Below are 112,413 nucleotides of genomic sequence, written 5' to 3'. Positions count from 1 at the left end.
CTGCACGACCTGTACGGCGCCGAGTTCGAGAAGGCCTACGTCGCCTACGAAGAGAAGGCCCGCCGCGGCGAGATCAAGCCGAGCAAGACCGTCCAGGCCGCCGACCTGTGGCGCAAGATGCTCACCATGCTGTTCGAGACCGGCCACCCCTGGATCACGTTCAAGGACGCCTGCAACGTGCGCTCGCCGCAGCAGCACGTGGGCGTGGTGCACTCGTCCAACCTGTGCACCGAGATCACCCTGAACACCAGCGACACCGAGACCGCCGTCTGCAACCTGGGCTCGATCAACCTGCGCCAGCACCTCAAGGACGGCGCCATCGACCACGACAAGCTCAAGCGCACGGTCTCCGTGGCCATGCGCATGCTCGATAACGTGATCGACATCAACTACTACGCCGTCAAGAAGGCGCGTGACTCCAACCTGCGCCACCGCCCGGTGGGCATGGGCATCATGGCCTTCCAGGACGCGCTGTACGAGCTGCGTATCCCCTACGCCTCGCAGGAGGCGGTGGACTTCGCCGACAAGTCGATGGAAGCCGTCTGCTACTACGCCTACTGGGCCTCCACCGAGCTGGCCAAGGAGCGTGGCCGCTACTCCAGCTACCGCGGCTCGCTGTGGGACAAGGGCATCCTGCCGCCCGACACCGTCGACCTGCTGGCGCAGGCCCGCGGCGGCTACGTGGAAGTGGACCGCTCCAGCACCCTGGACTGGGACGCGCTGCGCAAGAAGATCGCGGCCGACGGCATGCGCAACTCCAACTGCGTGGCCATCGCGCCGACGGCGACCATCTCCAACATCATCGGCGTCGACGCCTCGATCGAGCCGTGCTTCGGCAACCTGTCGGTCAAGTCCAACCTGTCCGGCGAGTTCACCGTCATCAACCACTACCTGGTGCGTGACCTCAAGCGCCTGGGCCTGTGGGACGACGTGATGGTCATGGACCTGAAGCACTTCGACGGCTCGCTGCGCCCGATCGACCGCGTGCCGCAGGAGATCAAGGCCCTGTATGCCACCGCCTTCGAGGTGGAGCCGCAGTGGCTGGTGGAAGCCGCCGCCCGCCGCCAGAAGTGGATCGACCAGGCCCAATCCCTGAACATCTACATGGCCGGCGTCTCGGGCAAGAAGCTCGACGACACCTACAAGCTGGCATGGACCCGCGGCCTGAAGACCACCTACTACCTGCGCACCATCAGCGCCACGCACACCGAGAAGTCCACCGTGACCTCGGGCCGCCTGAACGCCGTGTCCTCGGGCGCGCCGTCGCAGGGCCAGGGCATGAGCGCCCTCGAGGCCGCCGCCGCCGCGGCCCGCGCGCAGATGGATGCCGTCCCCGCCACCGACGTGAAGTTCTGTGGCGTCGACGATCCCACGTGCGAAGCCTGCCAGTGACGCAGTGATGGAACGCGAAGGCGCGCTGTCGGTCTTCTCCGACAGTGCGTCGACGCAAACGAGCAACAGAATCGGGCAGTGATGTGAATGAACACTTTGCATTCCACATCGCTGCTCTCATAATGAGAGCATTGGAAAATCTATGTTGACCTGGGACGAAGACGTCAAGCCCGCATCGCAGGCTCCCCAAGGCACCGGCTTCACCGGCAGCCAGGGTCCCGCTTCCTTCGGTGAAGCCCAGTTGTCCCCCGTGGCGGCCACCGTCACCGCCGCCTCCGCACCCCTCGCCGCGTCGTCCGCGCAAGCCGCCAGCACGCGCCGCGTCGTCGCCGCCGACAAGCGAATCATCAACGGCCAGACCGACGTCAACCAGCTGGTGCCGTTCAAGTACAAGTGGGCCTGGGAGAAGTACCTGGCCACCTGCGCCAACCACTGGATGCCGCAAGAGGTCAACATGACCCGCGACATCGCCACGTGGAAGGACCCGAACGGCCTGACCGAGGACGAGCGCCGCATCATCAAGCGCAACCTCGGCTTCTTCGTCACCGCCGACTCGCTGGCCGCCAACAACATCGTGCTGGGCACCTACCGCCACATCACGGCGCCCGAGTGCCGCCAGTTCCTGCTGCGCCAGGCCTTCGAGGAAGCGATCCACACCCACGCCTACCAGTACATCGTGGAGTCGCTGGGCCTGGACGAGTCCGAGATCTTCAACGCCTACCACGAGGTCCAGTCCATCCGCGACAAGGACCAGTTCCTGATCCCGTTCATCGACGCGATCATGGACCCCGACTTCCGCACCGGCACCCCCGAGGCCGACCAGACCCTCCTCAAGAGCCTGATCGTCTTCGCCTGCCTGATGGAGGGCCTGTTCTTCTACGTCGGCTTCACCCAGATCCTGGCGCTGGGCCGCCAGAACAAGATGACGGGCGCCGCCGAGCAGTACCAGTACATCCTGCGCGACGAGTCGATGCACTGCAACTTCGGCATCGACCTGATCAACCAGCTGAAGCTCGAGAACCCCCACCTGTGGACCGCCGAGTTCAAGGCCGAGATCAAGGCCCTGTTCCTCAAGGCCGTGGAACTCGAGTACCGCTATGCCGAGGACACCATGCCGCGTGGCGTGCTGGGCCTCAATGCCTCCATGTTCAAGGGCTACCTGCGCTACATCGCGAACCGCCGCGCCACGCAGATCGGCCTGGAAGCGCTTTTCCCCAACGAGGAAAACCCCTTCCCCTGGATGAGCGAAATGATTGACCTGAAGAAAGAGCGCAATTTCTTCGAAACCCGCGTGATCGAGTACCAGTCGGGTGGCGCGCTTTCCTGGGATTGACGACGGCAACTGCGGGAGTTGGATAGCGACCACAGCCGTGCTTTGAGACGAGATTCGCCCGCGGGCGCCGACCTGGCCGGAGAGCCGGGCGGCACGCGGGCTACGGTGTTCATGCAGTTGGGCCCGGGCCCAGCCGCATGAATCGCTCCCGGCGCCATCGGGCGATGTGGAGTGCTTCTTTCGTTGATGTTGATCAACTTGAACAGGAGATAGTGATGGCAACTGCTAAGAAACCGGCCGCCAAGAAGGCCGTTGCGAAGAAGGCTCCGGCCGCCAAGAAGGTCGCCGCCGCCAAGAAGCCGGCCGCGAAGAAGGTCGCTGCGGCCAAGAAGCCCGCCGCGAAGAAGGTCGCCGCCAAGAAGCCGGTGGCCGCCAAGAAGGTTGCAGCCAAGAAGGCCGCTCCGGCCAAGAAGGTCGCCGCCGCCAAGAAGCCCGCCGCCAAAAAGGCTGCCGCTCCGGCGAAGAAGGCCGCTGCCGCCAAGAAGCCCGCTGCCAAGAAGGCCGCCGCTCCGGCGAAGAAGGCCGCTGCCGCCAAGAAGCCCGCTGCCAAGAAGGCCGCACCGGCGAAGAAGGCTGCTGCGAAGAAGGCTGTCGCCAAGAAGCCCGCCGCGAAGAAGCCCGCTGCCAAGAAGGCTGCGAAGAAGCCCGCTGCGAAAAAGGCCAAGCCTGCCGCCGCCGCCGCTGCTGCTGCCGCTGCGCCCGCTGCCCAGACCACGCTGAACCCGCAGGCCGCCTGGCCTTTCCCGACGGCCAGCAAGCCCTGAGCAGCCCTCGGCTGACCCGAAACCCGGCATCGAAAGATGCCGGGTTTTTTTATGGCGCGCCGGCGGCCAGGGCGATGCGCCGGCGCAGCCGCTGCGCGGCGTCCAGGTCCCCCGCCGCCTCGGCGCGGCGCGCCTGCACCCCCAGCCACGCGAGCAGCGGCCGGCGCCAGCCCTGGCGCGAGGCGGTGGCCTCGGCCGCGGCGATCATCCCCGGCGTGGCGCGGCCTGCGCGCAGCGCCACGCCCGCGGCCACCAGCCGCGACAGCGGGTCCTCGATGCGGGCGATGCTGTCGGCATCGGCGGCCTGCGTCGCCAGCGCCCGGTGGGCTGGCGGCAGCAAGGCCGCGCGCGCGGCGGGCAAGGGCTGGCCCGCCAGGTAATCGGCATAGGCCGCCTCGGGCGCCGCCGCGTCCGCGCGCAGCGCCTCGAAGCCCGGGCACGGCGCCGGTCCCAGGCTCGCGGCCTCCAGCGCGCAGCGCACCAGCTCGGCGCGCGCCACCTGCGTGGCATCCCCCGTGGCCGACAGGGCCGCGCGGGCTCGCGCGAACTCCGCCTCCGCAGCGCGCGAGGCGCCGGTGAGGAAGGCCTGCTGGTAACGCTCGATCGCGCCGTGGGCCTCGACCTGCCAGTCCGGCGCACGCGGCCCGCCGGCGCAGCCGGCCAGCACGGCACACAGGGTCGCGGCGGCCCGGTTGGCGGCGCGCCTCATGGCAGCTTCACCTCCGTCTCCCGCGCGAACGGCCAACGGCGCTGGATGTCGTTCAACAGCCCTTCGATCTTGCGCAGGTTCGCCTCGACCTCCCCGCGCAGCGCGCCCAGGTCGGTGGTGGCGCCGCGCAGGTTGGCGCCCACCGCCTGCGCCTCGGCCAGCACCGCGTCCACCCGGCGCAGGCTCGCCCGGGTGTCGGCGAGCAGTCCATTGAGCTGGACGATGGCGGCGCGCGCCTCCGGCACCGCGCCTTCGGGGCCGAAGACCTGGGTGTCGGCGCGGGCCGCCATCTGGTCGACCTTCGCGAGCAGGGCGTTGGCCCGCTGCAGCGCCTCGGAGAGCGCACGCGCATCCTTCTCGTTGCCCAGGAGCGCGCCCACCGCGCCCTGCGGCCCGCGGGCACGCTCGCTCACCGCCTGCAGGTTGGCCAGCGTCTGGCGCAGCGCGCCTTCCTGCGCGGTGAGGGCGACCACGTTCTCCAGCGCCTCGCGGGCGCTGGCGATCACGCGCGGGATCTCCGCAGTGGCGTCGCCGCGCAGCACGGGCCGCTCGGCGCCGTCGGGCAGCGGCGGGTCGGTGAGCACGCCGCTGAAGGCGCGGATCGCGGTGCCGCCCACGACCCCGCGCACCAGGGTGAAGACGCTGCTGGTGCGCAGCCAGTGCGCGTCCTTGCGCGCGACGTCGATCGTGATGCGGACATGGCCCTGCGCGCCCAGCTCCACCCGCCGCACGCGGCCGATCGGAAAGCCGGAGAAGGTCATGTCCATGCCCACCGCCACGCCCTCGGAGTCGTCGGTCACCAGCACCAGGGTCTGCGTGGGCTCGAACCAGCCGCGCGCATACAGCAGGTACAGCGTCGAGGCCACCACCAGCAGCGCCGCCAGCGCCAGCAGCCAGCGCGCCTTGCGCTCGACGTTCGCCACCGGCACCCCGTGCTCGGGCTCGGAGGCCAGGAGGGAGGATTCGTCCGGGTCCGCCATGGGCCGCCTCAGTAGTAGTTGCCCACCAGGGACAGGGCCTCGAGCAGCAGCAGCACGGCGAACAGGCGCACCAGCCCCTGGAGGGCCGCGCTCTCGCGCGAGCCGCGCGCCGGCGCCTCCTGCAGCGCGGTCGCCATCGGGATCACCGAGACCGCGAGCGCGAACAGCGCGGTCTTGAGCGCGAAGATCAGCGAGACCGGCCCGTCGAAGACATGGCCGAACACGCGGGTGTAGCCCGCGAAGCCGGCAGCGGTGAAGCCGTAGACCGCGAAGTAGGCGAGCACGGTGGCCACCGCGCAGCTCAGGGCCGCGAGGGTGATGGTCGAGAACATGCCCGCCAGCATGCGGGGCACGGCCTCCAGGGCCAGCGGGTCCAGCGCATTGGCGCGCCCGGCGCCGCTGGGGCGAGCCCGCCGCAGCGCCGCCAGCGCCGCGCCGTTGGGGATGGTGCAGCGCAGGGCCACGAACAGCGCCGCGACCAGGGGGATCAGTTCCAGCACCAGCACGCGGATCACCATCTCCAGCGCGTACCGCGACAGGCCATAGCTCTGTGCGGTGACGACGACGATGCGGGTGATGACCAGCGTGAGCAGCGCGCACAGCGCCGTGAAGCCGGCCAGGATGGGGGCGGTGTCCAGCACCAGGTGGCGGGCCAGCGCATGCCGCACGGCGGGGCGCCAGGTGCCGGGCGAGAGGGCCAGGGCGCAGAGCAGCGCGCCGGACCAGCCGATGCGCCCCCAGCCCGCAAGCCAGCGCAAAGGCACGCGCACGGCGCGCCGCAGGTCACGAACCCCCGCAGTGTTCGTCATGCGGTCGATGATAACGACCGCATGCCTCGCCGTGCAGGCCCGGCGCTCAGTTCATCGCACGCGCCCAGGAGCGCGACATCCCCGAGGGCTTGTCCTCCTCCGGGGGCAGGTAGATGGTGGTGCGGTCGATCTTGGCATCGAAGGCAGCGATTTCGGCGCTGGCGCTGCGGATCACGGCCCGGTCCAGCGGGTGGCATTGGCGCTGGCTCAGTCGGCTCAGTTGCTCGGACTGCCTCACCACCTGGCGCACGGCCTCGGGGTCGGTCATCAGGGCAAAGGGGTTGTTGGCCGTGGCATCAGTTCTCACGCGAAAGCTCCTTGGTCGAATCGTCCCGCCGGGTGGGATGCGGCCACTGTGGCAGATGGGGCGCGCGCCGCAGCGTCAGGGAGCGTCGTGACGAGATGTAGGAATCACGCTCTGCAGGCCGACACCGGGCTGTCGCGGCACCGTTGCACAATGGGGCCATGCCCTTCATGCCCGCCTTCATCGCTCCCATCCGCTACGAAGACCCCGACGAGGCGCTGCAGCAGGTGCGCCGCATCTACCAGCAGCAGGTGGACCACCTGCGCGACGCGGTGCAGCGGTTCACGGCGGGCGAGGCGCTGCCCGGGCGGGTGCGGGGCTGCTACCCCTACGTGCGCATCCACGTCGATTCCACCGTGCGGCCCCAGGCCACCGAGGCGCTCGAGAACCTGGGCCTGTCGTATGGCTTCGTCGCCGGCACCGGCCGCTTCGAGACCACGCTCACGCGGCCCGACCTGTTTTCCAGCTACTACCTCGAGCAGTTCCGCCTGCTGCGCCGCAACCACGGCGTGGAGCTGGAGATCGGCACCAGCACGCAGCCGATCCCGGTGCATTTCTCGTTCGCGGAGAACGACCACATCGAGGGCACGATGCCGCCCGAGCGCCGCGCGCTGATGCGGGACCTGTTCGACCTGCCCGACCTCGGCGCCATGGACGACGGCATCGCCAACGGCACCTGGGAGCCGGGGCCGGGCGAGCCGCAGCCGCTGTCGCTGTTCCCCGCGCCGCGGGTGGACTACTCGCTGCAGCGCCTGCGCCATTACACCGGCACCGCGCCCGAGTGGGTGCAGAACTTCGTGCTGTTCACGAACTACCAGTTCTACATCGACGAGTTCGTGCGCCTGGGCCACGAGGCCATGGCCGACCCGGGCAGCGAATACACCGCCTTCGTGGAGCCGGGCAACGTGGTCACGCGCCGCGCGGGCCTGGCCACGCCGGTGGACGGTCCCACCACCCCCGGCGTGGCACCGCCGCGCCTGCCGCAGATGCCGGCCTACCACCTCATTCGCCCGGGCCATGCCGGCATCACCATGGTGAACATCGGCGTGGGCCCGGCCAACGCCAAGACCATCACCGACCACATCGCGGTGCTGCGCCCGCACGCCTGGCTGATGCTGGGGCACTGCGCCGGCCTGCGGAACAGCCAGCAGCTCGGCGACTACGTGCTGGCCCACGCCTACGTGCGCGAGGACCACGTGCTCGACGAGGACCTGCCGCTGTGGGTGCCGATCCCCGCGCTGGCCGACATCCAGCTGGCGCTGGAGCAGGCGGTGGCCGACGTCACCCGCTGCCAGGGCGCGGACCTCAAGCGCATCATGCGCACCGGCACCGTGGCCAGCACCGACAACCGCAACTGGGAGCTGCTTCCCGGCAACCAGGCGCAGCGCCGCTTCAGCCAGAGCCGCGCGGTGGCCCTGGACATGGAGAGCGCCACCATCTCGGCCAATGGATTCCGCTTCCGCGTCCCCTACGGCACGCTGCTGTGCGTGAGCGACAAGCCGCTGCACGGCGAGATCAAGCTGCCCGGCATGGCCAACCGCTTCTACCGCGAGCGGGTCGACCAGCACCTGCGCATCGGCATGCGGGCCATCGAGATCCTGCGCGAGGGCGGCAGCGCGCGGCTGCATAGCCGCAAGCTGCGAAGCTTCAACGAGGTCGCCTTCCAATAACCCCCCGTCCGATCTGGGGGAGGGGGCCGGGGCAGGGGCCCCGCGCGACGGCCTCAGACCGGCGGGATCGCCCCCGCCAGCGTGGCCATCGCCTCGCCCAGTCGCACCGGCCGGGCCGGCGCCCAGTCGGCGTTGAAGGTGACCACGTTCTTCGGGAACAGCATCACCACGGTGGACCCGAGCAGGAAGCGGCCCATTTCCTGGCCCTGGCGCAGCACGATCTTCTGGTCGTCGTAGCGCCACTGGCGAACGTGGCCGGTGCGCGGCGGGTTCACCACGCCATGCCAGGCGGTGGCCATGCTGCCCACGATGGTCGCGCCGACCAGCACGTTCACGAAAGGGCCGTAGGGCGTGTCGAACACGCACACCACCCGCTCGTTGCGCGCGAACAGGCCGGGCACGTGCTGCGCGGTCAGCGGGTTCACCGAGTACAGGTCGCCCGGCACGTAGACCATGCGGCTCAGGCGGCCCTCGCAGGGCATGTGGATGCGGTGGTAATCCTTGGGCGACAGGTACAGCGTGGCGAAGTGGCCGTGGTCGAACTGGCGCGCCAGCGCCGCGTCCCCGCCCACCAGGGCGGTCGTGGAATAGCTGTGGCCCTTGGCCTGGAAGATCTGGTCGTGCTCGATCGGGCCGAACTGGCTGATCGCCGCGTCCACCGGGCACACGAAGGGCGCGTCGGCGATGGGCCGCACGCCGGGGCGCAGGGCGCGGGTGAAGAACTCGTTGAAGGTCGGGTAGGCGGCCGGGTCCGGGTTGGCGGCCTCCGACATGTCAACGCCGTAGCGTCGGATGAAGTTGCGGATGATGGCCTGGGTGACGGCGCCACCGCGCATCTCGGCGACGCGGCCGGCGAAGCGGGTCAGCAGCTGCTGGGGCAGCAGGTGCTGCATCTGGATGGAGAAGGGCAAGGACACGCGGGGCCTGGTCGGAGTGATCCCAAAATTCTACGGGCGCGCGGGGGTGCTCCCGGGCTGGGCCACAATGGTCGCCGATGCAGCCCGAGAACCTGTTCGAAGCCCGCCACCTGACCAAGCGCTATGGCAGCGAGACGGTGGTCGACGACCTGTCCTTCCACATCGCGCCGGGCGAGTGCCTGGGCGTGATCGGCCCCAACGGCGCCGGCAAGACCACCACCATCCGCATGTGCCTGGGCCTGACGGCGCCCGACGGCGGCGAGATCGAGGCCATGGGCCTGTCCATGCCGCGCGACGCGATGGCGATCAAGTCGCAGCTGGGCGTGGTCTCCCAGTTCGACACCCTGGACCCGGACTTCAGCTGCGCCGAGAACCTGCTGGTCTTCGGCCGCTACTTCGGCCTGCGCAAGTCGCAGATCCTCGAGCGCATCCCCCGGCTGCTGGAGTTCGCCGCGCTTTCGCACAAGGCCGACGCCCGCCCGGGCGAGCTGTCCGGCGGCATGCGCCGGCGCCTGAGCCTGGCCCGCGCCCTGGTCAACGACCCGCGCCTGCTGATGCTCGACGAGCCCACCACCGGCCTCGATCCGCAAGCCCGCCACCTGATGTGGGAGCGACTGCAGCTGCTGCTGCAACAGGGCAAGTCCATCCTCCTGACCACCCACTTCATGGACGAGGCCGAGCGCCTGTGCAGCCGCCTGCTGGTGATCGACCATGGCCACAAGATCGCCGAGGGCCGGCCCCGCGACCTGATCGCCCAGCACCTGGAACCCGACGTCGTCGAGGCCTACGGCAACGGCGCGCTGGGCCTGGCGGAATCGCCGGTGCGCGCGCTCGCCAGCCGCGTCGAGGTCAGCGGCGAGACCGTCTTCTTCTACACCCAGGACGCGCGCGCCCTGCTGGAGGCGCTGTCGGCGCACCACGGCCTGCGCACCCTGCACCGCCCGGCCAACCTGGAGGACCTGTTCCTCAAGCTCACCGGCCGGCAGATCCGCGAGGAGGGCTGACGATGCAGATGAACCCGTGGCGCGCGCCCGACCTCTCCCTGCGCTGGTGGCCCGTCTTCCTGCGCAACCTGCTGGTGTGGCGCAAGCTCGCCATTCCGAGCCTGGTGGGCAACATCGCCGAGCCCCTGATGTGGCTGGTGGCCTTCGGCTACGGCATGGGCGCGCTGGTGGGGCAGGTCGAACTGGGCGGCGCGCAGGTGCCCTACATCCTGTTCCTGGCCAGCGGCTCGATCTGCATGAGCGCGATGAACGCCGCCTCCTTCGAGGCGCTGTACTCCGCGTTCTCGCGCATGCACGTGCAAAAGACCTGGGACGGCATCATGAACGCCCCGGTCAGCCTGGACAGCGTGGTCCTCGCCGAGATGCTGTGGGCCGCCTACAAGGCCCTGTTCACCAGCACCGCCATCCTGGGCGTGATGCTGGCCCTGGGCATCAGCGCCAGCCCCAAGCTGGCGGTGGCCTGGGTGGTGCTGGGGCTGGTGGGCATCACCTTCTCCTGCATCGCGCTGATCTTCAACGCCTTGGCCAAGGGTTACGACTTCTTCACCTACTACTTCACCCTGTTCCTCACGCCCATGATGTTCCTCTCGGGCGTTTTCTTCCCGCGCGAGCAGCTGCCCGAGCTGGTGCGCCTGGCCTCCGACTGGCTGCCCCTGACCAACGCCGTCGAGATGGTGCGCCCCATGTTCATGGACCGCTGGCCCGAGCACCCGGTGCGCCACCTGCTGGTGCTGGCGGCCTATACCGCAGGCGCCTTCTGGCTCGCCCTGGGCCTGACCCGCAAGCGCTTCCGCGCCTGAACCCCGTCCACGCCATCACCCCGCGTGATACGGGTCTTTTCAATTGCGCACAATTTAATTTGGCAAAATTAGACTCATGCGACGCGAAGACCTCCCCACGGCCGACCAGGCGCTGCTGCTGGACAACCAGCTGTGCTTCGCCCTGTACTCGGCATCGCTGGCCATGACCAAGGTGTACAAGCCCCTGCTCGCCGAGCTGGGCCTCACCTACCCGCAGTACCTGGTGATGCTGGTGCTGTGGGAGCAGGACGGTGCCTCGGTCTCGGCCATCGGCGAGCGCCTGGCCCTGGACTCGGGCACGCTCACGCCCCTGCTCAAACGCCTGGAGGCCGCCGGCCTCGTGGCGCGCGTGCGCAGCGTCGAGGACGAGCGCCGCGTGGAGGTCGTGCTGACACAGGCCGGCCGCAAGCTCAAGGCGCGCGCCCGCCCCATCCCGGGCTGCATCGTCGATGCCAGCCAGTGCAGCCTGTCCGAACTCGCCGCGCTCGCGCGGCAGCTGAAGACCCTCCGCGGCCGCCTGGCCGCCTGACCTCCTGAAAGGAAGCCCCATGACCCAGCTCGAAAAAGTCGTCTACACCGCCAAGGCCCGTTCCACCGGCGGCCGCGACGGCGTTTCCCGCAGCGATGACGGCCGCCTCGACGTGCGCCTCTCGCCCCCCGGCCCCAACGGCGCCGGCACCAACCCCGAGCAGCTGTTCGCCGCCGGCTACTCCGCCTGCTTCATCGGCGCCCTCAAGCACGTGGCTCCCGGCATCGCCGGCGCGCCCCTGCCCGCCGACGTGGCGGTGGACGCCGAGGTGGACCTGGGCACCATCCCGGAGGCCTTCGGCATCGCCGTGCGAATGACCGTTCACCTGCCCTCGCTGGACCGCGCCGTCGCCCAGAAGGTGGTGGACGCCGCCCACAAGGTCTGCCCCTACTCCAACGCCACCCGCGGCAACGTCGACGTGCAGATCACCCTGGCTTGATCCGGCGCAAGCCCCGCATCAGGTTGGGGCGGGATGATGGTCATGGAGACAATCATGATCCTGGCCCTGCTGTCGGACATCCACGCCAACCTGCGCGCCTTCCGGGCGTGCCTCGAGCACGCCCGCGCCCACGGCGCGACCCGCTTCGCGCTGCTGGGTGACCTGGTCGGCTACGGCGCCGAGCCGGCCGAGGTCGTCGACATGGCCATGGCGCTGGCCGCGACCGGCGCCATCGTCATCCAGGGCAACCACGACAGCCTGGCCGTCCGCGGCGGCACCGGGCCCACCATCGCCGAGGTCGGCGCCGGCTGGACCCACGACCAGCTCTCAGACACCCAGCGCGCCTTCCTGGACGGCCTGCCGCTGCAGGCGGACTGCGCCGGCGCCCTGCTGGTGCACGCCAGCGCCGACGATCCCGCGGCCTGGCATTACGTCACCCACCCCACCCGCGCGCAGCGCAGCCTCGACGCCGCCCGCACCGTGCCCGGCGTGCATGTGGTCTTCGGCGGCCATGTGCACGCGCAGTGCCTGTGGTATGCCGGGCGCAGCGGCAGCCTGATGCCCTTCAAGCCGACGCCGGGCGCACCGATCCCGCTGCCGCGGCACCGGCGCTGGGTGGCCACCATCGGCTCGGTCGGCCAGCCGCGCGACGGCGACCAGCGCGCCGGCTACGCCCTGTGGGACGCCACCGGCACGACACCGCGCGTGGTCTTCCACCGGGTGCCCTACGACCACCTCGCGGCCGCAGAGGCCGTGGCCCGCACCGGCCTGCCCGCGAACTTTTCCGAGCGACTGAAGGAGGGACGATGAAGCTGCTGGCGCCCGGCACCGAGATCGACGGCTTCGTGGTGCAGGAGCTCGTGCATGCCGGCGGCATGGCGCACCTGTACCACGTGAAGTACGCCAGCGGCCGGCCCGACCCGGGCTTCCCGATGGTGATGAAGGTCCCGCGCATGGCGGGCGGCGACGGCGCCGAGAACATCGTGAGCTTCGAGGTGGAGCAGCAGATGATGCAGCGCGTGGCCGGCCCGCACGTGCCGCGCTTCGTCGCCGCCGGCGACCTCGCCCGCCTGCCGCACCTGGTGATGGAGTACATCCCCGGCCGCACGCTGCAGCAGCGGATGGACGAGGCCCTCGAGAAGCGCGAGCCGGTACCGGTGGACGAGATCGCGCGCCTGGGCGGCGCCATCGCCACCGCCTGCCACGCCCTGCACCAGCAGCACGCGGTGCACCTGGACCTCAAGCCGGCCAACGTGCTGCTGCGCCCCGACGGCGGCGCCGTGCTCCTGGACTTCGGCCTGAGCTGGCACGCCCATGTGCCGGACCTGCTGGCCGAGGAACTGCGTCTCGCGGTGGGCTCGCCCGCCTGGATCGCGCCCGAGCAGGTGGTGGGCGTGCGCGGCGACCTGCGCAGCGACATCTTCGCCATCGGCGTGATGCTGTACGAGCTGGCCACCGGCGAGCTGCCCTTCGGCGCGCCGGCCACCCCGGGCGGCCTGCGCCAGCGCCTGTGGATGGACCCGGTGCCGCCGCGCGCGCGCCGCGCCGACCTGCCGCCCTGGCTGCAGGAAGTGATCCTCAAGTGCCTGGCGCCCGAGGCGGCGCAGCGCTACCCCTCGGCGGCGCTCCTGGCCTTCGACCTCGCGCACCCCGAGCAGGTCCAGGTGACCGAGCGCGGGCAGGCCACGAAGGGCACCTCCTGGCGCACCCACCTCAGGCGCTGGTTCCGGGCCGCGGGCATGCACTACCAGCCCAGCCCGCTGCCCGCCGAGCAACTCGACCAGGTGCCGATCGTGATGGTGGCCGTGCCGCACCGCGACGTGAGCGACAGCACCCTGTACTCGCTGCGGGCCGCCACCTCGCGCTCGCTGGGCATCCGCCCTGGCGCGCGCCTGGCCTGCGTGACGGTGATCGCGCCCGACGACGACGAGACCCTGCACCAGCGCGAGCACCTCGAGCGCCTGCGCCGGTGGTCGGAGGGCGTGAAGCTGGAGGGCCACCAGGTTTCATACCACGTGCTCGAGGCCTCCGACGTGGCGCAGGCGCTGATCGCCTACGCCGAGGGCAACCACGTGAGCCTGCTGGTGATCGGCGCGGCCACCCACGGCCTGTCGCTGCAGCGCCTGGTCGCCACCGTGCCCACGCGGGTGGCGATGGCGGCGCCGTGCAGCGTGCTGCTGGTCAAGCAGGACGCGCCCTTCGCGCGGCTCGGCGCGCAGGCCCCGGAGCCGGTCGGCGCCGCAGACGCCTGACAATCGGGGGGATGGCCTCCCACCCCTACGAAACCCTCACCCCCGACGTCGTGCTCGACGCGCTGGCCAGCGTCGGCCTGTACGGCGACGGCCGCCTGCTGGCCCTGAGTTCCTACGAGAACCGCGTCTACCAGGTCCACCTGGAGGACGCCGTGGAGGGCCACGCCCAGGTCGTCGCCAAGTTCTACCGGCCGGGGCGCTGGAGCGAGGCCGCCATCCTCGAGGAGCATGCCTTCGCCGCGGAACTCGCGGCGGCCGAGGTCCCTGCGGTCCCGCCCCTGGTGCTGGAGGGCCGCACCCTGCACCAGCACGCAGGCTTCGCCTTCAGCGTCAGCCCGCGCCGCGGCGGCCGCGCCCCCGAGCTGGACGACCCCGAGGTGCTCGAGTGGATCGGCCGCTTCCTCGCCCGCATCCACGCTGTCGGCGCGCGCCGGCCCTTCGCCGAGCGGCCGACGCTGGACGTGCAGTCCTTCGCCCGCGAGCCGCGCGAGTGGCTGCTGGCGCACCAGGCGATTCCACTCGATGTCGAGTCGGCCTGGGTCCGCCAGTGCGACCTCGCCATCACCGCCATCGAGGAGGCGTTCGCCGCCTGCCCGGTGCCCGCGCTGCGCCTGCATGGCGACTGCCACCCCGGCAACATCCTGTGGACGCCGGACCAGGGCCCGCACTTCGTCGACCTCGATGACGCCCGCATGGGCCCCGCGGTGCAGGACCTGTGGATGCTGCTGTCCGGCGAACGCCACCAGCGCCAGCGCCAACTCGGGGCGCTGCTCGATGGCTACGACGAGATGCGCGAGTTCAACCGGCGCGAACTTGCACTCATCGAGCCCCTGCGCACGCTGCGCCTGATCCACTACAGCGCCTGGCTCGCGCGGCGCTGGGACGACCCGGCCTTTCCCCACGCTTTCCCGTGGTTCGGCAGCAGCGACTACTGGCGCGGCCAGGTGCAGATGCTCGAGGAGCAGCTCGAGGCGATGGCCGAGCCGCCGCTGGTGGCCTGAGGCGCGGGACCGGGCGGGCTGTCACCTGGGCGGCGGCCTGCGGGAAACCCCTGTCCTGCGGCGGGCCGTCCGCTTCCTAGCATGGCCGCACGGCACGCCAGATGCCGGCCATTCCAGGAGACAAGACCATGCAACGCCGACACCTCGTCGCCGCCGCGGCGCTGGCCGCCCTGTGCGGCGGCGCCGCCGCCCAGGCGCCGTTCCCCAGCAAGCCCCTGACCATGATCGTGCCCTTCCCGCCCGGCGGGCTGGCGGACATCGTCGCCCGCCCCGTCGCCGAGGCCATGGCCCGCGAACTCGGGCAGCCGGTGGTCATCGAGAACCGGGGCGGCGCCGGCGGCGGCATCGGCATGGGCCTGGCCGCCAAGGCGCCGGCCGACGGCCACACCCTGCTGATGGCGCTGTCCTCGTACAGCGTCCTGCCCGAGGCCGACGCGCTCACCGGCAAGGCGCCCCTCTACACCCACGCCGCGCTGCGCCCCATCGCTCGCTTCACCGCCGATCCCACGGTGCTGGCGGTGCGCGCCGAGTCGCCGTGGAAGACGGTGCAGGAGTTCGTCGACGAGGCCAAGCGCCGGCCCGGCGCCCTCAACTACGGCTCCTCGGGCAACTACGGCACCATGCACGTGCCCATGGAGATCCTGGCGCAGACCGCCGGCATCCGCATGACGCACGTGCCCTTCACCGGCGCGGGCCCCGCGGTGGTGGCCCTGCTGGGCGGGCAGATCGACGCGGTCTCCTCCGGCCCGGCCACGGTGCTGCAGCATGTGAAGGCGGGCAAGCTGCGCGTGCTGGCCCACTGGGGCAACGGCCGGCTGGAGGCGCTGCCCGAGGTGCCGGCCCTCAAGGACGCCGGCTACAACGCCGAGTACGCGCAGTGGTCCGGCCTGTTCATCCCCGCCGGCGTGCCCGAGCCGGTGGCCCAGCGCCTGCGCGCCGCGGCCCGCGCGGCGGCCCAGGACGCCCGGGTGCGCGAGGTGATCGGCAACGCCGGCAGTCCCATCCTGTACCAGGACACGCCGGACTTCGAGCGCTATGTCCAGGCCGACGTGCGCCGCATGGCGGAGGTCGTGCGCAAGATGGGCAAGGTCGACTGACCTCGCCCCGGGCGGGCGCTCAGCCCGCCAGCAGCGCGTTCACGCGCTTCACGTAGGCTGCCGGGTCCTCCGGCAGGCCGCCCTCGGCCAGCAGGGCCTGGTCGAACAGGATCTGCGCGAGGTCGTGGAAATGCACCGAACCCTCCAGCTTCTTCACCAGCGGGTGGCCGGGGTTCACCTCGAGCACCGGCTTGGCATCGGGCACCGGCTGGCCGGCCTGTTTCAGCATGCGCGCGAGCTGCATGCTCATGCCGCCGTCGCTGGCCACCAGGCAGGCCGGTGAGTCGACCAGGCGGCTGGTGGCGCGCACGTCCTCGGCGCGGTCCTTGAGCGCCTCCTTGAGCTGCGCGAGCAGGGGCTTGAACGCCTCGGCGGCTTCCTCGGCGGCCTTCTTCTCGGCCTCGTCCTGCAGCTTGCCCAGGTCGAACGCGCCCTTGGCCACGGACTGCATCGGCGTGCCGTCGAACTCGGTCAGGAAGTTCAGCGCCCACTCGTCGACCCGGTCGGTCATGAGCAGCACCTCGATACCCTTCTTGCGGAACACCTCCAGCTGCGGGCTGTTCTTCGCCGCGGCCAGGGTGTCGGCGGTGATGTAGTAGATCGCCTCCTGGCCTTCCTTCATGCGGGCCTTGTAGTCGGCCAGCGAGACGCCCACCGTGTCGCTGGTGGTGGAGGCGAACCGCAGCAGCCTGGCCAGGCGGTCGCGGTTGGCGGCGTCCTCTCCCAGGCCCTCCTTGAGGACCGCGCCGAACTCGGCGTAGAACTTGCCGTACTTGGCCTTGTCCTCGGCGGAAGCGGACTCGTCCTTCTCGTGCTTCGCCAGTTCCTCCAGCATGGACAGCACGCGCTTGGTGGAGCCTTCGCGGATCGCGCGCACGTCGCGGCTTTCCTGCAGCAGCTCGCGCGAGACGTTGAGCGGCAGGTCCGAGGAATCAACCACGCCCTTGACGAAGCGCAGGTACACCGGCATCAGCGCCTCGGCCTCGTCCATGATGAAGACGCGCTTGACGTACAGCTTCACGCCCGCCTTCTTGTCGCGGTTCCACAGGTCGTAGGGGGCATGCGCCGGGATGAACAGCAGCTGCGTGTACTCGGTGTTGCCCTCGACTCGGTTGTGGGCCCAGGCCAGCGGCGCCTCGTAGTCGTGGCTGATCGCCTTGTAGAACTCGGCGTACTGCTCGGGCGTGATGTCCTTCTTCGGTCGGGTCCACAGGGCGCTGGCCTGGTTCACCGTCTCCCACTCGTCCGTGAGGACCATGCCGCCCGGCTGGCCGTTCTCGCCCTCCTTCCACTCCTCCTTGCGCATGCGAATGGGCAGCGCGATGTGGTCGGAGTACTTGGCGATGATGGACTTGAGCTTCCAGGTGGCGAGGTAGTCGCCGGCGTCCTCGCGCAGGTGCAGGATGACGCTGGTGCCGCGCTCGGCGCGGGTCATCGCCTCGACCTCGAACTCGCCGGTGCCGCCGCTGCTCCAGCGCACGCCCTCCTCGGGCTTGAGGCCGGCGCGGCGCGACTCCACCGTGATGCGGTCCGCGACGATGAAGCCGGAGTAGAAGCCCACGCCGAACTGGCCGATCAACTGGCCCTGCTCGGTGGCCGAGGCCTTGTGCTCGGCAGACAGGCGGCCGAGGAAGTCGCGCGTGCCGCTCTTGGCGATGGTGCCGAGGTTGTCGATCGCCTCCTGCTGCGACAGGCCGATGCCGGTGTCGGTGATGGTCAGCGTGCGAGCCGCGGTGTCGAAGTGCACGCGCACCTCGAGTTCGGGCTGGTCCTCGTACAGGGCGTTGTCGGCCAGGGCCTCGAAGCGCAGCTTGTCGCAGGCATCGGAGGCATTGGAGACGAGCTCGCGCAGGAAGATTTCCTTGTTGGAGTACAGGGAGTGGGTGACGAGGTGCAGCAACTGCGCCACCTCGGCCTGGAAGGACAGGGTCTGTTTCTGGGTCATCGTCGTTCTGGGTTCGTGTGACAGGCCGCCCGGGAAGGCCGGCCGCGTGCGGCAGGTGGGGGCGCGCCGCCGGGTTTCAAGCCACCCCCGCTCCAGCTGGACAGTCAGGAATTCAACATAAAGTATTCATTACATTGGCCAGCTTTCGCCCGCCGGCACCCCCGCCGGCATCCACCACCCCCACCGAGGATCCCCATGAAGAACCGCCTCCTGCTGGCATTCCTGACCCTGGCCGCCGCCGCCGCGCACGCCGACTCCCGTGACCTCACCGTCAAGGCCGAAGTCGAGGCCCGCTGCAAGTTCACGTCCGGCACCCTCAGCATCGACCTCGGCAAGCTCGACCCCTCCGCGGGCGGCGAAAAGACCGCCGGCGCCGTCCTGACCTATGAATGCACCTACGGCGTGAAGCCCTCCGCCATCCAGGTCGGCACGCAGGCCGCCGGCAGCTACAGCGGCAAGATGAAGCTCAAGGACTCCGCCGGCGGCGCCAACCAGGAGTTCGCCTACCGCCTGAGCTGGCCCACGGACTACGCCGCCGGCATGGGCTTCACGCCCGGCGCCGGCCCGTCGCCGACCCGCGTGGGCATCGACATCAATGCCACCGTCGCCGAAGGCGCGTACTCGCTGACCAAGGCGGGCGCCTACGAAGACACGGTGTCCTTCACCATCACGCCCTGAGCCCCTGGCGTATGCCTGCCCCGGCCACGCACAGGCGCCGGGCCGCCCGCCGGGCGGCCGCCGCCGGACTGCTCGCCCTGCTGGCCGCCGCGCCGGCCTGGGCCTGCCGGTTCACGGCGGGCGGGCAGGCGCTGAACCTGGGCACGCTGCGGCCCTCGGAGGGAAGCGAGGTCCGCGCCAGCGTGCACTTCACCGCCAGCGACTGCAGCGACCGCGAGCTCGCCCAGCTCCACGTCGCGGCGGACAACCAGGTCCTGGGCAACGGCGCCGTGACGCGCCACCTGAAGCAGCCCGATGGCCCCTCGATCGCCTACACCCTCTCGCGCAGCCTCGGCCCGGTCGTGAACCGTACCCGCACCCTGTCCCTCCACGCGGTCCTGCCGGCGGGCAGCTACAGCCGTGCCCGCGCCGGCCGCTACGAGGACAGCCTCGTCGTCTGCCTGACGCCCTGAGCGTCGCCACTGCGGCCGGCCCGACCCGGCCTTCCTGCCATGCCGATCCTCTCGCTGCCGCCCGCGGTCGCCCGCCGGCTCCTGTCCCTGGGCCTCGCCATCCTGGGCCACCTGCCCGCCGGCGCCCATGCCGGCGCCTTCTCCGTCTCCCCCATGCGCCTGGAACTCGGCGGCGCCGTGCGCAGCGCCGCCCTGACGGTGCGCAACGAGGACACCGCACCCATGGCGTTCCAGGTGCGCGCCATGGCCTGGTCCCAGGACGATGCCGGGCAGGACACCTACGAGGAGTCGCCTGAACTCGTGCACTTCCCGCGGATGCTGCTGCTGTCCCCGGGCCAGGAGGGCGTGGTGCGCATCGGCCTGCGCCAGCCGCTGACGCAGGTCGAGAAGGCCTTCCGCCTCTTCGTCGAGGAGCTGCCGCCGCCGGCCCGGGCGCCCGCCGGCGAGCCGTCGCAGGCCCCGACCCAGGTACGCATGCTCGTGCGCTTTGGCGCGCCGGTGTTCGTGCGGCCGCTGCAGCCGGTCGCCCGCCTCGAGGCGGAGGGGCTCGCGGTCACCGCCGGCGAGGTGCGCTGGCGCCTGCGCAACGACGGCAACCGCCACGAGCGCCTCGAGGCGGTGCGCGTGCGCGGCTTCGACGCACGCGATGCCGAAGTGTTCGATGGCCAGGCCGGCCCCGGCTACCTGCTGGCCGGACGCTCGCGCGCCTTCGCGCTGGCCATGCCGCCCGAGGCCTGCCGCCGCATCGTCCGCCTCTCGCTGGAGGTGCGCACCCACGCCGTCGACCTGCGCCGCGCCCTGCCGGCGGACGCAGCCGCATGCCCGTGACCGCCCGCGCAGGCGCGCTGCTGCTGGCGTTGGCCGCGTCGCTCGCGGCGATGCCGGCCCGCGCGCAACCCGAACCGATGGTGCTCGCGGTCACCGTCAACAGCGAGCGGCGCGGTGACCTGTTCGTGCTGCGCGAGCCCGACGGCCGCCTGCTGCTGCGGCAGGACGACCTGCCGGCCCTGGGCCTGCAACCGCCGCCGGAGGCGGCGCGCGTCCAGGTCGACGGGGAGGCGCACCTGCACCTGGACCGGCTCGCCGGGCTGTCATGGACGCTCGACGAGCGCGCGCTGCGCCTGGACCTCCTGGCCGAACCCCGCCTGCTGGCGCGCACGGCGGTCGATGCCGCGAACCGCGCGCCGCGGCTCGAGCAGGTCGGCCAGGCCAGCGGCTTCCTGAACTGGGCGATCCAGCACACGCGGGGCGACGTCGCGCGTGCCGGGCCCACCTATTCCCTCGAGGGCGGTGCGCGCCTCGGGCCGGTGCTGCTGCAGGCCACGGGGCATACCGCCACCGTCGGCAGCCGCCGCTTCATCCGCCACGCCACCAGCCTCACCGTCGACCGTCCACAGGACCTGCAGCGGTGGACGGCGGGCGACCTGTTCACGACGCCCGCCGAACTGGGTGGCGGGGTCGCGCTGGGCGGGCTGTCGGTCTCGCGCCATGCCGGGCTGGACCCGTACCGCCGCCATCACCCGCTGGGCGTGGTGCAGGGGCAGGCCAGCCTGCCCAGCGAGGTGGAGGTCTACGTGGACGGCCAGCGGGTGCGCAGCGAAAGGGTGCGGCCCGGCGAATTCGAGATCCGCGACCTCGACCTGCGCCCCGGCGCGCGTGACGTTCAGGTCCTGGTGCGTGACCCCTTCGGCCGCACCACCACGACACCCTACGCGTTCTACGCGAGCCCCGAGCTGCTGCGCCCCGGCCTGCACGACTACCAGTACGCCATCGGCGCGCTGCGCCGCCGCCTCGGCGAGGCCGGCAGCGACTACGGCGCGCCGGCGTTCTCGGCCTGGCACCGCCGGGGCCTGTCCGACGCGCTGACCCTGGGCGCCCATGCCCAGGGCCGCGGCGGCCTGCTGCATGCGGGCCCGATGGCCACCGCGCGGCTTGGCGCGGCCGGCGTGCTGTCCGCGACGGCGGCCTGGAGCCGGTGGGCCGGCCGGCCCGGGCGGGCCCTGTCGCTGCGGTACCAGTACGAGGCCGAGGCCTGGGCGGCCGGCGCGGCGTGGCGGCACGAATCCGCCGGCTACGCGGTCCTGGCCGAGCCGGTCGCCCCCAGCCACCGCAGGAACGCCATCGCCCTGCACGCGAGCCGCTCCTGGCCGCAGGCCGGCACGCTGTCGATCAGCCGCACGCGCCAGACGGTGCACGAGGCGCCGGCGGGCGACACCGCGCCATGGCGGTCGCCGCGCGATGCGACCGCGCTCGGCTACAGCGTCTTCCTGCCGCAGTGGCGGGCCGGGCTGCGCGCCGGCATCGCCCGCGTGCGGGACGACCGCGGCCCGCACCTCGAGGTGCGCCTGGGCCTGACGCTGCTGCTCGACGACCGCCGCACCGCCACGCTCGAGACGCGGCAGGCCGGCGGCGAGTCGCACGATGCGTTGCAGCTGCGCCGCCACCTGCCCGCCGGGCCGGGCTGGGGCTACGACCTTGCCGCCGAACGCCTGCGGCCGGCCGGTGGCGTGGACGCCGACGAGGCCTGGCGCGCCGAGGCGCAGTACCAGGGCAGCCAGGCGCTGCTGCGCGGCGGCTGGCAGCGCGCCGGCGCGCAGGACGAGCTGCGCTTGTCGGCCAGCGGCGGCATCGCCTGGGTGGACGGCCGCGCCTACCTGGCCCGGCCGATCCGGGACGGCTTCATCGTGGCGCGCGTGGGCCAGGCGCTGGCCCAGGTCCCGGTGACCCTGGGCGGCGAGGTGGTGGGCACGAGCGACGGACGCGGCGAGGTCCTACTGCCCGAGGTTGCGGCCTTCCGCGAGGCCGAGGTCGGCATCGACCCGCAGGGCCTGCCGATCGACCACACGGTGCCACGGCTGCAGCGGCGCGTGGTGCTGCCGGCGCGCACCGGCGCGGTGGTGGATTTCGGCGCGATCCGGGTGCGTGCCGTGTCCACCCGGCTGCGCGACTCCCGGGGCCCCGTGGCGGTCCTGCCGGTGCGGATCGACGCGGCGGGCCTGGTGATCGAGACGCTGACCGGCAGCGACGGCACCCTCTACCTGGAGAACCTGCCCCCGGGCCGCCATGCCGGCGTGGCCGGCGTGGCGCCGGCCGCCTGCGCCTTCACGCTCGACGTGCCGGCAGGCGACGAGCTCCTGGCCGACCTCGGCGAGTTGCGCTGCGCGCCCTGAGCCGCGCGCTCAGAACCGCTCACCCGGGCCCAGGTAGCGCCACTGCCCCTGCGGCAGCTGGCCCAGCATCACCCGGCCGATGCGCACCCGCTTGAGGCCCACCACCTTCAGGCCCACCAGCTCGCACATGCGGCGGATCTGGCGCTTGCGGCCCTCCTTCAGAACGAAGCGCAGCTGCTCGGGGTTCTGCCAGTCCACCCGGGCCGGCTTGAGCGCCTGCCCGTCCAGGCTCAGGCCGTGGCGCAGCAGCGCCAGCTTGGCGGCGGGGAAGGCCTTTTGCACGTCCGCCGTGATGTCGCCGAAGCTCACCCGCACCAGGTACTCCTTCTCGACGTCGGAATCCTCGCCGATCAGCTGGCGGGCGACGCGGCCGTCCTGCGTGAGCACGAGCAAGCCGGTGGAGTCGATGTCGAGCCGGCCGGCCGGCGCCAGGCCGCGCAGCTGCGCGGGCGCGAAACGCGTCTTCGACGGGTCGCCTCGCCAGTGGGTGCGCCCCTGCACCAGGGTCACCGCGGGTTCATGGCCGTCCTCGGCCTGGCCGCTGACGTAGCCCACCGGCTTGTGGAGGATCACCGTGACACGCTGCGCCTGCTGGCCTCGCGCCGCCGGGTCGACCTCGATGCGCGCCCGCGGCCCGACCTGCAGGCCCATGGTCGCGACCTGGCCGTCGACCCGCACCCAGCCGCGGGCGATCCAGTCGTCGGCCTCGCGGCGGGAGCACAGGCCAAGGTCGGCCATGCGCTTGTTGAGGCGGGTGGTGGGGGCGGCAGAGTCGGTCATGGGAGAGCGCGATTATCGGTTTGTGTGCATTGCTTCCGTTTCCCGGGCGTGGCCGTGGGTCCCCGGGAGGGACTTGCTCCTATGATCGCGCCCCCGGCCCCGCCCAAGGAGCGCGCATGGACAGGATCTGGCTTCGCCACATGTACTTCCCGCCGCCCCCTGCGCCCCCGCAGCCCCCGGCAGGCCCCGTTGACACCGGCAGCGCGGACCTGCGTTGCCCGCAGCCCCAGGCGGTGCAGGCACGCCTGCTGCCCCATTCGCAGGAAGGGCCCCCGCCGCGGAAGGACCCGCAGGCCCTCGCCAAGGCCGCCGTCGCCACGGCCATCGGCCAGGGCTCCTGCTTCGGCCTGGCGTTCGCCCTGAGCAACCACCTGCGGCTGCGCGGCAACCCGGCGGTGGCGGGCGTCGCGGGCTTCGTCCTCCCCAGCCTGGCCGGCTACCTCACCGCGCCGGCCCAGCGCGCCCTGTTCGAGGCCCTGGACTTCCAGTCCACGCAGCCACCCCGACGCGCCCGCTGGCACGAGTTCATTCCATCGGTGTGCATCTACACGGTCAACATGCTCTATGCGAACGCCCGCTTCCTGCCGCGCCCGGTGCCGGGGACGCCGGGCGCGGCCCTCACGACGCTGGCCCTGTCCATGGCCGGCACCGCCGCTGCCGGCGTGGCCTGCGAAGCCTCGGCGCAGTGGGCCGGCGGCCGACCTGCCCCGATGCCCGATGACGACGAGATCCGGCGCACCGCCGTCGGCCGCGCCCTGAGCCTGGTGCCCATGGGGCTGGCGAACCTGCGCCTGGTCGCGCACGTCACCCACCTGGGCCGTGTGCCGGAGGCCCTGCGCATGCAGCCGCTGCAGATCGGCCTGTTCACCTGGGGCGCGCTGCGCAAGGACCTCATGCCCCCCGGCCCCGATGGAGACCTTCCCCATGGCGCACACCCGGCCCGACCCGCAGGCACCTGACCCGGGCGCCTCCCCGGCCGCCCCCGGGGCGCTGCCGGGGATCGAGGAGATCCTCGTCCGCCTGTGCGCCCGCCTGGGCGTCGGCGACGCGCAGGCCGCGGACATCGTCGCCTCGGGCTGCCTGAACATCGAGGGCGTCGACTTCGCCCTGCGCGTGAACGAGGCCAACCAGCACCTGGAGTTCTTCGGAGACTGCGGCACCCCGGTGCCCGGCGAGCAGGCCGACGTGTTCTGCCACCTCCTGGAGGAGGCGCTGTCCAACGACCTGCCGGCGCTGTGCTTCGCCCGCCACCCGGGCTCCGGCCACCTGGTCGCCAAGGGCAGCCTCGCGCTGGCCGGCCTCGACCCCGACGGCTGGCTGCTGACGGCCTTACTTGTCAGTTGCCTGACAAAGATCAAGGCACTCCAGGGAAGGTTCGCACTTCTGCCTTAAGGGATTCGGCAAATTACCGAGGCCTCATCCGGCGGAATGGACTAGCATCTTTGGGTCATATATCCCCCGGAGTTTCCCAGATGAAGTCATTCATGAAGATCGTCCCCCTGGCGGTGCTGGCCCTGGCCGGCGTCGGCAGCCAGGCTGCCGACTTCCCCGCGAAGGACAAGCCCATCACGATCATCGTCCCGTTCACCGCCGGCGGCCCGACCGACCGGGTGGCACGTGACCTCGCCGAAGCCATGCGCAAGCCGCTGGGTGGCGTGACCATCGTCATCGACAATTCCGCCGGCGCCGGCGGCTCGATCGGCGCCAACAAGGTCGCCAAGGCCCAGCCCGATGGCCACACCCTGCTGCTGCACCACATCGGCATGGCCACCATGCCCACCCTGGTGCGCAACATTCCCTTCAAGGTCGAAAGCGACTTCGAGTACCTGGGCATGATCAACGACGTGCCCATGACCTTCGTCGCCCGCCCGACCCTGCCTGCCAACAACTTCAAGGAAGTGGTGGCCTGGATCAACCAGAACAAGGGCAAGGTCAACCTGGGCAACGCCGGCGTGGGCTCGGCCTCGCACCTGTGCGGCCTGCTGCTGCAGAACGCCCTGCAGATCGACATGACGACCGTGCCGTACAAGGGCGCCGCCCCGGCCATGACCGACCTCATCGGCGGCCAGATCGACCTGATGTGCGACCAGACGACCAACACCACCTCGCAGATCGAGGGCAAGAAGGTCAAGGCTTACGCCGTCAGCACGCCCAAGCGCATCAACACCCCGGCGCTCAAGGACCTGCCCACCCTGGACGAGTCTGGCCTGAAGGGCTTCTCCGTGTCGGTCTTCCACGGCCTGTACGCCCCCAAGGGCACGCCCGCCGACGTGCAGAAGAAGCTGAACGACGCGCTCAAGGTCGCCCTGAAGGACCCCGAGTTCATCAAGAAGCAGGAAGGCCTGGGTGCCGTGGTGGTGTCCGACCGCCGCAGCGACCCGGCCGAGCACAAGAAGTTCGTCGCCGCCGAGATCGCCAAGTGGAGCCCGATCATCAAGGCCGCCGGCGTCTACGCCGACTGAGCCTGGCGCGCCGCGCCTGTGCGCGCGTGACCTCGAGGCCGCCTCCGGGCGGCCTTTTTCATGGCCGTGCCGGATTGCCGTTTACACGGATGCGCGGAGCGGGCCGCCCGGTGCAGGATGCTCCCGACAAGAGCAACACCCCAAGGAGAAACGCGTGACCGCCGAATACCTGCCGCGCCGCCGGCTCGCCCTCGCATCGCTCGCTGCCGCCGCGTTCGCGCCGGGTGCGTGGGCCCAGGCTGCCGCCTGGCCAACCAAACCCGTACGCATCCTCGTGCCGTTCGCCCCGGGCGGCACCACCGACATCCTGGCGCGCGCGCTCGCCCCGGAGCTGAGCAAGGCCTTCGGCCAATCCTTCGTGGTGGAGAACCGTGGCGGCGCGGGCGGCAACATCGGCGCCGAGCAGGTGGCCAAGTCGCCGGCCGACGGCTACACCCTCCTCATGGGTACCGTGGGCACCCACGGCATCAACCGGGCGCTCTACGACAAGCTGCCCTACGACCCGTTCAAGGACTTCGCGCCGATCACCCTGGTGGCCGGCGTGCCCAACGTCATGGTCATGGGCACCGACAAGGCCAAGGCGCTGGGCGTCAACAGCGTGCAGGACTTCATCCGCGTGGCCAAGTCCCGCCCCGGCAAGCTGAACATGGCCTCCAGCGGCAACGGCACCTCGATCCACCTGGCCGGCGAGTTGTTCAAGAGCATGACCGGCACCTACATGGTCCACTTCCCGTACCGCGGCTCGGGCCCGGCGCTGCTGGACATGATCGCGGGCAACATGGACGTGATGTTCGACAACCTGCCCTCGTCGATGGCGCAGATCAGGGCGGGCAAGCTCAAGGCGCTGGCCGTCACCAGCCTGGAGCGCTCCGCGGCCCTGCCCGATGTGCCGACGATCGAGGAGGCCGCCGGCCTCAAGGGCTTCGAGGCCACCTCCTGGTTCGGCCTGCTGGCGCCGGCAGGCACGCCGGCGGACATCATCCAGCGGGTCCAGCAGGAAACGGCCAAGGCGCTGGCCACGCCGGCGATGAAGGAGCGGCTCCTGGCTCAGGGCGCCATCCCCAGCGGCAACACCCCCGCGGAGTTCGCGAAGCTGATCGAGTCCGAGCACCGCAAGTGGGCCCAGGTGGTCAAGGTGTCGGGCGCGAAGGTCGACTGATCGCGCCGCCGGCGGGCCAGGCGCGCCTCGGGCAACGGGGCACCCCAGGCGTTACGGGCGCCTCGGCCGTGCGCCTCAGACGCCCCAGACGATCTCCCGGTCCGCCTTCTCGCAGCGGCGCAGCATCTCGATGAAGGGATGCGCGCGCTGGCGCAGGCTGATGGCCTCGAAGCGCGGCGGCGGCTCGCCCTTGGCGCGGGCTTCCTCGATCGCGGCTTTCTGCTGCGCCTCCTCCTCGGCGACGGCGCGTTCGAGCGCCGTGGCGGCGGCTGCCATCTCGGGCGGCTGGATGATGCCCGTGGGCGACGGGTCCTTGCCGATGATCTTCAGGATGCGGCGGCCGGTAGGCTCGAGCATCACCAGGTCGCCGGCGGCCTTGGACTTGAACTTGAACAGCATGACGGGCTAGGGGTACATGTACCCCCGGGTGAACGGATAACCCGATTGTGCGCCGCGCAGCGTGCCGCCCGGCACTTCGCCATCCGGCCGCGCCGCCAGCATCTGGTGCAGCGACAGCCAGCCCCGCTCGAAGCACATGGCGCTGCCCGCCAGGTACAGCCGGTAGGCCCGCACGGTGCGCTCGCCGCGCCCGGCATCGCCCTGCGCCGCGAGCACCCGGCGCGCCTCGTCGAGCCGCGCCTCGAGCCCGTCCGACCAGGCCCACAGCGTGCGCGCGTAGTGCGGCCGCAGGTTCTCGGTGTCGAGCATTTCCAGCCCTGCGTCCGCCATCTCGCGCAGCACATGGCTCACGTGCAGCAGTTCGCCGCCGGGGAAGATGTATTTCTCGATGAAGTCGCCCATGCCCGCGCCGAGCTGTCCGGGCGTGGTGCCCCCGGCGGTGATGCCGTGGTTCATCACCAGCCCGCCGGGTCGCAGCAGGCGCTCGATCTTGCCGAAGTAGCGGGCCATGTTGGCCTGGCCCACGTGCTCGAACATGCCTACCGAGGCGATCTTGTCGTAGCCCCCGTCCTCGCCCTCGGTGAGGTCGCGGTAATCGAGCAGGTCGACCCGCACCCGGCCCCGCAGGCCCCGCTCCTCGATCAGCCGGCTCACATGGGCATGCTGGTTGCGCGAGAGGGTGATGCCCTGCGCGCGCACGCCGTAATGCTCCGCTGCCCACAGCAGCAGCCCGCCCCAGCCGGCGCCGATGTCCAGGAAACGCTCACCCGGGCGAAGCATCAGCTTGCGGCAGATGTGGTCCAGCTTGGACTCCTGGGCCTGGGCCAGCGGCATGTCGGCGCTGCGGTAGTAGGCGCAGGAGTAGACCCGGCGCGGGTCCAGCCACAGTGCGTAGAAATCGTCGGAAACGTCGTAGTGGAACTGGATTTGCTGCGCGTCGCGCTGGCGGGTGTGCAGCGCGATCGACCGCAGGCGCTGCCACTGGCCCGCCCAGCGGTCCGAGCGGCGGCTCACCGGGCTGTCCGGCAACAGGTAGGCCGCGACCTCCATCACGTCACGCATGCGCCCGTCGATGTCCACCCGGCCCTCGACCACCGCCTCGGCCAGCGCGCCGATGCGGCCGGTGGCCAGGTGGGCGAGCGCCCCCCAGTCGTGGAACCGCAGGACGACCTCGGCCGAGCCATCCCCGATCCGCTGCCCGCCGGGCAGCACCACCGAGACGCGGACCGGCGCGCCGGCGAGCTGCGGGGCGATGCGACGCACAAGAGCTTCCATTCAAAATTCTTGCGTCGGCCCGAAAACACCGTCAATCGGCCCAGCTGTAGGACAAGGACCCGACTTGCGCCTGCGTGGTGTCAGGGCCGCGTGGCCATAATCGCCGCATGCCCGCGTATTCCTTCGAGGCCCTGGACGAACAGGGCGCCACCCGCAAGGGGGTGATGGAAGCCGACACCGCCAAGGCGGTGCGCGGCCTGCTGCGGGCGCAATCGCTGGTGCCGCTGCAGGTGCAGCCGGTGGCCACCGGCCAGGTCGCGGCCGCGGCGGGCAGCCTGGCGCGCTGGACCACGCGGCCCGTCTTCAACGCCACCCAGCTGGCCGTCTGGACCCGCCAGCTCGCCGGCCTGGTCACCTCGGGCCTGCCGCTGGAGCGGGCCCTCACCGCCCTGTCCGAGGAAGCCGCGAACGAGCGCGAGCGCGCCCTGGTCGCGGCGCTGCGCGCCGAGGTGAATGCCGGCTCGGCGTTCGCCAAGGCGCTCTCGCAATTCCCGCGCGAGTTCGGCGACATCTACGTCGCCGTCGTCGGCGCGGGCGAGCACAGCGGCCAGCTCGGCACCGTGCTCGAGCGCCTGGCCGACGACCTCGAGGAGCGTCAGGCCCTGCAGGCCAAGCTGGTCGGCGCAGCGCTGTATCCGGCCATCGTCACCCTCGTGGCCATCGTCATCGTGCTGTTCCTCGTGACCTACGTGGTGCCGCAGGTGGCCAACGTCTTCGCCGGCACCAAGCGCGCGCTGCCCTTCCTGACCAGCGCCATGCTCGCCATCAGCGCCGCCGTGCGCGACTGGGGCTGGCTGGCCGCGGGGTTGCTGGCGGCGGGCGCCGTGGCCTTGCGCCTGGCCCTGCGCAACCCGGCGCTGCGCGAGCGCTATGACGCCGCCTGGCTGCAGCTTCCCCTGGTCGGCCGGCTCGCCCGGGGCTACAACGCGGCGCGCTTCGCCAGCACCCTGGCCATGCTCGCGGCCGGGGGCGTCCCGATCCTGAAGGCCCTGCAGGCGGCCGGCGAGACCCTGAGCAACCGGGCCATGCGCGCCGACGCGATGGACGCCCTGGTGATGGTGCGCGAAGGCGCGCCGCTGGCCTCGGCGCTGGCACAGAAGAAGCGCTTCCCGGGGCTGCTGTCGATGTTCGCCCGGCTGGGGGAGCAGACCGGCCAGTTGCCGGTGATGCTGCAGCGCGCCGCCAACCAGCTTTCGGCCGAGGTGCAGCGCCGGGCGATGCAGCTGGCCACGCTGCTGGAGCCGCTGCTGATCGTGGCCATGGGCCTCGTGGTGATGCTGATCGTGCTGGCCGTGCTGCTGCCGATCATCCAACTCAATCAGTGGGTGCGTTGAATGGCGGTGACGCTGCAGGACAAGCTGGTGGTCGCGATCTCCTCGCGGGCGCTGTTCGATTTCGAGGAGGAGAACCGGCTGTTCGAGGACGGCGACCCGGGCGCCTACATGGCGCTGCAGCTCGACCGCCTGGAGCTGCCGGCCCGGCCCGGCATCGCCTTCTCCCTGATCAAGAAGCTGATGGCCTTCAACGAACCGGGGCAGCAGCGGGTGGAAGTGGTGATCCTCTCGCGCAATGACCCGGTCTCGGGCATGCGCATCTTCCGCTCCGGCCTGGCCAACGAGATCAAGCTGGAGCGTGGCGTCTTCACCCAGGGCCGGCCGCCTTTCCGTTACCTGCGCCCGCTCGGGGCGCACCTGTTCCTCTCGGCCAACGCCGAGGACGTGCGCGAGGCGCTCAACGCCGGCTTCCCCGCGGCGCGGGTGCTGACCGAGTCCATGCCGGCAGGCGATGCCTACCCCGACGAGGTGCGCATCGCCTTCGACGGCGACGCCGTGCTGTTCTCCGACGAGGCCGAGCGCGTCTACCAGGCCCAGGGCCTGGACGCCTTCGTCCAGCACGAGACCAGCAAGATCGCCCAGCCCCTGCCCGAAGGCCCCTTCAAGCCGCTGCTGGCCGCGCTGCATCGGCTGCAGCAGGCCGGCACGCCGCGCATGAAGATCCGCACCGCGCTGGTGACGGCGCGCAGCGCGCCCGCGCACGAGCGGGCCATCCGTACGCTGATGGACTGGAACATCCAGGTCGACGAGGCCATGTTCCTCGGCGGCCTGCCCAAGGGCGAGTTCCTGCGCGAGTTCGAGCCCGACTTCTTCTTCGACGACCAGACCGGTCACGTCAACCACGCCGCCCGGCATGTGCCGGCCGGGCATGTGGCCGGCGGCATCGCCAACGCCTGAGCGCGGGCCGGCTTCTCGCGTCAGCCCACGCTGGGGACGGCCGGCACCGACCGGGCGGCCTCGGTCACCGCCAGCGTGGCCTGCAGCGTCCGCGGCCCGTCGAGCGCGCTGCACAGGGGCGCCTCCCGGCCGGCGACCAGCGCGGCGAAGTGCAGCTGCGGCCGGATGTACGGGTCGGCCTGGCGCACGCCGGTCTGCTCCCGCGTGAGCTCGGCGTGCCAGCTGCGGTCGCCCTGGTCGTGCCACAGCGACAGGTCCGGCAGCGACAGCGAGCCATGGGTGCCGTTGATGAAGTGGGACTGCACCGGCGGGTGCGGGCAAGGGTCCTGCTCGCCGGCGCAGAAGTCCCAGCACCAGGGGAGGCCGCCGTATCCGAGAGCCCCCCGTGCCCAGCGCGCCGTTGGCGAAGCGCAGTACGGCCGCGGCGGGCCGACAGCGCACGGCCGGCCTCGGCGGGATCGGCGATGGCGGCCAGCTGGAGGTCTTCCGTCCGCAGGAGGCGGTCAATGTGGGTTTTCCCGATGGCTCCAGCATCGAAAAGTGCGATCCGGGTAGTAGTCATCGTTCAGCTGAGCCGGTACGATTCCGCCAGTGCAGCGACGATCGGAACGACATTCAATTTCAGAACACCATTCCACTTTAATCCGACCGGAGACAACCGTGAACAAGCGCAACCTGCTCAAGCTCGTCCCTGCCTGCGTGGCCCTGGCGCTGTCCGCAGCCAGCCACGCGCAGGAGCCCATCAAGATCTTCAACATCGTGGAACTGTCGGGGGGCGGCACGACCCCGGGCACCTATTTCCGCGACGGGGTGCGTCTGGCCATCAACGAGATCAATGCCTCGGGCGGCATCCTGGGCCGCAAGCTGCAGGTCACCGACATGGACACGCAGACCAACCCGGGCGTGGCCAAGGGCCTGACGCAGAAGGCGATCGACGAGGGCGCGTTCGCGATCTTCGGCCCGGTGTATTCGGGCTCGATCATGGTGTCGATGGCCGAGAGCCGCAAAGCCGAGGTGCCCAACTGGACCGGTGGCGAAGCCTCCGCCATCACCCAGCAGGGCAACCCGTACGTGTTCCGCACCAGCTTCGGCCAGTCCACCAGCTTCCCGAAGATGGCCAAGTGGATCACCACCAAGGCCAAGACCCTGGCCGTGATCTACCAGAACAATGACTTCGGCAAGGGCGGCCGCGACGCGATCATCAAGAACCTGGAAGGGTCGGCCACGAAGATCGTCGCCGACATCTCCACCGAACCGATGCAGGTGGACTTCTCGGCCGCGGTGATCCGCGCCCGGCAGAGCGGCGCCGACGCGGTGTTCGTCTACGTCACCGAGGAAGAGTCCGCCCGCATCCTGCGCGAGTTCCGCAAGCAGGGCTGGAACAAGCCCATCCTGGGTGAGACCACGCTGACCGGCCAGCGGGTGATCGAACTGGCCGGCGACGCCGCCAACGGCGCCATGGCCCACGTGGGCCTGACCGTGGACGCGCCCATTCCCGAGATGCTGGCCTTCAAGGGCAAGTTCTACCAGGCGTACAAGTACATCCCGGACCACAACGGCATCAAGGGCTACATGGGCGTGTACACGCTGAAGGCCGCCATCGAGAAAGCCGGCAAGGTGGACCGCAAGGCGACTGCGCAGGCCATGAAGGGTTTGGTCATCAGCGCGAAGAAGTACCCCGGGGTCATCATGGACGTCCGCTTCGACGACAAGGGCGACCTGGACCGCGACAGCTTCCTGGTGGAGGTGAAGAACGGCCGCCAGGTCGTGATCGAAAACCTGCCGCCCCTCAACGGCCCGATCGACACCGGCAGCCGGCCGGCTGCCGCAGCCCCCGCCGCGGCCAGGAAGTAAGCAGGCGCCACGCGCGCACGGGCCGGCAGCACCGGCCCGTTCAGGGTCATCCCGGGGACGGCTTGAAACCGTCCCGAAAGGCCCTATCATTAGCACTCGCTGGGGCTGAGTGCTAACAACGCCCCAGGGTAATTCCAAAGCGCTAACTCGGTCGCACGACCGGTTGGCGCTTTCTGATGTCACTTCAATAGCCCAGAAGTCAAGGAGATCCCATGAAACTTCGTCCCCTGCACGATCGCGTGATCGTCAAGCGCCTGGAAAACGAGACCAAGACCGCCTCCGGCATCGTCATCCCCGACAACGCCGCCGAGAAGCCCGACCAGGGTGAGGTGCTGGCAGTCGGTCCCGGCCGCAAGAACGACAAGGGCGAGCTGATCGCCCTGAACGTGAAGGTCGGCGACCGCGTGCTGTTCGGCAAGTACAGCGGCCAGACCGTCAAGGTCGACGGCGACGAACTGCTGGTCATGAAGGAAGACGACCTGTTCGCGGTCGTCGAGAAGTAATCCCGGGTCACCCCCACTGAATCGAATTCGGAGTTAGACAAATGGCAGCTAAAGACGTTGTTTTCGGCGGCGAAGCACGCGCCCGCATGGTCGAAGGCGTGAACATCCTGGCCAACGCGGTCAAGGTCACCCTGGGCCCCAAGGGCCGTAACGTGGTGCTCGAGCGCTCCTTCGGCGCCCCCACCGTGACCAAGGACGGCGTGTCCGTGGCCAAGGAAATCGAGCTGAAGGACAAGCTCCAGAACATGGGCGCCCAGATGGTCAAGGAAGTCGCTTCCAAGACCTCCGACAACGCTGGCGACGGCACCACCACCGCCACCGTGCTGGCCCAGGCCATCGTGCGCGAAGGCATGAAGTACGTGGCCGCGGGCATGAACCCGATGGACCTCAAGCGCGGTATCGACAAGGCTGTGGAAGCCCTGATCGCCCAGCTGAAGCAGGCCTCCAAGCCCACCACCACCTCCAAGGAAATCGCCCAGGTCGGCTCGATCTCCGCCAACAGCGACACCTCCATCGGCGAGATCATCGCCAACGCGATGGACAAGGTCGGCAAGGAAGGCGTGATCACCGTCGAAGACGGCAAGTCCCTGCAGAACGAACTCGACGTCGTCGAGGGCATGCAGTTCGACCGCGGCTACCTGTCGCCCTACTTCATCAACAACCCCGAGAAGCAGGCTGCCCTCCTGGACAACCCCTTCGTGCTGCTGTTCGACAAGAAGATCAGCAACATCCGTGACCTGCTGCCCACCCTGGAGCAAGTCGCCAAGGCCGGCCGTCCGCTGCTGATCATCGCCGAGGACGTCGAGGGCGAAGCCCTGGCCACCCTGGTGGTGAACACCATCCGCGGCATCCTGAAGGTCGTGGCCGTCAAGGCCCCGGGCTTCGGCGACCGTCGCAAGGCCATGCTGGAAGACATCGCCATCCTGACCGGTGGCAAGGTCATCGCCGAAGAAGTGGGCCTGACCCTCGAGAAGGTGACCCTGGCCGACCTGGGCCAGGCCAAGCGCATCGAAGTGGGCAAGGAAAACACCACCATCATCGACGGCGCCGGCGCTGCCGCTGACATCGAGGCGCGCGTCAAGCAGATCCGCGTCCAGATCGAGGAAGCCACCTCCGACTACGACCGCGAGAAGCTGCAAGAGCGCGTGGCCAAGCTGGCCGGCGGCGTCGCCGTCATCAAGGTCGGTGCCGCCACCGAAGTCGAGATGAAGGAAAAGAAGGCCCGCGTCGAAGACGCCCTGCACGCCACCCGCGCTGCGGTGGAAGAAGGCATCGTCGCCGGTGGTGGCGTCGCCCTGCTGCGCGCCAAGCAAGCCGCTGGCGAGATCAAGGGTGACAACGCCGACCAGGACGCCGGCATCAAGCTGGTCCTGAAGGCCATCGAAGCCCCCCTGCGCGAGATCGTGGGCAACGCCGGTGGCGAGCCCTCCGTGGTCGTCAACGCCGTCCTGAACGGCAAGGGCAACTACGGCTTCAACGCCGCCAACGACACCTACGGCGACATGATCGAGATGGGCATCCTGGATCCCACCAAGGTCACCCGCACCGCGCTGCAGAACGCCGCTTCCGTGGCGTCCCTGATGCTGACCACCGAGTGCATGGTCTCCGAGGCCCCGAAGGACGACGCTCCGGCGGCCGGCGGCATGCCCGGCGGCATGGGCGACATGGGCGGCATGGGCATGTAATGCCCGCACGGCGGGAGGCGCTCAGGCGCTTGCCGCCGCGCCCTGTCCCACCAGGACAGCCAAAGAACAAAGGCCGGGGAGACCCGGCCTTTGTTCTTTGGGGGATTCGACGGGCGGCCTCAGACGGGGCCGAACTTGTTCTCGTAGGCGTCGCTGGGCTGCACGTACCAGTACAGGACCACCAGCACGCCCACCAGGGGCACCAGGCTCACCAGCTGCCACCAGCCGCTGCGGCCGATGTCATGCAGGCGGCGGGCCGACACCGCGAAGGTGGGCAGCAGCAGCGCCAGCGTCACCAGGCCGCTGAAGCCCTCGCCGACCAGGCCCTCGGCCAGGCCGATGGCCAGCACGCAAAACAACATGAACCACCAGAACTCGGGACGGCGCGCACGGCCGCGGAAGGTGGCGTAATGGGACAGGCAGTGCTTGACGCTCTGGACGATGCTCATGTGACAGATTGTCGCGTCAATCGACGCAGCAACCCGGCCGTGGAGGCGTCCAGCCCCTCCACATCCCCCGAGGCCAGCCGCGGGGTGATGTCTTTCGCCAACACCTTGCCCAGCTCCACCCCCCACTGATCGAAGCTGTTGATGCCCCACAGCGCGCCGCTGCAGAACACGCGGTGCTCCTGCAGCGCGATCAGCGCGCCCAGGCTGGCCGGGTCGAGGCGCTCGAGCAGCAGCAGGGTGCTGGGCCGGTTGCCGGTGAAGTGGCGGTGCCCGCCGGCATCGGCCTTGCCCTGCATCAGCGCCTGGCCCTGGGCCAGGACGTTGGCCAGCACCAGCTCCTGGTGCCCCGGCAGCGAATGGGCCGCCTCGCGCACAGCCACGAATTCCACCGGGACCACGTCGGTGCCCTGGTGCAGCATCTGGAAGTAGGCATGCTGGCCGTTGGTGCCGACCTCGCCCCACAGGACCGGAGAGGTGCCATAGGGCACGACCTCGCCACGGCGATCGACCCGTTTGCCGTTGCTCTCCATTTCGAGCTGCTGCAGATAGGCCGGCAGGCGGCGCAGGCTGCTGTGGTAAGCGGCCAGGCTGCGGCTGGTGAAGCCGTGGAAGTCGCGGTACCAGAGATCGAGCAAGGCCAGGCGGGCCGGCAGGTTGCGCTCCAGCGGCGCGGTGGCGAAGTGCGCATCCATCGCATGCGCGCCAGCGAGCAAGGCGCAGAAGTTGCGCGCCCCGATCGCAATGGCGATCGGCAGGCCGATGGCCGACCACATCGAGTAGCGCCCCCCCACCCAGTCCCAGAAGCCGAAGGTGGTGGTGATGCCGAAGTCCGCGGCCGCGGCCACGTTGGTGGTCAGGGCGGCGAAGTGGCGGGCGACGTCGGTGCCGCCTTGGGCGGCGAACCAGGCGCGCGCCGAGCGCGCGTTGACCAGGGTCTCCAGCGTGGTGAAAGTCTTGGAAGCGACCAGGAACAGCGTGTTCTCGGGCTTCAGGCGCGCCAGCACGCCGTCGAGCTCGTGGCCGTCGACGTTGGACACGAAGTGCATGCGGCGGCCCGGCGAGGCGTAGCGCTCCAGCGCCACGACGGCCATCTGAGGCCCGAGATCGGAGCCGCCGATGCCGATGTTCACCACGTCGGTGATGGCGTCGTCGGCGCGCACGCGTTCGGCGTAGGCCAGCATCGCCTCCAGCGTCGCGTCGACCTCGGCCCGCGGCCCGGACAATCCGGCCAGGCCCTGCGGCTTCCACTGCGCGCCGCTGCCGGGGTACCGAAGCAGCCAGTGCATGACCGCGCGCTGCTCGGTCACATTGACCGTGGCGCCCTCGAACATGGCGTCGCGCTGCGCCTCCAGGCCGCATTCGCGCGCCAGCTGCAGCAGCAGCGCCTCGGTGCCGCGGTCGATCAGGTTCTTGGACAGGTCGGCGAAGACATGAGGCGCTTCCTGGCTGAAGGCCTCGAAGCGGGACGCATCCTCGCTGAAGGCCTGGCGCATGTCGAAACTGCGGCCCGAGGCCGCGTGGCGTTCGGCCAGGGCCGACCACGCGGGCGTGCGGTCACAGCGCGCGAAGGTGCTCAGGTCCACGCCGCCCATGTCACACCGCTTTCATCAGCTGCTCGAGCTTCACCGCGTCAGCGGCGAACGCCCGGATGCCCTCGGCCAGCTTCTCGGTGGCCATGGCGTCGTCGTTGAGGGCGTAGCGGAAGGCGGCTTCGTCGTAGGTGACCTCGGCCAGGTCCATCGCCTGCGCCTGCTCCGGGTCCAGGGCGCGCACGACCGGCGACTCGGAGGCGGCCAGCTGGGCCAGCAGGTCGGGACTGATCGTGAGCAGGTCGCAGCCGGCCAGGGCCACGATCTGGCCCGTGTTGCGGAAGCTGGCCCCCATCACCTCGGTGTCGATGCCAAAGCGCTTGTAGTACTGCCAGATCTGGCGCACCGACTTCACCCCGGGGTCGTTGGCGCCGGCGTTCGCCGCCTCGTCCCAGGCCGGGCCGGCGGCCTTCTTGTACCAGTCGTAGATGCGCCCCACGAAGGGGGAAATCAGCTGCACCTGGGCCTGGCCGCAGGCCACCGCCTGGCAGAACGAGAACAGCAGCGTGAGGTTGGTGCGAATACCGCTCTGCTCGAGGCGCGCGGCGGCCTGGATACCCTCCCAGGTCGAGGCGATCTTGATCAGGACGCGCTCGGGCTTCACGCCCTCGGCCTGGTACAGGCCCATGATGCGCTCGGCGCGCGCGATGGTGGCCTCGGTGTCGAAACTCAGGCGCGCATCGACCTCGGTCGAGACGCGGCCCGGCACGTGGCGCAGGATCTCGCAGCCGAAGCGCACCAGCAGGCGGTCCATCACTTCATCCAGCGGCTGGCCGCGGAAGCGGCCCACGACCTCCTGCATCAGCGGCGCGTACTCGGGCTTCTGGACCGCCTTCAGGATCAGGGAGGGGTTCGTCGTGGCGTCCTGAGGGTGGAACTGGGCGAGCTGGTGGAAGTCGCCGGTATCGGCGACCACGGTGGTGTGCTGCTTGAGCGCTTCGAGTTGATTCATGGACTGGATTATCCGGGCGAAACGGGAGTAATTCGGTTACCTTCAGGCCCCATTCTCCTCTGACGATGAGTCAGGGATGTGGCCGAACATCTGAAATCAAGTTACATTCTCGCCTGATTTCCCCACTCCGCGCAACCTCCATGAGCTTTGACCTCGTCCTGTTCGGCGGCACTGGCGACCTCGCCTGGCGCAAGCTGATGCCAGCCCTGTTCCAGGCCTTCCGCCATGGCACCCTGCCCCTGGGCGGACGCATCGTCGGCGTGGCCCGCGACGACCTCGACGACGACGGTTACCGCGCCTTCATCCGCGCCCGCTTCGACGATGTCGAACTGTCCAAGCGCCCCAGCGCCGAGGAGTTCGACCGCTTCGCCGCCCTGCTGGCCTTCGTGCGGATGGACCTGTCCAACCCGGCGGACTACGCCCGCCTGGGGACCCGCCTGGCCGAGCGCAATGCACGCACCGTCGTGATGTACCTGGCGACCGCGCCGGCGCTGTTCACCACCATCTGCGAGCAGATCGGAGCCGCCGGCCTGAACACGCCGCACACCCGCGTGGTGCTCGAGAAGCCCCTGGGCCACGACCTCGCCTCCAACCGCGCCATCAACGAGGCGGTGCGCACGGTGCTGTCCGAAAGGCAGGTGTTCCGCATCGACCACTACCTCGGCAAGCCCTCGGTGCAGAACCTGTTCGCGCTGCGATTCGGCAACGCCCTGTTCGAGCCGCTGTGGCGCCGCGAACACATAGACCACATCCAGATCACCATCGCCGAGGACCTCGGCGTGGAAAAGCGCGGCGCCTTCTACGACAGCACCGGCGCGCTGCGCGACATGGTCCAGAACCACGCGCTGCAGATGCTCTGCGCCCTGGCGATGGAGCCCCCGATCAATGCCCACGCCGACGCGATCCGTGACGAGAAACTCAAGGTCCTGCGCTCGCTCAAGCCCTGGACCCCGGTGACGCTGGACCAGCACGCGATCCGTGGCCAGTACGTGGCCGGACGGGTCGGCGGCGAGGCCGTGCCGGGCTACCTCGACGAGGCGGGCGTCGGCCGCGACAGTGCGACGGAGAGCTTCGTCGCCTTGCGCGCCGAGATCGCCAACTGGCGCTGGGCGGGCGTGCCGTTCTACATCCGCACCGGCAAGCGCCTGGCGGCGCGCGACGCGCACATCGTCGTCAACTTTCGCCCCGCGCCGCACGCCATCTTCGGCGGGCCGGCCGGTGCGGCCAACCGCCTCGTGATCAACCTGCAGCCGCGTGACGGGCTCGAGCTGCACCTGATGGCGCAGGGGCAGGACAACCGCCACGCGGCCCGGTCCGCCGCGCAGCACCTCGCGCCCGTGCAGCTGGACCTGGATTTCGACAAGCGCTTCGGCGCCGAGCGCGTGGGCGCCTACGAGCGGCTGCTGCTGGATGTCATCGACGGCCGCCTGAACCTGTTCGTGCGAAGCGACGAACAGGAGGAGGCCTGGCGCTGGGTCGAGCCGCTGCTCGATCACTGGCGCGGCCACCGCGACGGCCTGCGTCCCTATGCTGCCGGGTCCTGGGGTCCGAGCGCCTCGAGTGCGATGATTGCGCGTGACGGCCACTGCTGGTCGGAAGAACGCTGAGGCACATCACCGCATGCTCGATCGCATCAAGGCATCCCTGCCCTCCCTCGCCCCCGCCGAACAACGCGTCGGCCGCCTGGTCCTCGCCGACCCGCGCGCCTTCGCCTCCCTGCCAGTGAGCGAACTCGCCGACCGGGCGCATGTGAGCAAACCCACCGTGGTCCGGTTCTGCCGCAGCATGGGCTATGACGGCCTCTCGGACTTCAAGCTGAAGCTCGCCGGCAGCGTGAATGAGGGCGTGCCCTTCATCCACCGCAGCGTCGACGCGGACGACAAGCCGGCCGACGTGATGGTCAAGGTGATCGACAACACCGTCGCTGCGTTCCTCAAGTACCGCAACGATGCCTCGGCCCATGCGATCGAGCGCGCGGTCGACGCGCTCGCCTCGACCTCGCGCACGAGCCGGCGCATCGAGTTCTATGGCGTAGGCAACTCGGGCATCGTGGCGCTGGACGCCCAGCACAAGTTCTTCCGTTTGGGCCTGCACACGGCGGCCTGCAGCGACGGCCACCTGCAGGTCATGAGCGCCTCGCTGCTCGGGCCGGGCGACTGCGTGGTGGTGATCTCCAACTCCGGCCGCACCCGGGACCTGATGGACGCCTGCGACATCGCCAAGCGCCGGGGCGCCACCACCATCGTCATCACGGCCACCGGCTCGCCCCTGGCCACTGCTGGCCACATCCACCTGGCGGCGGACCACCCGGAAGGCTATGACCGCTACAGCCCCATGGTGTCGCGCCTGCTGCACCTGCTGATCATCGACGTACTGGCGACCTGCGTGGCGCTGCGAATCGGCGGTGACAAGTTGCAGCCGATGCTCAAGGAAATGAAGAACAACCTGCGGAACAAGCGTTACGCGTGATCCGCGCCGGTCCCCCCGGCCGACCAGGCTCGGCAACGCGGCGTCCGGGCGCTCAGCGCGCGGCCAGGCGGGCGGTCGGCGTGAACCTCAGCGGCCCGTACCAGGCGCGGGCGACGGAGCCGGTGTTGTCGGTGTCGGTCATGATGCCCACGCCCACCAGCGCGCCGGGCGCCTCGCCGAACACGCGCTCGTAGTCGGCACGGATGTCGCGCTCGTAGTCCAGCCAGTGACCGAGGTTGCCCGAGCCGGACTCGACGACCAGCTTGCGGATGCGGCTGGTACGCGGGTTCTCGATCACGGTACCGGCCGGGCGCTGGTTGCACCAGACGTACATGAGGGTCGCGTACGGCATCTCCTCGCCGGTCAAGGCGCGCGCCAGTTCGGAGAGCATGGCGTCACGCGGCGAGAAGCGGGAACGGTCACCCTCGAACACCAGCACGATACGCACCGGGGAGTCTTCCGCGTCCCGGCGCGCCATGTCGGCGCCGGGGATGAGGGCAGGGACATTCCAGGAGAATCGGACAGAGCCCAGATCTTCGGGCGCCACGCGCACGCGCTGTCGCTTCATGCTGGCGGACGACTGCGCGAGCACTGAGAGCGCGTCGCGTCCGTCCTTGCGCTCATAGGCGAAGCGAGTGGGCGTCTTGCCTGGGAAGCGGTAGTCTTCCCAAGCCGCCTCGCCCCGCGGGTCGGTGGTGTCGTGGCTGGCCCAGGGCGATGAGCCCACGGAAACGGCCGGCGGCGCAGACGCGCAGCCGGCCAAGACGGCCACCAGGAGCGCAGCAGCCCCTGTCTTCAACGACATCCCCATGAGTCCCATGGGGTGATTGTCTCACCCCTGGGCATGGGCTTACACCCTGAAGGGCTAGGTCAGAAGTTGTGGCGGATGCCGATGTCGAAGCCAGTCTTCGGGCTCGCGGACAGACCGGTGGAGGCGCTCACGCCGTTGTCCCGGGCCCAAGACGTGTAGATAAGTGTGCGCTTGCTCATGCTGTAGTCAACGCCCAGGCCGATCTTGCGGACGGTGGAAGGTCCGTCCTTGAGCTTGCTGCGGCCGACGCCGGCCTTCAGCGTGAAGGCGCCCATGGGGGCGACGGCGCTCACGTTGAAGCTGCGGCGGTCTGCTGCGCCCGCGGCGTCGTAATCGGTCTGCGCGTAAGTGCCGCCCAGGGTGGCGAAGCCGAAGTTGTAGGAGCCCTGGACAGCTGCGATGCGATCCCCGATGCGATTGCGTTCAGCGCCGATGGCCAGCGACATGGGCCCTGCGCCGTAGGACAGCCACCCGCTCAGGAGGGCCTTGTCGCCGGTGGTGACCAGGCCGGTGACCTGGGTGCTCTTGGGGCCGTAGGTCAGTGCGCCGCCGAAGCCATTCCAGTTGGGCGCTGTGTAGAAGATGCCGTCGGATCGGCCGAGGTTGCCCCCGGTTCCCGTGAGGGTGGCGACGCCGCCGGCGCCGGGGGTGAAGGCGTAGTTGTCGGGCGCGCTGGCGTAAGCCGTGGTCAGGACGGCGAGGGAGGCCTGCTGGAGGGTTCCCCAGGGGTCGGTATTGTTGATGGGCCCCTGGAACGCGGTGAGCGCACGTCCGATCCGCAGGGCGCCGAAGGTGCCGGCGATCCCGACGGTGGACTCCCCCTGGAACAGGGGCCGGTTGGCATTGCTGCCGTCGTTGAGGCCGGATTCGGGGCTGAAGCGCTCAGCAAGCCGGAACGTGGCCCTGAGCCCACCGCCCAGGTCTTCGGAACCGCTGAAGACGATCTGGTTGGCGCCGTTGGCGGACTGGTCGATGCGGGTTCGGTCGGCACCGATCGGGTTGCTCAAGCCGACATCGATCTGGCCGGAAAGGGTGACGGAGGACTGGGCAAAAACCGAGGTTGCCGTTAGGGCGGCCAAAGCAGCTAGGCTTTTTAAGGTTGAGCAGCCTGCGCCCGGCGGGCTGTTTCCCTCGAAAAGAGGCCCCGACCACCGGATGGGCTGGGGGGCTTTCAGTTCGACAGTGCTGAGTGAACGACTGCCGTAATTCAACTGTCGAGCAAGGATAGCTTATGAATCAAGCACTTGCAGGTCTCGTCCGCCATGACTTGGAACCGGTGCAGTGTGAAACTGCTACCGGATCAGGCAGAAAAAAGCCCCCGGGCCTTGCGATCCGGGGGCTAAATCCACCAAAGGAGAGGTGGAGGAGACAATCAGTGCCTGAATCAGCATCACTAATTCAAGCGTGGCCACAGTATAGCCCGGTACGTGCTGCGTTGCAGCACAGCAAGTGCAAAATCCCGGCTATCAGCCGCTGAATTGATTTAGCTCAACCGAAATGATCCCAAGGAGGTCGGAATGGAATGCACGGTAAGTTGGACGGGGACCACGGGCGCGCGCTCGGGCATGGGTTTCCTGGCGGAAACGGGAAGCGGGCACGTCCTCATGATGGACGGAGCACCTGACGCGGCCAAACCGGAAAACGGCGGCCTGAACCTGGCGCCGCGCCCCATGGAGACCGTTCTGGCGGGCACGGGCGGATGTTCTGCCTACGACGTGGTCCTGATCCTCAAGCGCGGACGCCACGATGTGCGTGGCTGCTCGGTCAAGCTCAGCGCCGAACGCGCAGACAGTGATCCCAAAGTCTTCACGAAACTGCACATGCAGTTCACGGTCACTGGCAAGGGCATCCCCGCCGCCGCAGTCGAGCGGGCCATTGCCATGAGCCATGACAAGTATTGCTCGGCCAGCATCATGATTGGCAAGACAGCAGAGATCACGACTGGCTTCGACCTTGTCGAAGTAGCCTGACGGACCGAGCTAAAGAACTACATCGTCAGACGTAATGGGCCGTGGTCGTCATGACCTTGGCGGCGGCCCGCATCATTCCGCGGACAGGCGCGGGCAACGCCACCGCCCCGGCGGCGAGTGCCTGGTCCGCGTGTTCGCGCTCATCGAGCTTCATCTGCGACACGATCGCTCGCGAGAGTGCGTCGCTCTCGGGAAGGCGCTCCAGATGGGAATCCAGGTGCGCCTCGACCTGGCGCTCCGTCTCGACGACGAACCCCAGGCTCACCCGGTCCCCGAATCGCCCCGCCAGCAAGCCCAGCCCGAATGCGCCCGCGTACCACAGCGGATTGAGAAGGGACGGCCGATCGCCCATGGCTTCGATGCGCTCCAAGGTCCAGGCGAGGTGGTCCGTTTCCTCGCGCGCAGCCTGCTCCAGATGGCGGCGCAAGGCCGGGTCACGCGTCGCCAGGGCCTGGGCGGTGTACAGGGCCTGCGCGCAGATCTCTCCTACATGATTGACCCGCATCAGTGCCGCGGCCTCGCGCTTTTGAGCCGGTGAGAGATCGGGGGGGGGGACCCCCGCACCCGGGCTGGGGCGCTGGGAACGGGGGCGGGCGAACAGCGTGCGCAAGGCGCTGTCGAGTGCGCTGATGGCGGCATCCATGCAGGCGAGTTTACGCCGGCCGCCGATGCCTGATCGAAGCCTGACCATAAACAGAAAGTTGCAATTTCTCCTGAAAAATCAAGGGTTTACCCGTGGCGCACACGAGCCCAGAAAGGGGGTCTGTTGTCCGCCTGCAACGATGAAACCCTGCCGAGCGCAAATTCTTTGCGCCTTACCGAGGCCCTCTGATTGAATAGCGTCAACTTCCGTGAAGGAGGTTGGCCCGGGGCGCGAAAGAGGTCGTTCACAGCACCTCCAGCGCCGGCGCCTCATGTTTAACCTTGGAGAAACTTGCATGAAAAAATCTCTAGTTGCTTTGGCTGCCCTTGCAGCCACCGGCGCGTTTGCCCAATCCTCCGTCACCCTGTATGGCGTGATGGACATCGGCTACAAGGCCCAGACCTACAAGGACGCTGGCGTGACCACCGTCAAGGCCAACGGCGTTGCTGACGGCGCCGTCGCCGGCCCCCGTTTCGGCTTCCGTGGCACGGAAGACCTGGGTGGCGGCCTGAAGGCCAACTTCGTGATCGAGCAAGGTATCTCCCCGACCAGCTCGCAGCTGACCAACTATCGCACCGCCACCTCGGCCCCCCAGATCGACACGACTGCCGCTGGCGCCACCACCGGCCGTTCCGCCACCAGCCTGAACCGTCAGAGCTGGGTCGGTCTGTCTGGCAAGTTCGGTGAAGTCCGTGCCGGCTACCAGTACACCAACCTGTACGAGCTGTCGACCCTGTCTGGCTTCAACGCCGGCTCCGAGGGCACCAACGGCGCCGACTCCGCCCACACCTACGGCAACGCTGCCGTCGGCGGCACCCGTGCCAACGGCCTGACCTACATCACCCCGGCTTTCGGCGGCTTCTCCGCCCAGCTGCAGTACGGCGCTGCCACCAGCCTCGACACCTTCGAGAGCAAGAACGCCGCCGACACCCAAGTGCACGCCAAGCGCACCGGTATCCTGGCCAACTACAACGCCGGCGCCCTGTCGGTCAAGGTTGCCTACACCGAGTACAAGAACGGCACCGCTGCTGGCAACACCGCCATCGTCGACAAGACCGGCAAGCTGACCCAAGTGGGCGCTCGCTATGACTTCGGCATGTTGGCCCTGACCGGTACCTACAACGACGGCAAGAACGGCGACGCCGGTGCTGCCGCCCGTGAGTACCAGGCCTACCAGCTGGGCGTGACCGTGCCCGTCGGCGCTTTCAAGCTGATCGCCACCACCGGCAAGGCTGAGACCACCAACTCCGTCGGCGCCAAGACCGAAGACCTGAAGCAGGCCCAGTTCGCTGTTCAGTACGCCCTGAGCAAGCGCACCACCGCCTACTTCTACTCCGGCCAGACCAAGGACGCCGCCACCGGTGGCGTGGACAAGAAGTCGTCCAACATCCTGGGCGTGATCCACACGTTCTAATCGCCTGACCGACTCCGTCGGTTAGACACATAGAACAAAACCCCGCCGTGGCGACACGGCGGGGTTTTTCTTTGGGCCCGCGAAGCAGGGCGCTTCAGCCCTGCCCGGCCTGGCGACGGCTGTGCAGCAGGCCGACGTTCATCTCGCCGCTCAGCGAAGAGGCATAGAACCGCTCGATCATGTTCACGCTGGTACGGGCATTGCGCGCCAGGGTCAGCATGTCGATGCCCTGTCCGTACAGCAGTCGGAAGGTGATGGCCGTGTGGCGCAGGCTGTAGAGCGTGCGCGTCTGGCCCTGCGGCCCCTTGGTCATGCCGCACTCGGCCATGACCCACTGGAAGAGCTGGTTCATCACGGCCAGCGCGTGCTCACGGTTCGACAACTGCGGCAGGAAAAGGAAATCGTCCGGGCCGCCGTAGCCGTTGGCCGCGTTGCGGGCCTGGATCTGCCGGAAGATGCGGACCGCCGCGCGCATGCTCACGACCGGCTTGTCGTGCCGCTTGGTCTCGGGCAGGTTCATTCGCAGGTACATGTGGCGCCCGCGGATCTCCTCGATGTGGCGGTGCCGCATGAGCTTGATGTCGCCTGGCCGCACGAAGGTATTGACCATGAAGCCGATGACCCACGGAATGTCCTGCGGCATCAGCAGCAGCTCGCGGGCGATCCAGAAGCGCTCGTTCGGGCCCAGGCGGGCCAGCACGGGGTGCGGCTGGCCGACCAGCGCCCGCGACTTGCGCAGGAGCTGGCGGTACTCGGCAATGCTGAAGCCGCCGCGCGGCGTGGCCGTGACTCGGATGCGTGGAAACTCCGGCAGTTCGCCCAGGTGCCCCAGGTGGCGCGCCAGCTTCAGGATCTTGCGCACGATGACCAGGTACTGCGAGATCGTGGTGGTGGTGAAGCCCTGCTGGCCCAGGCGGTCGGCAAAGTGCTGCAGGGCCACGTAGCCCAGCCCCTTCACCGGCGCACTGCCCAGCTCGGGGAGGATGTGCGCGTCGAGCCGGTTGCGCATCACCATCAGCGAGCCGCGGCTGAACTCGCCACGCTGCTGGCGCGCGGCTTCCTGGTTGAAGAGCTTTTCCGCGACCTGGGCGAAGTTCACCGCGCCGGCCTCCTGGCCGGTGTCCCGCAGCATGTGGATCTGCGCCGAGGTCACATCGAAGAATCGCTTCGCCAGCACCAGCGCATTCTTCTTGGAGGTGGTGCGCAGGCTCTTGCTGTAGGTCTTGCCGCTGAACCAGCAGCGTACCTGCCAGAAACGGCTGGCTTCAATCCTGTAGATTCGGAGCTTCTCCGGGTAACCGGGGACGGAGGTCAGGCTCTCCGGGATGGGCACCGTCCGTCCCCGCGAGGCGCGGAACACCTCGTCGTTGGACGGGGTGGCGAACGCCCCGATGACCCTGCTGACTCCCTGAGACACGTCTTAATTCCCTGTTCAAGCTTTTCTGGCGAGCACTCATTCATTTTTGTCATGACAATTGGACGGAAGAGCTGGTCCGCCCAACTGTTACAAGTTGCTCAACCCGTGACCATGACATTTCGCCCAGGCGTGTTGGTGTAATTAGGTAAAACGTATTGTCTTCTTGTAACAACATGACGAGCGCCGAACACTCTGCCTTGACCCCTGATGACTACCTCCGCCGTGTCCTGACGGCCCGGGTCTACGACGTTGCGGTCGAGTCGGCGCTGGAGCCGGCGCGCAACCTCAGCCGTCGCCTGCACAACAAGATCCTGCTCAAGCGCGAGGACCAGCAGCCGGTGTTCAGCTTCAAGCTGCGCGGCGCCTACAACAAGATGGCCAAGCTCACGCCCGGGCAGCTCGAGCGCGGCGTGATCTGCGCCTCGGCCGGCAACCACGCCCAGGGGGTGGCGCTGTCGGCGCACCGCCTGGGTTCGCGTGCGGTGATCGTGATGCCGGTAACGACGCCCGGCGTGAAGGTGGAGGCGGTCAAGGCCCTGGGCGGCGAGGTGGTGCTGCACGGCGACAGCTACTCCGACGCCTACCAGCATGCGCTGACGCTGGAGAAGGAGCAGGGCCTGACCTTCGTGCACCCGTTCGATGACCCGGACGTGATCGCCGGCCAAGGCACGATCGCGATGGAAATCCTGCGCCAGCACCAGGGCCCGCTCGATGCGGTGTTCGTCGCCATCGGCGGCGGCGGGCTGATCTCGGGCGTGGCCAGCTACATCAAGGCGGTGCGGCCCGAGGTCAAGGTGATCGGGGTGCAGATGAACGATTCCGACGCCATGCTGCAGTCCGTCGAGGCCGGCGAGCGCGTCACTCTGTCCGACGTGGGCCTGTTCTCCGACGGCACCGCGGTGAAGCTGGTGGGGGAGGAAACCTTCCGCATCGCCAGCGACCTGGTGGACGACTACGTCACCGTCGACACCGACGCGGTGTGCGCCGCGATCAAGGACGTGTTCGTCGACACCCGCAGCATCGTCGAGCCTGCCGGGGCGCTGGCCGTGGCCGCGATCAAGCAGTACGTGACCGATCGCAAGACCCGCGGTGAAACGTACGCCGCCATCCTGTGCGGCGCGAACATGAACTTCGACCGCCTGCGCTTCGTCGCCGAGCGGGCCGAGGTGGGCGAGGAGCGCGAGGCGCTGCTCGCGGTGACCATCCCCGAGGAGCGGGGCAGCTTCCGCCGCTTCTGCGCCCTGATCGGCGAGCTGCCCGGCGGGCCGCGCAACGTGACCGAGTTCAACTACCGCATCAGCGACGCGGCCCAGGCCCATGTGTTCGTGGGCCTGACCACGCACGGGCGCGGCGAGTCGGCCCGCATCGCGGCCAGTTTCAGCAAGCACGGCTTCGAGGCGCTGGACCTCACGCACGACGACCTGGCCAAGGAACATATCCGCCACATGGTCGGCGGCCACTCGGCCCTGGCGCAGGACGAGCGCCTGCTGCGGTTCGTGTTCCCCGAGCGGCCCGGCGCGCTGATGAAGTTCCTCTCGCACATGCAGCCGAACTGGAACATCAGCCTGTTCCATTACCGCAACCAGGGCGCGGACTATGGCCGCATCCTGGTCGGCCTGCAGGTGCCGCCGTCGGAGGAGGCGCAGTTCCAGGCCTTCCTCGACACGCTCGGCTACCCGTTCGTGGACGAGACGCAGAACCCGGTGTACCGGCTGTTCCTGCGCGCCTGAGCGCGGCCGGCCTACTGCGGCAGCGGCGGCAACTCGAGGGTGAGCGCCGCCGGGGCGCCCGGGGCCGGGCCCAGGCGGGCGCGGCGGCCTTCCACCGACTGCAGCACCAGACCGGCCTCGACCGCACTGCCCACGGCGAAGGGCTTGGGCGGGCGGCCATCCACCGCGATCAGCGCCGCGCCGGCGCCGGTTGCGCCGGCGACCACCCCCGTCAGGACGAAGCGGCTGGCCAGGGCTGGCGCCGCGGCCGGCTCGCCCGGCGTGCCGACCGCGCCGAGCAGGCGCGCAATGGCCGCCGGGTCGGGCGCCTCGGGCTGGCGCACCACCGCGGGCGCCGCCGAAGCCCGAGCACCAGTGCCGGCGATGCGCAGGCCCCAGTACGCCGCCCCCAGCACCGCCAGCGCCCACACCACGAAGGTGGCGGCGCCCACCAGCCAGCGCTGGGCGCGTGCGGAGCGGGTCGCGTGCAACATGCGTCGATTATCATGGCCCACACCCCCTTCGAGATGTCGAGATGATGAAGAGAACCGGCTTCCTGTTGCGCCGCCTTGCCGGCTTCACCCTGATCGAGCTGATGGTCGTGCTGGTGATCATCGGCGTGCTGGCCGCCCTCATCGTGCCCAACGTCCTCGACCGCGCCGATGACGCCCGCGTCACCGCCGCACGCACCGACGTCAACAACCTCATGCAGGCCCTCAAGCTGTACCGCCTGGACAACCAGCGCTACCCGAGCGGCGAGCAGGGCCTGCAGGCACTGGTCACGCGCCCCACCGCGCAGCCCGTGCCCCCCAACTGGAAGCCCTACCTCGAGAAGCTGCCGGCCGACCCCTGGGGCCGGCCCTACCAGTTCCTCAACCCCGGCGTGAAGGGCGAGATCGACGTGCTGTCGCTGGGCGCCGACGGCCAGCCCGGCGGCGAAGGCAAGAATGCCGACATCGGCAGCTGGCAGTAAGCAGGCCGGCTTCACCCTGATCGAATTGCTGGTCGTGGTGGCGATCATCGCCATTGCGACCGCCGGCGTGGCCTTCGCCATCCGGGACAGCGCGGGCAACCAGCTCGAACGCGAGGCGCTGCGCCTGGCCGCCCTGCTGGACGCGGGCCGCGCCCAATCGCGCAGCACCGGCCAGCCGATACGCTGGGTCCCCACCGAGAACGGCTTCCGCTTCGAGGGCGCCGCCGCCGGAAGCCTGCCTGCGCAGTGGCAGTCCGGCGACGTGAGGGTGCAGGGCACCACCGCGCTGCTCCTCGGCCCCGAGCCCCTGATCGGCGCGCAGGCCGTGGTGCTCGAGTCCGCCAGCCTGCCGGGGCGCCGGCTGCGCGTGGCCACCGACGGCCTGCGCCCCTTCCGCGTGGAAGGCGCGAACCCATGAGAGCCCCCCAGCGCGGATTCACGCTGGTGGAGGTGCTGGTGGCGCTGGGCATCGTGGCCATCGCCCTGGCCGCCGGCCTGAAGGCGACCGCGGCCCTCACCGACAACGCCCGGCGCCAGTCCGACGTGCTCCTGGCCCGCCTGTGCGCGGAGAACGCGCTGGTGGGCGTGCGGCTGTCGCAGCAGATGCCCGGCATCGGCGAGACGGTAGCGAGCTGCGAACAGGGCGGCGAGACCTTCGAGGTGGCGCTGGCCGTGGCGGCCACGCCCAACCCGAACTTCCGCCGCGTCGACGCCAACGTGCGGCGCGGCGCCGAGCCGGTGCTGCGGGTGTCGACCATCGTGGGGCGCTTCTGAGATGGCCGGCCGCCACGCCCTGCGCGGGTTCACGCTGGTCGAACTGCTGGTGGCGCTGTTCGTCATGTCCCTGGTCGCCGTGCTCGCCTGGCGCGGCCTGGACGGCATGACGCGCGCCCAGGCCGCCACGCAGGAGCGCGCCGACCACGTGCTGGCGCTGCAGGTCGGCCTTGCGCAATGGAACACCGACCTCGACGCGATCGCCCAGGTCCCAGACCGCTCCGCCCTCGACTGGAACGGGCGCGTGCTGCGCCTGACGCGGCGCGCCCCGCCCGGCATGCCCGAGGGCCTGGTGGTGGCCGCCTGGACTCGGCGCGTGGTCGAGGGCCGCACCACCTGGCTGCGGTGGCAGTCGCCCGTCCTGGCCACGCGCAGCGAGCTTGAGCAGGCCTGGCTGCGCGCCGACACCTGGTCGCAGAACCCGGGCGATGCCGAGCGCGCGGCCGAAGTCGCGGTGGTGCCGCTGGCCCAGTGGCAGGTGTTCTTCTTCCGCGGCGGCGCATGGACCAACCCGCTGTCCAGCGACGAGCCGGCCGCCGGCAGCGAGGCGCCCCCGCGCGGTACCGGCAGCGGCACCGGCCAGCAGGCCCGCGCCGACGGCTCGAACGTGCTGCCCGACGGGGTGCGCGCCATCCTCACGCTGCCGCCGGACCACCCCCTGGGCGGCACCCTCACGCTGGACTGGGCCAGCCCGCGCGTGGCGGGAGGCCGTTCGTGAGCGCGCGCCGTCCGAGCCCCGCCCAGCGCGGCGCCGCCCTGCTCTCGGCGATGCTCACCGTGGCCCTGGTGGCCACGCTCGCAGCCGCCGGCCTGTGGCAGCAGTGGCGCGCCGTCGAGGTCGAGGGCGCCGAGCGCACGCGCATGCAGGCCAGCTGGATCCTCACCGGCGCGCTGGACTGGGGCCGCCTGATCCTGATCGAGGACGCCAAGTCCGGCGGCGTGGACCACCTCGGCGAGCCCTGGGCCCTGCCGCTGCAGGAGGCGCGGCTGTCGTCCTTCCTCGCGGCCGACCGGCAGGCCGCCCCCGAGGGCTCGGTGGTCGACGAGGCCTTCCTCTCGGGCAGCATCACCGACCTGCAGTCGCGGCTGAACGTGAACGACCTCGTCGAGGACGGCAAGCCGTCCGAGGCGGGGCTGCGCGCCTTCCAGCGCCTGTTCGACGTGCTCGGGCTGCCGCCCACCGAGCTCGAGGCGCTGCAGTCCAACCTGCTGCGGTCCCGCGCCGCCGGCGCCCGGGACCCGCTGGCGCCCCTGCCGGCGCTGCGCATGGCCGACCTGGAGCGGCTCGGCCTGTCGCCGCGCACCCTGCAGGCGCTGGCCCCACATGCCACGCTGCTGCCCGCGAAGACCACGGTCAACCTGAACACCGCCAGCGCGCAGGCGATCTTCGCGGTGATCCCCGGCATCGGCCTGGCCGACGCGCAGCGCATGGTGACGGCCCGGCAGTCCGCGCACTTCCGCAACCTGTCCGACGCCCTGAAACTGCTCGACGAGGGCCAGGGCGCCGTCGAGACGCCCCTGGCCGCCACGGCCAGCCAGTTCTTCGAGATCCGCGGCCGGGTGCGGCTGGACCGGGCCATCGTCGAGGAGCGCAGCGTGGTCCAGCGACAGAACACCAGCGTGCGCACGCTCTGGCGCGAAGCCAGCGCCTCGACCGCGCCGCCTCGCTGAGGCAGGCCCCGCACGGGCCAGCGGATCCGTGCAGAGTCTTACTCGGGTTCCAGCTGTCACGAACCCGTCCCTACAATGGCCGCAGTCCATGAGTTCGCTCTACCTCCTGCTGCCGACCGCCCCCGTGACGGGCTCCACCGAATTCGCCTACGTGCTGTCGGCCGACGGCCGCACGCCCGGCGCCTCGGGCCGCGCGGCGGCGAACCTGCTGCCCCAGGCCACAGGCCCCGGCGCGCAGGTGGTGGCCGTGGTCCCGGCGCAGGCCCTGTCCTGGCACCGCATCGACTGGCCCCGCGGCCTGTCCGCCAGCTCGCCGCGCCTGCGCGCCGCGCTCGAGGGCCTGCTCGAAGACCGCCTGCTGGACGACCCCGAATCCCTGCACTTCGCACTGGAGCCCGGCGCCGCCCCCGGCGGCCCGGCCTGGGTGGCGGCCTGCGACCGGGCCTGGCTGCGCGGGGCGCTGCAGGCGCTGGAAGCCGCCGGCCGGCCGGCGATGCGCGTGGTGCCCGAGCTGTCCCCCGGCACGCCCACGGCCCTCCACGCGCGCGGCGAGCCCGAGTCGGCCCAGTGGCTGGTGCGCCATGCCGAGGGTGTGACCGTGCTGCCGCTGTCGTCGGCCGGCCTGCCCCTGCTGCCGCCGCTGCCCGAGGACGCGCCCTGTTTCGCCGAGCCCGCGCTCGCCGCCCACGCCGAGCAGCTACTACAGCGCCCGATGGTGCTGCAGGCCCCCGCGCAGCGCTGGCTCGAGGCGGCGCAGGGCGACTGGGACCTGGCCCAGTTCGAGTTCGCCAGCTCCGGGCGCGCGCGCACCGTCAAGCGCCTCACCACCGGCCTCGCCGGCCTGCTGCACGCGCCGCAGTGGCGGCCGCTGCGGTGGGGCCTCGTCGCGCTGGTGGCCGCCCACCTCGTCGGCCTGAATGCCTGGGCCTGGCGCGAGCGCGCCTCGCTGGCCGCCAAGCAGCAGGCCGCGCGCGCCGTGCTCACGCAGACCTTTCCGCACGTGAAGCTGGTGGTCGACGCCCCGCTGCAGATGGAGCGCGAGGTCAACGCCCTGCGCCAGGCCACCGGCACCGCCGGCTCGCGCGACCTCGAGACCCTGCTCGGCGCGCTGGCCGCCGTGGCACCGCAGCGCGGCATCACCGCCCTGGAGTACGTCGCCGGCGAGTTGCGCGTGCGCGGCCTGGGCTGGACCGAGACCGACCTGCGCGCCGCCGAGCCCCGCCTGCGAAGCCAGGGTCTCGCCGCCCGCCTGGAGGGCGAGCTGCTGGTGCTGCGCACGGAGTCCGGCACATGAAGGACATGAAGGCACTCGCACGACACCCCCGCCTCGCGCAGGCCCGCCAGCTGTGGCAGGCCCAGCCCGCACGCCAGCGCGCGCTGCTGGTCCTGGCGGCCCTCGTCGTCGGCGTGGCGCTGGTATGGGGCGTGGCGCTGGCCCCGGCCCTGGCCACGCTGCGCACCGCGCCCGCGCAGCAGGCCGCGGCCGACGCGCTGCTGCAGCGGATGCAGGCACTGCAGGCCCAGGCGAGCGCCATGCAGTCGCAGCCGCGCATGAACCACGACGACGCGATGCGCGCCCTCGAGGCCGCGACACGCCCGCTCGGCGAGGCCGCGCAACTCGTGCCCGCCGGGGACAGCGCGACGCTGGCCGTCAACGGCATCCCCGGCGACGCGCTGGCGCGCTGGCTCGCGAAGGCGCGGGTCGATGCGCGCGCGCAGGCCGGCGAGGCCCGGCTGACCCGCAACCCCCAGGGCACCTGGGACGGCACCGTGGTGCTGGCCCTGCCCCCCCGCTGAGGCCCCCGCGCCCGATGGCCCGCGCCCTGCCCCTGCTGCCCGCGCCGCGCCGCGCGCCCTGGGGCTGGGCCGTCTCGGGCGCGCTGGCCGGGCTCGCCGCCGCCCTCGTCCTGTTCGCGCCGGCGCGCTGGCTGGCGCAGGCCGTGGCCGGCGCCAGCGATGGCCGCGTGGTGCTGGAGGACGCGCGCGGCACGCTCTGGGACGGCTCGGCCCGCCTGGTGCTCACCGGCGGCCCCGGCAGCCGCGACGCCGCGGCCCTGCCGTCCCGCCTGGCCTGGCGCATGCGACCGGCGCTCACCGGCCTGGGGCTGGCGCTGTCGGCCGACTGCTGCACGCCGCAGCCGCTGCAGGTGCGCCTGCAGGCCCGCGGGGACGGCGCGCAGCTCACCGTGCTGGATGCCGCGCCCACCCAATGGCCGGCGGCCCTGCTCGCCGGCCTGGGCACGCCCTGGAACACCCTGCAGCTCGAAGGCGACCTGCAGCTCGCCACGCGCGGGCTGGCCCTGCGCTGGACACGCCGGGGCCTCGAGGTCTCGGGCGGCGCCGAAGTCTCGGCCTTGCGGATCGCCTCGCGCCTGTCGACACTGCGGCCCATGGGCAGCTACCGCCTGAGCCTGGCCGGCGGCGACACGCCGGCCCTGCGCCTGGACACGCTCGAGGGCAGCCTCCTGCTGTCCGGTCAGGGCCACTGGGCCGGCGCCCGCCTGCGCTTTTCCGGCGAGGCCGCGGCCGCGCCCGAACGCGAGGCGGCCCTGTCCAACCTCCTGAACATCATCGGGCAGCGCCAGGGGGCGCGCTCCCTCATCACCATAGGGTGACGACCATGTCCGCACACAAGCCCTCCTCTCCTGCCGCCGTGATCGCCGCCGTGCTGGCCCTGCTCGCCGCGGACCCGGCCCTCGCCCAGGCGCCGGCTTCCGCGCCCGCACAGGCCGCGGCCCCGGCCCCGGCAGCCGCCGCGACACCCGCACCGGCAGCCCCCGCGCGCGCGCCGGCGGCCCGCCCCGCCGCGGGCGAGCCGGTCACGCTGAACTTCACCAACGCCGAGATCGAGGCCGTGGCCCGCACCATGGCCAGCATCACCGGCCGCAACATCGTGGTGGACCCGCGGGTCAAGGGCACGATGAGCCTCACCACCGAGAGGCCCGTCCCGCCGCAGGCCGCGTACAACACCTTCCTGGCCACGCTGCGCCTGTCGGGGTTCACCGTGGTCGACGCGGCCGGCATCCTCAAGGTGGTGCCCGAGGCCGACGCCAAGCTCCAGGGCGGGCCGGTGTCGGTGGGCAGTGCGCCCGCCGGCAGCCAGATGGTCACGCAGATCTTCCGCCTGAACCACGAGTCGGCGAACAACCTGGTGCCGATCCTGCGGCCCCTGATCAGCCCGAACAACACCATCAACGTGAACCCCGGCAACAACTCGCTGGTGATCACGGACTACGCGGACAACCTGCAGCGCATCGCGCGCATCGTCGCCGCGCTCGACATCTCCAACGCCACCGACGTCGAGGTGATCCCGCTGCGCCACGCGCTGGCGCCGGACCTCGCGCCGCTGGTGCAGCGGCTGGTCGAGGGCGGAGGCGCCGCGGCCGGGGGCGCGCCCGCGGCCGCCGGCATCGACGCCGCGCTGCGCACCACCGTGATCGCCGAGCCGCGCAGCAACGCGCTGATCGTGCGCGCGCCCAACGCCGCCCGCATGAACCTGGTTCGCTCCATCACCGAGCGCCTGGACCAGCCCTCGACGCAGAACGCGATGGGCAACATCCACGTGGTCTACCTGAGGAACGCCGAGGCCACGCGCCTGGCCACCACGCTGCGCGCCGCCATGGCGGGCATGCCCGCGGCCGCCGCCACGGGCGCCACCGCCACCCCCGTGGCCGCAGCGGCGCCGGTGGCCACCGCGGTGCAGGCCGGCGTCGCCGCGGGCGCCAGCCCCGCGACCGCCGCGATCCAGCCCACCGCCCAGGTGCAGACCGGCGGCCAGATCCAGGCCGACCCGGCCACCAACTCGCTGATCATCACCGCGGCCGAGCCCCAGTACCGCCAGCTGCGCGCGGTGATCGACCGGCTCGACTCGCGCCGCGCCCAGGTCTACGTGGAGAGCCTGATCGCCGAGGTCAACGCCGACAAGGCCGCCGAGTTCGGCTTCCAGTGGCAGAACATCCTGGGCAACAGCAACAGCAGCGTGTTCGGCGTGGCCGGCACCAACTTCAGCATCGGCGGGCAGAACATCATCTCGCTGGCCACGGGCGGCGGCGCCGCGCTGCCCGCCACCGGCGCCAACATCGGCATCGTGCGCAACGTCAACGGCACCTACCTGCTGGCGGCGCTCGCCCGCTTCATCGAGTCGCAGGCCGACGGCAACGTGCTGTCCACGCCCAACCTGCTGACGCTGGACAACGAGGAAGCCAAGATCGTCATCGGCCAGAACGTGCCCTTCGTGACCGGCCAGTACACCAACGCCAACGTCGGCAGCGGCACCGGCAGCGTGAACCCCTTCCAGACCATCGAGCGCAAGGACGTCGGCCTGACCCTGCGCGTGCGCCCCCAGATCAGCGAGAACGGCACGGTGAAGATGCAGATCTTCCAGGAGGTCTCCAGCGTCCAGGCCGGCACGGACAAGGCGCCCAACGGCCCCACCACCAACAAGCGCTCGATCGAGTCCAACGTGGTGGTGGACGACGGCGGCGTCATCGTCCTGGGCGGCCTGCTGCAGGACGAGTACGCCGGCACCGAGCAGAAGCTGCCCGGCGTGGGCGACGTCCCCTTCCTCGGCCGCCTGTTCAAGAGTGAGACCCGCAGCCGCAAGAAGACCAACCTGATGGTGTTCCTGCGTCCCGTGGTGCTGCGCGATGGCGCGCAGGGCGACGCGCTGACCCTGGACCGCTATGACCTGATGCGCACGCGCCAGCTGGCGGCGCAGCCGGTGCCAAGCGCGGTGCTGCCGGTGGACGGCACGCTGGTCATGCCGCCGCTGCCCGCGCGCCCGCCCCAGGCCACCCCGCCCGCCGCCGCCCCGGCGCCGGTGCCCGCACCGGCCCTGCCGGTCCCGGCGCCCCTGCCGCCCGCGACCGATCGCCAGTAAGCCCAGGCGCCTGCCATGCCCCGCTACCCATTGCCCTATGCCTTCGCCCGCGGCAACCAGCTGCTGCTGGAGGAGGACGCCGGCGAGCTGACCCTGTGGCATGCCGGCCAGCCCCCCGGCAGCGCCTGGAGCGAGGTGGTACGCCGCCACGGCCTGCCGCAGCTGCAGCAGCTCGACGCCGGCGCGCTGGCCCAGCGCATCACCGCGGCCTATGCCCAGGGCGAGTCGAGCGCCGCCAGCGTGGTCAGCGAGGTGCAGGCCGACGCCGACCTCTCGCGCATCATGCAGGAGCTCCCCGCGGTGGAGGACCTGCTGGAGACCGCCGACGACGCGCCCATCATCCGCATGCTCAACGCGCTGCTCACGCAGGCCGCGCGCGACGGCGCCAGCGACATCCACATCGAGCCCTACGAGCGCCACTCCTCGGTGCGCTTCCGGGTCGACGGCACGCTGCGCGAGGTGGTGCAGCCGCACCGCGCGCTGCACGCGGCGCTGATCTCGCGCCTGAAGATCATGGCCGAACTGGACATCGCCGAGAAACGGCTGCCGCAGGACGGGCGCATCAGCCTTCGCATCGGCACCCGCGCGGTGGACGTGCGCGTCTCCACCCTGCCCAGCGCCCATGGCGAGCGCGCCGTGCTGCGCCTCCTGGACAAGAGCGAGAGCAAGCTCAGTCTCGAGTCGGTGGGCATGGCCGGCGAGACGCTGCAGCGGTTCGAGCAGCTGATCGCGCAGCCCCACGGCATCATCCTGGTGACCGGCCCCACCGGCTCAGGCAAGACCACCACGCTCTACGCCGCGCTCTCGCGGCTGGACGCCCACACCACCAACATCATGACGGTGGAGGACCCGATCGAGTACGAGCTGCCCGGCATCGGCCAGACGCAGGTCAACGCCAGGATCGACCTCGACTTCGCCAAGGCCCTGCGCGCCATCCTGCGCCAGGACCCCGACGTCATCATGATCGGCGAGATCCGCGACTACGAGACCGCGCAGATCGCCATCCAGGCCTCGCTCACCGGCCACCTGGTGCTGGCCACGCTGCACACCAACGACGCCTCCAGCGCCGTCACCCGCCTGACCGACATGGGCGTGGAGCCCTTCCTCCTGAGTTCTTCCCTGCTCGGCGTGCTGGCGCAGCGGCTGGTGCGCAAGCGCTGCCCCGCCTGCGCCGGCGCGGGCTGCGGCGAGTGCGGGCAGACCGGCTACCAGGGCCGCACCGGCATCTTCGAGCTGATGGCGGCGGACGACGCGATCCGCGCGCTGGTCCACAACCGCGCCAGCGAAGCGCAGATCCGCGAGGCCGCCCTCGCCGGCGGCATGACCCTGATGCGCGACGACGGCGAACGCCTGGTGCGCGAGGGCGTCACCTCGCGCGAGGAGCTGGTGCGCGTCACGCGCGACTGAGCCGCACCTCGCGCGCCGCGCGCCGCACGCGCTCGGGCACGCCGCCGCGCCCGGGCAGCTCGATCGGCGGCGGCGTGCTGCCGTCCTCCTCGTCGGGGGGTACCGAGGGCGGCTTCGGCGGCGCGGGCGCGCGAGGGTCGTTTACCGGGGGCACGGGTTCGGGCACGGGGACATCGTCATCGGGGCACATGGCTTGGGCTCCAGGAGCGGGAACAGGCAAGGTCTGGCCGCTGGCTGCGAGGCGCCTCACGCGGGCTGCAGATGCGAGCGCAGGATGGCGGCGAGCCGGTCCGGGTCGGCCGGCTTGGTGAGGTGGTGGTCGAAGCCGGCCTCGGCGGCGCGCGCGCGGTCGGCTGCCTGGCCCCAGCCGGTCAGCGCGATCAGCACCGGCCGCTCGCCCTCGCCGGCCTCGGCGCGCAGGCGCCGCGCCACCTCGTAGCCGGTCATGTCCGGCAGGCCGATGTCCAGCACGACCACGCCCGGGTGGTGGCGGCGCGCCTGCGCCAGCGCGCCCGCGCCGTCGCCGGCGGTGACCACCGTCAGGCCCTGCATCTCCAGCAGCAGTTGCAGGGTGTCGGCGGCGTCGGTGTTGTCGTCGACCACGAGGACGGTGGAGGCCTCCGGCGCCCGCGCCGGGGCCGGGGCCGGGGCCGGGTCCGGGGGCGCCTGGGGCGCGGCGGCAGCAGCAGCGGCATCAGAAGCGGCCAGGGCCAGGGCCGGGGCCGCGGGGGGTGGCGGTGGCGCAGCCGGCGCCCGCATCGGCAGCGTGATCTCGAACTCGGCGCCGCGGCCCGGCCCCGCGCTGCGCGCGTCGACGCGGCCGCCATGGAGCTCGACGAGCCGCCGCGTCAGCGCCAGCCCGATGCCGAGCCCGGCGTTGCCCGAGTGGCCGCTGCGGTGCTCCTGCGCGAACAGCTCGAACACCCGGGGCAGCATGTCCGGCGCGATGCCCTGGCCGGTGTCGCGCACGCGGATCACCGCCTCGGGGCCCTGGTCCGACCCGCGCGTCGCCAGGGTCACGTCGACGCGTCCCGGCGGGGGCATGAACTTGCAGGCGTTGTTCACGAGGTTGGACACGCACTGCGCCAGCCGCGCCGCATCCACCTCGGCCTCCACGGGCGCCTCGGGCAGGTCCACCTGCAGGGCGTGGCCGCTGGCCTCGAGGCAGGCGCCACCCACCTCGAGCGCGCTGCGGACCACCTCGCGCAGGTCGGCCGGCTCGCGCCGCAGCCTCAGGTTGCCGAAGTTCAGGCGCGAGATGTCCAGCAGGTCGTCGACCAGCCGCGTGAGCTGGGTGCCCTGGCGCTCGATCACCGCCACCGCGTTGCGCGCGCGCTCGCCGGGCAGGGCGGACAGCCGCAGCACGTGCGCCGCGGCGCGGATCGGGGCCAGCGGGTTGCGCAGCTCGTGCGAGAGCGTGGCCAGGAAGGTGTCCTTCTGCCGGTCGGTCTCGCGCAGCGCGCGCTCGGCCTCGATGCGCTCGGTGATGTCCACCTGCACCACCACCCCGCCGACGATGTGTCCCGCCGGGTCGAGCACCGGCGCGGACGCCAGCATCGTCACCCGCCGCTGGCCGGGCCGGTCGAACGGCTCGACCTCGACGATGTCGTGGCACTCCTCGCCATGCAGCACCGAGCGCGCCAGGCCCCACTCGTGCGCCTGGATCCGCTGGCCGGCGCGCGGCGAGTCGCCGGCCCACCAGCCTTTCCACTCGCCGTAGCCGTCGATGGTGTCCGAGTACGGCGCGATGCCCCAGATGCGGCGGTTGGCCCGGTTCATCCTCAGCAGGCGGCCCTGGGCGTCGGCCACGATGATCCCGGCGGGCACGGTGTTGAAGGTGGCGTCGAGCAGGCGGCGCTCGCGTTCGGCCGCCGCGGCGGCGGACAGCGCCTCGGCGCGACTGTGCTCGAGGTCGACCAGCGCCTGCACGCGCGCGGTGACGTCGACCACGCAGGCCACGAGGCTGCGGGGCGGGCCCTCGCCATCCTCCAGCGGGGCGAGCTGGAAATCCGCCGTCATGGCGGCGCCGTCGCGGCGCCGGACCTCGATGTCGCGCCGCACCACCTCCCCGCGCGCCGCGCGCCCGACGGCCTCACGCACGGCGTCGCCCCCCTGCGGCCCGGCCGTCCACCACGGCAGGTCCCACAGCCGGCGGCCGACCAGGTCCTCGCGGCGCAGGCCGTAGGCTGCCAGGGGCGCCTCGTTGACCTCGCGCAGCGTGCCGTCGGCGTCGAGCAGCGCCACATGGGCGGACAGCTTGTCCAGCACCAGCCGCACGCGGTCGCCGGTGTCGCGCACCTGGCGCTCGGCGCGGTGCGCGCGCCGCAGGGCGGTGTTCATCACCTGGATCACCACGCAGTCGACCAGCAGCACGCCCGAGAAGAAGGCCAGGGCCACGAGGTCCGCATGGCCCATGGCGCCGAACCCGGCGGGGTCGCCCATGAACCAGTACCAGGCGGCGAGGATGCTCAGGCCCGACGCCAGCAGCCCGGGGCCGATCCCGGCCACGAAGGTGGTGATCAGGACGGCGGGGAAGAACGAGAGGAAGGGAAAGCCCGCCTGCGGCAGGAGGCCGACCATCGCGAAGCGTGCGGCCAGTGCCAGGCCGGTCAGTGCCAGGGCGAGGGCGTAGCGGGCCACCCCGCGCCACAGCGTCATGGCGCGGCTCCACCCGCCACGGCGCGCCCCCGGCAGGGCGTGGGCGGGTTCGCGGGGTGCAGGCTGGGCATGGCAAGGCGTGCCGTGGACCGCCCACGATAGGCCCGCCGGCGCCGGCGCCGCGCGAAACCGGGACGCCGGCGCGTCAGGCGCCGCCCGGGTGCGAAATTTTCCTCAGGGATGCCAGGTCGACACGACCCGGGGCGTCTCCTCGGAGCGCGCGCCTGCCAGCGCATACGAGAGGCGGTTGGCGGCGTCGATCACCGTGCGGGCGTGGGCCTCCAGCCGGGACTTGGTCAGGCGCGACGTCGGCCCCGAGATGCACATGGACCCCAGCAGGTGCCAGTTCAGGCCGAAGACCGGCGCGGCCACGCTGGACACCTGGGCGTCGCGCTCGCCCATCGAGAGGTGGTAGCCGCAGCGGCGGATCGACTCGTACACCTCGCCCTGCTCGCCCGAGAACGCCAGGATCACCCGGCCCGGCGCGCCCAGGTCCAGCGGCAGGCGCATGCCGATGCGCACGTGGTGGCGCACCGACTGCGGCCCCTCGACCCGCGAGATGCAGGCGCGCTCGTTGCCCTCGCGCACATAGAACGAGGCGCTCTCCTGCGTGACCTGGGACAGCGAGCGCAGGGTCGGCTCCACCACGTTGTTGATGTCGAAGCCCGCCTGGTAGCGCGCGCCCAGCCAGCCGGCGGCAGGGCCCAGGCGCCACTGGCCGTCCTCGTTCTGCACCATGAAGCCGGACAGGGCCAGGGTGCGGGCCAGGCGCAGCACCGTGGTGTTGTGCAGGCCGGTGCGGCGGCTCAACTCGGCCAGCGACAGCTGGCGCTCGCCGATGCGGAAGGCTTCCATCACCTGCAGGGCGCGGGTGACGGCGATGACGCCGCCGTCGGCGGATTTACCGGGGCCGGCAGGGGCGGCGGGGGTGGGCGCGGGGGCGTTTCGCGGCATGAAGCTCCTTTCACTGTACGCAGCTGCATTGTACGCAGTGGAGTACCTACCTAGAGTCCGCCCCGGCAGGAGACCTGCTTTCCCAAACCAAAGGACTTAACTTGAAGAAGATCACCCTCCCCCTGGCGCTGTGCGCCATCGCCTCGGCAGCGGCCGCCCAGACCACGGTGCAGCCCACCGCGCAGACCAGCCTGACGATCTACGGCGTCGCCGATGCGGCCTACACCCACGGCTCCGGCAGCGTGGCCAGCAAGTCCGCCCTGAACTCCGGCGGCAACCAGACCTCGCGCCTGGGCTTCAAGGGCGAGCGCAAGCTCAAGGACGGCCTGTCCGCCAACTTCGTCTACGAGGCGCAGGTCTCGACCGACTCCGGCGAAGGCCAGGCCACCAACACCAACAACCAGGCTTCGGGCACCAGCACCGCCACCGCCGGCACGCAGGGCCTGACCTTCGCCCGCCGTTCCACGGTGAGCCTGGTGGGCTCCGCAGGCGAGGTGCGCCTGGGCCGCGACTTCACCGCCCACTACCGCAACCGCGTCGAAGTGGACCCGTTCTCCAACGTCGGCGTCGGCACCCTGCTGCCGCACCAGGCCACGCAGGGCGGCCCGACCAGCACGCGCGCTTCCAACATCATTGCGTACTTCCTGCCCGCCAACCGCTACGGCATCTACGGCCAGGTGCAGCACTACTTCGGCGAGAACGCCAGCAACTCCACCGAGCCGGACAGCGGCAGCGGCGACAGCGTGCGCCTGGGCTACGCCGTGGGCAAGCTGAACGTGTCGGTCGCCACCGGCCGCACCAAGTACCTGACCACCGCGACGACCGGCAGCATCACCTCCAGCAACATCGGCGTGCAGTACGACTTCGGCAAGTTCAAGGCGATGACGGGCTACTTCCGCGACAGCGTGAGCCGCACCGTGCCGCTGGAGGCCACCGGCTGGTCGGTGGGCGGCATCGCCCCCGTCGCCACCGGCGAGGTCAAGGTCGCCATCTCCCGCTACGGCACGAACGCGGCCGGCCAGCCCGAGTCCCGGAAGTACGCCGTCGGCTACGTCCACAACCTGCTGCCCGACACCGTGGCCTATGCCACCGTCGCCCGCGTGACGAACTCCGGCGGCGCCAGCGTCGCCCTGGGCGGCGCCACCACCGGCGCCAACAAGTCGTCCACCGGCTACGACGTGGGCCTGCGCTACACCTTCTGAGGCGCAGCGCGCATCACCCAGGGCACGGCGCCGTGACGGCGCCGTGCCGGCCCCCCGGCACAGGCCCGGGGGCTTCCTTCCCCAGCACAAATCTTTCACACCGCGAAACACGCTGCACTTGATGCAGTTCATTTGCGATCAGTGAAACACCCTTCTACAGTTCGCCCAGGGCGGGCCAGGCACCTGCCCATGACCGGAGACATGCCAGTGAATCCCTCTTTCTCGCGCCGCCAGGCAGCGGCCCTCGCCGCCCTCATCGCCCTGGCCCCCTTTGCCAGCCACGCTGATACCTGGCCCGCCAAGCCGATCCGCGTGATCGTGCCGTTCCCTGCGGGCGGCGGCACCGACACGGTGACCCGTGACGTCACGCACAAGCTGCAGGCCACGACGAAGTGGAACTTCGTCATCGAGAACAAGCCCGGCTCGGGCGGCAACCTGGGCATCGATGCCGCCGCCAAGGCGCCGGCCGACGGCTACACCCTGGTGGTCGGCCAGACCAGCAACCTGGCGATCAACCCCACGCTGTACACCCGCCTGCCCTACGACCCGGTCAACGACCTCACGCCGATCGGCCTGATCGGCAGCGCGCCGCTGGCGCTGGTGGTGGCGGCCAACTCGCCCTACCGCACCCTGGCCGACGTCATCGCCGCGGCGCGGGCCAAGCCGGGCGTCCTGAACTACGCCACCTCCGGCAATGGCACCGTGGCCCACCTGGCGACCGAGCTGCTCCAGCGCGAGGCCGGCGTCAAGCTGACCCATGTGCCCTACAAGGGCGCGGCCCAGGGCATGACGGACGTGATCAGCGGCCAGGTGCACCTGTACACGTCCTCGGTGCCGACGCTCCTCGGCCAGATCAAGAACGGCAAGCTGCGCGCCCTCGCGGTCACCTCGAGCAAGCGCACCGACGACCTGCCCCAGGTGCCCACCGTCGCCGAGTCCGGCTTCAAGGGCTTCGAGGCGGTGACCTGGTTCGGCCTGCTCGGCCCCGCGCGCCTGCCCGCCGGCGTGGCCGCCACGATGGGTGCGGAACTGGGCAAGGCCCTGGCCTCGCCCGACCTGCGCAAGAAGCTCGAGGACCAGGGCCTGGACGTCACGCCCGCCACGGCCGACGCGTTCGGCCAGTTGATCCGGTCCGACATCGCGAAGTGGGGCCGCGTCGTCAAGGAATCGGGCGCCAAGGCCGACTGATCACGACCGAGCACGACCGAGCCTGCAGCAGGTGCACACGTGAGCCAGGGCCGCTACCCCTTCTCCGCCGGCGAGGCCGTGGCCGCCACGCCGCTGCCTGCCGGCGCGTGCGACTGCCACCTCCACGTGTATGACGCCCGCGTGCCGGCCACGCCCGGCGCGACCCTGTTCCCGCCCGACGCCACGGTCGACGACTACCTGCAGGTGCAGGCGCGCATGGGGACCGCGCGCGCGGTGCTGGTCACGCCCTCCACCTACGGCGCCGACAACACGCTCCTGCTCGCCGGACTCGCGCAGCTGGCGCAGCGCGGCGTCGAGGCCCGCGGCGTGGCCGTCCTCACCGGCGAGGAGGACGAGGCCAGCCTGCGCGGCCTGCATGCGCAGGGCGTGCGCGGCGTACGCATCAACCTCTCGCTGGGCGCGACGAACGACGCCGGCTCCATCCCCCGCATCGCCCGGCGCATCGCGCCCCTGGGCTGGCACCTGCAGCTGCTGATGCCGGCGGCGCAACTGACCGCGCTCGCCCCGGTGCTGCGCGGGTTGCCGGTGGACCTGGTGTTCGACCACTTCGGCCGCATCCCGCCCGGCGGCCAGGGCCGCGAGCCGGCGCATGCGCTCCTGCTCGAGCTCCTGGGCGCGGGCCGCGCCTGGGTCAAGGTCTCCGGCGGCTACCTCGTCAGCCCGCAGGGCAGCGTCGAGGACCCCGGCCTCGACGACCTGGCCCGCAGCTTCATCGACGCCGCGCCGGGCCGCGTGGTCTGGGGCAGCGACTGGCCCCATGCCACCGCCTCCGCCGGGCGCCAGCCCATGCCCGACGACGCCCGCCAGGTCGATCGCCTGGCGCAGTGGGCGGGCGATGCGCGGCGCCTGCACCAGATCCTCGTCGCCAACCCCGAACGCCTCTACGGCTTCGCCCCCCACCCCTTCACGGACTGACGCCATGAACCCCTCGAACCTGCCTTCCCGCCGCCGCCTGCTCGGCGCCTTCACCGCGCTGGCCGCGGCCACGCTCGCCCCGGCGGCCCTGGCCCAGGGCGACTGGCCCGCCGGTCGCCCGGTCACCTGGGTCGTGCCCTATCCGGCCGCCGGCAGCACCGACGTGATGGGCCGCGCGATCGCGCAGCGCCTCGCGGCCTCGCTGGGTGCGACGGTCGTCGTCGACAACAAGCCCGGCGCCACCGGCACCATCGGCGGCGCCTTCGTGGCCAAGGCCAACCCCGACGGCCTCACCGTGCTGCACACCACCATCGGCGCCCAGGCCATCGCCCCGCACCTCATGGGCAAGCTGCCCTACGAGCCGCTGCGTGACCTGGAGCCGGTGGCCCTGGTCGGCACCATCCCCCACCTGCTGGTGGTGGCGCCGGCGCAGCCGTTCAAGTCGGTCGCCGACCTGCTCGCCGCCGGCAAGGCGAAGCCGGGCGAGATCGCCTTCGCCTCCGGCGGCAACGGCACCATCCTGCAGATGCAGGCCGAGCTGCTGGCGCAGCGCACCGGCGTGAAGTTCATCCACGTCCCCTACAAGGGCGACACCCCGGCGCTGCAGGACACCCTGGGCGGCCAGGTGCAGTTCATGTTCGCGCCGGTGGCCGCGGCCCTGCCGCACGTGAAGGCCGGCAAGCTGCGCGCCCTGGCGGTCACGTCCGCCGCGCGCCTCAAGCAGCTGCCCGAGGTGCCGACCATGGCCGAGGCCGGCCAGAAGGACTTCGTGGTCGAACAGTGGCAGGCGGTGTACCTGCCCGCGCGCACGCCGGCCCCGGTGGTGCAGCGCCTCAACGCCGAGATCAACAAGGCCCTGCGCGAGCCCGCCATCACCGAGCTGGCCGACAAGCTGGGCGTCACCCTGGTCGGCGGCGCCCCCAAGGCGCTGGCCGACACCCAGGCCGCCGACTCCGCCACCTGGGCCCGCGTGATCCGCACCGGAAACATCAAGGCCGATTGAGCCCTCTCGATCGCGCCGCCCTCAACTTCAACATCAACTCCAACGAGGACCCAGACATGACCCAGGACATCATCCGCGACTTCGAGCGCGTCTCCCCCGAACTCGTGGCCCAGGCCGCCGGCTTCCAGGCCGCCATCCTGGCCGACGTCGCCGGCCGCCGCGGCGCCATGCATGGCCGCATCAAGGCCCTGCGCCCGAACATGCAGGTGGCGGGCCCGGCCTTCACCGTGGAAGTGCGCCCCGGCGACAACCTCATGATCCATGCCGCCATCGCCCTGGCCAAGCCGGGCGACGTGCTGGTCATCGACGGCAAGGGCGACCAGACCTCGGCCCTCATGGGCACCATCATGATGACGGCCTGCCGCCAGCTGGGCATCGCCGGCGTGATCATGGACGGCGCCGTGCGTGACAGCCTGGAGATCGAGGAGATGGACTTCCCCGTCTTCTCCGTCGGCACCAACCCCAACGGCCCGACCAAGAACGTCGCCGGCCGCATCGGCCACCCCATCAGCTGCGGCGGCGTCACCGTCAACCCCGGTGACTTCATCCAGGCCGATGCCGACGGCGTCGTGGTCGTCGAGCGCGCCAAGCTGGCTGCCATGATCCCGGCCTGCCACAAGAAGGTCGAGGACGAGGCCAAGCGCATCGCCCAGATCAAGGAAGGCAACACCGCCGCCTCCTGGCTGCAGTCCGCCCTGCGCGCCGCCGGCGCGCTGAAGGAAGGAGAGACCCTGTGAGCGCCCGCAGCATCCTCATCACCGCCGCGGACCTCGCGCCCCAGGCCCTGGCCCTGCTGGAAGGCTTCAACATCGTCTACGCCGGCAAGACGCCGAGCAAGGACGACATCGTCGCCCTGTGCAAGCAGCATGACCCGGTCGCCATCATCGTGCGCTACGGCGGCGTGGGCCCCGAGGCCATGGACGCCGCGCCCTCGCTGCGCGTGATCTCCAAGCATGGCAGCGGCACCGACACCATCGACAAGGCCGCCGCCCAGGCCCGCGGCATCGCGGTGCGCGCCGCCGTCGGCGCCAACGCCGCCGCCGTGGCCGAACAGGCCCTGGCCGGCCTGCTGGCCTGCGCCAAGTCGGTCGTCAAGCTCAATGAGCGCATGCACGCCGGCCACTGGGACAAGGCCACGCACAAGAGCGTGGAGCTGCATGGCCGCACCATCGGCCTCATCGGCCTGGGCGCCATCGGCCAGCGCTTCGCCCGCATGTGCGACGCCCTGGGCATGAAGGTCATCGGCTTCGACCCCTTCGCCAAGAACCTGCCCGAGTACATCCGCGTGGTGGACCTGGAGACCATCTGGCGCGAGGCCGACGCCATCTCGCTGCACTGCCCGCTGACCGACGACAACCGCGGCCTGCTCAATGCCACCACCCTGGCTGCGTGCAAGAAGGGCGTGATCGTGGTCAACACCGCCCGCGGCGGCCTGATCAACGAGGCCGACCTGCTGGCCGCGGTGAACAGCGGCCAGGTGTCCATGGCCGCCCTGGACAGCTTCGCCGTCGAGCCCATGACCGTGCCGCACCCGTTCCACGGCGTGGCCAACATCCTGCTGAGCCCGCACATCGGCGGCGTCACCTCGGATGCCTACGTGAACATGGGCCTGGGCGCGGCCCGCAACGTGCTCGACGTGCTGGCCCAGCCCGTGGCCGCCTGACCCGAGGGAGCCCCCGCCATGCCGCAACGCTGGAAGCACGCGCCCGAGGGCAGCCACTGGGGCGAGTTCGGCCCCGACGACCGCCTGGGCCGCATGAACCTGGTGACCCCGGCCAAGGTGCGCCAGGGCGTGCAGGAGGTGCGCGAAGGCCTGTCCTTCTGCCTCTCGCTGCCGCTGGACGTGCCGGGCGGGCGCTCCCTCAACGCGCGGCGCCTGCCGCCGCGCCTGTACGGCACCCTGCGTGACGGCGCCAGCGCCGGCGTGCAGGGCTTCTGCTGGTCCTACGCCTCGGAAGACCCGAACCTCACCGACGTCGTCTGCGACGAGGTGATGCTGATGAACACCCAGTACTCCACGCAGTGGGACAGCCTGGCGCACATCGGCAGCCGCTTCGACGCCGACGGCGACGGCGTGGCCGAGGCGGTGTTCTACAACGGCTTCCGCGCCGGCGAGCACCTGCATGCCGGCGCCACCGACCCCCAGGCCACCGAGGACTGGGCCCGCTACCCCGACCCCGACGCCGGCCCGCTGGGCGTGGCCAACCTCGCCGCCCACGGCGCGCAGGGCCGCGGCGTGATGATCGACCTCGAGCACCATGTGGGCCGCAAGCGCGAGGCCGTGGGCTACGACCGCCTGATGCGCATCCTCGAGGCCGACCGTGTCGAGGTGGAGGCCGGCGACATGGTGTGCGTGCACACCGGCTTCGCCGACACCCTGCTGGCCATGCAGCGCCAGCCCGACGTCAAGCACCTGCACGAGACCGGCAGCGGCCTCGACGGCGGCGACGCGAAGCTCCTGAACTGGATCACCGACACCCGCCTGGCCTGCCTGGTGGCCGACAATCCCGCGGTCGAACTCGTGTCGCCGCCCGCCCTGGGCGCCGGCACGCCGCTGCGCCGCCCGCGCCTGCCGCTGCACGAGCACTGCCTGTTCAAGAACGGCATCCACCTGGGCGAGCTGTGGTGGCTCACGCCGCTGGCCGCCTGGCTGCGCGGCGCCGGCCGCAGCCGCTTCCTGCTCACGGCCCCGCCGCTGCGCCTGCCGGGCGCGGCGGGCTCGCCGGTCACCCCCATCGCCACTGTTTGAGTTCGAGGACGACATGAACCAAGGAATCTCCCGCCGCCAGCTGCTGTCTGGCCTGTGCTCGGTGGCCGCGATCCCCGCGGCCTTCCCGAGCTTTGCGGCCGACAACGACGCCTGGCCCGCGCGCCCGGTACGCCTGGTCGTGCCCTATGCCGCCGGCGGCAATGCCGACGCCACCGCCCGCGCCTTCGCCACCCAGCTGTCCGAGCGCCTGGGCCAGCAGGTGATCGTCGACAACCGCCCCGGCGGCGGCGGCACCATCGGCGCCACCGCCGTGGCCAAGGCGCCCGCCGACGGCTACACCCTGCTGCTCGACGCCACCGCCTTCGCGGTCAACCCGCTGCTGGTGCCCAAGCTGCCCTATGGCGGCCCGTCGGACTTCGCGCCGATCTCGCTGCTCACGCGCGCGCCGCTGCTGCTGGTGGTGCCCGCCAACTCGCCGTTCCAGAGCGTGGCCGACCTGGTCCGCTTCGCCCGCACCAAGCCGGGCAAGCTGTCGTATGCCTCCGCCGGCAACGGCGGCGCGCAGCACCTCGCGGGCGAGCTGTTCAAGCAGTCGGCCAAGGTCTCCATCACCCACATCCCGTACCGGGGCGGCGCGCCCGCGCTCACCGACCTGATCGCGGGCCAGGTGGACCTGATGTTCAGCGCCACTTCCGCCAGCGGCCCCTTCGTGCGCGCCGGCAAGCTGCGCGCCCTGGGCGTCACCGCCGCGCGCCGGGCCGAGGCCTTCCCGCAGGTGCCCACGCTCGCGGAGCAGGGCTTCGCCGAAGTCGATGTGGCGGAGTGGAACGGCCTGTTCGCCCCGGCCGGCACGCCGCCCGCGGTGCTGGCCCGGCTGGAGTCCGAGGCACGCGCCCTGGTGCCTGCGCCCGCCCTGTCGCGGCGCTGGGCCGAGATGGGCGTGCAGGGCGCCGGCAGCACCGCCGCCGAATTCACCCGCTTCCTCGATGGCGAGGGCAAGCGCTGGAGCCGCGTCATCAAGACCGCCGGTATCCAGCTGGATTGATCCCGGACCGGAGACCCCGATGAACACCCAGGTAATGAACGCCGCCCGCCTCCTGCTCGCCGCCGCCGCCGCGGCCGCCACCGGCGCCGCCAGCGCCCAGGCCAGCGCCCCGGCCTGGCCGTCCAAGCCGATCCGCCTCGTTGTCGGCTTCTCCGCCGGCGGCCCCACCGACGTGGTGGCCCGCGCCTTCGCCGAGCATGCGGCCAAGGCACTGGGCCAGCCCTTCGTGGTGGAGAACAAGCCCGGCGCCAACACCATCCTGGCGGCCGAATCGGTGGCTTCCGCGCCCGCCGACGGCTACACCCTGCTGGTGGCGGCGACCAACCACACCATGATCCCCGCCCTGTACAGCGCGCGGGTGAAGTTCGATGCGGTGCGCTCGTTCGCGCCGGTGTGCACGCTGGCGGTGAGCCCCACGGTGCTGGTGACCGGCCCCTCGATGCCGGCCAAGAACCTCGCGGGCTTCATGCAGCTGGTGAAGGAGCAGCCGGGCAAGCGCACCTACGGCACGCCCGGCACCGGCAGCTCGGGCCACTTCGCCAGCGAGCAGTTCCTGCGCATGGTGGGGCTGTCGATGAACCACATCCCCTACAAGGGCGCGGCCCAGGTGGTGACCGATGTCATGGGCGGCCAGTTGGACAGCTCCTTCGCCACCCTGGGCTCGGTGCTGCCGCAGGTGCAGGGCGGCAAGCTCACCGCGCTGGCCGTGGCCGCGCCGCGCCGCTCGCCCCTGCTGCCGAACGTGCCCACCTTCGCCGAGGCCGGCGTCAAGGGCTATTCGGCCGACGCCTGGTACGGCCTGCTGGCCCCCGCCAACACGCCGGCGCCGGTGCTGCAGGCGCTGGAGAAGGTGGCGACCGAATTCGCGCAGCTGCCCGCCACCGCCGCCAAGTTCAACAGCCTGGGCCTGGAGCCGCAGAACGCCTGCGGCGCCCCCTTCGGCGCGCAGCTGGCGCGCGACGCCAAGGGCTACACCCAGCTTGCCAACGACCTGAACCTCAAGGCTGAATAAGCCGCATTTCCTGGAGACACCATGAACGCACGATTCCTGACCCGCCGCCACGGCCTCGCCGTCCTCGCCGCCGCCTGCCTGGGCGCGCTGGCCCCCGCCGCCTTCGCCGACACCTGGCCGTCCAAGCCGGTGAAGATCGTCGTGCCCTACGCCCCCGGCGGCGCGGTGGACGTGGTCACCCGCAAGATGGCCCAGAAGCTCACCGAGCAGACCGGCCAGAGCTTCTTCGTCGAGAACCGCGCCGGCGCCACCGGCACCATCGGCGCGCTGCAGGTCGCCAAGTCCGAGGCCGACGGCTACACGCTGATGGCGAACGACACCACCTTCTCGCTGCTGCCGCACATCTTCAAGAAGCTGCCCTTCGATCACGCCACCGACCTGGTGCCGGTGAGCGCCTATGCCTTCACCCCGATGGCCCTGGCCGTCAACGCGAACTCGCGCTTCAAGACCCTGCGCGAGCTGGTGGCCGAGGCCAAGTCGCAGCCGAACAAGGTCACCTACGGCTCCGGCGGCGCGGGCACCACGCCGCACTTCGCCAGCGAAGCCCTGGGCATCGCCGCCGGCGCCAACCTGATGCACGTGCCGTTCAAGGGCGCGGCCGAGGCCACGCAGGCGGTGCTGGCCAACACCATCGACATGCAGATCGCCTCCACCACCGGCGTGATGTCCAACGTCAAGGGCGGCAAGATGCGCCTGCTGGCCGTGAGCGGCGACAAGCGCGTGGCCTCGCTGCCCGACGTGCCCACCTTCGCCGAGGCCGGCGTGGCCTGGCCCGGCGTGGTGAACTGGACCGGCCTGTGGGCGCCCAAGGGCACGCCGGCCCCGGTGCTGGCCCGCCTGCAGAAGGAGATCGCCACCGCCATGGCCACGCCCGACATGAAGGCCTTCGCCGAGGGCATGGGCGCGGACCCGCGCCAGGTCGGCGGCGAGGCCTTCAGCCGCCTGCTGAAGGACAGCACCGACACCTGGGGCAAGGTCGCCGCGAACACCGCCTTCGAACGCCAGTAATCGCCGCGATGTTCCTCCTCAAGCAGCCCGTGGTCCGACCGCTGGAGGTGTTCACCTCCATGCCGGCCCACTACCGCCGCACCGGTGTCCGCAGCCTCTGGGCCGACGTGAACCAGGGCGGCCGACTCGCCGACTCCTTCCTCGAGGGCCCGGTATTCGACGACGCGGGCAACCTCTACGTCACCGACATCCCCTTCGGCCGCGTGTTCCGCATCGACCCCAAGGGCGAGTGGGACCTGGTGGCCCAGTGGGACGGCGAGCCCAACGGCCTGAAGGTCCTCAGCGCGGGCGAACTGCTGGTCACCGACTACAAGAACGGCCTGGTCGCCCTGGACATCGCCAGCGGCCAGGTGCGGCCCTACCTGGAGCGGCGCAACAGCGAGCGCTTCAAGGGCGTCAACGACCTGGTGTTCGACTCGCGCGGCAACCTGTACTTCACCGACCAGGGCCAGACCGGCCTGCACGACCCCACCGGGCGCGTCTACCGCCTCGGGCGGGATGGCCGGCTGGACCTGCTGCTGTCGAATGTGCCCAGCCCGAACGGCATCGTGCTGTCGAATGACGAGCGCTTCCTGTTCGTCGCGGCCACGCGGGGCAACTGCGTGTGGCGCATGCCGCTGCTGGCCGACGGCAGCGTCTCGAAGGCGGGGCAGTTCTTCACCTCGTACGGCCCCAGCGGGCCGGACGGCCTGGCGATGGACGAAGGCGGCCGCCTGCTGGTGGCCAACCCGGGCCTGGCCTATGTGTGGGTGCTGGGGCACCGGGCCGAGCCCGAGGAGGTCCTCACCGGCACGCCCGGCACCTCGGTGACCAACCTCGCCTTCGGCGGCGAGGGCCGGCGCACCCTGTACTGCACCGACTCCACCCACGGCACTATCCTGCGTGCCGAGATGCCGGTGGCGGGCACCCGGCTGCACACCGGGGCCGCAGGGGCCTGAGGCCCTGGCCCGCGGGCTCTCCCGGCCCATCGCGGGCCGGGGCGCTCGTCACAGGTCCTTCAGGGCCGCCTGCACCTGCGCGTCGAACCGCGCGGCGTCGGCCAGGGCGTTGGCGTTCAGGAGGGCCAGCTTGACGAGGAACAGCTCCGATTTCTCGGGGCCGGCCTGGTCGATGGCGGCGGCCAGGCGGTCGTAGACCTGTTCCAGGCCGGCGATGGGCAATGCGCGGTCGTTCATTCGGAGGGCTCCTCTCACTGGGGCAGCGCCGTGTCCAGCGCGGCGCGCAGGCGGGTGGCGTCGAGGGTGATCCAGCGCGCGCACACATGCTGGTCGGGTCGCAGCAGGTAGGCCGCGCCGGCGGCCTCCATGCCGTAGCGGCGGCGCAGGCGGCCGTCGGCATCGGGCAGCGCCAGGTCGGCGCCTTCCACCGGGCCGGCAGCGCCGACCGCGATGAGCTTCAGCGGCACCCCGCGGGCGCGCACGGTGTCGGCCACGTCGCGCAGCGGCGCGGGGATGCCGCCCGCGCCGGCCACGTACAGCAGGGTGAAGCCGCCGCCGGACACATGATCGAGCAGGTAGTCGTCCGCGCCCAGTCGCACGTTCTGCGGCGGCGCGCCATGCGCCGGGCCGGCGCGGAACAGGAGGTTGTCGTCGCCCGCGGCGTTGAGCGCCGAGCGGGTGTACTCGTGGGGGCGGGAGGTGCGCCAGTGGTACAGCGGGCGCACGAAGTCCTGCGACAGCGAGAGCGAGAGCACCGCGTCGCGCAGCAGCTTGAAGCCGCGGGTGGGCGGCGCCATGAAGCGGGTGCTCTTGCCGGACTCGTCGATGATCTCGCGCGCGGCGTTCACGCGCTCGGCGCTGAAGTTGGCGAGCAGCTTCTCGCTGGCGTGTCCCTGCACCACCAGGGCCAGGTGCCAGGCCAGCGACTGCGAGTCCTGGAAGCCGGTGTTGGCGCCGCGCACGCCGAAGATCGGCAGCAGGTGGGCGGCGTCACCGGTGAACAGCACGCGGCCCTGCACGTAGTCGGGCAGCGTCAGCGTGCGGGCGGAGTAGACCGAGCACCAGTCCATCTCCCAGGCGATGCCGGCATGGCCCACCATGGCCAGCGTGGCGTCGATGCGCTCCTTGAGGGACTCGGGCCGGAGCGCATCCTCCGGCGTCTCCCCGGGGGGCAGCTGGTAGTCGACCCGCCAGATGCCCTGCGGCTCGCGGTGCACCAGCACCGTGTTGCCGGGGTTCCACTCGGGGTCGAAGAAGGCCAGGCGCTCGGTGGGCAGGGGCAGGTCGCAGCGGATGTCGGCGATGACGAAGTAGCCCTCGTAGGAGGCGCCCTCCATCTGCAGGCCCATGGCGGCGCGGATGCCGGAGCGGCCGCCGTCGGCGGCCACCACCCACTCGGACTCCAGCGTGTAGGGGCCTTCGGGCGTGTCGACGGTGACCACCGCGTGGGTGGCGTGCTGCTCGATCTTCTCGACCTTGTTGCCCCAGCGCAGGTCGACCAGGGGCTGGGCCGCGCAGGCATCCAGGAGGTACTCCTCGAGGTACTGCTGCTGCAGGTTGATCATCGGGAAGAAGCGGTCGTCCTCGTCGTGCGGCGCCTCCATGCGGAACACGCGCTGGCCGCGGAAGTAGGAGTTGCCGAAGCGCCAGGGCAGGCCGGCCTGGGTCAGGCGGTCGGCCACGCCGACATCCTGCAGGATCTCCATGCTGCGGCGGGTGAAGACGATGGCGCGGCTGCCCTGCGAGACCTGCAGCTCGGAGGTCAGGACCACGCTGGGCACGCCCAGCTGCGCCAGCTTGAGCGCGGCGATCAGGCCGGCCGGGCCGGAGCCGGCGATGACGACCTTCTGGCGCGCCTGCGCCGGGTGCGCCGAGGCGAGCCAGGGCCGGTGGACCTGGTAGTCGTAGTAGATCGACGCGCGGGGGGTGGTGGTGGGTTGATGCATGTCGTATCGGTGGGGGCGGGAGAGGGGTGGGATCAGGCCTCGGGGTCGGCCGCGGCGCCGCGCGCGTTGTCGATCAGGCGGTCGAACAGGTCGCTGAGCACCTGGCGCTCCTGCGCGCTGAGGCAGCCGAAGATCTCCTCGTTGCGGCGGTCGATCAGCTCCATGACGCGTGTCCAGGCCTTGCGGCCGCGGGCAGTGAGCGTGAGCTGCACGCCGCGGCCGTCGCTGGCCGAGCCGGCCTTGTCCACCAGGCCCTGGTCCACCAGGGCCTGGGCGGCGCGGCTGGCCTGGGCCTTGTTCAGGTTGGCCATCTGCGCCAGGGCATTCACCGAGATCGGCTCGAAGGCGCCGATGGTGCTCAGGCAGCGGCCGTCGCTCAGGGACAGGCCGGCCTCCTCGAGGTAGCGGCGCTGGCTCTCCTGGTCGGTGAGCTTGTGCAGCAGGTGCATGCGGTAGGTGAGCTTGCGCGCCAGCGAGTCGGCGGCGGCCTCGCGGGCCGCTTCCCGGGCGGCGTCGCGGGCGGTGTCGCGGGGGGCCATGTCAGTCCACCTTGATGCCGGCGGCGCGGATCACGGCGCCCCACTTGGCGCGCTCCTTCGCCGCGAACTCGGCCATCCGGGCCGGGTCGCTCGGCGTGGCCTCCAGGCCGAGCACCTGCAGGCGGGCCTTCACGGCGGTGGCGTCGAGCGCCTTGAGCAGCGCATCGTTGACCTTGGCGACGACCTCGGGCGGCGTGCCGGCGGGCATCACCAGGCCCTGCCAAGCGTAGGCCTCGAAGCCCTTGAGGCCCTGCTCAGACAGCGTCGGAATCGACTCGAAGTTCTTCACCCGCTTCGGGCTGGCGATGCCGATGGGGCGCAGCTTGCCGGTGCTGATGAACTGCTGCCCGCTGGCGGTGTCGACGAACATGAACGGCACCTGGCCGGCCACCACGTCCTGCACCGCGGGCGCGGCGCCGCGATAGGGCACGTGGGTCATCTTCGCCTTCAGCTCGCCGCGCAGCAGCTCGGTGGCCAGGTGGTGCGGGCTGCCGGCGCCGGGGGTGGCGTAGTTGGCGCCATCGCGGGCCCTGAGCCAGGCGGTGAAGGACTTGAGGTCCTGGGCCGGCACCTCCGGGTGGACCACGAGGATCATCGGAAAGCGCACCGTCAGGCCCACCGGCGCGAAGTCCTTCTCGGCGTTGTAGGTGATGCGGTTGTAGAGGAAGGGGTTGGCCGCCAGGGTGGCGGTGTCGGCGGACATGAGCACGTAGCCGTCCGGCCTGGCGCGGGCCACGTACTCGGCACCGATCATGGTCGCGGCGCCGGGCTTGTTGTTGATCACCACCGGCTGCCCGAGCCGCTCGGACATCACCTGCCCCAGGGTGCGGGCCACCAGGTCGGTGCCGCCGCCGGCGGGATAGGGCACGACCCACTCGATCGGGCGGCTCGGATAGGGCTGGGCGAGGGCGGCGGCGGCCGCGCCGAGGGCGCAGGCGGCGGCCAGGACGCGGGCGGCGCGTCGGGCGAGGGTGTGCACGGGCATGTCTCCTGGAGGTCGGGGACGGGGTCTGCGCACAAGGAAGAAAAGCGCACCCCCGTTTCGGAAGGTCCGCATTGTGGGCACGATTAGTTGCGCGCGCAACTAGGTGTTTGCACGGATGGTTGCGCCCGCAACCATCCGCCGGGTGCTGCGCTCAGGCGGCCGGCGGCACCCGCACGCCTCGCAACAGGATCGCGCCGGCATAGAGCATCAGCAGCGTGCCCACGGTGTCGCCGACCAGCATGGGCGTGAAGCCCTGCAGCGGCTCCAGGCTGCCGGCGCGCCAGGCGAAGTAGAGCGTGTGCGCCACGCTGTTGGCGAGGCCGCCGGCGACGCCGAAGCACAGCAGCTGCTTGCCGGTGACGCCGGCCAGGCTGGCCGGCACGTCCAGCAGGCGCTGCACCGCCCGCGCGGCCAGCAGGGCCGGCACGGACGACAGGGTCGCCAGCGTGGCCGCGTGAAGGAAGTCGGACTGCACGATCTCGGGAATCACCGAGATCGAGCCGATGAACAGGCCCGCCACGCCGGCCCAGCCGAACACCAGCACGGCGACCATGCGCACGGCCGCAGGCAGGAAGATCCAGTTGATGTGGCGGGTGAACTCCGAGTGGTCGAAGAGCCAGGCGTTCAGGTGGTAGAGCCCGGCGTAGGCCAGGCCCGCGGAAGCGATGCCGACGAGGAGGAACGGAAGGTCAGCTGCCGAGGCGAGGCGCATCCGCTCAGCGCGCCGCCTGGGCCTTGTGGATGCACTGGCCGAGGGCCGCGAAGTAGCGGGTGGCCAGGTCGGTGGACTCGATGTACTTGAAGCGGCTGTCGTACTCGTCCGCCTGCATCTGCAGCATGCCCTTGGCGCGCAGCGTCTTCAGCCGGCGCTGCACGGTGGAGGGGGAGATGTCCGGCAGGCTGTTCATGGCCTCCAGCACGGTGACGCGCTGGCCGGCATACCAGCTGCGCGCCAGAAAGCCCAGGATCTGGTCTTCGACCGCGTCAATCTCCGGCAGACCGGGCAGCTGCCGCGCGGCAGCCACCAGGTTGAGGAACTTGACGTACGAGAGGGGGAGGGCTTTCTTGCTGGCCATGGAATGGTTCTAGAACCCCCCGATGGTACTGCGGCGAGGGGGCCGCGGGTACCCGGGAGTACCCGGGTCGGCGACAGGGATGCAGGCGGTGCTCAGGCGCGAAATTTCTCCACTTCCTGGCGGGTCGTGTCCGCCAGCCTCGACAGCTCGACCACCGTCGCCGTGATCTGCTCCGAAGCGGCGGCGTTGCTGCGCGCGATGCGGTCCAGGCTGCCCAGGTTGGCGTTGATTTCCTCGACCGCGGTGCTCTGCTCCTCGAGGGCGGCGGAGATGCGCTGGAGCATCGTGTCGGTCTCGGCGGAACCCCGCTCGATGCTGGCCATGTCGTTGCTGACATTACGCACCGTCACCACGGCCCGGCCGATCTCCTGCACCGCCTCGCCCACGAGCTTGGCGATCTCCTGCGAGCTCTCGGCACTGCTCTGGGCCAGCTTGCCGACCTCGTCGGCCACCACCGAGAAGCCCTTGCCGTGCTCGCCCGCGCGGGCCGCCTCGATCGCGGCGTTCAGCGACAGCAGGTTGGTCTTGTTGGCGATCTTCTCGATGACTTCAGTGATCTTGTTGATCTTTTCCGAGTTGGCGGCGAGGTTGTTCACCGCCTGCACCAGTTCCTCCATGCGGGCCATGCCGCCGCGCATGGTGGCGATGGACTCCCGCGACTTCTCGCTGGCCAGCGAGGTGTTGCGCGAGACGTCGGCCACCGAGGCGGCCGACTGGCGCACCGCCACCGCGACCTGGCCGATGGCATGGGTCTGGCTCTGCGCGCCGTCCGAGATCTGGCCGATGGCCTGGCTGGCCTGGCCGGACGCGGCGGCCACCTGGCGGGTGTTGGCGTGGATGGCGCGCAGCGCCTGGCCCAGCGCCTGCAGGGAGTCGTTGATGTCGCGCTTGAGGGTCTCCAGCTCGCCCTGGCCCTGGGCCTGCACCTGGAGCGACAGGTCGCCCCGGGCCACCTTCTGCATGACCCGGCCGATGTCGCCGATCATGGACTGCAGCGCGGCCATCGCGTCCAGCGCGTCGCGCACCACCTCGCCGAAGGCGCCCTGCAGCTGCGCGCCGGCGGCGGCGTCGAAGCGGCCGGCGCGCAGCGCCTGGGTGACCTTGAGCACCTCGGCGAAGGTGCGCTCGATCTGGTCGGCCGAGGCGTTGACCGCGTCCTTCATCGCCCCCAGGTCTCCCTGCAGGTGGCCGGACACGCGCTGGCGCAGGTCGCCCGCCGCCAGCGCCTGGACCGTGCGGTTGACCGCGGTGATGGCCTCCTGCTGCGTCTGCAGCATCTGGTTGAAGGCGCGGGCGGTCTGGCCCACCTCGTCGTCGCTGGCCACGGCCACGCGGCGCGAGTAGTCCGAGGTGGCGGCGACCGCCATCGCGACGTTGCGCACGCCCTCCAGCGGCCGGGTGATGGAGCGCAGCACCCAGAACGCGATCAGCAGGCCCGCGATCAGGCCGCCGGCCACCAGCGCGGCGATCAGGAGGATGTTGGCCCGGTAGGCCCGCTCGGCGAGGTGGAACTCGTCGTCGGCCAGCTTCAGCTCGCGCTCGATCAGGTCGGAGAACTTGGAGCTGATCGGGTCGATCGCCGGGTACAGGCGCTCGATGGAGAAACGGGCCAGGCCTTCGCGGTCCTCCTTGACCAGCAGCACCTTGAGCACGTCGAGCTCGCCCTGGGCGACCTTGAGCATCGGCTCGATCTCGGCGACCAGCTGGCGCTCGGCCTCGACCAGGTCGTGGCTGAGGAACGCCGCCCACTTCTCCCCGATCTGCCTTTCCGCGTCGGCCACGCTCTTGCGGCCCTCGTCCCAGGAGAAGTTGCCGTTGCGGACCTTGTGCGTGGCGTCGACGATGTTGACGGCGTACATGTCGGCGATGACCTTGAGGTCGCGGATCGGCACGATGCGCAGCTCGTACACGCTGCGGAAGCCGTCGACGGCCGCGCCCATGGAGCGGGCCCCGTTCACGCCGATCACGACGGCAATCAGGCTGAGGAAGGCCACCAGGGCCATCAGGCGGGTGCGCACGCGCAGGTGGCGCAGGCTGTCGAGACGGATCACGGACGGCTCCTGCGGGCGAGCGCGGCAACGGCCGCACGAAACCCGAAACAAGTCAAACTAAAACCAAGATTCTCATGGCACCGCACCAGGGCGGTGCCATGCCCGGCCGATGATAAGCGCCGGCTCGCCCCTTCATCCGGCATGCGGCAGCGTGACAGAGAAGGTGGAGCCCTCGCCCAGGGTGGAACGGCAGTCGATCGAACCACCCATCTTGGTCACGATGCTGCGCACCATGGCCAGGCCCAGGCCCGTTCCCTTGCCAACTTCCTTGGTAGTGAAGAAGGGCTCGAAGATGCGGGGCAGGACCTCGGGCGGGATGCCGCTGCCGTTGTCCACCACGTCGACCTGGACCTGCCCGGGCGCGGGACGGCGCGCGCCGATCACGATGCGCCCGTTGCGGCGCTCGCCGATGGCGTGGCTGGCGTTCACGCACAGGTTCACCAGCACCTGCTGCAGGCTGCCGCTGTCGCCCTTGAGCGGGACGGCGGCGGCGCCCAGGGTGTCCGGGTCCAGCACGATGTCGATGCCCTTGAGGCTGGCCTGCAGCAGCGACTTGGTCTCCTCCAGCAGCGGCGCCAGCTCGAAGCTGCCCACCGGGTGGTGCTCTTCCACCTCGGCCTGCGGCTGCACCCGGCCCAGCCCGTTGAGCTTGATCACGATGTCGCGCGCCCGGGTGGTGGCCTGCAGGATGGCGCTGAGGTTGCGCGCCGCCTTCGAGTCGGGGCCCAGCTTCATCTCGACCAGCTCGGCATGGTTCTGGATCACCCCCAGCAGGTTGTTGAAGTCGTGCGCGACGCCGGCGGCCAGCTGGCCCAGCGCGTCCAGCCGCTGGGACTGCTCGACCTTCTTGACCATCTCCAGGTTCTCGCTCTCCTTCTCCTTGATCTCGCGCATGTCCTTGATGGTGATCACCGCGCCGGTGACCAGCCCCTCGGAATCGCGCAGCGGCGCGGCGGTGAGCACCACCGGGATGGCATCGCCGCCGGGGCGGGCCAGCGACCACTCCACGTTCTGCGAGGCCGCCATGGCCTGCGCCTGGAGCTCCTCGGCGGCCAGGCCCAGGCCCTGCAGGTCCAGGCGCGACGCGTCCAGCGACAGCAGCTGGCGCATCAGCCCCTGGTGGTGGGCCGGCAGCCCGTCCAGCAGCAAGGCGTCGTCCCCGGCCGGGGCCAGGAGGTCGCGCAGCGCGCGGCCCACCACCTGGGCGCGCGACGCGCCGAGCAGCTCCATCGACTTGGGGTTGGCCGAGACCACCATGCCCTCGCGGTCGATCTGCAGCACGCCGTCCTGCATCGCCTCCATGGTGCGCTCCAGCAGGCTGTTCTGCGCCTGGATCTGGGCGTTCTTGTGGATCAGGGAGGACACGTCGTTGAGGTTGATGACGGTCTGCTCGGGCATGTCCGCATGGCCGGGGTTGAACGAGGCCGTCACCCGCACCGGCAGGCTCTCGCGCTCGCGGTGGATCAGGCGGGCGATGAGGGCGTCGTCCTCCTCGCGGCTGAGGCGGTGCAGCAGCGTGGGGCAGAACACCGTCCAGGGCAGGTCGCGATCCGAGCGCAGGAAGACCAGGCTGCCCGGCGCGCCGCGCAGCCGGTGCCAGACCCGGCCGACCTCGAACGCCAGCGCCTCGCCGTCCTTGTGCCTCAGGTGGCAGGCCGCGGCCATGCCCACCGGGCCGGCGTCGGCGTCCAGGAGGCGGCGCAGTCGGGCCCGCGCCTCGTCGTCGGCGGCCAGGTCCGGGAAGGTGCGCTGGCGCAACTCCTCCTTCATGTAGCCGAGCAAGGAGACGGCGCGCGGGTTGGCGCGGGTCACGCGCATCCGCTCGTCCAGGCGCAGGCAGGCCAGGGGCACGGTCTGGAACAGGGCCTCCGCCTCATGGGGCGAGGTCTCGACCAGCATCTCCAGGCGCGCGCCCAGGTCCTGCATGAAGGCCTCGAGCGTGAGCGCGTCGTTCTCGAACAGATCGCCGCAGGGCCGGCCGATCAGCGCCTCGCGGGTGCGGCCGGTGAGGGCCAGCAGCGCCGGGTTGCAGTCCTGGATGCGGGCGTGGCTGTCGACCACGATCAGGCCGCTCTGCATCGAGTCGAAGATGCCGTTGACGTGCTGGATCTTCTCCTCCAGCGAGGCCTGGCTGTGCTGCAGCTGGACCTGGTTCTCCTGCAGCTGGTTGGCCAGGTGCTGGGAGTCCAGCAGGGAAGCGAAGAGGTTGTCGCGGCTTTGCGCCGACTCCAGCGCCACGCCGATGGCGGCGGCGCCGGGGATCATCAGGTCGTCGACCTGCGCCGCCACCGGGGTGAAGGCGCGGAACACCATGACGCCGCGCACCTCGCCCTCGAACTCGAAGGGCACGACCAGGTAATGGTGGGCGACCGCGCCGCTCCCGGGCGCCAGACCCTCCAGCTCGCGCAGGCCCTCGGCGGGGATGTCGGCGTTGCGCAGGAGCCGGCCCGCCTTCAGCAGCGGGTGCAGCACCGGTCCGGCGACATGCAGCAGCTCGGGAAAGCGCATGCCCTCGCCATTGCGCCCGCCCAGGCGCTTGAGTGCGAGGTGCTGGATCATGGAGTCGTCACGCAGGACGAAGGCGTACTCGTACAGCGCGCAGGCCGGCACCTGCACATGGTCGGCCAGCTTGTTGCACAGCTGGCGGGCCAGCTCGCGCGGGGTCAGCTCGTGCAGCACCGTCTCGTGGATCAGGGCCAGGCCGTCGTCGCGCCAGTGCTGGCGCAGGGCCTGGGCCTGGCTGGCGGCGCTGCGTTCGGCCGGGGGCGCCGGCCGCAGCGCCTGGCGCAGCGCCAGCGCCAGCCCGACCGCGCCCAGCAGGCCGGTGGCCAGCACCAGCCACTGCGCCTGGCGAACCCCCGAATCCAATGCTTTTTGAATATCAGCAAATGAACCTGAGCCACTTTGAATTAGCAGCCCCTGCAGATTGCCGAGTTTTTCAACACTTAAATAGGCGATGAAGGAGACAGCCACGAGGGTGGCAATCATTGCCATCCCCAATGAAAACAGCCATTTCATGGGCGAATCGGCACGCGGTACGGGAGCGGTATTCATGAACTTGCAAAGTTACAAGTCCACGAGTTTGACCGATACGCGCAAACAGATCGATCGCTTATGATCAGACAGACCTTTTTTGCGGCTTGACGCACGCCCTCGTCGCGAGGACGCCGCGCCCCGCTCCACGGAACCCAACACCCATGGCAACCATTCTGCTGGTCGATGACGAGGACCTCCTGCGCGAAGGCGTGCGGGAGATCCTCGAGATGTCTGACCACACCGTGATCGAGGCTGGCGACGGCCAGCAGGCGCTCGAGAAATTCGCCGTCAACAACGTGGACCTGGTCATCACCGACGTGGTCATGCCCAACATGGACGGCGTGGACTTCGTGACCAAGCTGCGCGAGCTGTTTCCCGATGTGCCGATCCTGACCATCTCCGGCGGCAGCCGCGTGGTCAGCGCCCGCTTCGGGCTGGACTCGGCCCTGCTGTCGGGCGCCAATGCGAGCCTGACCAAGCCGTTCAACGCCAAGCAGCTGCTCGAGAAGGTCTCGCAGCTCCTGCCGGCTTGAGCATCCGCACCCAGCCCCCGTCCACGCCGATGGACACCCTGGACCTCGCCAACCTCTCGGTGGCGGCCGCCGCCACCGAGGACGCGCCCGCGCCGGCCCGCGGCCTCGGGCACGCGCGCGTGCTGCTGGTGGACGACAGCCGCCTGATCCGCATGGGCCTGCGCCGCTCGCTGGAGTCGATCGGCGTGACCGACATCACCGAGGCGAACCATGGCCGCGAGGCCATCGAGATGCTGGTGCGCGACCGCTTCGACCTGATGCTCCTGGACATGGAGATGCCCGAGATGAACGGCATCGAGGTGCTGCAGGTCCTGCGCGACTCGCCCCACCACCCCTGGCCCCCGGTCATCGTGATCTCCGGCGGCACCGGCATCGACGACGCGGTGCGCTGCATCGAGCTGGGCGCCGAGGACTACCTGCCCAAGCCGTTCAACCCCGTGCTGCTGCGCGCCCGCGTGACGACCTCGGTGGAAAAGAAGCAGCTGCGTGACCAGGACATCCTGCGCATGCGCCAGCTCAGGCGCCAGCACGAGGCGCTGGGCCAGGAGCAGAAGAAGACCGAGCAGCTGCTGCTGAACATCTTGCCCGGCAGCATCGCCAAGCGCCTGAAGGCCGGCGAGGAGCGCATCGCTGACGCCTGCCCCGAGGTCTCGGTGCTGTTCGCCGACATGGCGGGCTTCACCAAGATGTCGCGCACCATGAGCGCGAGCCAGCTGGTCGAGCTGCTCGGCGACCTGTTCTCCCGCTTCGACCTGATCACCGAGAAGCACGGGCTGGAGAAGATCAAGACCATCGGCGACTGCTACATGCTCGCCGGCGGCGTGCCCGAGCCGCGGGCCGACCACGCGGTGGCGGTGACGCTGGCCGCGATGGACATGCAGCAGGCCCTGCGCGACATGCACGAGCGCACCGGCGGCCGCGTGAACATGCGCATCGGCATCCACAGCGGCCCGCTGGTGGCCGGCGTGATCGGCATCCGCAAGTTCACCTACGACCTGTGGGGCGACACCGTGAACGTGGCCAGCCGCATGGAGTCCTCCGGCGAGGCCGGCAAGGTCCATGTGTCCTCCGCCACCGCCGCCCTGCTGGCCGGCCGGTTCGTGCTCGAGCCGCGCGGCTTCATGGAGGTCAAGAGCCTCGGGCAGGTCGAGACCTATTTCGTTGAAGGCCTCAAGGGCTGACGCCCCGGGAACAAGGGCAGAGAGACAACACTATGAGCAAACGGGACATCACGCCCACCGACCGCGAGATCGTCATGCGCGAAGACGATTTCATCGTCTCCAAGACCGACCTGAAGGGGCGCATCACCTACGGCAACCGCATCTTCATCGAGTTCTCCGGGTTCGAGGAGCGTGAGGTGATCGGCACGCAGCACAACCTGGTGCGCCACCCGGACATGCCGCGCGGCATCTTCAAGCTGCTGTGGGGCAGCGTGCAGGACAACAAGGAAATCTTCGCCTACGTGAAGAACATCTCCCGTGACGGCAGCTACTACTGGGTGCTGGCCAACGTCACGCCCTCGGTGGACGCCAGCGGCAACACGGTGGGCTACTACTCGGTGCGCCGCAAGCCCAACCCGCGCGCCATCCCGATCGTGACCCAGCTGTACCGCGACATGCTGAGCGAGGAACGCAGCGCCGGCTCTCGCGACGCCATCGCCGCCTCCCACCGCGTGCTGGACACCTTCCTGAAAGACAAGAAGCAGAGCTATGAAAACCTCGTTCTCTCTCTCCAGTCGCTTTGAGCTGGGTGCGCAGGCCGGGGTCGCTCTGCTGGCCCTGGTGGGCCTGACCGGCTTCGTCTACGCCATCTTCCAGAGCCGGTTCGCGGTCGCGCCCATCGTGCTGGCCGGGGTCTTCCTGGCGGTGCTCGGCGCCACGCTGGCCGGACTGCGCCGCGAAGCGCGCCTGGTCGCGCGCATGGGCGTGGTGCTGGAAAGCGCCAGCCGCGGTGTGCTGGAACCGCGCGTGATCGACATCCGGGGCAACGGCCAGATGGCGCAGCTGGCGCTGGGGCTGAACGACGTGCTCGACCAGGTGGAGGCCGTGTTCCGCGAGTCCCTCACCGTGGTCACCCGCATGGGCCAGGGCAACTTCGACCGTGAGCCGCAGACCGCCGGCCTGCGCGGGCTGTTCCCGCAGGTGCTGCGCCGCATCGCCACCGCGCAGTCGCAGGTCTCGGAGACCGTCAGCGCGCTGCGCCAGTCGATGGACGCGATGGCCCAGGGCGACTTCTCCGTGCGACCCCACGTCGAGGGCGCCGCGGGCGACTACCGCCTGATCCTGGACAACGCCAGCCATGCGATCCAGTCGCTGGACAGGATCCTGGGCGAAGTGGCCACGGCCATGGACGCCATGGCCCGCGGCCAGCTCACCTCGCGCGTCAGCGTGCCGGCCCGCGGCATGCTGGACAAGCTCAAGACCGACATCAACCGCTCGCTCGACTCCCTCAGCGCCGCGATGCAGACCATCGGCGAGAACGCGCAGCAGGTGGCCGGCGCGGCCAGCGAGACCAGCACCGCCATCGGTCAGCTGGCCGACGGCGCGCAGGCCCAGAGCCAGTACATCAGCCAGGTCGTGACCGCCATCCGCGAGACGGTGAGCGCGGTGGGTGACATCTCCGCCAGCACCGAGACCGCCAGCCGCCAGGCCCAGGAATCGGCCAGCGTGGTGCGCGACGGCCGCAAGAAGATGGAGCAGATGGTCGAGGTCGTGAACGGCATCGCCACCAACTCCGAGAAGATCTCCAAGATCACCGACGTGATCGAGAAGATCGCCAACAAGACCAACCTGCTGTCGCTGAACGCTGCGATCGAGGCGGCCCGCGCCGGCGAGCACGGCAAGGGCTTCGCGGTGGTGGCCGACGAGGTGGGCAAGCTGGCCGCCAGCAGCGCCGACAGCACCAAGGAAATCACCCAGCTGATCCAACAGGCGGTGGCCGAGGCCAACCGCGCGGTGGTGGCGGTACGCGAGGTCAGCACCGACATGGAGCGCATCGTCACCAGCTCGACGCAGGCCGACAGCATGCTCCAGCGGATCTCCGCGGCCGTCGAGGAGCAGACCCGCACGATGCAGGAGATCAACAGCAGCGTGATGAACCTGGACAAGATCGCCAACTCCAACTCCTCCGCCTCGGAGGAGCTGGCCGCCAGCATGATCGAGCTGTCCAAGGTCGCGGACTCCACCCGCCGCGAGATCGAACGCTTCCACATCTGAGCCACCAGCAAGGGAGCCGCGCACCATGGAACTCGTGATCTTCGAACTGGGCGGCAGCCGCTTTGCGGCCGAGGCCGCGCGCGTGAGCAAGGTCATGGAAATCCTGCCGGTCACGCCGCTGCCCTATGCGCCGGCCGATGTCGAGGGCCTGGTCAACGTCTCCGGCGCGGTGCTGCTGAAGGTGGACCTGGCCGCGCGCCTGCACCAGCCGGCGCGCTCGGCGCGGGCCGACGGCAACCTGCTGGTGATCCTCACCGGCGGCGAGACCGTGGTGGCCCAGGTCGACCGGGTGCTGGGCAAGATCAGCCTCGAGGAAGGCCAGTGCAACCGCTACCCCTGCGACGGCACCGGCCCGCTGGTGGTCGGCGAGTTCCAGGACGCCGAGGGCATGGTCCTGCTGCTGGACCTCACCCGCCTGGGCCTGCAGGACATGCAGGCCGCGGGCGTGCCCGAGGGCGGCGGCGGCCTGCTGGGGCTGTTCCCCACCGCCGGCCGCGAGGACACCGAGACCCGGCTGGCGCAGGAGCTGCAGACCGTCACCGTCACCGACGGCGGCGAGGTCTTCGCCTTCCACATGGACTGCGTGCGCGAGATCGTCGAGATCCGCGGCCTCACCGCCCTGCCCGGCGCCGCGCCCGAGGTGGACGGCCTGATGCAGCTGCGCGGGCAGGCGCTGATGGTGCTGTCCCTGGCCCGCCTGTTGCACTGGCCGCAGCAGGCGAGCCCGCGCTTCGTGCTGGTGATCTCGGTGGGCGGCTCGCGCCTGGGCATCTCGGTGTCCGAGGTGGTCGGCATCGAGCGCTATGCCCGCGACGACGTGCAGCCCGTCACCGGCGGCGACGGCCAGCTCGAGGGCTACCTCTCCGGCACCGGCGCCCACCAGGGCCGCATGACCGGGCTGATCGCCACCGACGGCCTGATTTCCGCGGACCTGATGGCCCGCTGCAAACGCTACCTCACCGACCACGGACTGGAGACCGGCGCCATGGGCGACCCCGAATTCCGTTCCAAGCGCCGGGTGCTGGGCTTCCGACTGGGCAGCGAACGCTGCGCACTGCCGCTGTCGCTGGTCGACCGCGTCGAGGAGTTCACCCCGGGCGTGGACCTGCCGCGCGGCGACGACGACCTCGCCGGCGTGATCCAGATCAAGGGCGAAGTCACGCCGGTGCTGGACCTTCGCGAGATGCTCGGCGTGACGCCGCAGTCGACCGGCGCCTACATCGTGGTGCGCCTGGCCGGCGGGACCTGGGCCCTGGTGGTCGACAAGGTCGACCGCGTGCTGGAGATCGCCGAGAAGGACATCACCCCCGTGCGCTCGCGGGACAACGACTTCGTCAACGAAGTGGCCCGCCTGCAGGGGGACCTGGTGTCCCTGCTGACGCTCGACCCCCTGGCCCAGGTGGCCTGACCCGGAGCAAGCCCTTGGCAGCAGACAAGCACGTCAACGACCTGATCGCGCAGATGCGCGAGGCCGTCAAGAACGCCCAGGACATGACCCAGGCGATCTCGGCGACCCTCGCGCCGATCCACGCGCCGGTGGCCGCACCGGCGATGCCGCCGGCGCTGTCGCCCGCGCCGATCGCTGCGCCCTCGCCGGTGCCGGTGCCGGCGCGCAAGCCCATGGCCGACCAGCTCGCCCTGGTGCACGAACTGATGCGCGGCGTGGAGCGGCGCTTCGGCATCAAGTCGGGCACGCTGGTGGAGCGCAAGCTCACGCGAATCCTCAAGGACATGCCGGTCAACGTGCTGCGTGACTGGGTCACCTCGATGAACAACTGCTCCTCGGAGCATGCCGAGTGGCAGTCGCTGGTCGAGAACCTGACGGTGCACGAGACCTACTTCTGCCGCGACCCGGACCTGCTGGACATGGTCTCGCAGGAGATCCTGCCGATGCTGATCGCCTCGCGCGAGCATGTGCAGCAGCTGCAGGTCTGGTCCGCCGCCTCCTCCACCGGCGAGGAGGCCTACGACCTGGGCTACATGGCCCTGCGCGCGCTCCAGCAGGCGGGCAAGGCCGGCCAATCCGACGGCAAGATCGCGCCGCGCGGCTGGTCGCTGTACGTGCTGGGCACCGACATTTCCAACCAGGCGCTGCGCACCGCCCGCGAGGGCGTCTACGGCGACCTGGGCATGGGCTCGTTCCGCAACCTGCCCGGGCACTGGAAGGCGATGTTCCAGGACATCGCCATGCCGCAGGGCGCGGGCATGCCCGGGGTGAACTACTTCCGCATCCGCGACTGGATCAAGAACCTCGTGCGCTTCGAGCGTTTCAACCTGATGAACTCGCGGCCCCCCGTCACCGGCATGGACCTGGTGTTCTGCCGCAACGTGCTGATCTACTTCGACGACGACATCAAGCGCGCGGTGCAGACCATGCTCGCACGCGCCATCGCGCCGGGCGGCGTGCTGGTGATGGGCGCCTCGGTGCAGCTGCTGGCCACCCAGTACTTCGAGGCGCGCCAAGGCAGTGGCGGCCCCTGGTACGTGCGAAACAAGGTGCCCGTATGATCCGCCTGCTCATTTCGGACGACTCGGCGTTCATGCGCATCGCCATCCGCAAGATGGCGGAAAGCGACCCCGAGATCCAGATCGTCGGGGAGGCCCGCACCGGCCAGATGTGCGTGGACATGGCGCGCGAGCTGCGGCCCGACGTCATCACCATGGACGTGGAAATGCCGGTGATGGACGGCCTGGAGGCCACCCGCCAGATCATGGCCTCGGCCCACCCCTGCCCGATCATCATGCTGTCCAGCCTGACCGAGCGGAACTCGGTCACCACCATCAAGGCGCTGGAGCTGGGCGCGGCGGACTTCATCGCCAAGAAGTCCTCCTTCGTGCAGCTGGACATCGTCAAGATCGGCGGCGAGCTGGTCGAGAAGATCCGGTTCTGGGCCAAGCAGAAATCCCGGCTGCGCCCCCCCGGCGCGGCGCTGGCGCCGGCGACGCCCATCGCCGCCCGCCCGGCGGTCGCCGCGCCCGTTCTGCGCCGCGCCGAAGCGTCCGGCCCGCCGGGCGTGGTCGTGGTGGGCATCTCCACCGGCGGCCCGGCCACCCTGCCGCAGATGCTCAAGGCCATGGGCGGCGCGCTGCGCTGTCCCATGGTGGTGGCCCAGCACATGCCGCCCATGTTCACCAGCGGCTTCGCCGCCCACCTGCGCAACGAGACCGGGCTGGACGTGGTCGAGAGCACCGACGGCATGGAGCTGCCGCCCGGCCGCATCGTCATCATCAAGGGCGGCACCGACGCGGTGCTGCGCGAACCCCTGCCCGGCAAGCTCACCCTGTTCGAACGCACCAGCGAGGGCGCGCCCATCCACCCCAACGCCGACGTGCTGTTCCGCTCGGCCGCGGCCCTGGCCTGCCGCTCGGTGGCGGTGGTCATGACCGGCATGGGCAGCGACGGCACCCAGGGCGCCAAGGACCTGGTAGCCCGAAAGGCCAGCCCGGTCTACGCCCAGGACCCGAACAGCTGCATCGTCGACGGCATGCCCGGTTCCATCATCAACGCGGGACTGGCCACGGCCATCCTGGATCCCCAGGGCCTGGGCGCGCGCCTGGCCCGACTGGCCGGCCGCGGCATCCTGCCTGCGGCGTTCGCCCTCCCCACCTCCTGACCCCTCGAACCCGATGTCCAAGAAGAACGTACTCATCGTTGACGATTCCTTCGTGATGCGAGCGCTGCTGCGCGGCATCATCTCCGCCGACCCCGAGCTGTCGGTGGTGGGCGAGGCCACCAACGGCCTGGAAGCGCTGCAGAACATCAAGGAACTCAATCCCGACGTGGTCCTGCTGGACATCGAGATGCCGCACATGGACGGCATCGAGTGCCTCAAGCGCCTGCGCCTGCTGTCCAACGTGCCGGTGATCATCGTGTCCTCGGTGGCCCAGACCGGTTCGCCGCAGGCCCTGGAGGCGCGCAAGCTCGGCGCGTCGGAAGTCATCGCCAAGCCCTCGGGCGCGATGAGCCTGGACCTCAACGCCAAGAAGGGCCACGAGATCGTCACCGCCACGCGCAAGGTCCTGGGCCTCTGAGCCCCGCGACCGCCCCGAGCCGCGCCGCAGCCTGACCGAAGGAGCCGACCCCGATGTCCGACGATTTCATCGAGACCATATGGGCCCAGTACGCGATCGAGACCGAGGAGCACATCGAGGGCATCGAGTCGCTGCTGGTCAAGGCCGACGCGCAGGCGCTGAACGCCGAGGAGATCTCCACGCTGTTCCGCGCGTTCCATTCGCTCAAGGGCCTGAGCCGCGTGATGGAGCTGGGCGCCCTGGAAGCGGTGGCCCACCGCGCGGAAGACCTGCTGGGCCTGGTGCGCGAAGGCACCGTGGCCCTGGACAAGCCGGTGGCCGACCTGCTGCTGCGCGCGCTCGACGCGATCAAGGCCCTGCGTGACCTGGCCGTGGCCCAGCGTTCGGACGGCGAGAAGCCGGTGGACCTGGTCAAGGAACTCGAAGCCGCCTACAAGCGCGCCGCCGCTGGCGGTGGCGCCACCGCCGAGGCCGCCGCGCCGCCGCCGCCGCCCCCACCGCCTCCCCCGCCCCCGCCACCGGCTCCGCCCCCCGTGCCCAGCGCCCCGGCACCGGCGCCCGCCGTCACGCCCACCCTGGCCAGCGGCAGCGACGAGGAGCGCCCGGACGACCAGACCATCTTCCTGCGCCAGGTGCGCAACGGCCTGCCCATCCTCGAGCAGCTGGCCAACTCCATCGCCGCCAAGCAGGACCCGGCCAGCATCCTGGCCGTGGCGAACGACATCCGCCGCCCGCTGGGCTGGATGGTGGGCGCCTCCAGCAAGCTGGGCTATGGCGGCATCACCGAGCGCATCAAGACGATCCTGGCCTGCCTGCCCACCGAGCCGAAGCTCTCGCAGGAGCAGGGCGAGCGCGTGGTCGACGCCATCGTCGCCCTCCTGAGCGACCTGCGCACCCTGGGCGAGACCACCGGCAGCGAGCTGGGCGGCGAGTCCCTGACCCAGGTGCTTTCGCGCACCCTGCGCGAGAACCTGGACGGGCTGCTGGGCGTGATCCAGCAGAACCTGGACGCGCTGGAGACCAGCGTCGACATGGCCGACGAGGACGTCGCCGACCTGATCTCGCAGGAGTTCTCCCGCGTGCACGGCTACCTGTCCTCGCTGTACCCGCAGGTGCACTGGGACCTGCCGCTGCTGTTCGTCGACGCCTATGCGCGCGCGGCGCGCCGCGGCCTGTCGATCTTCGGCGACGTGATCGGCATCACCCGGGACGGCGTGGCCTTCATCCGCGGCCTCGCGCAGAACGCGCGCATCGACCGTGACGCCACCGAGGGCCACCAGGCCCAGCTGTCGCGCCGCATGAAGGACTACCTCTGGAAGCACGACAACGCGGGCGACACCCCGGTCGATGCGGTCAAGGCCTTCATCGCCAGCCTCAACATCCCGCCCGAGCTCGCCGAGCTGATGTCCGCGGACAACACCCGCGAGCTGATGGAGCTGATCCAGGATGGCGCCAACGCCTACCTGATCATGGCCCACCTGGAATCTTCGGAGCAGGTGGCCGCGGCCTTCCTGGGCTGGGTCGGCCAGCGCGGCCGCGTCATCACCAACCGCTCGGTCTTCGTCGACGACCAGAGCTGGTACGAGATGCTCTTCATCTCGAAGGCGACCAAGGACCTCATCGAGACCGAGCTGGCGGCCATAGACCCCGACCGCGCCCTGGTGCGGCTGGAGCGCCAGCTGGGCAGCCAGTCCGCCAAGAGCCCGGCCGCGGCGGGCACCGCGCCCGCCGCCGCGGCCCGCCCCGCCGCCGGCAAGCCCGGGGCGCCGGCGGCCACGCCCGGCTCGAGCAACGTGATCCGCGTGCCCGGCGAGATGCTGGACCACTTCATGAACCAGATCGGCGAGATGGTCCTGGTGCGCGGCCAGCTGGCCCACGTCATCGCCGACAGCCGCCTGCGCGAGTCGGCCCAGGCCCTGCGCGCCGAGGTCGAGAGCCTGGGCGGCGACACCGCGGGCGCCGCGGTGGCGCAGCGCCTGCTGGACATCATCGACGAGCAGTCCCGCCGCCTGCAGGAGACCGACACCCTGATCCAGGGCGCCCTGTCGCGCCTGCAGGACAGCGTGATGGGCCTGCGCGTGGTGCCGGTCGAGATGGTCTTCAAGCGCTTCCCGCGCATGGTGCGCGACCTGGCCCAGGCCCAGGGCAAGCAGATCCGCCTGGAGCTGCTGGGCCAGGAGGTCAAGATCGACAAGGCCATGGTCGAGTCACTCGCCGACCCGTTGCTGCACATGGTGCGCAACAGCGCCGACCACGGCGTCGAGCCGCCCGCCGACCGCAAGGCGGCCGGCAAGGCCGAGGAGGCGGTGATCCGCATCCAGGCCGAGCAGCAGGGCAGCCGCATCGTCATCCGCGTGGGCGACGACGGCCGCGGCATCGACCCCGAGCGCGTGCGCCGCAAGGCGGTGGAGCGCGGCCTCATCAAGGAAGACGAGAGCCAGCAACTGAGCAAGGAGGACATCCTCCAGTTCATCTTCCGCGCCGGCTTCAGCACGGCCGAAGTGATCACCGAGACCTCGGGCCGGGGCGTGGGCATGGACGTGGTGCGCACGAACGTGATGCGCCTGGGCGGCAGCATCCAGCTCGAGTCCGAGCCGGGCAAGGGCACGCTGTTCACCCTGCAGATGCCGTTGTCGGCGGCGGTGCAGGAAGTGCTGCTGGTCAACACCGCCAACCAGACGCTGGCCATCCCGGGCCGCTACGTGGCCGAGCTCGTCGAGCTGGGCGACTTCCAGGTGCAGACCGTCAAGGGCCGCACCGCGATCCTGCTGCGGGGCAACTTCCTGCCCATCGTACGGCTGGAGAACCTGCTGGGCTTCCCGCCGGTGGCGGGCGACGAGCACCGCTTCGTCGTCGTGCTGTCGGACGGCCAGCGCACGCTGGGCGTCTCGGTCAGCGAGTTCGTGGGCCGGCAGGAGCTGTTCACCAAGGACATCCATCCGCGCCTGGCCGCCCTGCCCGGCGTGGGCGGCGCCTCCATCCTGGGCGATGGCCGGGTCGTGCTGATCCTCGACGGCGCGGCGATCTACCGCCTCGCCGAGAACTACGGCGAGCGCCAGCCGCCGCAGCTGCCGGCTCGCCGCATCGCGCCGACGGCGGCCGAGCCCGCGGCGGCCTGAGGAGGGCGGCGGCCATGGCGGTCTACCTCCAGGTGCGCGCCGGCCCGGTGGGCCTGCTGCTGGACGCCCTGCGCGTGCACGAGGTCGTCACCCTGCCGGAGGACTTCCGTGACGACCAGGCGTTCGCCGAATGGCGCCGGCGCGTGCTGCACGTGGTGCGGCTGGCCGGCCACCTGCAGCTCGCGCCGGGCCAGGCCCGCCACGGCGTCGTCTACGCGCCGCGCGAGGGGGACGAGCCGGTGATGCTGTGCGTGGACGAGGTCAACCGCCTGCGCCCCCTCGAGGACGGCGCCTGGCACCCCTTGCCCCCCAGCGTGCCGGCGCAGACCGCGGCGCTGTTCGACGCGGTGCATGTGGACACCGCGCAGCACCAGCAGCTGTACCGGCTGAAGTCGGACGTGATGGCCGCGCTGCTGGGCGTGCCTTCCGGGAGCGCGGAAGGCGCCCTGGACGCGGTCTAGGGCCTGTCAGCGAATTCCCCGGGCCCGCCCGGACAGGGAGCGCGGAGCCGGGGAATTCGGCGACAGGCCCGGGCTAGACCGGCACTTGGGCCGAGCGGATGGCGCTGTGCAGGTACATCTGCAGCATCACCGCCTCGATCACCGGACGGGTCAGCGACTTCTGCCCGCGCAGCACCGACTGCAGCTGCGCCGCGCTGAGGGCGGTGCATACCAGGTCCGTGGCCGCCACGGCGGTTTCGGCCGGCTCGCCGCCGAAGACCGCCGACTCGCCGAACACATCGCCCGCCCGCAGCCGGCGCGGCGCGCCGCTGCCGGACACCTCGACCTCGCCGGACTCGACCAGGTACATCGCCGGCGGCGCCCCGCCGGGCCGCGCCAGCACGGCGCCGGCGGGCCAGGACTGCACCGGGAAGGCCGATGCGCCCAGCGCCTTGTCTTCGCGCGGCGAGGCCGGGGGCGTACCGCGGTCCAGGACATGGCGCGCCGTCACCCGGCACAGGGCGCGCAGCCCCGGGTCGGCGCGGTCCACCGCCTGCAGCGCGGCATCGATCGGGATGATCCGGGTCATCAGCAAGGAGGCGGCACGCACGTCCCACAGCGCCGGCGCGCCGGTCAGCCCCTCGGCCAGGCCGATCACCGCGCCCGGGCCGATCAGGAACTCCTCGTCCCCGGTGGATACCAGGGCCTGGCCCTTGAACAGGATGTGCGCGAACTCCGGCTGCTCGCCCCGGCGCATCAGCCGGTCGCCCTTGGTGAACAGCTCGCCGCGCAACTGGTTGGAGGCCCACAGCCGGCAGAACAGGTGCTCCTCGCTGCTCAGGCGGTTACCTTCCAGCGCGTCGGCCTCGGCCACCCCCTTGAGGTGCAGGACGCCGAGCTCCTGGAGCTTCTGGGTGTTGACGCCGAACAGGACGGATTTCATCGGGAGGCAGGCAGGGAAGTGGCAGCCGTCGATGTTACAGGCTTGCAACAAGCCGCCTCCTGAGAGGCGTTTTCCCATCCTTAGGATCTATTACTTTTCGAATATCAACGTGAATACGATGTCCACTTTGACCATTAGTTGATATTCCTCAAGTCGACGCCACTCCAGGAACGCAGACTTCCAGCAGGGCTCACGTGAGCACCTGTCCTTGGCCATTTCCTGATTGGAGTTTCATGCGCCTGCGCATCCGCCTGAGCGAAACCGCCTCGATCGGCACCGCGACCTCGATCCGGCTGCTGAGCCTGTCCCTGCTCGGCGCGCTGGCCGGCGGGTGGGCGGCCAGCGGCTTCTCGCCCTGGGGGCTCGCGCCGCTCGCGGCAGGCGCGGCCCTCGCCGGCGCGGCCCTGCGGGGCCTGCGCGAGGACACGCGGGTGCTGGCGCAGGTCGAGTCGGTGCTCGAGGAGGCCCGCCAGGGCCGGCTCGAGGCGCGCGTGGTCCTGGTGCCGCGCGGCCACCGGCTGGCGCGCGCCACCGACGGCCTCAACGACGTGCTCGACCAGGTGGAGGCCGTGCTGCGCGAGTCGCTCACCGTGGTCTCGCGCATGACCAAGGCCGGCGGCGGCGACTCGGTGCGCGAGCCGCAGACGGCCGGCCTGCGCGGGCTGTTCGCGGTCGGCCTGGGCAGCATCGGCGAGGTGCAGCGGCGCATGGACCGCACCATCTTCACCCTGCGCGACGTGATGAAGGCCATGGCCGGCGGCGAGTTCAAGCGGACCATCGACGCCCAGTCCGAGGCCGGCGAGTTGCGCCTGATCCTGCTCACCGCGCAGCAGGCCATCAGCTCGCTGGACGGCATTCTCGAGGAAGTGGTGACGGTGCTGGCCCGCATGGCGAAGGGCGACCTGACCCCGCGCGTGCTGGCCGAGGGCCAGGGCAGCCTGGCCCGCCTGCGCACCGACATCAACCAGGCCCTGGACAGCCTGGCCGGCTCGATGCAGACCATCGCCCGCAGCGCGCAGCAGGTGGCCAGCGCCTCGGGCGACGCCAGCCATGCGGTCAGCCAGATCGCCGACGGCGCCCAGAGCCAGACCCTGGCGGTCGACCAGGTGGCGGGCGCGGTGCGCCAGGCCGCCAACGCCATCGCCGACATCTCGCGCAACACCGAGGAGGCCAGCCAGGTCTCGCGCCAGTCGGTCCAGGCGGTGCGCCGCAGCATCCAGCGCATGGAGGACATGGTGGAGGTCGTCACCCGCATCGCCGCCAACTCCGAGCAGATCGACAAGATCACCGGGGTGATCGAGAAGATCGCCAACAAGACCAACCTGCTGTCGCTGAACGCCGCGATCGAGGCGGCCCGCGCGGGCGAACACGGCAAGGGCTTCTCGGTGGTGGCCGACGAGGTCGGCAAGCTGGCCCAGAGCAGCGCCGAAAGCTCCAAGGAGATCGCGGCGCTGGTGCACATGGCCGTCTTCGAGACGCAGCAGGCGGTGAAGGCGGTGCTGCAGGTGCGCGAGGAGATGAACCAGATCGACGTGGGCTCCGCCCGCACCGACACCATGCTCCAGCGCATCGCCTCCAGCGTGGAGCAGCAGAGCGCGGCGATCGACGCCATCAACGCCAACCTCGACAGCGTCAACCGCATCGCCCGCAGCAATGCCTCGGCGGCCGAGCAGATCACGGTGACGGTGATCGAGCTGGCGAAGATCGCCGGCTCGACCCGCAACGAGGTCGCCAAGTTCTCCTACTGAGGCGCCGCCGCGCCGGCGCAGCGCGCCCCCGGCGCCCGGCCGGGCCTCAGCGCCCCTGCCAGGCCGGCGGACGTCCGGCCACGAAGGCCCGCACGCCCTCGCGGAAATCCTCGCTGCCATAGGCCTGGCGGACCAGGTCCTCGACGGGCGGCAGGTCCAGGTCCAGCAACCGCCCCAGCGTCTCCTTGCTCACGCGCTGGGTCACCGGGGCGAGCGCGGCCAGGCGCTGGCAGAGACGGTCCGCGGCCGCGTCCAGGCGGTCGGCCGGCACCTGCTCCAGCACGAAGCCGCAGGCCAGCGCCTCGTCGGCGCCCACCAGGTCGGCCAGCAGCAGCAGCCGCTGCACGCGCGGGCGGCCGAACACCGCCACCAGGCGGGCGACGTTGGCGATGGACAGGCAGTTGCCCAGGGTGCGCGCGATCGGTACGCCGAAGCGCGCGTCCGGCGTGGCAATGCGCAGGTCGCAGGCGGCGGCGATGGCCAGCCCGCCGCCCACGCACCAGCCCTGCACCACCGCCACGGTAGGCATGGGCAGCGAGGCCAGCAGGGCGATGCAGGCGTCGATGCGGCGCTCGTAGGCCACGCCATCCTCGCCGCCGCCGAAGGCCTGGAACTGCGCGATGTCGGTGCCGGCCACGAAGGCCTGGCCGCCGGCGCCGCGGAAACAGGCCACGCGCACGGCGGGGTCGGCGCGCAGGCGCTCGCCGACGGCCTGCAGCTGCTCGTACATGGCCCAGGTCATGGCATTGCGCGCCTGCGGCCGGTCGAAGACCACCGTGGCGACGGCGCCCTGCACCTCCAGGCGCACCGCGCCGGCGGCGGGGACCTCGGACGATGTGCCCCCGCCCGGCACGGCGCGTGCCTCGTCGCCCCCCGGGGGGGCGTGTTCCGGCGCCGCGCTCATGCCCCGAACGCCCCGGCCTCGCGCAGGCGCTGCTGGGCCGCGTCGTCGAGCCCCAGCTCGTGCAGCACCTGCTCCGTGTGCTCGCCCAGCAGCGGCGGATGGCGGCGCACCTGCTGCGGCGTGCCCGAGAGCTTCACCGCGAAGCCGATGTTGGGCACGCGGCCCTCGACCGGGTGGTCGATCTCCATGCGCATGCCCCGGGCCTGGCCGTGCTCGCTGCCGAAGGCCTGCGGGTAGCTGAGGATGGGGCCGGCCGGCAGGCCGTGCGCCAGCAGCGTGTCCACCCAGTAGTCCTTCGTCTGCAGGCGGAAGGTCTTCTCCAGCTCCTCCTGCAGCGCCGCGCGGTTCGCCAGGCGCAGCGCGATGGTGGTGAAGCGCGGGTCCTCCAGCAGCTCCTCGCGCCCCATCAGCTTGCACAGCTGGGTCCACAGCTTCTGGTTGTTGGCGCCCATGACGAAGTGGCCGTCGGCGCAGGCCATGGCCTGGTAGGGCGCGGTCATCTTGTTGGACGTGCCCAGGGGCTGCGGCGGCTGGCCGGTGCCCCAGTAGTCGCAGATGTCCCAGACCGAGAAGGCCATGGCGGCGTCGAACAGCGCCGCGTCCACGTACTGGCCCTGCCCGGTGTTCTTCGCGCCGATGTAGGCGGACAGGGTGGCGTAGGTGGCGAACAGCGCGCAGCCGATGTCCGCCACCGGCACGCCGCACTTCACCGGGGGGCTGTCGGGGTAGCCGGTCACGCTCATCACGCCGGACATGGCCTGCGCCATCAGGTCGAAGCCGGGCCGGTCGGCCCAGGGGCCGCTCTGGCCGAAGCCGGAGATGCTGGTGTAGACCAGCCGGGGGTTGACCTCGCGCAGCACCTCGTAGCCCAGCCCCAGGCGGCGCAGCGCGCCGGGGCGGTAGTTCTCCACCAGGATGTCGCACTCCGCCGCGAGCTTGAGCAGCACCTCGCGGCCCGCCGGGGACTTCAGGTCCAGCGTGATGCTGCGCTTGTTGCGGTTCATGTTGATGAAGCCAAGGCTGTCCGCCCCCTTCATCTTGAAACCCATGGCGCCGCGGGTCTGGTCGCCGCTGCCGGGCGGCTCGACCTTGATCACGTCGGCGCCCATGTCCCCCAGCAGCATGCAGGCGTAGGGCCCGGCCATCACCTGCGAGATGTCGAGCACGCGCACGCCCGCCAGGGGCTGCGGGCGCGCGGCGGCAGCAGCAGCGGCAGCCGCCGCCGTCACGCGTCCACCTTGACGTTGGCTTCCTTGATCACGCGGGCCCACTTGGCCAGTTCGACGTTCATGAACTCGGCGAACTTCTCCACCGAGCCGCCGCCGTCCTCCGCGCCCGAAGCCTCCAGCCTGGCCACCACGTCGGGCATCTGCAGGACCCTGTTCACGTCCTCGTTGATGCGCCGGGCCAGGCCGGGCGCCATGCGGCCCGGGCCCACCAGGCCGTACCAGGTGGTGGCCTCGAAGCCGGGGAAGCCCGACTCCGCCATCGTCGGCACGTCGGGGTGGCCGCTGGCGCGCTTCAGGCGCGTCTGCGCGATGGCGATGGCCTTGCCGTTCTTCACGTGCGGCGTGGCCGCGGTCATGGTGTCGAAGCTGTACTGCATCTGCCCGCCGATCAGGTCGGTGAGCATCGGGCCCGAGCCCTTGTAGGGCACGTGGATGGTCTTCACCCCAGCCTGCAGCATGAACATCTCCAGCGCCAGGTGCTGCGCCGAGCCGCTGCCGGCCGAGCCGAAGCTGACCTTGCCGGGGTTGCGCTTGCACAGGTCGACCAGGTCCTTGACGGTCTTGGCCGGCTGCATGGCGCCGCAGATCAGCAGGTTGGGCGTCACGCCCACCAGGGTGATGGGCTGGAAGTCCTTCAGCGGGTCGTAGGCCGTCTTCTGCAGGTTGGGCACGATCGCGTGGCTGTTGATGTGCGCCATGTGCAGCACGGTGCCGTCGTTGGGCTGCTTGGCCACGTAGTCAGCGGCGATGGCGCCGGAGGCCCCGGAACGATTCTCGACGAGGACCTGGGTCTTCCACATCTCGCCCAGCTTCTGGCCGACGACGCGGGCCAGGATGTCCGTGCCGCCCCCCGGCGCGAAGCCGACGATGATGCGGACCGGCCCGGTGGGCAGGGACTGGGCCCGCACCAGGGGGGCTGCCAGGGTCGCGGCGCTGCCGGCGACGAAGGTTCTGCGCTGCATGTGCTGTCTCCTTGCTGGGTCTTTGCTCGGTCTTTGCTGGACTCAAAAACAAAGGGCGCCCGCGGGCGCCCTTCTCGTTTCACGCTGCCTTCTTGGCGGGCAGCTGGGCCGGGTGCCCGGCGAAATACTCCATGGCGGCGGTGACGCCTGAGCCAGCCAGGCGTACGCCCGCCAGCTTCAGCCCCATCTCGCAGCCGGCCAGGGCCGCCATCAGGGTCAGGTCGTTGCAGTCGCCGAGGTGGCCGATGCGGAACATGCGGCCCTTGACCTTGCCCAGGCCGGTGCCCAGCGACATGTCGAACCGCTCGTGGATCAGTCGACGCACCGCGTCGGCGTCCACGCCCTCGGGCATGACCACGCCGGTGAGCACCGGCGACTGGCTGCTCGCCTCCTGGCACTGGATCTCCAGGCCCCAGGCCCGCACCGCGGCGCGCACGCCCTCGCCCCAGCGGCGGTGGCGCGCGAACACGCCCTCCAGGCCGCCATGGGTGGGATCCAGCAGCATGTCGCAGGCCTCGGCCAGGCCGTACAGCAGGTTGGTGCTGGGGGTGTAGGGCCAGTAGCCGGTCTCGTTCATGGGGATGATCTCGTCCCAGGCCCAGAAGGACTTGGGCAGGGTGGCGCGCCGGCTCGCCTCCAGCGCCTTGGGCGAGACGGCGTTGAAGCTGATGCCCGGCGGCAGCATCAGGCCCTTCTGGGAGCCGCTGACGGTGACATCCACGCCCCAGTCGTCATGGCGGTACTCGGCCGAGGCCAGGCCGGAGATGCTGTCCACCATCAGCAGGGCCGGGTGCCTGGCGGCGTCGATCGCGCGGCGCACCGCCAGGATGTCGCTGGTGGCGCCGGTGGAGGTCTCGTTGTGCACCACGCACACCGCCTTGATGGCGTGGCCGGTGTCGGCCCGCAGCCGCTGCTCGATCAGGTCGGCCTGCACGCCGCGGCGCCAGCCCTCCACCCCGGGCAGGCCCAGGAACTCGGTCTTCAGGCCCAGCCGGCCGGCCAGCTTGTTCCACAGGCTGGCGAAGTGGCCGGTCTCGTACATCAGCACGTGGTCGCCCGCGCTCAGCGTGTTGACCAGCGCGGCCTCCCAGGCGCCGGTGCCGGAGGCCGGGTAGATGACCACCGGGTGGCGGGTCTGGAACACCTGCTGGACGCCCTTGAGCACCCGCAGGCCCAGCACGCCGAACTCCGGCCCGCGGTGGTCGATGGTGGGCAGGCTCATCGCCCGCAGGATCCGGTCGGGCACCGGCGAGGGCCCGGGAATCTGCAGGAAATGGCGGCCGGTGGGGTGGAAGTCGAGGGTCAGCATGCGGCAGGGCTCCATAAGTCGGGCAAATTTTGCATACAAAATTCAATCCAGTACATGCCTGAACCACAGGGTTTTCACCCATTACTGGCCGATTTCCGATCCATCCGCATTTTTTGCATACAAAATAGATCCTATCCATGACCGCCGAAGTGATCTCCATTCCGCGCGCCGCCCTGCATGAGCAGGTCGCGCAGCGGCTGCGCCAGATGCTGGTGGAAGGCCGCATCCGCCCGGGCGCCAAGCTCAACGAGCGCGAACTCAGCGAACTGCTGCGGGTCTCCCGCACCCCCCTGCGCGAGGCCTTCAAGATGCTGGCCGCCGAGGGCCTGGTCGAGCTGCAACCCAACCGGGGTGCGATCGCGGTGGCCCTGACCGAGGCCGACGTGCGCCACACCTTCGAGGTGATGGCCGGGCTGGAAGCCCAGTCGGGCGAGCTGGCGGCGCAGCGCATCACCGACGCCGAGCTGGCCGAGATCCGGGCCATGCACTACGAGATGCTGGCTGCCTACACCCGGCGCGACCTCTCGGCCTACTACGCGCTCAACGCCCGCATCCATGCGGCCATCAACGCCGCGGCGAAGAACCCGGTGCTCGCCGCCGTCTACCAGCAGGTCAACGCCCGGCTGCAGGCCCTGCGCTTCCGCTCCAACCAGGACGGCGGCAAGTGGGACCAGGCCGTGAAGGAACACGACACCATGATCGAAGCCCTGGCCGCGCGTGACGCGGCAGCCATGCGCGAGGTGCTCCTGGCGCACCTGGCCCACAAGCGCGATGCGGTGCTGGAGCTGCTGCGCGAGGAAGCCGCCGCGGCGCAGGAGGTGCGCTCATGAACGCGCCGCTGCCGCTGCAGGTCACGCGCGAGGCGGCCGCCGGCGCCTACGACCGGGTCGCCGCCGCCAGCAACGAGGTGGCGGGCCGGCTGGCCCAGCGCCTGGCCGCCGAGACCACCGGCGAGGTGCTGTTCTCCCCGGCCGACCGCGGCCGCTACGCCACCGACGCCTCGATCTACCAGGTGATGCCGGTGGGCGTGTTCGTGCCGCGCACCGCCGAGGACGCCCGGCTCGCGCTGGACATCTGCCGCGACCTCAAGGTGCCGGTGGTGCCGCGCGGCGGCGGCACCAGCCAGTGCGGCCAGACCGTGGGCGCGGGCCTGGTGATCGATTTCTCCAAGCATGTGCGCCAGGTGCTGGAGGTGGATGCCGAGGCCCGCATGGCCACGGTGGAGCCCGGCATCGTGCTGGACCACCTCAACGCCCAGCTCAAGCCGCTGGGCCTGTGGTACCCGGTGGACGTGTCCACCTCGGCCCAGGCCACGCTGGGCGGCATGGCCGGCAACAACTCCTGCGGCAGCCGCAGCATCGCCTACGGCAACATGGTCCACAACGTGCTCGGCGCGCAGGCCTGGACCAGCGACGGCGCGCTGCACCGTTTCGGCCGCTTCGATGAGGCCACCGGCACCGCCCGTGCCCTGGGCGAGGGCGTGCGCGCGCTGGCCCAGGCCCTGGCGCCGGAGATCGAGGCGCACTGGCCCAAGGTGCTGCGCCGGGTGGCCGGCTACAACCTGGACGTCTTCCACAACCAGAACCAGCGCCCCTACACCCGCGACGGCAGCGTCAACCTGGCCCACCTGCTGGTGGGCAGCGAGGGCACCCTGGCCCTCACGCGCAGCCTGACGCTGCAGCTGTCCGCGCTGCCGCGCCACAAGGTGCTGGGGGTGGTGAACTTCCCCTCCTTCCACCAGGCCATGGCCTCGGCCCAGCACATCGTGAAGCTGGGCGAGGGCACGCTGACCGCGGTCGAACTGGTCGACCGCACCATGATCGACCTGTCCCTGCACAACCCCGCCTTTGCGCCCACGGTGCGCCGCGCGCTGATCGGCGAGCCCGAGGCCCTGCTGCTGGTGGAGTTCGCCGGCGCCGACCACGCGGCCCTGGTGCGCCACCTGGCGCAGCTCGAGGAGCTGATGGGCGACCTGGGCCTGCCCCGCTCGGTGGTGCTGATGCCCGAGGAGGGCCCGCAGAAGGCGCTGTGGGAGGTGCGCAAGGCCGGCCTGAACATCATGATGAGCCTGCGCGGCGACGGCAAGCCGGTGAGCTTCATCGAGGACTGCGCCGTGCCGCTGGAGCACCTGGCCGAGTACACCGACGCGCTCACCGAGGTGTTCCGCCGCCATGGCACCAAGGGCACCTGGTATGCCCATGCCTCGGTGGGCACGCTGCACGTGCGGCCCATCCTGGACATGCGCACCGACGGCGCGCCGCGCATGCGCCAGATCGCCGAGGAGGCCGCGGCGCTGGTGCGCAAGTACCGCGGCGCCTACAGCGGCGAGCATGGCGACGGCCTGTGCCGCGGCGAGTGGATCCGCTGGCAATTCGGCCCGAAGATCGACGCCGCCTTCGGCGAGATCAAGCGCCTGTTCGACCCGCTGGGCCTGCTGTGCCCGCAGCGCATCGTCGACCCGCCGCGCATGGACGACACGCGCCTGATGCGCTTCCCGCCCAGCTACCGCGTGATCCCGCTGAAGCCGGCACTGGACTGGAGCGCCTGGGACGTGCGCAACGACCCGGCTACCGAGCAGACCACCGCGCCGGGCACCGGCGGTGACGCCGCCGGCGGCCTGGCCAAGGCGGTGGAGATGTGCAACAACAACGGGCACTGCCGCAAGTTCGATGCGGGCACCATGTGCCCCAGCTACCGCGTGACCCGCGACGAGCAGCACCTCACCCGGGGCCGCGCCAACACCCTGCGCCTGGCCCTGAGCGGCCAGCTCGGCCCCGAGGGCCTGGCCAGCGAGGCGGTGCGCGAGGCCATGGACCTGTGCGTCAGCTGCAAGGGCTGCAAGCGCGACTGCCCCACCGGCGTGGACATGGCCCGCATGAAGATCGAGGCGCGCCATGCCGACCGCCAGCGCCGGGGCGGCACGCTGCGCGACGCCCTCGTCGCCCGCCTGCCCGAGTACGCGCCGCTGGCCAGCCGCTTCGCCGGCCTGCTGAACCTGCGCAACCGGGTGCCGCTGCTGGCGCGCCTGGGCGAGCGCCTGCTGGGCCTGTCGGCGCGGCGCAGCCTGCCGGCCTGGCAGCCGCGCCACTTCTTCAACGACGGCCCGCGCGGCGCCACCCGCGAGCAGGTGCTGGCGGCAGAGCGGCCGGTGGTGCTGTTCGTCGACACCTTCAACGGCTACTTCGAGTCCGGCAACGCGCGCGCGGCCTTCGAGGTGCTGGAAGCCGCGGGCTACACGGTGCACGTGGCCAGCCGCGAAGGCGGCGGCGGCCACCTGTGCTGCGGCCGCACCTACCTGGCCAGCGGCCGGGTGGAGGAGGCCCGGGCCCGGGCCGGCGAGCTGCTGGCGGCGATGCGGCCCTTCGTGGACCGGGGCATCGCCATCGTGGGGCTGGAGCCGTCCTGCCTGTTCACGCTGCGCGACGAGATGACCGCCATGGGCTTCGGCGAGGCCGCGCAGGCCCTGGCGAAGCAGGCGCTGATGTTCGAGGAATTCCTGGCCCGTGAGGCGCAGGCCGGGCGGCTCGGCGAGCTGCAGGCGAAGCTGCGGCCGCTGGGACAGCCGGTGCTGGTGCACGGCCACTGCCACCAGAAGGCCTTCGACGCGGTCTCGCCGCTGATGCGGGTGCTGGCCCTGGTGCCGCAGCTCGAGCCGAAGCTGGTGGAGAGCAGCTGCTGCGGCATGGCCGGCAGCTTCGGCTACGAGGCCGGCCACTACGACGTGTCGATGCGCATGGCCGAACAGTCGCTGCTGCCGGCGGTGCGCCAAGCGCCCGACGCCCTGGTGGTGGCCGACGGCACCAGCTGCCGCCACCAGATCGCCGACGGCGCGCAGCGCGAGGCGATCCACGCCGCGGTGCTGCTGCGGCAGTCGCTGGCGGGATGAGGCGGGGGCGCGGCCCCCGCCGGGCCGGGATCACTGCGCCTTGATGTTCGCCGCCTTCACCACCTGGCCGTAGCGGGCCAGGTCGCGGCGGATCTCCTCGCCGAACTTGTCGGCGGTGCCCGGCATCGCGGTGATGCCCAGGTCGTTCAGGCGGCCGCGCACCGCCGGGTCGGCCAGCACCGCGTTGAGCTCGGCATTCAGCCTGTCGACGATGGCCTTGGGCGTCTTCGCCGGCGCGAGCAGGCCCACCCAGGAGTTGACCTCGAAGTCGGCCACGCCGCCCTCGATGAAGGTGGGCACGTCGGGCATGGAGGAGGCGCGCTGCGCGCTGGACACGGCGATCGCGTGCAGCTTGCCGGCCTTGACGTGCTGCACCGCCCCGGCGATGGCGGTGTAGACCAGGGGGATGCTGCCGCCCATGACGTCCGTCATCGCCTGGCCGCCGCCCTTGTACGGCACATGGACCAGGTTGGCGCCGGTGCGCTGGCGCAGCAGCTCGCCCGCGATGTGCGGGGTGCCGCCGGTGCCGGAGGTGCCGTAGGACAGGCCGCCGGCCTGCGACTTCGACATCGCGATCACCTCGCGCAGCGTCTTGCCGGCAAAGCCGGGATGGGAAACCAGGATCAGGATGGCATCGCCGATCTTGCCCACCGGGGCGAAGTCCTGCACCGTGTTGAACGGCACCTTGTCGAACACGTGGGGGTTGATCACCAGCGTGCCGTCGAACCCGAGCAGCAGGGTGTGGCCGTCGGGCTCGGCGGCGGCCACCATCTGGGTGCCGATGTTGCCGGAGGCGCCGGGCTTGTTGTCCACGATCACGTTCTGCCCGAGGCGGCGCGACAGCGCCTCGGCGACCAGGCGGCCGCTGGTGTCGGTCACGCCCCCGGGGGTGAAGGGCACGACCAGGCGGATCGGCTTGGTCGGGAAGGCCGCGGGCGCCGGGGCCTGGGCCTGCGCCGCCAGCGGGAACAGGCCGGCCGCGCCGGCCAGCGCGGTCAGGGCGAGCGCGGCGCCGGCGAGCCGGCGGCGCGGGAAGGAACGCGAGGGTTGCATGCTTGTCTCCTGGTCTGGGTCTTGTTATTCGGTCTCGGCGTGGCGCTTCTCGAAGTCCCACACCGCCTCGAAGCCCATGAGGCGGGTCAGCGCGCCGAAGTCGTACAGCGGCGTGCGGCCGCCGGCCGACGAGCCCTCGGCCTTGAAGGTGGCATACACCTCGCTCATGGCCTGCACCGAGGCGAGCAGGGCGGTGACCGGGAAGATCGCCAGCTTGTAGCCGATGGACTCCAGCTCGGCGCGCGAGAGCACCGGCGTGCGGCCACGCTCCACCATGTTGGCCACCAGCGGCACGTCGAAGCTGGCGCCGATGCGGCGCATCTCCTCCTCGGACTCGGGCGACTCGACGAACAGGATGTCGGCGCCGGCCTTGGCATAGGCCTCGGCGCGGCGCAGCGCCTCGTCCAGGCCCAGGGAGGTGCGCGCGTCGGTGCGCGCGATGATCAGGAAGTCCTTCGACTGGCGGGCCTCCGCGGCCACGCGGATCTTGCGCACCATGTCCTCCATCGGGATCACGCGCCGGTTCGGCGTGTGGCCGCACTTCTTGGGGAACTCCTGGTCCTCGATCTGGATGGCAGCGGCGCCGGCCTGCTCGTAGCCCTGCACCGTGTGGCGCATGTTCAGCAGGCCGCCGTAGCCGGTGTCGCCGTCGGCGATCAGGGGCGCATGGGCCATGCCGGCCATGGCGCGCACGCGGCCCACCATGTCGGAATAGGTGGCCAGGCCGGCATCGGGCAGGCCCAGGTGCGAGGCCACGGTGCCGTAGCCGGTCATGTACAGGGCGTCGAAGCCGAAGGTGTCGGCCAGGCGCAGGGAGACCATGTCGTAGACGCCGGGGGCGACGACGAGGCCGGGTTGCGCCAGGCGCTGGCGAAGGGCGGAGAGCGGTGCGGTCATGCGGGTGACAACGGGCCGGGCGCCCGCTGCAGAAAATGAGGGTCCCGCAATCTAGCAAGGCGCCCGCTGCGGCGCTGTCACCTACGCATGGACCTCGGACTCCAGGGTAAACACGTTCTCATTACCGGCGGCAGCAAGGGCATCGGCCTGGCCTGCGCCCAGGGCTTCCTCGCCGAGGGCGCCCACGTCAGCCTGGTCTCGCGCAGCGCGGCCAACCTCGAGGCGGCGCGCGCCGCGCTCGCCGCGCAGTGGCCCGCGGCCTCGGTGCGCACCTTCGCCGCCGACCTGCGCGACGCGGCCCAGGCCCTGGCGGTGCTGGACGCGGCCGAGGCGGCCGGCGGGCCGGTGGATGTCCTGGTGAACTCCGCGGGCGCGGCCAAGCGCACCCCGCCGGACGAACTCACCCCGCAGGCCTTCCACGACGCGATGCAGGCCAAGTACTTCACCTACATCCACGTGATGGAGCCGCTGGTCAAGCGCATGGGTGCCCGCGGCGCGGGGGCGATCGTCAACGTGGTGGGCGCGGGCGGCAAGTTCGCCAGCCCGATCCACATGCCCGGCGGCGCGGCGAACGCGGCGCTGATGCTGGTCTCGGCCGGCATGGCCGCGGCCTACGCGCCCAAGGGCGTGCGAGTGAACGTGGTCAACCCGGCCCAGACGCTGACCGAGCGCCTGCGCGAGGGCATGGCGGCGGATGCGCGCATGAACGGCATCACGCCCGAGGAGGCGCTGCAGCGGGCCACCGCCCGCGTCCCCCTGGGCCGCCTGGCGCGGCCGGAGGAAATCGCCGACGTGGTGGTCTTCCTGGCCTCGCCGCGCGCCGGCTACGTGACGGGCGCGGGCCTGGTGCTGGACGGGGCAGCGACGCCCACCGTCACCTGACCCGGGGCCGCCGGATCCGCTCGCGGGGTCCCGGGCGGCCTGGCCATGCGCAGGCCCCGGCGGGGCGTGGCCGGCGCGCGACGCCGGGAGGGCCGCGCGGGAGGGATCGGGCGACTGATCCCGTATCATCTTGTTTCACATCCCGACATCGCCGCCCGTGCCGATCAACGTCTACCTGGCCACCGACTACGCCTTGCTGGCAGGCGCGCTCGAGCAGTGCCTGGGCAGCGAGCCGCGCCGGTTCCGCCTGGCCGGCTGCGCCGACCCGCAGGCGATCTCGGCGGACAAGCTCGCGGCCCTGGAGGTGGACGTCATCGTCCTGGACATGGACTGCCTCGGCCACCGCGCGCTGCCGCTGCTGGCCCGGCTCCGGGACCGCTCCCATGCGAAGGCGCTGTTGATCACCCGCATCGACGACAGTGACCTCCTGGACAAGGCGGTCATGCACGGCGCGCGCGGCATCATCAACCGGCAGGGGACGCTGGCGACGCTGCTCACCGCCATCGAGAAAGTGCATGAGGGCCAGCTCTGGCTGGATCGCACGGCGACGGGGCGCATCTTCGTGGAGTTCCTGCGGCATGCCGGCACCGAGCCGCGCGCCGACGGCGCCACCGGCAAGCTGATGCAGCTGACCGAGCGCGAGCACCAGATCGTGACCTTCATCGCGCACAACGACGGCGACCCGGGCAAGGTCATCGCGGACAAGCTCCATATCAGCGAGAGCACGCTGCGCAACCACCTGACCTCGATCTACGAGAAGCTCGGCGTGGCCAACCGCCCCGGCCTGCTCGCCTACGCGCGCCAGAACGGCCTGGCCGCGCCCTCCACGCGCTAGGGCCTTTCAGCGAATTCCCCGGACCCCGGGGAGGACCTCCCTGGGAGGTTTGTCCCATGCCTGGCGGGACCCGCGCCCGCGAAGTCCCGTTCCCGCCCCCCGCAATTGTCCTGGCCGCTCCTGGACATTGGTCTCATGTGTCACGGCGCCCCGATCGTTACCTTTGGTAACCATGAAGGACCGGCGCACCTCCCCTTCCCGACCGCGACACGCGACACGCGTTGGCGTGGTCCTGCCGGTCCGTCTCGCGGACAGCACCGGGTTCACGCGTGATGCCAGCGACGAGGGTGTCTATTTCGAGATGGATGCCGCGGCCGAGACCGGCAGCGTCATTTCCTTCGATGTGGAGATGCCCACGCCGCTGGGGGCGATGACCCTGAAATGCATTGGCCTGGTGGTCCGCAACGAGCAGCGGGGAGGCCGGTACGGCATCGCGGTGCGGATCCTCGATTCGCACCTGGAAGCCCCCCACCACTGACACAGAGCATCCCCAAGGAGAGTCACGATGGCCCTGCGCACCGTTTTCATCGACAGCAGCCTGTCTTACTACAACGAGATCGCCGCACAGTACGACCCGGCGGCGTTCACCGTGGTGCGGATCGACGACCCGGCGCATGGCTACGCGCAGATCCAGGCGGCGCTCGATGCGGGGGCGACCTCGATCAACGTGGTCTCGGCCTCGTCGAGCGTGCCGGGGCTGTTCACCTCGCGCGTGGTCTTCATCGACCCGGGCGTGGCCGGCTGTGCGCAGTTGGTCGCTGCGGTTCCGGCGGACGCCACGATCGTGCTGCTGGACGCCACGCGCGACGGGCTGCTGCAGATCCGCGACTTCCTGGCGGCCAACACGGGGGTGGTGGGCGCGATCGACATCGTGACCGGCCTTGCCAGCGTGGACCTGGTCTCGCACGGCGCCACCGGCACGGTCATCCTGGGCTCCGCGGTCCTGAGCAACGACACGGTGGCGGGGTATGCCGCGGTGCTGAAGGAGATCGGCAGCCACCTGAGCGACAGCGCGGACATCCTGATCTACGGCTGCGACGTGGCGGCGGGCAGCGACGGCGTCGCGCTGATCGAGGCCCTGGCGACTGCGACGGGCGCGGACGTGGCGGCGTCGACCGACCCGACCGGCGCGGCGTCGCTGGGAGGGGATTGGGTGCTGGAGGCGAGTACGGGGGTGATTGAGGCGCAGGTGATTGGGGACACGGCTTATGCGGGCCTGCTGAACGTGACGGCCGCAACGCTCACCACGACGCTGTCGACGACCGACGCGACGCCCACGATCGGGGGCAACTACACCTCGAACAATGGCGCCGCAAAGCTCTATGTCTGGCTGGACGGGACCAACGTCGCGACGGTTGAATTGTCAGCGTCGCAAACGAACGCCCCCTGGAGCTACACCTTCCCGAACAACCTGGCGACCGGCAACCACACGCTGGTCATCACGGCCAACCCGGGCAACATCGTTCAGGAGGTCCTGGTATCCACCCGCACGTTGACCATCCTGGCCCCTGATGTCCCCGCTCCCACCGGGCTGGACCTGGCCGCGGCGGATGACACGGGCAGCTCCAGCGTCGACAACCTCACGAACAAGACCAGCGGCCTGACCATCACGGGCAATGGCGTGAACGGGAACACCGTCACGCTGTTCGATGACGCGAACAACAACGGCGTTCGCGACAGCAACGAAGGCTCCTTGGGAACGGCCTCGGTTTCGGGCGGCAGCTTCACGGTGGACATTGCACTGGCCGAGGGCGTCCACCACGTCCGCGCCATCCAGGCCGACGGTGCGAACAACCTCAGTTCGCCCTCCGGCAGCCTGAGCATCACGATCGACACCACCGCGCCCGGGGCGCTGCAGTCCCTGGGTGAACTGGACCTCGCGGCGGGCGATGATTCGGGCACATCCAATAGTGACAACAACACAAGCCAAACCAGCGGCCTGACCGTTTCGGGCACCGGGGAGAGCGGCGCCAGCGTCGCCTTGTTTGACGACGCTGACGACGATGGCGTCATTGATGGAGGCGAACTGCTCACAACGACCACCGTTGTCGATGGAAGCTTCAGCGTTGATATTGCCCTGGCCGAGGGACTCCACCACATTCGGGCGAAGCAGACCGACCCCGCTGGCAACCAGAGCGTTGCAACCACGGCACTGAACCTTACTGTGGACACCTCGGCGCCCGCCGCAGGTACCCTGAGCTTCACCGGCCTGACCGACACCGGCAGCGACGATACCGTCGACATCACACAGGACAACGCCTTCAACCTTTCGCTGGCAGGCCAAGAGTCCGCGGCCAACGTGGTCTACCAGGTCTCCTTCAACAACGGCGACTGGGCTTCGACCACCGCCGCCCAGAGCGCCTTGGCCGATGGCAACTACCGCTTCCGCGCCGTCGTCACCGACGCCGCAGGCAACGATGCCACTTCCAATGTGCTCGAAGTCGTCATCGACAACACCGATCCGGCTCCGGGCACCCTGAGCTTTGCTGGTCTGGATGACACCGGCAGCGACGATCCCGTCGACATCACTCAGGACAACAGCTTCAACCTCTCGCTGGCTGGCCAAGAGTCCGCGGCCAACGTGGTCTACCAGGTCTCCTTCAACAACGGCGACTGGGCTTCGACCACCGCCGCCCAGAGCGCCTTGGCCGATGGCAACTACCGCTTCCGCGCCGTCGTCACCGACGCCGCAGGCAACGATGCCACTTCCAATGTGCTCGAAGTCGTCATCGACAACACCGATCCGGCTCCGGGCGTCCTGAGCTTCACCGACCTGACCGACACCGGCAGCGACGATACCGTCGACATCACTCAGGACAACAGCTTCAACCTCTCGCTGGCTGGCCAAGAGTCCGCGGCCAACGTGGTCTACCAGGTCTCCTTCAACAACGGCGACTGGACTTCCACCACCGCCGCCCAGAGCGCCCTGGCCGACGGCAACTACCGCTTCCGCGCCGTCGTCACCGACGCCGCAGGCAACGATGACACTTCCAACGTGCTCGAAGTCGTTATCGACAAGACTGCTCCGGCACCGGGCACTTTGAGTTTCACCGACCTGACCGATACCGGCAGCAACGACCCCATCGACATCACCCAGGACAACGCGTTCAGCCTCGCGCTGGCTGGCCAAGAGTCGACTGCCTCATCTGCGTACCAGGTCTCGTTCAACAACGGCGACTGGACCTCGACCACCGCCGCCCAAAGCGCGCTGGCCGACGGCAACTACCGCTATCGCGCCCTCGTCACCGACGCCGCAGGCAACGCGGCCACCTCCAACGTGCTGGAGGTCGTGATCGACAAGACTGCTCCGGCTCCGGGCGCCCTGAGCTTCACCGGCCTGGATGACACTGGCAGCGACGATCCCGTTGACGTCACTCAGGACAACAGCTTCAACCTTTCGCTGGCAGGCCAAGAGTCCACGGCCAATGTCGTCTACCAGGTCTCCTTCAACAACGGAGACTGGACCTCGACCACCGCCGCCCAAAGCGCCCTGGCCGACGGCAACTACCGCTATCGCGCCGTCGTCACCGACGCCGCAGGCAACGCGGCCACCTCCAACGTGCTGGAGGTCGTGATCGACAAGACTGCTCCGGCTCCGGGCACCCTGAGCTTCACCGGCCTGGATGACACTGGCAGCGACGACCCCATCGACATCACCCAGGACAACGCGTTCAGCCTCGCGCTGGCTGGCCAAGAGTCGACTGCCTCATCTGCGTACCAGGTCTCGTTCAACAACGGCGACTGGACCTCGACCACCGCCGCCCAGAGCGCCCTGGCCGACGGCAATTACCGCTACCGCGCCGTCGTCACCGACGCCGCAGGCAACGATGCCACTTCCAATGTGCTGGAGGTCGTGATCGACAACACCGATCCCGTACCGGGCAATCTGTCGTTCCAGAGCCTGACCGACACCGGCAGCGACGACACCGTCGACATCACCCAGGACAACGCCTTCAACCTCGCGCTGGACGGCCAAGAGTCGACTGCCTCAGTTGCGTACCAGGTCTCCTTCAACAACGGCGACTGGGCTTCGACCGCCGCCGCCCAGAGCGCCCTGGCCGACGGCAACTACCGCTTCCGCGCCGTCGTCACCGACGCCGCAGGCAACGATGCCACTTCCAATGTGCTGGAGGTCGTGATCGACAACACCGATCCCGTACCGGGCAATCTGTCGTTCCAGAGCCTGACCGACACCGGCAGCGACGACACCGTCGACATCACCCAGGACAACGCCTTCAACCTCGCGCTGGACGGCCAAGAGTCGACTGCCTCAGTTGCGTACCAGGTCTCCTTCAACAACGGCGACTGGGCTTCGACCGCCGCCGCCCAGAGCGCCCTGGCCGACGGCAACTACCGCTTCCGCGCCGTCGTCACCGACGCCGCAGGCAACGATGCCACTTCCAATGTGCTGGAGGTCGT

The 112,413-nt window shown here is 70.7% G+C and carries 105 protein-coding genes (1 of these 105 only partly in view); 69 read left to right on the top strand and 36 right to left on the bottom strand.

Features of this window, described 5'->3' with window-relative positions:
• The 3 genes from ACT80S_RS13355 to ACT80S_RS13345 form a co-directional block, all read left to right on the top strand.
• Positions 1-1,392, top strand: partial view of a ribonucleoside-diphosphate reductase subunit alpha gene (locus ACT80S_RS13355; protein ID WP_377416538.1) — the final stretch only. 1,527 nt of this gene lie to the left of the window's left edge; the window shows 1,392 of its 2,919 coding nt (coding positions 1,528-2,919); its start codon lies off the left edge, out of view; its stop codon occupies positions 1,390-1,392.
• Positions 1,393-1,534: 142 nt separating this feature from the next.
• A complete protein-coding gene (locus ACT80S_RS13350) occupies positions 1,535-2,725 on the top strand; it encodes a ribonucleotide-diphosphate reductase subunit beta (RefSeq protein ID WP_377416536.1) in 1,191 nt (396 codons plus the stop codon).
• Positions 2,726-2,940: 215 nt separating this feature from the next.
• On the top strand, positions 2,941-3,489 hold the full coding sequence (locus tag ACT80S_RS13345; RefSeq protein ID WP_377416782.1) for a histone H1-like repetitive region-containing protein: 549 nt from the start codon (positions 2,941-2,943) through the stop codon (positions 3,487-3,489).
• A 49-nt stretch (positions 3,490-3,538) separates the two neighbouring features.
• On the opposite strand, the gene ACT80S_RS13340 is transcribed toward ACT80S_RS13345, so the two are convergent.
• Genes ACT80S_RS13340 through ACT80S_RS13325 form a run of 4 tightly spaced genes read right to left on the bottom strand, consistent with a single transcriptional unit; the run spans position 3,539 to position 6,294 of the window.
• Complete coding sequence (locus ACT80S_RS13340) at positions 3,539-4,198, bottom strand: hypothetical protein (protein ID WP_377416534.1); 660 nt, start codon at positions 4,196-4,198, stop codon at positions 3,539-3,541.
• The gene (locus tag ACT80S_RS13335) at positions 4,195-5,178 is read right to left on the bottom strand and encodes an MlaD family protein (protein ID WP_377416532.1); all 984 of its coding nucleotides are present in this window, start codon (positions 5,176-5,178) and stop codon (positions 4,195-4,197) included. Before ACT80S_RS13335 ends, ACT80S_RS13340 begins: the two co-directional genes overlap by 4 nt.
• An 8-nt stretch (positions 5,179-5,186) precedes the next feature.
• Positions 5,187-5,987 carry an MlaE family ABC transporter permease gene (locus tag ACT80S_RS13330; protein ID WP_377416530.1) on the bottom strand — a complete coding sequence of 267 codons (801 nt, stop codon included), beginning with the start codon at positions 5,985-5,987 and terminating at the stop codon, positions 5,187-5,189.
• 46 nt (positions 5,988-6,033) lie between these two features.
• On the bottom strand, positions 6,034-6,294 hold the full coding sequence (locus ACT80S_RS13325; protein WP_377416528.1) for a hypothetical protein: 261 nt from the start codon (positions 6,292-6,294) through the stop codon (positions 6,034-6,036).
• A gap of 158 nt (positions 6,295-6,452) precedes the next feature.
• Here ACT80S_RS13325 and ACT80S_RS13320 point away from each other — a divergent pair, with 158 nt between their 5' ends.
• Entirely contained in the window at positions 6,453-7,961 is a 1,509-nt protein-coding gene (locus ACT80S_RS13320; RefSeq protein WP_377416526.1) for an AMP nucleosidase, read from the top strand.
• Positions 7,962-8,014: 53 nt separating this feature from the next.
• Here ACT80S_RS13320 and asd read toward each other — a convergent pair whose 3' ends face one another.
• Complete coding sequence (asd, locus tag ACT80S_RS13315) at positions 8,015-8,854, bottom strand: archaetidylserine decarboxylase (protein WP_377416780.1); 840 nt, start codon at positions 8,852-8,854, stop codon at positions 8,015-8,017.
• 101 nt (positions 8,855-8,955) lie between these two features.
• On the opposite strand from asd, the gene ACT80S_RS13310 reads away from it, so the two are divergent.
• The 8 genes from ACT80S_RS13310 to ACT80S_RS13275 all read left to right on the top strand — a co-directional run bounded on the left by ACT80S_RS13310 (position 8,956) and on the right by ACT80S_RS13275 (position 16,000).
• Entirely contained in the window at positions 8,956-9,882 is a 927-nt protein-coding gene (locus ACT80S_RS13310) for an ATP-binding cassette domain-containing protein (RefSeq protein ID WP_377416524.1), read from the top strand.
• Between the two features lie 2 nt (positions 9,883-9,884).
• A complete protein-coding gene (locus ACT80S_RS13305; protein ID WP_377416522.1) occupies positions 9,885-10,682 on the top strand; it encodes an ABC transporter permease in 798 nt (265 codons plus the stop codon).
• Positions 10,683-10,758: 76 nt separating this feature from the next.
• Positions 10,759-11,211 (top strand): MarR family winged helix-turn-helix transcriptional regulator, encoded by a 453-nt coding sequence (locus tag ACT80S_RS13300; protein WP_377416520.1) that lies wholly within the window; start codon positions 10,759-10,761, stop codon positions 11,209-11,211.
• Between the two features lie 19 nt (positions 11,212-11,230).
• On the top strand, positions 11,231-11,650 hold the full coding sequence (locus tag ACT80S_RS13295) for an organic hydroperoxide resistance protein (protein WP_377416518.1): 420 nt from the start codon (positions 11,231-11,233) through the stop codon (positions 11,648-11,650).
• Between the two features lie 54 nt (positions 11,651-11,704).
• A complete protein-coding gene (locus tag ACT80S_RS13290) occupies positions 11,705-12,460 on the top strand; it encodes a metallophosphoesterase family protein (protein ID WP_377416516.1) in 756 nt (251 codons plus the stop codon).
• Positions 12,457-13,902 carry a serine/threonine protein kinase gene (locus ACT80S_RS13285; protein ID WP_377416514.1) on the top strand — a complete coding sequence of 482 codons (1,446 nt, stop codon included), beginning with the start codon at positions 12,457-12,459 and terminating at the stop codon, positions 13,900-13,902. The genes ACT80S_RS13290 and ACT80S_RS13285 overlap by 4 nt, the downstream gene beginning before the upstream one ends.
• Before the next feature lie 11 nt (positions 13,903-13,913).
• Positions 13,914-14,903: a serine/threonine protein kinase gene (locus ACT80S_RS13280; protein ID WP_377416512.1), complete on the top strand. Its 990-nt coding sequence runs from the start codon at positions 13,914-13,916 to the stop codon at positions 14,901-14,903.
• 128 nt (positions 14,904-15,031) lie between these two features.
• The gene (locus ACT80S_RS13275) at positions 15,032-16,000 is read left to right on the top strand and encodes a tripartite tricarboxylate transporter substrate binding protein (protein ID WP_377416510.1); all 969 of its coding nucleotides are present in this window, start codon (positions 15,032-15,034) and stop codon (positions 15,998-16,000) included.
• Positions 16,001-16,019: 19 nt separating this feature from the next.
• Here ACT80S_RS13275 and htpG read toward each other — a convergent pair whose 3' ends face one another.
• Entirely contained in the window at positions 16,020-17,945 is a 1,926-nt protein-coding gene (htpG, locus tag ACT80S_RS13270) for a molecular chaperone HtpG (protein ID WP_377416508.1), read from the bottom strand.
• 195 nt (positions 17,946-18,140) lie between these two features.
• Between htpG and ACT80S_RS13265 the strand changes: the two genes are divergently transcribed.
• The 4 genes from ACT80S_RS13265 to ACT80S_RS13250 are packed head-to-tail and all read left to right on the top strand — an operon-like array spanning position 18,141 to position 22,245.
• Positions 18,141-18,623: a spore coat protein U domain-containing protein gene (locus tag ACT80S_RS13265; RefSeq protein ID WP_377416506.1), complete on the top strand. Its 483-nt coding sequence runs from the start codon at positions 18,141-18,143 to the stop codon at positions 18,621-18,623.
• A gap of 11 nt (positions 18,624-18,634) precedes the next feature.
• Positions 18,635-19,075: a hypothetical protein gene (locus tag ACT80S_RS13260; RefSeq protein ID WP_377416504.1), complete on the top strand. Its 441-nt coding sequence runs from the start codon at positions 18,635-18,637 to the stop codon at positions 19,073-19,075.
• A gap of 39 nt (positions 19,076-19,114) precedes the next feature.
• Complete coding sequence (locus tag ACT80S_RS13255) at positions 19,115-19,903, top strand: fimbrial biogenesis chaperone (RefSeq protein WP_377416502.1); 789 nt, start codon at positions 19,115-19,117, stop codon at positions 19,901-19,903.
• Positions 19,894-22,245 (top strand): fimbria/pilus outer membrane usher protein, encoded by a 2,352-nt coding sequence (locus ACT80S_RS13250; protein WP_377416500.1) that lies wholly within the window; start codon positions 19,894-19,896, stop codon positions 22,243-22,245. The genes ACT80S_RS13255 and ACT80S_RS13250 overlap by 10 nt, the downstream gene beginning before the upstream one ends.
• 9 nt (positions 22,246-22,254) lie before the next feature.
• On the opposite strand, the gene ACT80S_RS13245 is transcribed toward ACT80S_RS13250, so the two are convergent.
• The gene (locus ACT80S_RS13245) at positions 22,255-23,025 is read right to left on the bottom strand and encodes a pseudouridine synthase (RefSeq protein ID WP_377416498.1); all 771 of its coding nucleotides are present in this window, start codon (positions 23,023-23,025) and stop codon (positions 22,255-22,257) included.
• A 116-nt stretch (positions 23,026-23,141) separates the two neighbouring features.
• On the opposite strand from ACT80S_RS13245, the gene ACT80S_RS13240 reads away from it, so the two are divergent.
• The 4 genes from ACT80S_RS13240 to ACT80S_RS13225 all read left to right on the top strand — a co-directional run bounded on the left by ACT80S_RS13240 (position 23,142) and on the right by ACT80S_RS13225 (position 26,646).
• Positions 23,142-23,984, top strand: a complete 843-nt coding sequence (locus ACT80S_RS13240) for a hypothetical protein (protein ID WP_377416496.1) — start codon at positions 23,142-23,144, stop codon at positions 23,982-23,984.
• Positions 23,950-24,417 carry a hypothetical protein gene (locus ACT80S_RS13235; RefSeq protein ID WP_377416494.1) on the top strand — a complete coding sequence of 156 codons (468 nt, stop codon included), beginning with the start codon at positions 23,950-23,952 and terminating at the stop codon, positions 24,415-24,417. The genes ACT80S_RS13240 and ACT80S_RS13235 overlap by 35 nt, the downstream gene beginning before the upstream one ends.
• Positions 24,418-24,497: 80 nt before the next feature.
• Entirely contained in the window at positions 24,498-25,487 is a 990-nt protein-coding gene (locus ACT80S_RS13230; protein ID WP_377416492.1) for a tripartite tricarboxylate transporter substrate-binding protein, read from the top strand.
• Positions 25,488-25,641: 154 nt separating this feature from the next.
• The gene (locus tag ACT80S_RS13225) at positions 25,642-26,646 is read left to right on the top strand and encodes a tripartite tricarboxylate transporter substrate binding protein (protein WP_377416490.1); all 1,005 of its coding nucleotides are present in this window, start codon (positions 25,642-25,644) and stop codon (positions 26,644-26,646) included.
• A 75-nt stretch (positions 26,647-26,721) separates the two neighbouring features.
• Here the strand turns inward: ACT80S_RS13225 and ACT80S_RS13220 are convergent, their stop codons facing one another.
• Together ACT80S_RS13220 and ACT80S_RS13215 are read right to left on the bottom strand one after the other, a co-directional pair.
• Complete coding sequence (locus tag ACT80S_RS13220; RefSeq protein ID WP_377416488.1) at positions 26,722-27,045, bottom strand: DUF1840 domain-containing protein; 324 nt, start codon at positions 27,043-27,045, stop codon at positions 26,722-26,724.
• Between the two features lie 6 nt (positions 27,046-27,051).
• Positions 27,052-28,320: a class I SAM-dependent methyltransferase gene (locus ACT80S_RS13215; RefSeq protein ID WP_377416486.1), complete on the bottom strand. Its 1,269-nt coding sequence runs from the start codon at positions 28,318-28,320 to the stop codon at positions 27,052-27,054.
• A 107-nt stretch (positions 28,321-28,427) separates the two neighbouring features.
• Between ACT80S_RS13215 and gspF the strand changes: the two genes are divergently transcribed.
• The gene (gene gspF / locus ACT80S_RS13210; protein WP_377416484.1) at positions 28,428-29,654 is read left to right on the top strand and encodes a type II secretion system inner membrane protein GspF; all 1,227 of its coding nucleotides are present in this window, start codon (positions 28,428-28,430) and stop codon (positions 29,652-29,654) included.
• On the top strand, positions 29,655-30,551 hold the full coding sequence (locus ACT80S_RS13205; RefSeq protein ID WP_377416482.1) for a 5'-nucleotidase: 897 nt from the start codon (positions 29,655-29,657) through the stop codon (positions 30,549-30,551).
• Between the two features lie 20 nt (positions 30,552-30,571).
• On the opposite strand, the gene ACT80S_RS13200 is transcribed toward ACT80S_RS13205, so the two are convergent.
• Positions 30,572-30,856 (bottom strand): hypothetical protein, encoded by a 285-nt coding sequence (locus ACT80S_RS13200; protein WP_377416480.1) that lies wholly within the window; start codon positions 30,854-30,856, stop codon positions 30,572-30,574.
• A gap of 80 nt (positions 30,857-30,936) precedes the next feature.
• Between ACT80S_RS13200 and ACT80S_RS13195 the strand changes: the two genes are divergently transcribed.
• From ACT80S_RS13195 to groL, 4 genes are all read left to right on the top strand, one after another.
• On the top strand, positions 30,937-31,194 hold the full coding sequence (locus ACT80S_RS13195; RefSeq protein ID WP_377416478.1) for a hypothetical protein: 258 nt from the start codon (positions 30,937-30,939) through the stop codon (positions 31,192-31,194).
• Between the two features lie 17 nt (positions 31,195-31,211).
• Positions 31,212-32,405 (top strand): ABC transporter substrate-binding protein, encoded by a 1,194-nt coding sequence (locus tag ACT80S_RS13190; protein WP_377416476.1) that lies wholly within the window; start codon positions 31,212-31,214, stop codon positions 32,403-32,405.
• Positions 32,406-32,617: 212 nt separating this feature from the next.
• The gene (gene groES / locus ACT80S_RS13185) at positions 32,618-32,908 is read left to right on the top strand and encodes a co-chaperone GroES (RefSeq protein WP_377416474.1); all 291 of its coding nucleotides are present in this window, start codon (positions 32,618-32,620) and stop codon (positions 32,906-32,908) included.
• A 41-nt stretch (positions 32,909-32,949) separates the two neighbouring features.
• The gene (groL, locus tag ACT80S_RS13180) at positions 32,950-34,593 is read left to right on the top strand and encodes a chaperonin GroEL (RefSeq protein ID WP_377416472.1); all 1,644 of its coding nucleotides are present in this window, start codon (positions 32,950-32,952) and stop codon (positions 34,591-34,593) included.
• Between the two features lie 119 nt (positions 34,594-34,712).
• Here groL and ACT80S_RS13175 read toward each other — a convergent pair whose 3' ends face one another.
• From ACT80S_RS13175 to tal, 3 genes are read right to left on the bottom strand one after another with little or no spacing between them, the layout of a single operon-like run.
• Positions 34,713-35,042, bottom strand: coding sequence for a DUF805 domain-containing protein (locus ACT80S_RS13175; RefSeq protein ID WP_377416470.1), 330 nt, complete (start codon positions 35,040-35,042; stop codon positions 34,713-34,715).
• Positions 35,039-36,634, bottom strand: coding sequence for a glucose-6-phosphate isomerase (gene pgi / locus ACT80S_RS13170; RefSeq protein WP_377416468.1), 1,596 nt, complete (start codon positions 36,632-36,634; stop codon positions 35,039-35,041). The genes ACT80S_RS13175 and pgi overlap by 4 nt, the downstream gene beginning before the upstream one ends.
• 1 nt (position 36,635) lies before the next feature.
• A complete protein-coding gene (gene tal / locus ACT80S_RS13165) occupies positions 36,636-37,583 on the bottom strand; it encodes a transaldolase (protein WP_377416466.1) in 948 nt (315 codons plus the stop codon).
• 140 nt (positions 37,584-37,723) lie between these two features.
• Here tal and zwf point away from each other — a divergent pair, with 140 nt between their 5' ends.
• Positions 37,724-39,190 carry a glucose-6-phosphate dehydrogenase gene (gene zwf / locus ACT80S_RS13160; protein WP_377416464.1) on the top strand — a complete coding sequence of 489 codons (1,467 nt, stop codon included), beginning with the start codon at positions 37,724-37,726 and terminating at the stop codon, positions 39,188-39,190.
• A 13-nt stretch (positions 39,191-39,203) separates the two neighbouring features.
• Positions 39,204-40,052, top strand: a complete 849-nt coding sequence (locus ACT80S_RS13155) for a MurR/RpiR family transcriptional regulator (RefSeq protein ID WP_377416462.1) — start codon at positions 39,204-39,206, stop codon at positions 40,050-40,052.
• Positions 40,053-40,104: 52 nt separating this feature from the next.
• On the opposite strand, the gene ACT80S_RS13150 is transcribed toward ACT80S_RS13155, so the two are convergent.
• Positions 40,105-40,779 carry a DUF3047 domain-containing protein gene (locus tag ACT80S_RS13150; RefSeq protein WP_377416460.1) on the bottom strand — a complete coding sequence of 225 codons (675 nt, stop codon included), beginning with the start codon at positions 40,777-40,779 and terminating at the stop codon, positions 40,105-40,107.
• Between the two features lie 143 nt (positions 40,780-40,922).
• Positions 40,923-41,942, bottom strand: coding sequence for a porin (locus tag ACT80S_RS13145; RefSeq protein WP_377416458.1), 1,020 nt, complete (start codon positions 41,940-41,942; stop codon positions 40,923-40,925).
• A gap of 438 nt (positions 41,943-42,380) precedes the next feature.
• On the opposite strand from ACT80S_RS13145, the gene ACT80S_RS13140 reads away from it, so the two are divergent.
• Positions 42,381-42,833 carry an OsmC family protein gene (locus tag ACT80S_RS13140; protein WP_377416456.1) on the top strand — a complete coding sequence of 151 codons (453 nt, stop codon included), beginning with the start codon at positions 42,381-42,383 and terminating at the stop codon, positions 42,831-42,833.
• A gap of 25 nt (positions 42,834-42,858) precedes the next feature.
• Here ACT80S_RS13140 and coq7 read toward each other — a convergent pair whose 3' ends face one another.
• Entirely contained in the window at positions 42,859-43,476 is a 618-nt protein-coding gene (gene coq7, locus ACT80S_RS13135; RefSeq protein ID WP_377416454.1) for a 2-polyprenyl-3-methyl-6-methoxy-1,4-benzoquinone monooxygenase, read from the bottom strand.
• A gap of 295 nt (positions 43,477-43,771) precedes the next feature.
• On the opposite strand from coq7, the gene ACT80S_RS13130 reads away from it, so the two are divergent.
• The gene (locus tag ACT80S_RS13130; protein WP_377416452.1) at positions 43,772-44,890 is read left to right on the top strand and encodes a porin; all 1,119 of its coding nucleotides are present in this window, start codon (positions 43,772-43,774) and stop codon (positions 44,888-44,890) included.
• A 94-nt stretch (positions 44,891-44,984) separates the two neighbouring features.
• On the opposite strand, the gene ACT80S_RS13125 is transcribed toward ACT80S_RS13130, so the two are convergent.
• Positions 44,985-46,307: a hypothetical protein gene (locus tag ACT80S_RS13125; protein ID WP_377416450.1), complete on the bottom strand. Its 1,323-nt coding sequence runs from the start codon at positions 46,305-46,307 to the stop codon at positions 44,985-44,987.
• A 173-nt stretch (positions 46,308-46,480) separates the two neighbouring features.
• Between ACT80S_RS13125 and ilvA the strand changes: the two genes are divergently transcribed.
• The gene (gene ilvA, locus ACT80S_RS13120; protein WP_377416448.1) at positions 46,481-48,037 is read left to right on the top strand and encodes a threonine ammonia-lyase, biosynthetic; all 1,557 of its coding nucleotides are present in this window, start codon (positions 46,481-46,483) and stop codon (positions 48,035-48,037) included.
• A gap of 11 nt (positions 48,038-48,048) precedes the next feature.
• Here the strand turns inward: ilvA and ACT80S_RS13115 are convergent, their stop codons facing one another.
• Positions 48,049-48,510, bottom strand: coding sequence for a type II secretion system protein N (locus tag ACT80S_RS13115; protein WP_377416446.1), 462 nt, complete (start codon positions 48,508-48,510; stop codon positions 48,049-48,051).
• A gap of 41 nt (positions 48,511-48,551) precedes the next feature.
• On the opposite strand from ACT80S_RS13115, the gene gspG reads away from it, so the two are divergent.
• The 10 genes from gspG to ACT80S_RS13065 all read left to right on the top strand — a co-directional run bounded on the left by gspG (position 48,552) and on the right by ACT80S_RS13065 (position 57,720).
• On the top strand, positions 48,552-48,989 hold the full coding sequence (gene gspG, locus ACT80S_RS13110; RefSeq protein WP_377416444.1) for a type II secretion system major pseudopilin GspG: 438 nt from the start codon (positions 48,552-48,554) through the stop codon (positions 48,987-48,989).
• Positions 48,964-49,407 (top strand): type II secretion system protein, encoded by a 444-nt coding sequence (locus ACT80S_RS13105; RefSeq protein ID WP_377416442.1) that lies wholly within the window; start codon positions 48,964-48,966, stop codon positions 49,405-49,407. The genes gspG and ACT80S_RS13105 overlap by 26 nt, the downstream gene beginning before the upstream one ends.
• Positions 49,404-49,763: a type II secretion system minor pseudopilin GspI gene (gspI, locus tag ACT80S_RS13100; RefSeq protein ID WP_377416440.1), complete on the top strand. Its 360-nt coding sequence runs from the start codon at positions 49,404-49,406 to the stop codon at positions 49,761-49,763. The genes ACT80S_RS13105 and gspI overlap by 4 nt, the downstream gene beginning before the upstream one ends.
• Position 49,764: 1 nt before the next feature.
• Entirely contained in the window at positions 49,765-50,481 is a 717-nt protein-coding gene (locus tag ACT80S_RS13095) for a PulJ/GspJ family protein (protein ID WP_377416438.1), read from the top strand.
• A complete protein-coding gene (gspK, locus tag ACT80S_RS13090) occupies positions 50,478-51,434 on the top strand; it encodes a type II secretion system minor pseudopilin GspK (RefSeq protein WP_377416436.1) in 957 nt (318 codons plus the stop codon). Before ACT80S_RS13095 ends, gspK begins: the two co-directional genes overlap by 4 nt.
• Positions 51,435-51,522: 88 nt before the next feature.
• On the top strand, positions 51,523-52,728 hold the full coding sequence (gene gspL / locus ACT80S_RS13085) for a type II secretion system protein GspL (protein ID WP_377416434.1): 1,206 nt from the start codon (positions 51,523-51,525) through the stop codon (positions 52,726-52,728).
• Positions 52,725-53,231, top strand: a complete 507-nt coding sequence (gene gspM / locus ACT80S_RS13080) for a type II secretion system protein GspM (protein WP_377416432.1) — start codon at positions 52,725-52,727, stop codon at positions 53,229-53,231. Before gspL ends, gspM begins: the two co-directional genes overlap by 4 nt.
• A 14-nt stretch (positions 53,232-53,245) precedes the next feature.
• Positions 53,246-54,049, top strand: a complete 804-nt coding sequence (gene gspN / locus ACT80S_RS13075; RefSeq protein ID WP_377416430.1) for a type II secretion system protein N — start codon at positions 53,246-53,248, stop codon at positions 54,047-54,049.
• Between the two features lie 5 nt (positions 54,050-54,054).
• Positions 54,055-56,313, top strand: a complete 2,259-nt coding sequence (gene gspD / locus ACT80S_RS13070) for a type II secretion system secretin GspD (RefSeq protein WP_377416428.1) — start codon at positions 54,055-54,057, stop codon at positions 56,311-56,313.
• Positions 56,314-56,328: 15 nt separating this feature from the next.
• Positions 56,329-57,720 carry a GspE/PulE family protein gene (locus ACT80S_RS13065; protein ID WP_377416426.1) on the top strand — a complete coding sequence of 464 codons (1,392 nt, stop codon included), beginning with the start codon at positions 56,329-56,331 and terminating at the stop codon, positions 57,718-57,720.
• Here the strand turns inward: ACT80S_RS13065 and ACT80S_RS13060 are convergent.
• The 3 genes from ACT80S_RS13060 to ACT80S_RS13050 form a co-directional block, all read right to left on the bottom strand.
• Positions 57,707-57,910, bottom strand: coding sequence for a hypothetical protein (locus tag ACT80S_RS13060; RefSeq protein ID WP_377416424.1), 204 nt, complete (start codon positions 57,908-57,910; stop codon positions 57,707-57,709). The genes ACT80S_RS13065 and ACT80S_RS13060 overlap by 14 nt on opposite strands.
• Positions 57,911-57,966: 56 nt before the next feature.
• A complete protein-coding gene (locus tag ACT80S_RS13055) occupies positions 57,967-60,378 on the bottom strand; it encodes a hybrid sensor histidine kinase/response regulator (RefSeq protein ID WP_377416422.1) in 2,412 nt (803 codons plus the stop codon).
• Between the two features lie 174 nt (positions 60,379-60,552).
• Positions 60,553-61,332 (bottom strand): IclR family transcriptional regulator, encoded by a 780-nt coding sequence (locus tag ACT80S_RS13050; protein ID WP_377416420.1) that lies wholly within the window; start codon positions 61,330-61,332, stop codon positions 60,553-60,555.
• Between the two features lie 101 nt (positions 61,333-61,433).
• On the opposite strand from ACT80S_RS13050, the gene ACT80S_RS13045 reads away from it, so the two are divergent.
• From ACT80S_RS13045 to ACT80S_RS12995, 11 genes are all read left to right on the top strand, one after another.
• Positions 61,434-62,534 carry a porin gene (locus tag ACT80S_RS13045; RefSeq protein WP_377416418.1) on the top strand — a complete coding sequence of 367 codons (1,101 nt, stop codon included), beginning with the start codon at positions 61,434-61,436 and terminating at the stop codon, positions 62,532-62,534.
• Positions 62,535-62,735: 201 nt separating this feature from the next.
• Complete coding sequence (locus ACT80S_RS13040) at positions 62,736-63,722, top strand: Bug family tripartite tricarboxylate transporter substrate binding protein (protein ID WP_377416416.1); 987 nt, start codon at positions 62,736-62,738, stop codon at positions 63,720-63,722.
• A gap of 39 nt (positions 63,723-63,761) precedes the next feature.
• On the top strand, positions 63,762-64,658 hold the full coding sequence (locus ACT80S_RS13035) for an amidohydrolase family protein (protein WP_377416414.1): 897 nt from the start codon (positions 63,762-63,764) through the stop codon (positions 64,656-64,658).
• Positions 64,659-64,662: 4 nt separating this feature from the next.
• Entirely contained in the window at positions 64,663-65,661 is a 999-nt protein-coding gene (locus ACT80S_RS13030; RefSeq protein WP_377416412.1) for a Bug family tripartite tricarboxylate transporter substrate binding protein, read from the top strand.
• 56 nt (positions 65,662-65,717) lie between these two features.
• Positions 65,718-66,398 carry an RraA family protein gene (locus ACT80S_RS13025; RefSeq protein ID WP_377416410.1) on the top strand — a complete coding sequence of 227 codons (681 nt, stop codon included), beginning with the start codon at positions 65,718-65,720 and terminating at the stop codon, positions 66,396-66,398.
• Positions 66,395-67,324, top strand: coding sequence for an NAD(P)-dependent oxidoreductase (locus tag ACT80S_RS13020; RefSeq protein ID WP_377416408.1), 930 nt, complete (start codon positions 66,395-66,397; stop codon positions 67,322-67,324). Before ACT80S_RS13025 ends, ACT80S_RS13020 begins: the two co-directional genes overlap by 4 nt.
• An 18-nt stretch (positions 67,325-67,342) precedes the next feature.
• On the top strand, positions 67,343-68,410 hold the full coding sequence (locus tag ACT80S_RS13015) for a cyclase family protein (RefSeq protein ID WP_377416406.1): 1,068 nt from the start codon (positions 67,343-67,345) through the stop codon (positions 68,408-68,410).
• A gap of 13 nt (positions 68,411-68,423) precedes the next feature.
• Positions 68,424-69,416, top strand: coding sequence for a tripartite tricarboxylate transporter substrate binding protein (locus ACT80S_RS13010; protein WP_377416404.1), 993 nt, complete (start codon positions 68,424-68,426; stop codon positions 69,414-69,416).
• A gap of 19 nt (positions 69,417-69,435) precedes the next feature.
• Positions 69,436-70,428: a Bug family tripartite tricarboxylate transporter substrate binding protein gene (locus ACT80S_RS13005; RefSeq protein ID WP_377416402.1), complete on the top strand. Its 993-nt coding sequence runs from the start codon at positions 69,436-69,438 to the stop codon at positions 70,426-70,428.
• Between the two features lie 21 nt (positions 70,429-70,449).
• Positions 70,450-71,436, top strand: a complete 987-nt coding sequence (locus ACT80S_RS13000; protein ID WP_377416400.1) for a Bug family tripartite tricarboxylate transporter substrate binding protein — start codon at positions 70,450-70,452, stop codon at positions 71,434-71,436.
• 8 nt (positions 71,437-71,444) lie between these two features.
• Complete coding sequence (locus ACT80S_RS12995; RefSeq protein WP_377416398.1) at positions 71,445-72,374, top strand: SMP-30/gluconolactonase/LRE family protein; 930 nt, start codon at positions 71,445-71,447, stop codon at positions 72,372-72,374.
• A gap of 48 nt (positions 72,375-72,422) precedes the next feature.
• On the opposite strand, the gene ACT80S_RS12990 is transcribed toward ACT80S_RS12995, so the two are convergent.
• The 8 genes from ACT80S_RS12990 to ACT80S_RS12955 form a co-directional block, all read right to left on the bottom strand.
• Positions 72,423-72,611 carry a DUF2783 domain-containing protein gene (locus ACT80S_RS12990; RefSeq protein ID WP_377416396.1) on the bottom strand — a complete coding sequence of 63 codons (189 nt, stop codon included), beginning with the start codon at positions 72,609-72,611 and terminating at the stop codon, positions 72,423-72,425.
• Positions 72,612-72,625: 14 nt separating this feature from the next.
• Positions 72,626-74,320 carry an FAD-dependent monooxygenase gene (locus ACT80S_RS12985; protein ID WP_377416394.1) on the bottom strand — a complete coding sequence of 565 codons (1,695 nt, stop codon included), beginning with the start codon at positions 74,318-74,320 and terminating at the stop codon, positions 72,626-72,628.
• Positions 74,321-74,352: 32 nt separating this feature from the next.
• On the bottom strand, positions 74,353-74,859 hold the full coding sequence (locus tag ACT80S_RS12980) for a MarR family winged helix-turn-helix transcriptional regulator (RefSeq protein ID WP_377416392.1): 507 nt from the start codon (positions 74,857-74,859) through the stop codon (positions 74,353-74,355).
• 1 nt (position 74,860) lies between these two features.
• Complete coding sequence (locus tag ACT80S_RS12975) at positions 74,861-75,844, bottom strand: Bug family tripartite tricarboxylate transporter substrate binding protein (protein ID WP_377416390.1); 984 nt, start codon at positions 75,842-75,844, stop codon at positions 74,861-74,863.
• A 151-nt stretch (positions 75,845-75,995) separates the two neighbouring features.
• Complete coding sequence (locus tag ACT80S_RS12970; RefSeq protein WP_377416388.1) at positions 75,996-76,556, bottom strand: hypothetical protein; 561 nt, start codon at positions 76,554-76,556, stop codon at positions 75,996-75,998.
• Positions 76,557-76,560: 4 nt separating this feature from the next.
• A complete protein-coding gene (locus ACT80S_RS12965; RefSeq protein WP_377416386.1) occupies positions 76,561-76,920 on the bottom strand; it encodes a MarR family transcriptional regulator in 360 nt (119 codons plus the stop codon).
• A gap of 92 nt (positions 76,921-77,012) precedes the next feature.
• The gene (locus ACT80S_RS12960; protein WP_377416384.1) at positions 77,013-78,971 is read right to left on the bottom strand and encodes a HAMP domain-containing methyl-accepting chemotaxis protein; all 1,959 of its coding nucleotides are present in this window, start codon (positions 78,969-78,971) and stop codon (positions 77,013-77,015) included.
• Positions 78,972-79,103: 132 nt separating this feature from the next.
• Positions 79,104-81,839 (bottom strand): PAS domain-containing sensor histidine kinase, encoded by a 2,736-nt coding sequence (locus ACT80S_RS12955; RefSeq protein ID WP_377416382.1) that lies wholly within the window; start codon positions 81,837-81,839, stop codon positions 79,104-79,106.
• Positions 81,840-82,168: 329 nt separating this feature from the next.
• Between ACT80S_RS12955 and ACT80S_RS12950 the strand changes: the two genes are divergently transcribed.
• The 10 genes from ACT80S_RS12950 to ACT80S_RS12905 are packed head-to-tail and all read left to right on the top strand — an operon-like array spanning position 82,169 to position 93,367.
• Positions 82,169-82,540, top strand: coding sequence for a response regulator transcription factor (locus ACT80S_RS12950; protein ID WP_377416380.1), 372 nt, complete (start codon positions 82,169-82,171; stop codon positions 82,538-82,540).
• Entirely contained in the window at positions 82,537-83,721 is a 1,185-nt protein-coding gene (locus ACT80S_RS12945; protein ID WP_377416378.1) for an adenylate/guanylate cyclase domain-containing protein, read from the top strand. The genes ACT80S_RS12950 and ACT80S_RS12945 overlap by 4 nt, the downstream gene beginning before the upstream one ends.
• Positions 83,722-83,753: 32 nt before the next feature.
• Positions 83,754-84,284, top strand: a complete 531-nt coding sequence (locus tag ACT80S_RS12940) for a PAS domain-containing protein (protein ID WP_377416376.1) — start codon at positions 83,754-83,756, stop codon at positions 84,282-84,284.
• Positions 84,250-85,755, top strand: a complete 1,506-nt coding sequence (locus tag ACT80S_RS12935) for a methyl-accepting chemotaxis protein (RefSeq protein WP_377416374.1) — start codon at positions 84,250-84,252, stop codon at positions 85,753-85,755. Before ACT80S_RS12940 ends, ACT80S_RS12935 begins: the two co-directional genes overlap by 35 nt.
• 25 nt (positions 85,756-85,780) lie before the next feature.
• Positions 85,781-87,163, top strand: coding sequence for a chemotaxis protein CheW (locus ACT80S_RS12930; RefSeq protein WP_377416372.1), 1,383 nt, complete (start codon positions 85,781-85,783; stop codon positions 87,161-87,163).
• A 14-nt stretch (positions 87,164-87,177) separates the two neighbouring features.
• On the top strand, positions 87,178-88,263 hold the full coding sequence (locus tag ACT80S_RS12925; protein WP_377416370.1) for a CheR family methyltransferase: 1,086 nt from the start codon (positions 87,178-87,180) through the stop codon (positions 88,261-88,263).
• Positions 88,260-89,369, top strand: a complete 1,110-nt coding sequence (cheB, locus tag ACT80S_RS12920; RefSeq protein WP_377416368.1) for a chemotaxis-specific protein-glutamate methyltransferase CheB — start codon at positions 88,260-88,262, stop codon at positions 89,367-89,369. Before ACT80S_RS12925 ends, cheB begins: the two co-directional genes overlap by 4 nt.
• A gap of 13 nt (positions 89,370-89,382) precedes the next feature.
• Entirely contained in the window at positions 89,383-89,787 is a 405-nt protein-coding gene (locus tag ACT80S_RS12915) for a response regulator (protein ID WP_377416366.1), read from the top strand.
• 53 nt (positions 89,788-89,840) lie between these two features.
• On the top strand, positions 89,841-92,906 hold the full coding sequence (locus ACT80S_RS12910; protein ID WP_377416364.1) for a chemotaxis protein CheA: 3,066 nt from the start codon (positions 89,841-89,843) through the stop codon (positions 92,904-92,906).
• Positions 92,907-92,920: 14 nt separating this feature from the next.
• Entirely contained in the window at positions 92,921-93,367 is a 447-nt protein-coding gene (locus ACT80S_RS12905; protein WP_377416362.1) for a hypothetical protein, read from the top strand.
• Positions 93,368-93,440: 73 nt separating this feature from the next.
• On the opposite strand, the gene ACT80S_RS12900 is transcribed toward ACT80S_RS12905, so the two are convergent.
• Positions 93,441-94,289 carry a cyclic nucleotide-binding domain-containing protein gene (locus ACT80S_RS12900; protein ID WP_377416360.1) on the bottom strand — a complete coding sequence of 283 codons (849 nt, stop codon included), beginning with the start codon at positions 94,287-94,289 and terminating at the stop codon, positions 93,441-93,443.
• A gap of 233 nt (positions 94,290-94,522) precedes the next feature.
• Between ACT80S_RS12900 and ACT80S_RS12895 the strand changes: the two genes are divergently transcribed.
• Positions 94,523-96,037, top strand: a complete 1,515-nt coding sequence (locus ACT80S_RS12895) for a methyl-accepting chemotaxis protein (protein WP_377416358.1) — start codon at positions 94,523-94,525, stop codon at positions 96,035-96,037.
• 46 nt (positions 96,038-96,083) lie between these two features.
• Here the strand turns inward: ACT80S_RS12895 and ACT80S_RS12890 are convergent, their stop codons facing one another.
• From ACT80S_RS12890 to ACT80S_RS12875, 4 genes are all read right to left on the bottom strand, one after another.
• The gene (locus ACT80S_RS12890; RefSeq protein ID WP_377416356.1) at positions 96,084-96,941 is read right to left on the bottom strand and encodes an enoyl-CoA hydratase/isomerase family protein; all 858 of its coding nucleotides are present in this window, start codon (positions 96,939-96,941) and stop codon (positions 96,084-96,086) included.
• On the bottom strand, positions 96,938-98,170 hold the full coding sequence (locus ACT80S_RS12885) for a CaiB/BaiF CoA transferase family protein (protein WP_377416354.1): 1,233 nt from the start codon (positions 98,168-98,170) through the stop codon (positions 96,938-96,940). The genes ACT80S_RS12890 and ACT80S_RS12885 overlap by 4 nt, the downstream gene beginning before the upstream one ends.
• Positions 98,167-99,132, bottom strand: a complete 966-nt coding sequence (locus tag ACT80S_RS12880; RefSeq protein ID WP_377416352.1) for a Bug family tripartite tricarboxylate transporter substrate binding protein — start codon at positions 99,130-99,132, stop codon at positions 98,167-98,169. Before ACT80S_RS12880 ends, ACT80S_RS12885 begins: the two co-directional genes overlap by 4 nt.
• A 79-nt stretch (positions 99,133-99,211) precedes the next feature.
• The gene (locus ACT80S_RS12875; RefSeq protein ID WP_377416350.1) at positions 99,212-100,441 is read right to left on the bottom strand and encodes a pyridoxal-phosphate-dependent aminotransferase family protein; all 1,230 of its coding nucleotides are present in this window, start codon (positions 100,439-100,441) and stop codon (positions 99,212-99,214) included.
• 137 nt (positions 100,442-100,578) lie between these two features.
• Here ACT80S_RS12875 and ACT80S_RS12870 point away from each other — a divergent pair, with 137 nt between their 5' ends.
• Together ACT80S_RS12870 and ACT80S_RS12865 are read left to right on the top strand one after the other, a co-directional pair.
• A complete protein-coding gene (locus ACT80S_RS12870; RefSeq protein ID WP_377416348.1) occupies positions 100,579-101,271 on the top strand; it encodes a GntR family transcriptional regulator in 693 nt (230 codons plus the stop codon).
• Positions 101,268-104,327 carry an FAD-binding and (Fe-S)-binding domain-containing protein gene (locus tag ACT80S_RS12865; RefSeq protein ID WP_377416346.1) on the top strand — a complete coding sequence of 1,020 codons (3,060 nt, stop codon included), beginning with the start codon at positions 101,268-101,270 and terminating at the stop codon, positions 104,325-104,327. Before ACT80S_RS12870 ends, ACT80S_RS12865 begins: the two co-directional genes overlap by 4 nt.
• Before the next feature lie 30 nt (positions 104,328-104,357).
• On the opposite strand, the gene ACT80S_RS12860 is transcribed toward ACT80S_RS12865, so the two are convergent.
• Both ACT80S_RS12860 and ACT80S_RS12855 read right to left on the bottom strand, forming a co-directional pair.
• On the bottom strand, positions 104,358-105,380 hold the full coding sequence (locus ACT80S_RS12860; protein ID WP_377416344.1) for a Bug family tripartite tricarboxylate transporter substrate binding protein: 1,023 nt from the start codon (positions 105,378-105,380) through the stop codon (positions 104,358-104,360).
• Positions 105,381-105,404: 24 nt separating this feature from the next.
• Positions 105,405-106,277, bottom strand: coding sequence for an isocitrate lyase/PEP mutase family protein (locus tag ACT80S_RS12855; RefSeq protein ID WP_377416342.1), 873 nt, complete (start codon positions 106,275-106,277; stop codon positions 105,405-105,407).
• Positions 106,278-106,364: 87 nt separating this feature from the next.
• Here ACT80S_RS12855 and ACT80S_RS12850 point away from each other — a divergent pair, with 87 nt between their 5' ends.
• The 4 genes from ACT80S_RS12850 to ACT80S_RS12835 form a co-directional block, all read left to right on the top strand.
• Positions 106,365-107,159, top strand: a complete 795-nt coding sequence (locus ACT80S_RS12850) for an SDR family oxidoreductase (RefSeq protein WP_377416340.1) — start codon at positions 106,365-106,367, stop codon at positions 107,157-107,159.
• Positions 107,160-107,316: 157 nt separating this feature from the next.
• Positions 107,317-107,994 (top strand): LuxR C-terminal-related transcriptional regulator, encoded by a 678-nt coding sequence (locus tag ACT80S_RS12845; RefSeq protein WP_377416338.1) that lies wholly within the window; start codon positions 107,317-107,319, stop codon positions 107,992-107,994.
• Positions 107,995-108,166: 172 nt separating this feature from the next.
• A complete protein-coding gene (locus ACT80S_RS12840) occupies positions 108,167-108,472 on the top strand; it encodes a hypothetical protein (protein WP_377416336.1) in 306 nt (101 codons plus the stop codon).
• Between the two features lie 27 nt (positions 108,473-108,499).
• A partial coding sequence (locus ACT80S_RS12835) for an Ig-like domain-containing protein (protein WP_377416334.1) occupies positions 108,500-112,413 on the top strand: 3,914 nt, incomplete at its 3' end.

Source organism: Ramlibacter sp. MAHUQ-53 (assembly GCF_052600055.1).
This window is presented reverse-complemented; position numbering and strand designations above follow the sequence as displayed.

Bases quoted from the DNA above. Each gene is read 5' to 3' on its own strand.
- ACT80S_RS13350 (WP_377416536.1), top strand. From the start codon at position 1,535: ATGTTGACCTGGGACGAAGACGTCAAGCCCGCATCGCAGGCTCCCCAA.
- ACT80S_RS13345 (WP_377416782.1), top strand. From the start codon at position 2,941: ATGGCAACTGCTAAGAAACCGGCCGCCAAGAAGGCCGTTGCGAAGAAG.
- ACT80S_RS13340 (WP_377416534.1), bottom strand. From the start codon at position 4,198: ATGAGGCGCGCCGCCAACCGGGCCGCCGCGACCCTGTGTGCCGTGCTG.
- ACT80S_RS13335 (WP_377416532.1), bottom strand. From the start codon at position 5,178: ATGGCGGACCCGGACGAATCCTCCCTCCTGGCCTCCGAGCCCGAGCAC.
- ACT80S_RS13330 (WP_377416530.1), bottom strand. From the start codon at position 5,987: ATGACGAACACTGCGGGGGTTCGTGACCTGCGGCGCGCCGTGCGCGTG.
- ACT80S_RS13320 (WP_377416526.1), top strand. From the start codon at position 6,453: ATGCCCTTCATGCCCGCCTTCATCGCTCCCATCCGCTACGAAGACCCC.
- asd (WP_377416780.1), bottom strand. From the start codon at position 8,854: ATGCAGCACCTGCTGCCCCAGCAGCTGCTGACCCGCTTCGCCGGCCGC.
- ACT80S_RS13310 (WP_377416524.1), top strand. From the start codon at position 8,956: ATGCAGCCCGAGAACCTGTTCGAAGCCCGCCACCTGACCAAGCGCTAT.
- ACT80S_RS13305 (WP_377416522.1), top strand. From the start codon at position 9,885: ATGCAGATGAACCCGTGGCGCGCGCCCGACCTCTCCCTGCGCTGGTGG.
- ACT80S_RS13300 (WP_377416520.1), top strand. From the start codon at position 10,759: ATGCGACGCGAAGACCTCCCCACGGCCGACCAGGCGCTGCTGCTGGAC.
- ACT80S_RS13295 (WP_377416518.1), top strand. From the start codon at position 11,231: ATGACCCAGCTCGAAAAAGTCGTCTACACCGCCAAGGCCCGTTCCACC.
- ACT80S_RS13290 (WP_377416516.1), top strand. From the start codon at position 11,705: ATGATCCTGGCCCTGCTGTCGGACATCCACGCCAACCTGCGCGCCTTC.
- ACT80S_RS13285 (WP_377416514.1), top strand. From the start codon at position 12,457: ATGAAGCTGCTGGCGCCCGGCACCGAGATCGACGGCTTCGTGGTGCAG.
- ACT80S_RS13280 (WP_377416512.1), top strand. From the start codon at position 13,914: ATGGCCTCCCACCCCTACGAAACCCTCACCCCCGACGTCGTGCTCGAC.
- ACT80S_RS13275 (WP_377416510.1), top strand. From the start codon at position 15,032: ATGCAACGCCGACACCTCGTCGCCGCCGCGGCGCTGGCCGCCCTGTGC.
- htpG (WP_377416508.1), bottom strand. From the start codon at position 17,945: ATGACCCAGAAACAGACCCTGTCCTTCCAGGCCGAGGTGGCGCAGTTG.
- ACT80S_RS13265 (WP_377416506.1), top strand. From the start codon at position 18,141: ATGAAGAACCGCCTCCTGCTGGCATTCCTGACCCTGGCCGCCGCCGCC.
- ACT80S_RS13260 (WP_377416504.1), top strand. From the start codon at position 18,635: ATGCCTGCCCCGGCCACGCACAGGCGCCGGGCCGCCCGCCGGGCGGCC.
- ACT80S_RS13255 (WP_377416502.1), top strand. From the start codon at position 19,115: ATGCCGATCCTCTCGCTGCCGCCCGCGGTCGCCCGCCGGCTCCTGTCC.
- ACT80S_RS13250 (WP_377416500.1), top strand. From the start codon at position 19,894: ATGCCCGTGACCGCCCGCGCAGGCGCGCTGCTGCTGGCGTTGGCCGCG.
- ACT80S_RS13245 (WP_377416498.1), bottom strand. From the start codon at position 23,025: ATGACCGACTCTGCCGCCCCCACCACCCGCCTCAACAAGCGCATGGCC.
- ACT80S_RS13240 (WP_377416496.1), top strand. From the start codon at position 23,142: ATGGACAGGATCTGGCTTCGCCACATGTACTTCCCGCCGCCCCCTGCG.
- ACT80S_RS13235 (WP_377416494.1), top strand. From the start codon at position 23,950: ATGGCGCACACCCGGCCCGACCCGCAGGCACCTGACCCGGGCGCCTCC.
- ACT80S_RS13230 (WP_377416492.1), top strand. From the start codon at position 24,498: ATGAAGTCATTCATGAAGATCGTCCCCCTGGCGGTGCTGGCCCTGGCC.
- ACT80S_RS13220 (WP_377416488.1), bottom strand. From the start codon at position 27,045: ATGCTGTTCAAGTTCAAGTCCAAGGCCGCCGGCGACCTGGTGATGCTC.
- ACT80S_RS13215 (WP_377416486.1), bottom strand. From the start codon at position 28,320: ATGGAAGCTCTTGTGCGTCGCATCGCCCCGCAGCTCGCCGGCGCGCCG.
- gspF (WP_377416484.1), top strand. From the start codon at position 28,428: ATGCCCGCGTATTCCTTCGAGGCCCTGGACGAACAGGGCGCCACCCGC.
- ACT80S_RS13205 (WP_377416482.1), top strand. From the start codon at position 29,655: ATGGCGGTGACGCTGCAGGACAAGCTGGTGGTCGCGATCTCCTCGCGG.
- groES (WP_377416474.1), top strand. From the start codon at position 32,618: ATGAAACTTCGTCCCCTGCACGATCGCGTGATCGTCAAGCGCCTGGAA.
- groL (WP_377416472.1), top strand. From the start codon at position 32,950: ATGGCAGCTAAAGACGTTGTTTTCGGCGGCGAAGCACGCGCCCGCATG.
- ACT80S_RS13175 (WP_377416470.1), bottom strand. From the start codon at position 35,042: ATGAGCATCGTCCAGAGCGTCAAGCACTGCCTGTCCCATTACGCCACC.
- pgi (WP_377416468.1), bottom strand. From the start codon at position 36,634: ATGGGCGGCGTGGACCTGAGCACCTTCGCGCGCTGTGACCGCACGCCC.
- tal (WP_377416466.1), bottom strand. From the start codon at position 37,583: ATGAATCAACTCGAAGCGCTCAAGCAGCACACCACCGTGGTCGCCGAT.
- zwf (WP_377416464.1), top strand. From the start codon at position 37,724: ATGAGCTTTGACCTCGTCCTGTTCGGCGGCACTGGCGACCTCGCCTGG.
- ACT80S_RS13155 (WP_377416462.1), top strand. From the start codon at position 39,204: ATGCTCGATCGCATCAAGGCATCCCTGCCCTCCCTCGCCCCCGCCGAA.
- ACT80S_RS13140 (WP_377416456.1), top strand. From the start codon at position 42,381: ATGGAATGCACGGTAAGTTGGACGGGGACCACGGGCGCGCGCTCGGGC.
- coq7 (WP_377416454.1), bottom strand. From the start codon at position 43,476: ATGGATGCCGCCATCAGCGCACTCGACAGCGCCTTGCGCACGCTGTTC.
- ACT80S_RS13130 (WP_377416452.1), top strand. From the start codon at position 43,772: ATGAAAAAATCTCTAGTTGCTTTGGCTGCCCTTGCAGCCACCGGCGCG.
- ilvA (WP_377416448.1), top strand. From the start codon at position 46,481: ATGACGAGCGCCGAACACTCTGCCTTGACCCCTGATGACTACCTCCGC.
- ACT80S_RS13115 (WP_377416446.1), bottom strand. From the start codon at position 48,510: ATGTTGCACGCGACCCGCTCCGCACGCGCCCAGCGCTGGCTGGTGGGC.
- gspG (WP_377416444.1), top strand. From the start codon at position 48,552: ATGATGAAGAGAACCGGCTTCCTGTTGCGCCGCCTTGCCGGCTTCACC.
- ACT80S_RS13105 (WP_377416442.1), top strand. From the start codon at position 48,964: ATGCCGACATCGGCAGCTGGCAGTAAGCAGGCCGGCTTCACCCTGATC.
- gspI (WP_377416440.1), top strand. From the start codon at position 49,404: ATGAGAGCCCCCCAGCGCGGATTCACGCTGGTGGAGGTGCTGGTGGCG.
- ACT80S_RS13095 (WP_377416438.1), top strand. From the start codon at position 49,765: ATGGCCGGCCGCCACGCCCTGCGCGGGTTCACGCTGGTCGAACTGCTG.
- gspL (WP_377416434.1), top strand. From the start codon at position 51,523: ATGAGTTCGCTCTACCTCCTGCTGCCGACCGCCCCCGTGACGGGCTCC.
- gspM (WP_377416432.1), top strand. From the start codon at position 52,725: ATGAAGGACATGAAGGCACTCGCACGACACCCCCGCCTCGCGCAGGCC.
- gspN (WP_377416430.1), top strand. From the start codon at position 53,246: ATGGCCCGCGCCCTGCCCCTGCTGCCCGCGCCGCGCCGCGCGCCCTGG.
- gspD (WP_377416428.1), top strand. From the start codon at position 54,055: ATGTCCGCACACAAGCCCTCCTCTCCTGCCGCCGTGATCGCCGCCGTG.
- ACT80S_RS13065 (WP_377416426.1), top strand. From the start codon at position 56,329: ATGCCCCGCTACCCATTGCCCTATGCCTTCGCCCGCGGCAACCAGCTG.
- ACT80S_RS13060 (WP_377416424.1), bottom strand. From the start codon at position 57,910: ATGTGCCCCGATGACGATGTCCCCGTGCCCGAACCCGTGCCCCCGGTA.
- ACT80S_RS13055 (WP_377416422.1), bottom strand. From the start codon at position 60,378: ATGACGCTGTGGCGCGGGGTGGCCCGCTACGCCCTCGCCCTGGCACTG.
- ACT80S_RS13050 (WP_377416420.1), bottom strand. From the start codon at position 61,332: ATGCCGCGAAACGCCCCCGCGCCCACCCCCGCCGCCCCTGCCGGCCCC.
- ACT80S_RS13040 (WP_377416416.1), top strand. From the start codon at position 62,736: ATGCCAGTGAATCCCTCTTTCTCGCGCCGCCAGGCAGCGGCCCTCGCC.
- ACT80S_RS13030 (WP_377416412.1), top strand. From the start codon at position 64,663: ATGAACCCCTCGAACCTGCCTTCCCGCCGCCGCCTGCTCGGCGCCTTC.
- ACT80S_RS13025 (WP_377416410.1), top strand. From the start codon at position 65,718: ATGACCCAGGACATCATCCGCGACTTCGAGCGCGTCTCCCCCGAACTC.
- ACT80S_RS13015 (WP_377416406.1), top strand. From the start codon at position 67,343: ATGCCGCAACGCTGGAAGCACGCGCCCGAGGGCAGCCACTGGGGCGAG.
- ACT80S_RS13010 (WP_377416404.1), top strand. From the start codon at position 68,424: ATGAACCAAGGAATCTCCCGCCGCCAGCTGCTGTCTGGCCTGTGCTCG.
- ACT80S_RS13005 (WP_377416402.1), top strand. From the start codon at position 69,436: ATGAACACCCAGGTAATGAACGCCGCCCGCCTCCTGCTCGCCGCCGCC.
- ACT80S_RS13000 (WP_377416400.1), top strand. From the start codon at position 70,450: ATGAACGCACGATTCCTGACCCGCCGCCACGGCCTCGCCGTCCTCGCC.
- ACT80S_RS12995 (WP_377416398.1), top strand. From the start codon at position 71,445: ATGTTCCTCCTCAAGCAGCCCGTGGTCCGACCGCTGGAGGTGTTCACC.
- ACT80S_RS12990 (WP_377416396.1), bottom strand. From the start codon at position 72,611: ATGAACGACCGCGCATTGCCCATCGCCGGCCTGGAACAGGTCTACGAC.
- ACT80S_RS12985 (WP_377416394.1), bottom strand. From the start codon at position 74,320: ATGCATCAACCCACCACCACCCCCCGCGCGTCGATCTACTACGACTAC.
- ACT80S_RS12980 (WP_377416392.1), bottom strand. From the start codon at position 74,859: ATGGCCCCCCGCGACACCGCCCGCGACGCCGCCCGGGAAGCGGCCCGC.
- ACT80S_RS12975 (WP_377416390.1), bottom strand. From the start codon at position 75,844: ATGCCCGTGCACACCCTCGCCCGACGCGCCGCCCGCGTCCTGGCCGCC.
- ACT80S_RS12970 (WP_377416388.1), bottom strand. From the start codon at position 76,556: ATGCGCCTCGCCTCGGCAGCTGACCTTCCGTTCCTCCTCGTCGGCATC.
- ACT80S_RS12965 (WP_377416386.1), bottom strand. From the start codon at position 76,920: ATGGCCAGCAAGAAAGCCCTCCCCCTCTCGTACGTCAAGTTCCTCAAC.
- ACT80S_RS12950 (WP_377416380.1), top strand. From the start codon at position 82,169: ATGGCAACCATTCTGCTGGTCGATGACGAGGACCTCCTGCGCGAAGGC.
- ACT80S_RS12940 (WP_377416376.1), top strand. From the start codon at position 83,754: ATGAGCAAACGGGACATCACGCCCACCGACCGCGAGATCGTCATGCGC.
- ACT80S_RS12935 (WP_377416374.1), top strand. From the start codon at position 84,250: ATGAAAACCTCGTTCTCTCTCTCCAGTCGCTTTGAGCTGGGTGCGCAG.
- ACT80S_RS12930 (WP_377416372.1), top strand. From the start codon at position 85,781: ATGGAACTCGTGATCTTCGAACTGGGCGGCAGCCGCTTTGCGGCCGAG.
- cheB (WP_377416368.1), top strand. From the start codon at position 88,260: ATGATCCGCCTGCTCATTTCGGACGACTCGGCGTTCATGCGCATCGCC.
- ACT80S_RS12915 (WP_377416366.1), top strand. From the start codon at position 89,383: ATGTCCAAGAAGAACGTACTCATCGTTGACGATTCCTTCGTGATGCGA.
- ACT80S_RS12910 (WP_377416364.1), top strand. From the start codon at position 89,841: ATGTCCGACGATTTCATCGAGACCATATGGGCCCAGTACGCGATCGAG.
- ACT80S_RS12905 (WP_377416362.1), top strand. From the start codon at position 92,921: ATGGCGGTCTACCTCCAGGTGCGCGCCGGCCCGGTGGGCCTGCTGCTG.
- ACT80S_RS12900 (WP_377416360.1), bottom strand. From the start codon at position 94,289: ATGAAATCCGTCCTGTTCGGCGTCAACACCCAGAAGCTCCAGGAGCTC.
- ACT80S_RS12895 (WP_377416358.1), top strand. From the start codon at position 94,523: ATGCGCCTGCGCATCCGCCTGAGCGAAACCGCCTCGATCGGCACCGCG.
- ACT80S_RS12890 (WP_377416356.1), bottom strand. From the start codon at position 96,941: ATGAGCGCGGCGCCGGAACACGCCCCCCCGGGGGGCGACGAGGCACGC.
- ACT80S_RS12880 (WP_377416352.1), bottom strand. From the start codon at position 99,132: ATGCAGCGCAGAACCTTCGTCGCCGGCAGCGCCGCGACCCTGGCAGCC.
- ACT80S_RS12875 (WP_377416350.1), bottom strand. From the start codon at position 100,441: ATGCTGACCCTCGACTTCCACCCCACCGGCCGCCATTTCCTGCAGATT.
- ACT80S_RS12870 (WP_377416348.1), top strand. From the start codon at position 100,579: ATGACCGCCGAAGTGATCTCCATTCCGCGCGCCGCCCTGCATGAGCAG.
- ACT80S_RS12865 (WP_377416346.1), top strand. From the start codon at position 101,268: ATGAACGCGCCGCTGCCGCTGCAGGTCACGCGCGAGGCGGCCGCCGGC.
- ACT80S_RS12860 (WP_377416344.1), bottom strand. From the start codon at position 105,380: ATGCAACCCTCGCGTTCCTTCCCGCGCCGCCGGCTCGCCGGCGCCGCG.
- ACT80S_RS12855 (WP_377416342.1), bottom strand. From the start codon at position 106,277: ATGACCGCACCGCTCTCCGCCCTTCGCCAGCGCCTGGCGCAACCCGGC.
- ACT80S_RS12850 (WP_377416340.1), top strand. From the start codon at position 106,365: ATGGACCTCGGACTCCAGGGTAAACACGTTCTCATTACCGGCGGCAGC.
- ACT80S_RS12840 (WP_377416336.1), top strand. From the start codon at position 108,167: ATGAAGGACCGGCGCACCTCCCCTTCCCGACCGCGACACGCGACACGC.